The organism is Altererythrobacter rubellus (genome assembly GCF_030284385.1).
GTDB lineage: Bacteria > Pseudomonadota > Alphaproteobacteria > Sphingomonadales > Sphingomonadaceae > Erythrobacter > Erythrobacter rubellus.
The window spans coordinates 227,646-340,887 of sequence record NZ_CP127221.1; the positions used below are offsets into that span (position 1 = coordinate 227,646).

103 protein-coding genes, 2 tRNA genes and 2 pseudogenes (2 of these 107 only partly in view) are annotated in these 113,242 nt (G+C 57.5%); 53 read left to right on the forward strand and 54 right to left on the reverse strand.

All coding sequences use genetic code 11. The features are described 5' to 3' along the window. Both QQX03_RS01070 and QQX03_RS01075 read left to right on the forward strand, forming a co-directional pair. Positions 1-1,199: the 3' portion of a glutamate synthase subunit beta gene (locus QQX03_RS01070; protein ID WP_285976042.1), read on the forward strand. 238 nt of this gene lie to the left of the window's left edge; only the last 1,199 of its 1,437 coding nucleotides appear in the window; its start codon lies off the left edge, out of view; the stop codon is at positions 1,197-1,199. A 108-nt stretch (positions 1,200-1,307) separates the two neighbouring features. After that, positions 1,308-2,630 (forward strand): carbohydrate porin, encoded by a 1,323-nt coding sequence (locus QQX03_RS01075; protein WP_285976043.1) that lies wholly within the window; start codon positions 1,308-1,310, stop codon positions 2,628-2,630. 11 nt (positions 2,631-2,641) lie between these two features. Here QQX03_RS01075 and QQX03_RS01080 read toward each other — a convergent pair whose 3' ends face one another. Genes QQX03_RS01080 through ung form a run of 3 tightly spaced genes read right to left on the reverse strand, consistent with a single transcriptional unit; the run spans position 2,642 to position 4,461 of the window. After that, positions 2,642-3,427 (reverse strand): enoyl-CoA hydratase, encoded by a 786-nt coding sequence (locus QQX03_RS01080; RefSeq protein WP_285976044.1) that lies wholly within the window; start codon positions 3,425-3,427, stop codon positions 2,642-2,644. Positions 3,428-3,436: 9 nt separating this feature from the next. Further along, positions 3,437-3,772, reverse strand: a complete 336-nt coding sequence (locus QQX03_RS01085; protein WP_285976045.1) for a TraR/DksA family transcriptional regulator — start codon at positions 3,770-3,772, stop codon at positions 3,437-3,439. A gap of 11 nt (positions 3,773-3,783) precedes the next feature. Then, positions 3,784-4,461, reverse strand: coding sequence for a uracil-DNA glycosylase (gene ung, locus QQX03_RS01090; protein ID WP_285976046.1), 678 nt, complete (start codon positions 4,459-4,461; stop codon positions 3,784-3,786). A gap of 80 nt (positions 4,462-4,541) precedes the next feature. Between ung and QQX03_RS01095 the strand changes: the two genes are divergently transcribed. From QQX03_RS01095 to QQX03_RS01105, 3 genes are read left to right on the forward strand one after another with little or no spacing between them, the layout of a single operon-like run. After that, positions 4,542-5,162 (forward strand): ribonuclease D, encoded by a 621-nt coding sequence (locus QQX03_RS01095; protein ID WP_285976047.1) that lies wholly within the window; start codon positions 4,542-4,544, stop codon positions 5,160-5,162. A gap of 25 nt (positions 5,163-5,187) precedes the next feature. Further along, positions 5,188-5,853 carry an LPS export ABC transporter periplasmic protein LptC gene (locus QQX03_RS01100; RefSeq protein WP_285976048.1) on the forward strand — a complete coding sequence of 222 codons (666 nt, stop codon included), beginning with the start codon at positions 5,188-5,190 and terminating at the stop codon, positions 5,851-5,853. After that, positions 5,853-6,398 (forward strand): LptA/OstA family protein, encoded by a 546-nt coding sequence (locus tag QQX03_RS01105; protein WP_285976049.1) that lies wholly within the window; start codon positions 5,853-5,855, stop codon positions 6,396-6,398. Before QQX03_RS01100 ends, QQX03_RS01105 begins: the two co-directional genes overlap by 1 nt. A gap of 3 nt (positions 6,399-6,401) precedes the next feature. Here the strand turns inward: QQX03_RS01105 and holA are convergent, their stop codons facing one another. From holA to QQX03_RS01125, 4 genes are read right to left on the reverse strand one after another with little or no spacing between them, the layout of a single operon-like run. After that, positions 6,402-7,442 (reverse strand): DNA polymerase III subunit delta, encoded by a 1,041-nt coding sequence (gene holA / locus QQX03_RS01110; RefSeq protein WP_285976050.1) that lies wholly within the window; start codon positions 7,440-7,442, stop codon positions 6,402-6,404. Then, on the reverse strand, positions 7,439-7,942 hold the full coding sequence (gene lptE / locus QQX03_RS01115) for an LPS assembly lipoprotein LptE (RefSeq protein WP_285976051.1): 504 nt from the start codon (positions 7,940-7,942) through the stop codon (positions 7,439-7,441). Before lptE ends, holA begins: the two co-directional genes overlap by 4 nt. Continuing rightward, positions 7,942-10,458, reverse strand: a complete 2,517-nt coding sequence (gene leuS, locus QQX03_RS01120; protein WP_285976052.1) for a leucine--tRNA ligase — start codon at positions 10,456-10,458, stop codon at positions 7,942-7,944. The genes lptE and leuS overlap by 1 nt, the downstream gene beginning before the upstream one ends. Positions 10,459-10,483: 25 nt before the next feature. Beyond that, a complete protein-coding gene (locus QQX03_RS01125) occupies positions 10,484-10,936 on the reverse strand; it encodes a DUF3576 domain-containing protein (RefSeq protein ID WP_285976053.1) in 453 nt (150 codons plus the stop codon). 419 nt (positions 10,937-11,355) lie between these two features. On the opposite strand from QQX03_RS01125, the gene QQX03_RS01130 reads away from it, so the two are divergent. Further along, entirely contained in the window at positions 11,356-12,108 is a 753-nt protein-coding gene (locus QQX03_RS01130; protein WP_285976054.1) for a hypothetical protein, read from the forward strand. Between the two features lie 115 nt (positions 12,109-12,223). After that, positions 12,224-12,946, forward strand: a complete 723-nt coding sequence (gene phbB / locus QQX03_RS01135; RefSeq protein WP_285976055.1) for an acetoacetyl-CoA reductase — start codon at positions 12,224-12,226, stop codon at positions 12,944-12,946. A 37-nt stretch (positions 12,947-12,983) separates the two neighbouring features. Here the strand turns inward: phbB and QQX03_RS01140 are convergent, their stop codons facing one another. Continuing rightward, on the reverse strand, positions 12,984-14,228 hold the full coding sequence (locus QQX03_RS01140; protein WP_285976056.1) for a lipase family protein: 1,245 nt from the start codon (positions 14,226-14,228) through the stop codon (positions 12,984-12,986). Between the two features lie 135 nt (positions 14,229-14,363). On the opposite strand from QQX03_RS01140, the gene QQX03_RS01145 reads away from it, so the two are divergent. Both QQX03_RS01145 and QQX03_RS01150 read left to right on the forward strand, forming a co-directional pair. After that, positions 14,364-15,431, forward strand: coding sequence for a fatty acid desaturase (locus QQX03_RS01145; RefSeq protein WP_285976057.1), 1,068 nt, complete (start codon positions 14,364-14,366; stop codon positions 15,429-15,431). Further along, positions 15,428-15,661 (forward strand): ribbon-helix-helix domain-containing protein, encoded by a 234-nt coding sequence (locus tag QQX03_RS01150; RefSeq protein ID WP_285976058.1) that lies wholly within the window; start codon positions 15,428-15,430, stop codon positions 15,659-15,661. Before QQX03_RS01145 ends, QQX03_RS01150 begins: the two co-directional genes overlap by 4 nt. Here QQX03_RS01150 and murA read toward each other — a convergent pair. Continuing rightward, positions 15,658-16,941 (reverse strand): UDP-N-acetylglucosamine 1-carboxyvinyltransferase, encoded by a 1,284-nt coding sequence (murA, locus tag QQX03_RS01155; protein ID WP_285976059.1) that lies wholly within the window; start codon positions 16,939-16,941, stop codon positions 15,658-15,660. The two genes, QQX03_RS01150 and murA, sit on opposite strands and share 4 nt — an antisense overlap. Positions 16,942-17,042: 101 nt before the next feature. Between murA and galU the strand changes: the two genes are divergently transcribed. Next, positions 17,043-17,933, forward strand: coding sequence for a UTP--glucose-1-phosphate uridylyltransferase GalU (gene galU / locus QQX03_RS01160; RefSeq protein WP_285976060.1), 891 nt, complete (start codon positions 17,043-17,045; stop codon positions 17,931-17,933). Here the strand turns inward: galU and QQX03_RS01165 are convergent. The 6 genes from QQX03_RS01165 to QQX03_RS01190 form a co-directional block, all read right to left on the reverse strand. Next, positions 17,920-19,173, reverse strand: a complete 1,254-nt coding sequence (locus tag QQX03_RS01165; RefSeq protein ID WP_285976928.1) for a cytochrome P450 — start codon at positions 19,171-19,173, stop codon at positions 17,920-17,922. The genes galU and QQX03_RS01165 overlap by 14 nt on opposite strands. Positions 19,174-19,199: 26 nt before the next feature. Next, entirely contained in the window at positions 19,200-20,735 is a 1,536-nt protein-coding gene (locus tag QQX03_RS01170; protein ID WP_285976061.1) for an acyl-CoA synthetase, read from the reverse strand. Positions 20,736-20,881: 146 nt separating this feature from the next. Further along, the gene (locus QQX03_RS01175) at positions 20,882-21,544 is read right to left on the reverse strand and encodes a M23 family metallopeptidase (RefSeq protein WP_285976929.1); all 663 of its coding nucleotides are present in this window, start codon (positions 21,542-21,544) and stop codon (positions 20,882-20,884) included. Positions 21,545-21,732: 188 nt separating this feature from the next. Then, a complete protein-coding gene (locus tag QQX03_RS01180) occupies positions 21,733-22,524 on the reverse strand; it encodes a ferritin-like domain-containing protein (protein WP_285976062.1) in 792 nt (263 codons plus the stop codon). Between the two features lie 10 nt (positions 22,525-22,534). Further along, on the reverse strand, positions 22,535-23,008 hold the full coding sequence (locus tag QQX03_RS01185; protein ID WP_285976063.1) for a peroxiredoxin: 474 nt from the start codon (positions 23,006-23,008) through the stop codon (positions 22,535-22,537). Next, positions 23,005-25,704, reverse strand: a complete 2,700-nt coding sequence (locus QQX03_RS01190; RefSeq protein WP_285976930.1) for a bifunctional [glutamine synthetase] adenylyltransferase/[glutamine synthetase]-adenylyl-L-tyrosine phosphorylase — start codon at positions 25,702-25,704, stop codon at positions 23,005-23,007. The genes QQX03_RS01185 and QQX03_RS01190 overlap by 4 nt, the downstream gene beginning before the upstream one ends. A 115-nt stretch (positions 25,705-25,819) precedes the next feature. On the opposite strand from QQX03_RS01190, the gene QQX03_RS01195 reads away from it, so the two are divergent. The 3 genes from QQX03_RS01195 to QQX03_RS01205 are packed head-to-tail and all read left to right on the forward strand — an operon-like array spanning position 25,820 to position 28,706. After that, on the forward strand, positions 25,820-27,514 hold the full coding sequence (locus QQX03_RS01195; RefSeq protein WP_432762832.1) for a M28 family metallopeptidase: 1,695 nt from the start codon (positions 25,820-25,822) through the stop codon (positions 27,512-27,514). Positions 27,515-27,547: 33 nt separating this feature from the next. Continuing rightward, positions 27,548-28,519 (forward strand): agmatine deiminase family protein, encoded by a 972-nt coding sequence (locus tag QQX03_RS01200; protein ID WP_285976064.1) that lies wholly within the window; start codon positions 27,548-27,550, stop codon positions 28,517-28,519. A 46-nt stretch (positions 28,520-28,565) separates the two neighbouring features. Then, positions 28,566-28,706 carry a hypothetical protein gene (locus QQX03_RS01205; protein WP_157092814.1) on the forward strand — a complete coding sequence of 47 codons (141 nt, stop codon included), beginning with the start codon at positions 28,566-28,568 and terminating at the stop codon, positions 28,704-28,706. 9 nt (positions 28,707-28,715) lie between these two features. Here the strand turns inward: QQX03_RS01205 and thrS are convergent, their stop codons facing one another. After that, on the reverse strand, positions 28,716-30,731 hold the full coding sequence (gene thrS, locus QQX03_RS01210; protein ID WP_285976065.1) for a threonine--tRNA ligase: 2,016 nt from the start codon (positions 30,729-30,731) through the stop codon (positions 28,716-28,718). Between the two features lie 371 nt (positions 30,732-31,102). Between thrS and QQX03_RS01215 the strand changes: the two genes are divergently transcribed. The 3 genes from QQX03_RS01215 to QQX03_RS01225 are packed head-to-tail and all read left to right on the forward strand — an operon-like array spanning position 31,103 to position 32,069. Then, complete coding sequence (locus QQX03_RS01215; RefSeq protein WP_285976066.1) at positions 31,103-31,282, forward strand: hypothetical protein; 180 nt, start codon at positions 31,103-31,105, stop codon at positions 31,280-31,282. Continuing rightward, positions 31,279-31,881, forward strand: coding sequence for a hypothetical protein (locus tag QQX03_RS01220; protein ID WP_285976067.1), 603 nt, complete (start codon positions 31,279-31,281; stop codon positions 31,879-31,881). Before QQX03_RS01215 ends, QQX03_RS01220 begins: the two co-directional genes overlap by 4 nt. Beyond that, positions 31,878-32,069, forward strand: coding sequence for a helix-turn-helix transcriptional regulator (locus QQX03_RS01225; protein ID WP_285976068.1), 192 nt, complete (start codon positions 31,878-31,880; stop codon positions 32,067-32,069). The genes QQX03_RS01220 and QQX03_RS01225 overlap by 4 nt, the downstream gene beginning before the upstream one ends. Before the next feature lie 24 nt (positions 32,070-32,093). On the opposite strand, the gene QQX03_RS01230 is transcribed toward QQX03_RS01225, so the two are convergent. Then, positions 32,094-33,773 (reverse strand): alkaline phosphatase D family protein, encoded by a 1,680-nt coding sequence (locus QQX03_RS01230; protein ID WP_285976069.1) that lies wholly within the window; start codon positions 33,771-33,773, stop codon positions 32,094-32,096. 94 nt (positions 33,774-33,867) lie between these two features. Here QQX03_RS01230 and QQX03_RS01235 point away from each other — a divergent pair, with 94 nt between their 5' ends. The 5 genes from QQX03_RS01235 (at position 33,868) to QQX03_RS01255 (ending at position 42,602) form a co-directional block, all read left to right on the forward strand. Further along, positions 33,868-34,602, forward strand: a complete 735-nt coding sequence (locus tag QQX03_RS01235; protein ID WP_285976070.1) for an alpha/beta fold hydrolase — start codon at positions 33,868-33,870, stop codon at positions 34,600-34,602. A gap of 9 nt (positions 34,603-34,611) precedes the next feature. Further along, complete coding sequence (locus tag QQX03_RS01240) at positions 34,612-35,451, forward strand: tetratricopeptide repeat protein (protein WP_285976071.1); 840 nt, start codon at positions 34,612-34,614, stop codon at positions 35,449-35,451. Further along, a complete protein-coding gene (locus tag QQX03_RS01245; protein ID WP_285976072.1) occupies positions 35,448-36,431 on the forward strand; it encodes an LLM class flavin-dependent oxidoreductase in 984 nt (327 codons plus the stop codon). Before QQX03_RS01240 ends, QQX03_RS01245 begins: the two co-directional genes overlap by 4 nt. Positions 36,432-36,618: 187 nt before the next feature. Further along, positions 36,619-41,313, forward strand: a complete 4,695-nt coding sequence (locus QQX03_RS01250; protein WP_285976073.1) for an NAD-glutamate dehydrogenase domain-containing protein — start codon at positions 36,619-36,621, stop codon at positions 41,311-41,313. 59 nt (positions 41,314-41,372) lie between these two features. Then, positions 41,373-42,602, forward strand: a complete 1,230-nt coding sequence (locus QQX03_RS01255; protein WP_285976074.1) for an NAD(P)/FAD-dependent oxidoreductase — start codon at positions 41,373-41,375, stop codon at positions 42,600-42,602. Here the strand turns inward: QQX03_RS01255 and queG are convergent. Then, positions 42,586-43,647, reverse strand: a complete 1,062-nt coding sequence (gene queG, locus QQX03_RS01260) for a tRNA epoxyqueuosine(34) reductase QueG (RefSeq protein WP_285976075.1) — start codon at positions 43,645-43,647, stop codon at positions 42,586-42,588. The two genes, QQX03_RS01255 and queG, sit on opposite strands and share 17 nt — an antisense overlap. Positions 43,648-43,698: 51 nt before the next feature. Here queG and QQX03_RS01265 point away from each other — a divergent pair. From QQX03_RS01265 to msrB, 3 genes and pseudogenes are all read left to right on the forward strand, one after another. Then, positions 43,699-43,968: pseudogene (locus QQX03_RS01265) on the forward strand (ATP-binding cassette domain-containing protein); the annotation flags it as partial. Between the two features lie 194 nt (positions 43,969-44,162). Then, entirely contained in the window at positions 44,163-45,503 is a 1,341-nt protein-coding gene (locus QQX03_RS01270; RefSeq protein WP_285976076.1) for a cytochrome P450, read from the forward strand. Positions 45,504-45,585: 82 nt separating this feature from the next. Then, positions 45,586-46,080, forward strand: a complete 495-nt coding sequence (gene msrB, locus QQX03_RS01275) for a peptide-methionine (R)-S-oxide reductase MsrB (protein WP_285976077.1) — start codon at positions 45,586-45,588, stop codon at positions 46,078-46,080. A gap of 382 nt (positions 46,081-46,462) precedes the next feature. Here msrB and QQX03_RS01280 read toward each other — a convergent pair. From QQX03_RS01280 to QQX03_RS01290, 3 genes are all read right to left on the reverse strand, one after another. After that, positions 46,463-46,547 (reverse strand) — tRNA-Leu (locus tag QQX03_RS01280). A gap of 103 nt (positions 46,548-46,650) precedes the next feature. Beyond that, complete coding sequence (locus QQX03_RS01285) at positions 46,651-46,932, reverse strand: integration host factor subunit beta (RefSeq protein ID WP_285976078.1); 282 nt, start codon at positions 46,930-46,932, stop codon at positions 46,651-46,653. Positions 46,933-47,121: 189 nt separating this feature from the next. Further along, positions 47,122-47,460, reverse strand: a complete 339-nt coding sequence (locus QQX03_RS01290; protein ID WP_285976079.1) for a GntR family transcriptional regulator — start codon at positions 47,458-47,460, stop codon at positions 47,122-47,124. Positions 47,461-47,703: 243 nt separating this feature from the next. On the opposite strand from QQX03_RS01290, the gene QQX03_RS01295 reads away from it, so the two are divergent. From QQX03_RS01295 to QQX03_RS01315, 5 genes are all read left to right on the forward strand, one after another. Beyond that, entirely contained in the window at positions 47,704-49,224 is a 1,521-nt protein-coding gene (locus tag QQX03_RS01295) for a peptide MFS transporter (RefSeq protein WP_285976932.1), read from the forward strand. Between the two features lie 123 nt (positions 49,225-49,347). Continuing rightward, on the forward strand, positions 49,348-50,748 hold the full coding sequence (locus tag QQX03_RS01300) for an amidohydrolase (protein ID WP_285976080.1): 1,401 nt from the start codon (positions 49,348-49,350) through the stop codon (positions 50,746-50,748). Next, the gene (locus QQX03_RS01305) at positions 50,745-52,037 is read left to right on the forward strand and encodes an amidohydrolase family protein (RefSeq protein WP_285976081.1); all 1,293 of its coding nucleotides are present in this window, start codon (positions 50,745-50,747) and stop codon (positions 52,035-52,037) included. The genes QQX03_RS01300 and QQX03_RS01305 overlap by 4 nt, the downstream gene beginning before the upstream one ends. A 73-nt stretch (positions 52,038-52,110) precedes the next feature. Continuing rightward, positions 52,111-52,785, forward strand: coding sequence for an NnrU family protein (locus tag QQX03_RS01310; RefSeq protein WP_285976082.1), 675 nt, complete (start codon positions 52,111-52,113; stop codon positions 52,783-52,785). A gap of 109 nt (positions 52,786-52,894) precedes the next feature. Next, positions 52,895-53,896 carry an MlaA family lipoprotein gene (locus QQX03_RS01315; protein WP_285976083.1) on the forward strand — a complete coding sequence of 334 codons (1,002 nt, stop codon included), beginning with the start codon at positions 52,895-52,897 and terminating at the stop codon, positions 53,894-53,896. A gap of 2 nt (positions 53,897-53,898) precedes the next feature. On the opposite strand, the gene QQX03_RS01320 is transcribed toward QQX03_RS01315, so the two are convergent. The 5 genes from QQX03_RS01320 to QQX03_RS01340 all read right to left on the reverse strand — a co-directional run bounded on the left by QQX03_RS01320 (position 53,899) and on the right by QQX03_RS01340 (position 58,100). Next, positions 53,899-54,690, reverse strand: coding sequence for a crotonase/enoyl-CoA hydratase family protein (locus tag QQX03_RS01320; protein WP_285976084.1), 792 nt, complete (start codon positions 54,688-54,690; stop codon positions 53,899-53,901). Between the two features lie 49 nt (positions 54,691-54,739). Continuing rightward, the gene (gene dxs, locus QQX03_RS01325) at positions 54,740-56,662 is read right to left on the reverse strand and encodes a 1-deoxy-D-xylulose-5-phosphate synthase (RefSeq protein ID WP_285976085.1); all 1,923 of its coding nucleotides are present in this window, start codon (positions 56,660-56,662) and stop codon (positions 54,740-54,742) included. An 87-nt stretch (positions 56,663-56,749) separates the two neighbouring features. Continuing rightward, positions 56,750-57,217: a Fur family transcriptional regulator gene (locus QQX03_RS01330; protein WP_285976086.1), complete on the reverse strand. Its 468-nt coding sequence runs from the start codon at positions 57,215-57,217 to the stop codon at positions 56,750-56,752. 38 nt (positions 57,218-57,255) lie between these two features. Beyond that, the gene (gene msrA / locus QQX03_RS01335) at positions 57,256-57,942 is read right to left on the reverse strand and encodes a peptide-methionine (S)-S-oxide reductase MsrA (protein ID WP_285976087.1); all 687 of its coding nucleotides are present in this window, start codon (positions 57,940-57,942) and stop codon (positions 57,256-57,258) included. After that, a complete protein-coding gene (locus tag QQX03_RS01340) occupies positions 57,942-58,100 on the reverse strand; it encodes a hypothetical protein (protein WP_285976088.1) in 159 nt (52 codons plus the stop codon). The genes msrA and QQX03_RS01340 overlap by 1 nt, the downstream gene beginning before the upstream one ends. Before the next feature lie 136 nt (positions 58,101-58,236). Between QQX03_RS01340 and QQX03_RS01345 the strand changes: the two genes are divergently transcribed. Next, positions 58,237-59,805, forward strand: coding sequence for a phytoene desaturase family protein (locus QQX03_RS01345; RefSeq protein ID WP_285976089.1), 1,569 nt, complete (start codon positions 58,237-58,239; stop codon positions 59,803-59,805). Here QQX03_RS01345 and purH read toward each other — a convergent pair. The 3 genes from purH to rpe are packed head-to-tail and all read right to left on the reverse strand — an operon-like array spanning position 59,802 to position 63,930. Continuing rightward, the gene (purH, locus tag QQX03_RS01350; protein ID WP_285976090.1) at positions 59,802-61,391 is read right to left on the reverse strand and encodes a bifunctional phosphoribosylaminoimidazolecarboxamide formyltransferase/IMP cyclohydrolase; all 1,590 of its coding nucleotides are present in this window, start codon (positions 61,389-61,391) and stop codon (positions 59,802-59,804) included. The two genes, QQX03_RS01345 and purH, sit on opposite strands and share 4 nt — an antisense overlap. A gap of 8 nt (positions 61,392-61,399) precedes the next feature. Beyond that, positions 61,400-63,268, reverse strand: a complete 1,869-nt coding sequence (locus QQX03_RS01355; RefSeq protein ID WP_285976091.1) for a heparinase II/III family protein — start codon at positions 63,266-63,268, stop codon at positions 61,400-61,402. Beyond that, entirely contained in the window at positions 63,268-63,930 is a 663-nt protein-coding gene (gene rpe / locus QQX03_RS01360) for a ribulose-phosphate 3-epimerase (RefSeq protein WP_285976092.1), read from the reverse strand. The genes QQX03_RS01355 and rpe overlap by 1 nt, the downstream gene beginning before the upstream one ends. 246 nt (positions 63,931-64,176) lie before the next feature. Here rpe and QQX03_RS01365 point away from each other — a divergent pair, with 246 nt between their 5' ends. Then, positions 64,177-64,689, forward strand: a complete 513-nt coding sequence (locus tag QQX03_RS01365) for a DUF2141 domain-containing protein (RefSeq protein ID WP_285976093.1) — start codon at positions 64,177-64,179, stop codon at positions 64,687-64,689. A gap of 13 nt (positions 64,690-64,702) precedes the next feature. Here the strand turns inward: QQX03_RS01365 and QQX03_RS01370 are convergent, their stop codons facing one another. Together QQX03_RS01370 and QQX03_RS01375 are read right to left on the reverse strand one after the other, a co-directional pair. After that, positions 64,703-65,554 carry a hypothetical protein gene (locus QQX03_RS01370; protein ID WP_285976094.1) on the reverse strand — a complete coding sequence of 284 codons (852 nt, stop codon included), beginning with the start codon at positions 65,552-65,554 and terminating at the stop codon, positions 64,703-64,705. 56 nt (positions 65,555-65,610) lie between these two features. Then, on the reverse strand, positions 65,611-66,579 hold the full coding sequence (locus QQX03_RS01375) for a diacylglycerol/lipid kinase family protein (RefSeq protein WP_285976095.1): 969 nt from the start codon (positions 66,577-66,579) through the stop codon (positions 65,611-65,613). Between the two features lie 200 nt (positions 66,580-66,779). Here QQX03_RS01375 and QQX03_RS01380 point away from each other — a divergent pair, with 200 nt between their 5' ends. Further along, positions 66,780-67,994 carry a M20 metallopeptidase family protein gene (locus tag QQX03_RS01380; protein WP_285976096.1) on the forward strand — a complete coding sequence of 405 codons (1,215 nt, stop codon included), beginning with the start codon at positions 66,780-66,782 and terminating at the stop codon, positions 67,992-67,994. Between the two features lie 77 nt (positions 67,995-68,071). Here QQX03_RS01380 and QQX03_RS01385 read toward each other — a convergent pair whose 3' ends face one another. The 5 genes from QQX03_RS01385 to QQX03_RS01405 form a co-directional block, all read right to left on the reverse strand. Then, positions 68,072-69,655, reverse strand: coding sequence for a sodium:solute symporter family transporter (locus QQX03_RS01385; RefSeq protein WP_285976097.1), 1,584 nt, complete (start codon positions 69,653-69,655; stop codon positions 68,072-68,074). Positions 69,656-69,769: 114 nt separating this feature from the next. Continuing rightward, positions 69,770-72,181 carry a glycoside hydrolase family 3 protein gene (locus QQX03_RS01390; RefSeq protein WP_285976098.1) on the reverse strand — a complete coding sequence of 804 codons (2,412 nt, stop codon included), beginning with the start codon at positions 72,179-72,181 and terminating at the stop codon, positions 69,770-69,772. A 95-nt stretch (positions 72,182-72,276) separates the two neighbouring features. Further along, the gene (locus tag QQX03_RS01395; RefSeq protein ID WP_285976099.1) at positions 72,277-73,479 is read right to left on the reverse strand and encodes an MFS transporter; all 1,203 of its coding nucleotides are present in this window, start codon (positions 73,477-73,479) and stop codon (positions 72,277-72,279) included. Continuing rightward, positions 73,469-74,530 carry a LacI family DNA-binding transcriptional regulator gene (locus QQX03_RS01400; RefSeq protein ID WP_285976100.1) on the reverse strand — a complete coding sequence of 354 codons (1,062 nt, stop codon included), beginning with the start codon at positions 74,528-74,530 and terminating at the stop codon, positions 73,469-73,471. The genes QQX03_RS01395 and QQX03_RS01400 overlap by 11 nt, the downstream gene beginning before the upstream one ends. Before the next feature lie 255 nt (positions 74,531-74,785). Beyond that, on the reverse strand, positions 74,786-78,022 hold the full coding sequence (locus QQX03_RS01405) for a TonB-dependent receptor (protein ID WP_285976101.1): 3,237 nt from the start codon (positions 78,020-78,022) through the stop codon (positions 74,786-74,788). Positions 78,023-78,311: 289 nt separating this feature from the next. Here QQX03_RS01405 and QQX03_RS01410 point away from each other — a divergent pair, with 289 nt between their 5' ends. Further along, positions 78,312-79,832, forward strand: a complete 1,521-nt coding sequence (locus QQX03_RS01410; protein ID WP_285976102.1) for a tryptophan halogenase family protein — start codon at positions 78,312-78,314, stop codon at positions 79,830-79,832. Positions 79,833-80,398: 566 nt separating this feature from the next. Here QQX03_RS01410 and QQX03_RS01415 read toward each other — a convergent pair. After that, positions 80,399-81,826: a DUF1501 domain-containing protein gene (locus QQX03_RS01415; protein WP_285976103.1), complete on the reverse strand. Its 1,428-nt coding sequence runs from the start codon at positions 81,824-81,826 to the stop codon at positions 80,399-80,401. Between the two features lie 9 nt (positions 81,827-81,835). After that, on the reverse strand, positions 81,836-83,692 hold the full coding sequence (locus tag QQX03_RS01420; RefSeq protein ID WP_285976104.1) for a DUF1800 domain-containing protein: 1,857 nt from the start codon (positions 83,690-83,692) through the stop codon (positions 81,836-81,838). Positions 83,693-84,104: 412 nt separating this feature from the next. On the opposite strand from QQX03_RS01420, the gene QQX03_RS01425 reads away from it, so the two are divergent. Beyond that, on the forward strand, positions 84,105-84,404 hold the full coding sequence (locus tag QQX03_RS01425) for a hypothetical protein (RefSeq protein WP_285976105.1): 300 nt from the start codon (positions 84,105-84,107) through the stop codon (positions 84,402-84,404). A 3-nt stretch (positions 84,405-84,407) separates the two neighbouring features. Continuing rightward, positions 84,408-84,956 (forward strand): hypothetical protein, encoded by a 549-nt coding sequence (locus tag QQX03_RS01430; RefSeq protein ID WP_285976106.1) that lies wholly within the window; start codon positions 84,408-84,410, stop codon positions 84,954-84,956. A gap of 129 nt (positions 84,957-85,085) precedes the next feature. On the opposite strand, the gene QQX03_RS01435 is transcribed toward QQX03_RS01430, so the two are convergent. The 6 genes and pseudogenes from QQX03_RS01435 to QQX03_RS01460 form a co-directional block, all read right to left on the reverse strand. After that, a complete protein-coding gene (locus QQX03_RS01435; RefSeq protein ID WP_285976107.1) occupies positions 85,086-85,439 on the reverse strand; it encodes a hypothetical protein in 354 nt (117 codons plus the stop codon). 1,256 nt (positions 85,440-86,695) lie between these two features. Beyond that, entirely contained in the window at positions 86,696-88,078 is a 1,383-nt protein-coding gene (locus QQX03_RS01440) for an aldehyde dehydrogenase family protein (RefSeq protein WP_285976108.1), read from the reverse strand. Between the two features lie 23 nt (positions 88,079-88,101). After that, positions 88,102-89,760 (reverse strand): acetolactate synthase large subunit, encoded by a 1,659-nt coding sequence (locus QQX03_RS01445; protein ID WP_285976109.1) that lies wholly within the window; start codon positions 89,758-89,760, stop codon positions 88,102-88,104. 199 nt (positions 89,761-89,959) lie between these two features. After that, positions 89,960-90,115 (reverse strand): annotated as a pseudogene (locus QQX03_RS01450) (D-2-hydroxyacid dehydrogenase); the annotation flags it as partial. Positions 90,116-90,463: 348 nt separating this feature from the next. Beyond that, positions 90,464-92,497, reverse strand: a complete 2,034-nt coding sequence (locus tag QQX03_RS01455; RefSeq protein WP_285976110.1) for a TonB-dependent receptor — start codon at positions 92,495-92,497, stop codon at positions 90,464-90,466. 450 nt (positions 92,498-92,947) lie between these two features. Further along, a tRNA-Arg gene (locus tag QQX03_RS01460) sits at positions 92,948-93,024 on the reverse strand. A gap of 151 nt (positions 93,025-93,175) precedes the next feature. On the opposite strand from QQX03_RS01460, the gene QQX03_RS01465 reads away from it, so the two are divergent. From QQX03_RS01465 to QQX03_RS01495, 7 genes are all read left to right on the forward strand, one after another. Next, complete coding sequence (locus tag QQX03_RS01465) at positions 93,176-93,538, forward strand: hypothetical protein (protein WP_285976111.1); 363 nt, start codon at positions 93,176-93,178, stop codon at positions 93,536-93,538. 74 nt (positions 93,539-93,612) lie between these two features. Next, on the forward strand, positions 93,613-94,131 hold the full coding sequence (locus QQX03_RS01470) for an MmcB family DNA repair protein (RefSeq protein ID WP_285976112.1): 519 nt from the start codon (positions 93,613-93,615) through the stop codon (positions 94,129-94,131). An 82-nt stretch (positions 94,132-94,213) separates the two neighbouring features. Beyond that, positions 94,214-94,900: a sterol desaturase family protein gene (locus QQX03_RS01475; protein ID WP_285976113.1), complete on the forward strand. Its 687-nt coding sequence runs from the start codon at positions 94,214-94,216 to the stop codon at positions 94,898-94,900. After that, complete coding sequence (locus QQX03_RS01480; RefSeq protein ID WP_285976114.1) at positions 94,897-95,346, forward strand: DUF2141 domain-containing protein; 450 nt, start codon at positions 94,897-94,899, stop codon at positions 95,344-95,346. Before QQX03_RS01475 ends, QQX03_RS01480 begins: the two co-directional genes overlap by 4 nt. A 173-nt stretch (positions 95,347-95,519) precedes the next feature. Then, positions 95,520-96,470: an alpha/beta hydrolase gene (locus QQX03_RS01485; protein ID WP_285976115.1), complete on the forward strand. Its 951-nt coding sequence runs from the start codon at positions 95,520-95,522 to the stop codon at positions 96,468-96,470. A 9-nt stretch (positions 96,471-96,479) separates the two neighbouring features. Beyond that, positions 96,480-97,832 carry a M48 family metalloprotease gene (locus QQX03_RS01490; RefSeq protein ID WP_285976116.1) on the forward strand — a complete coding sequence of 451 codons (1,353 nt, stop codon included), beginning with the start codon at positions 96,480-96,482 and terminating at the stop codon, positions 97,830-97,832. 30 nt (positions 97,833-97,862) lie between these two features. Continuing rightward, positions 97,863-98,570: a DsbA family protein gene (locus tag QQX03_RS01495; protein ID WP_285976117.1), complete on the forward strand. Its 708-nt coding sequence runs from the start codon at positions 97,863-97,865 to the stop codon at positions 98,568-98,570. Positions 98,571-98,597: 27 nt separating this feature from the next. Here the strand turns inward: QQX03_RS01495 and QQX03_RS01500 are convergent, their stop codons facing one another. Next, complete coding sequence (locus QQX03_RS01500) at positions 98,598-98,723, reverse strand: hypothetical protein (protein ID WP_285976118.1); 126 nt, start codon at positions 98,721-98,723, stop codon at positions 98,598-98,600. Between the two features lie 81 nt (positions 98,724-98,804). Here QQX03_RS01500 and QQX03_RS01505 point away from each other — a divergent pair, with 81 nt between their 5' ends. Further along, positions 98,805-99,554 (forward strand): M48 family metalloprotease, encoded by a 750-nt coding sequence (locus tag QQX03_RS01505; protein WP_285976119.1) that lies wholly within the window; start codon positions 98,805-98,807, stop codon positions 99,552-99,554. A 49-nt stretch (positions 99,555-99,603) separates the two neighbouring features. Here the strand turns inward: QQX03_RS01505 and QQX03_RS01510 are convergent, their stop codons facing one another. After that, positions 99,604-100,212 (reverse strand): HD domain-containing protein, encoded by a 609-nt coding sequence (locus QQX03_RS01510; protein ID WP_285976120.1) that lies wholly within the window; start codon positions 100,210-100,212, stop codon positions 99,604-99,606. Between the two features lie 96 nt (positions 100,213-100,308). Between QQX03_RS01510 and QQX03_RS01515 the strand changes: the two genes are divergently transcribed. The 4 genes from QQX03_RS01515 to QQX03_RS01530 all read left to right on the forward strand — a co-directional run bounded on the left by QQX03_RS01515 (position 100,309) and on the right by QQX03_RS01530 (position 103,473). After that, positions 100,309-101,535 carry a sensor histidine kinase gene (locus QQX03_RS01515; RefSeq protein WP_285976121.1) on the forward strand — a complete coding sequence of 409 codons (1,227 nt, stop codon included), beginning with the start codon at positions 100,309-100,311 and terminating at the stop codon, positions 101,533-101,535. Next, entirely contained in the window at positions 101,532-102,329 is a 798-nt protein-coding gene (locus QQX03_RS01520; protein WP_285976122.1) for a LytR/AlgR family response regulator transcription factor, read from the forward strand. The genes QQX03_RS01515 and QQX03_RS01520 overlap by 4 nt, the downstream gene beginning before the upstream one ends. Next, positions 102,329-103,189 (forward strand): carboxylating nicotinate-nucleotide diphosphorylase, encoded by an 861-nt coding sequence (gene nadC / locus QQX03_RS01525; protein WP_285976123.1) that lies wholly within the window; start codon positions 102,329-102,331, stop codon positions 103,187-103,189. The genes QQX03_RS01520 and nadC overlap by 1 nt, the downstream gene beginning before the upstream one ends. A 74-nt stretch (positions 103,190-103,263) precedes the next feature. Beyond that, positions 103,264-103,473: a T2 family ribonuclease gene (locus QQX03_RS01530; RefSeq protein WP_285976124.1), complete on the forward strand. Its 210-nt coding sequence runs from the start codon at positions 103,264-103,266 to the stop codon at positions 103,471-103,473. Positions 103,474-103,578: 105 nt separating this feature from the next. On the opposite strand, the gene QQX03_RS01535 is transcribed toward QQX03_RS01530, so the two are convergent. Further along, the gene (locus tag QQX03_RS01535; protein WP_285976125.1) at positions 103,579-104,034 is read right to left on the reverse strand and encodes a nucleoside deaminase; all 456 of its coding nucleotides are present in this window, start codon (positions 104,032-104,034) and stop codon (positions 103,579-103,581) included. A 167-nt stretch (positions 104,035-104,201) separates the two neighbouring features. Here QQX03_RS01535 and rpmB point away from each other — a divergent pair, with 167 nt between their 5' ends. Next, positions 104,202-104,492, forward strand: coding sequence for a 50S ribosomal protein L28 (gene rpmB, locus QQX03_RS01540; protein WP_118055345.1), 291 nt, complete (start codon positions 104,202-104,204; stop codon positions 104,490-104,492). A 79-nt stretch (positions 104,493-104,571) separates the two neighbouring features. On the opposite strand, the gene QQX03_RS01545 is transcribed toward rpmB, so the two are convergent. The 3 genes from QQX03_RS01545 to xseA are packed head-to-tail and all read right to left on the reverse strand — an operon-like array spanning position 104,572 to position 107,174. Continuing rightward, positions 104,572-105,471 (reverse strand): M23 family metallopeptidase, encoded by a 900-nt coding sequence (locus tag QQX03_RS01545; protein WP_285976126.1) that lies wholly within the window; start codon positions 105,469-105,471, stop codon positions 104,572-104,574. Continuing rightward, entirely contained in the window at positions 105,468-105,671 is a 204-nt protein-coding gene (locus QQX03_RS01550) for a DUF2093 domain-containing protein (protein ID WP_285976127.1), read from the reverse strand. Before QQX03_RS01550 ends, QQX03_RS01545 begins: the two co-directional genes overlap by 4 nt. A 36-nt stretch (positions 105,672-105,707) precedes the next feature. Next, positions 105,708-107,174, reverse strand: a complete 1,467-nt coding sequence (xseA, locus tag QQX03_RS01555) for an exodeoxyribonuclease VII large subunit (RefSeq protein WP_285976128.1) — start codon at positions 107,172-107,174, stop codon at positions 105,708-105,710. Between xseA and purD the strand changes: the two genes are divergently transcribed. Both purD and QQX03_RS01565 read left to right on the forward strand, forming a co-directional pair. Further along, positions 107,173-108,447, forward strand: a complete 1,275-nt coding sequence (purD, locus tag QQX03_RS01560) for a phosphoribosylamine--glycine ligase (protein WP_285976129.1) — start codon at positions 107,173-107,175, stop codon at positions 108,445-108,447. The genes xseA and purD overlap by 2 nt on opposite strands. Before the next feature lie 47 nt (positions 108,448-108,494). Beyond that, positions 108,495-108,662 carry a hypothetical protein gene (locus QQX03_RS01565; protein WP_285976130.1) on the forward strand — a complete coding sequence of 56 codons (168 nt, stop codon included), beginning with the start codon at positions 108,495-108,497 and terminating at the stop codon, positions 108,660-108,662. A 6-nt stretch (positions 108,663-108,668) separates the two neighbouring features. Here the strand turns inward: QQX03_RS01565 and QQX03_RS01570 are convergent, their stop codons facing one another. After that, positions 108,669-109,664, reverse strand: a complete 996-nt coding sequence (locus tag QQX03_RS01570; protein ID WP_285976131.1) for an adenosine kinase — start codon at positions 109,662-109,664, stop codon at positions 108,669-108,671. A gap of 135 nt (positions 109,665-109,799) precedes the next feature. Here QQX03_RS01570 and QQX03_RS01575 point away from each other — a divergent pair, with 135 nt between their 5' ends. The 3 genes from QQX03_RS01575 to QQX03_RS01585 all read left to right on the forward strand — a co-directional run bounded on the left by QQX03_RS01575 (position 109,800) and on the right by QQX03_RS01585 (position 111,182). Then, the gene (locus QQX03_RS01575; RefSeq protein WP_285976132.1) at positions 109,800-110,393 is read left to right on the forward strand and encodes an EI24 domain-containing protein; all 594 of its coding nucleotides are present in this window, start codon (positions 109,800-109,802) and stop codon (positions 110,391-110,393) included. A gap of 140 nt (positions 110,394-110,533) precedes the next feature. Next, positions 110,534-110,947, forward strand: coding sequence for a hypothetical protein (locus QQX03_RS01580; RefSeq protein WP_285976133.1), 414 nt, complete (start codon positions 110,534-110,536; stop codon positions 110,945-110,947). Between the two features lie 19 nt (positions 110,948-110,966). Next, on the forward strand, positions 110,967-111,182 hold the full coding sequence (locus tag QQX03_RS01585) for a hypothetical protein (protein WP_285976134.1): 216 nt from the start codon (positions 110,967-110,969) through the stop codon (positions 111,180-111,182). A 20-nt stretch (positions 111,183-111,202) separates the two neighbouring features. Here the strand turns inward: QQX03_RS01585 and QQX03_RS01590 are convergent, their stop codons facing one another. The 3 genes in view from QQX03_RS01590 to QQX03_RS01600 are tightly spaced (at most 9 nt apart) and all read right to left on the reverse strand, a layout consistent with a single transcriptional unit that may run on beyond the window. Further along, a complete protein-coding gene (locus QQX03_RS01590; protein WP_285976135.1) occupies positions 111,203-111,559 on the reverse strand; it encodes a HesB/IscA family protein in 357 nt (118 codons plus the stop codon). Position 111,560: 1 nt separating this feature from the next. After that, the gene (locus QQX03_RS01595) at positions 111,561-112,064 is read right to left on the reverse strand and encodes an SUF system Fe-S cluster assembly protein (protein ID WP_285976136.1); all 504 of its coding nucleotides are present in this window, start codon (positions 112,062-112,064) and stop codon (positions 111,561-111,563) included. 9 nt (positions 112,065-112,073) lie between these two features. After that, positions 112,074-113,242 carry the 3' portion of a cysteine desulfurase gene (locus tag QQX03_RS01600; protein WP_285976137.1) on the reverse strand. Its footprint extends 58 nt past the window's final position, so the window shows 1,169 of its 1,227 coding nt (coding positions 59-1,227); the start codon falls outside the window, past its right edge — the gene reads right to left on this strand; the stop codon is at positions 112,074-112,076.

Here is a 113,242-nt window from a genome sequence, read left to right on the forward strand (position 1 = left end):
TGGCCTTGCTCCATTCGACCAACAATTTCCCCGAGTTCACCGGCCGCATTTGCCCCGCGCCATGCGAGGCAAGCTGCACACTCAATATCACCGATCAGCCGGTGACGATCAAATCGATTGAATGTACGATTGTCGATCGCGGCTGGGAAGAAGGCTGGATCACGCCGCAAGTGCCGGAGAGGAAAACCGGCAAATCGGTTGCGGTCATCGGCTCCGGCCCGGCGGGTATGGCGTGCGCGCAACAATTGGCACGTGCGGGTCACACCGTCACGCTGTTTGAAAAGAATGACCGGATCGGCGGATTGCTGCGCTACGGCATTCCTGACTTCAAGATGGAAAAGCATCTAATCAACCGCCGCGCGGTGCAAATGGAAGCCGAAGGCGTCGAGTTCAAAACCAGCAAAGAGGTAGGCGTCGATGTGTCATTCAAGAGCCTGCAGGAAAACTACGACGCCGTAGTGCTTGCAGGCGGAGCAGAAGATGCCCGGCCACTGCAGATTCCCGGCGCAGAAATGACAGGCGTGCGCCTGGCGATGGAATTTCTGACCCAGCAGAATAAGCGCAATGCGGGCGACGATGAGCTACGCGCGGCACCGCGAGGTAGCTTGCTAGCCACCGGCAAGAAGGTGGTCGTAATCGGCGGCGGCGATACGGGCAGCGACTGTGTTGGCACATCCAACCGTCAGGGCGCGGAAAGCGTCGTGCAACTGGAGATCATGCCAAAGCCTCCTGAAAAGGAAGACAAGGCAATGACGTGGCCTGATTGGCCGCTCAAGCTGCGCACCTCGTCCAGTCATGAGGAAGGTGTTGAGCGAGACTGGGCCGTGCTGGCCAAGCGTGTTGTGGGTGATGGCGAAACCGTGACCGGACTGGAATGCGTGCGTGTCGAATGGAAAGACGGCCGTATGCAGGAGATCGAAGGCAGCGACTTCACTATCGAAGCCGATCTGATCCTGCTCGCCATGGGCTTTGTGGGGCCGAAGAAAGCGGGCCTACTTGATCAAACGGGTGTCGAGCTGACAGATCGCGGAAACGTTGCCGCGGACACAGAAAGCTACAAGACCAGCGTCGAGAATGTCTTCGCATGCGGCGATATGCGGCGGGGGCAGTCGCTGGTCGTCTGGGCCATCCGTGAAGGGCGCCAGGCTGCTCGCGCAGTAGACCAGGCACTGATGGGTGTATCTGAACTGCCACGCTAAGAACTTGTCCGTATTTCTCAAACCAGATGTCGGCCTCATACAATGCAAATGGTGAAAAATACTTCAGCCCTGTAAGTGGTTGAGAGAAAACGGACTTAGGGGAATGCAATGCGGGTCGCACTGCGTGCGCGGATTTCGCGCACTTTATTGGCAGCGAAGCCAACGCTTGGCGCAACGCTGCTGGCGGTTCTTATGGCAGCTCCAGCCCATGCCGGCGAAGAGACGAATAGCCCTGAAGTGACCGGCCCCGAACTGGATACTTCTGGGGTGGCGGCGCGAGACCCTTCAACCGCGGCCGTCGCGCCGGCTGCATCCACTCCTCCAGCGCCACCGCAAACCGACCCGGTCATGTTCAAGATCGTGGCCTCCCAATTTGTTGATACGCCGGTGCAAGGCGATGCGCCGAAGACCGTGCGCTATTCCGGCCGCGTCGACGGCTATATCGATATAAGCGGCGGAGTGTTCAGCGGCGATGATAGCCTGACATTGACGGTCCGGCCCGAATACACATGGGGCAAGGATTCTAACGGTGAGATTGGCCTGATCCCGAACAACACCGCGCTGTTTCGCGGCGAAGGAAAGGGTGATTTCGATCTATCCGTGAGCGTGTCCAAGCGCTGGAACTCCGGCGCAAAACTGACCGTGGGCAAAGTCAATGTGCTGGATCTGGGTGCAAAGCTGCCAGTGGTTGGCAGCGACGGGCACTACGGATTTCAGAACCTGTCGATGGCGCTTCCGCCTTCGGCGATCATTGCGAACACGCTGACCGGTGCTTTCCTGGAAGTGCCGACAGAGAAAGTGCTGTACCGCCTCTGGGTCTTCGACCCGGATTCGCAATATCAGCGCAGCGGGTTCGAGACCGCATTCGAAAGCGGCGTCGGTTTCCTCGGTTCGGTCACCTTTCCGGTCAAGGTCGGCGGAAAGCCGGGATATTACGCGCTCAAGCTATCCGGTTCGACCCGCGACGACATCAATGCCGATTCGCTGCCCGCGGCGCTGATCCCTTCGCCGGGATCGGGCTTCGGCAACAAGAGCGGCGAGTTTGCAGCCGTGTTTGCGGGATATCAGTATCTCGGCGTCTATCCGGAGGCGCCCGGCAAAGGCTGGGGCATTTTCGGGCAAGTCTATATCTCCAATGGCGATCCGACTTTCCTTGGTCGCAGCGCGATGCTGGGCATTTCAGGCAATCCGCGTTTCCGCCCGCAAGACCACTTTGGCGCGGCCTGGTTCCGCTATTCGATCACCAATGGCCTCGTCCGCGCGCTCGACCAACGCCTCGCGCTGCAAGACGAAGAGGGCGTCGAGTCTTTCTACACACTTGGCCTTAGCGACAATTTTGAAATCACTGCCAATGTGCAGGTGATCGACAGCGCGGTGAGCGCGCGCGACACCGGCATCATGGCGGGGCTTAGGCTGACGGCGAGTTTCTAACCCCGCTCGGTTTAGCCCTGCTTCCTCGCCCGCTCTTGCACGGCGGCGCGGCGAGCCTCTACTGCCTCAGGCGTAACAGCTGAATTTGCAGCGGATGACAGTTGCGCCTCCAGCGCCATACCGTTTGCAAAGCTTTGCGCATAGCCATCGTCGATCAGCCGCTTGTATTGCGCCAGAAAGGTCGGATCGATGCTCGCCATATCGGCGGCCAGTTTTCTGGCGAGCGGCAGCAATTCTTCCGGCTCGACTACGTGGTTCACCAATCCCCATTCCTTCGCTGTATGTGCATCCAGGAAATTGCCCGTAAAGCTTAGCTCTTTCGCGCGGCTGATCCCGATCATCCGCGAGAGTTTTTGCGACAGGCCCCAGCCAGGAACGATCCCGACGCGGGCATGCGTATCTGCAAAGCGGGCATTGCTGGCCGCGATCAGGACATCGCAGGCAATGGCGACTTCGAACCCGCCCGTGATCGCCACGCCATTAATCGCCCCGATCACAGGTTTGCGGCACAGCTCGATCGCTTTGACCGGATTTTCATCCGCGCCCTTGGCATTGGCTGCGCCCAGCGCCCCCTCTTGCGATCCCAATTCCTTCAGATCGAGCCCGGCAGTGAACGCCCGCTCCCCCGCGCCGGTCAGGATCACCACGCGCACGCTGTCATCCTCATCAACCTGCTTCATGACATGGTAGAGCCGCGAGCGTAGCGCTTTGGACAGCGCATTCATCGCTTCAGGGCGGTTGAGAGTGACCGTGGCCACATTGTCGCTGATCTCCAGCAGGACTGTATCTTCGCTCATTGCTCGCTCCTACTCCGTGCCACTCGCACACCCTACACAATTGGCCACGCTGGGATCATGCCTAAGGCGTTTGTCGGCGATTTCCTCCCCGCACTTTAGGCAATACCCCCATTCGCCATCTTCAATCCGTTCCAGCGCAGCCGATATCCGCAACCGTTCGGCCGCGCGACGGCGTTCGGTCGCTTGCGCCATGGCCTGTTGCTGCATCGCGTCCATCCGGCTCAATCGTCCGACGCTGTCTTGCTGCAATTCCACTGTATCGCGCGAGTCCGCGTTGGATGCATCTTCACGGTCCAGCTCTTCGCGGCGGGCGATCAAGGCTTTGCGGGCTTCTTGTTCATTCATCTAAGCCATGCTTACCATTCGATGGCCCCGCGTCCATGCCGCTCAAGAAACGCGTTTGCCTGGCTGAATGGCTTTGAGCCAAAGAACCCGCGATGTGCCGAGAGCGGGCTTGGGTGTGGGCTCTTGATGACCAAATGATGATCTGCGCTGCCCAGGCCGCGAACACGGCTCGCCTTCTTTTGTGCATGGCTGCCCCACAAAATGAACACCGTTGGCAGACCCTGCCCCACCACCGCCGCGACGCAGGCATCGGTTATAGCATCCCAGCCGCGCCCGGCATGGCTGCCCGCCTGTCCCGATTCGACAGTCAGCGTGTTGTTGAGGAGCAGCACACCCTGTTTGGCCCAGCGTGTCAGGTCACCACTCGCAGGCGGTGCTACACCCAGATCAGCCTCAATCTCCTGATAAATATTGCGCAGGCTTGGCGGCAGTTTCACGCCTTCGCGGACAGAGAAAGACAGACCATGCGCCTGGCCCGGCCCGTGGTAAGGGTCTTGCCCCAGGATCACGACCCGCACCCGGTCAAGCGGCGTCATCGCGAGCGCCGCCAGACGTTCACCGCGCGGCGGGAAGATCGCCTTGCCCGCACCTTCCTGCGCGCGCAGCCAGCCGCCTAGTTTGCGCGCTTCAGGGGTTTGCAGGGCTGGCTCCAATGCGCCACGCCAACTGTCCGGGATCGTATCGGTCATGACGCAAGAATAGGCCTCTGTGATGCGTTACGTCACCACCCCTTTCCCTCTTTCCCCAATCGGCGTAAGGCGAATGGCCTATGACAGTACATTTTCACAAAGAAGACCTGCCCGCTGGCGTGCTCGCCGGAGACGCGCCTTTGGCCGTCGACACAGAGACCATGGGCCTGATCACGCACCGCGATCGGTTGTGCGTGGTGCAGATCAGTGATGGCAGCGGCGATGAACACCTTGTGCGCTTTGGCCCGGACAGTTCGTATGATGCGCCCAATCTCAAGGCCCTGCTCGCCGATGAAAGCCGCCTGAAACTGTATCACTTTGCGCGTTTTGATCTGGCCGCGATCGAGCACTATCTGGGCGTTGTGGCAGCACCGGTGTTCTGCACCAAGATCGCCAGCAAGCTCGTGCGGACATACACGGACCGGCACGGCCTGAAGAATCTGGTCGACGAAGTTTTGCATGAAAACCTGTCCAAGCAGCAGCAATCGTCTGATTGGGGCGGGCCGGACTTGAACGATGCCCAGCGTGAATATGCGGCGTCTGATGTGCGCTATCTGCACCGTTTGCGTGAAGAGCTGGTCAGGCGTCTCGAGCGCGAAGGTCGTTTGGACATTGCGCAGGCATGCTTTGACTTCCTGCCAACGCGTGCGCGGCTCGATATCGCTGGCTGGCCAGATCACGACATATTCAGCCACAGTTGATCTGTAAGAAGTATATCCCGCCAACATGGTCACTCACCGCCGTCTAGAAACCAATGAAGCCAAGCAGCTGCGCAACCAGCGACAGCATTTTGCTGCGCCCGGCGGTTCGCATGATCGCTTGGTGACATTTCTTGGCAAGGCTCTGCCCATGGGAGTGGGCATTGTCGCCGCGCTAATGATCATCACACCGCTATCACCGGGTACCGAAGTCAGCTTCCTGCTCGATCGCGACAAGGTGGCGATGATCGATGAGCGGCTGTCGGTTTCCAACGCTATGTATCGCGGGCAGGATGATGGTGGGCGGCCATTCTCTTTGACGGCGGGCGAAGCCGTTCAACGTTCAAGCCGCGAGGGCATCGTCCGGATGGAAGATATGATGGCGCAGATCCTGCTGCGCGACGGCCCTGCACGGATCAGCGCAGAAGGCGGCGCCTATGACATTGATGCGGAAGTGATGACGGTCGACGGGCCGCTGCGGCTTTCAGCTGCTGATGGATACACGATGACCGCGCGCGGGGTGTCGGTTGATTTACAATCGCGTGTGATGGTGGGCGATGGCCGGGTTGAAGGCGCAGTCCCTGCCGGCACCTTTGAGGCCGACCGTATCGAAGTTGACATTGACGAGCGCAAGATTTCCTTGCGCGGGAATGCCCGTTTGACCATGCGTCCGGGTGAATTGAGGGTACCGTAATGGCGAAGAATCTGGTCACTACATCTGCACGTTCAGCTGCAATCGGCTTTGTCGCCACGCTGGCCCTGTTCAGCGGGATCCAGCTCAATGCGCAAGCATTCTCTGGCCACGACTCGAACGCACCGGTGCAGATTGATGCGGGCGATATCGACGTGGACGACCGCGTGAATCGCGTGGTTATTGTGGGCGGTGTCGTTGCAAGACAAACCGGGTTAACGGTCCGCTCACAACGCATGCTGCTAAACTATGAAGATGAGGACAGCCTGTCGATTTCCCGTATCACCGCAACCGGCGGTGTGAATGTGCAACGTGGCAATGAGCGCGCGAGCGGCGATATCGCGGTCTATGATCTGCAGCGCCGTATCATCACAATGGCAGGCAATGTGACGCTTAGCCGCGGGGGCGACAATCTGCGTGGCGGGCGCCTGACGATCGATCTCAATTCAGGCCGGGCAAGCGTTGACGGACAAGCGGCAACAAATGGGGAAAGCTCAAGCGGGCGGGTAACCGGGACATTTACCGTCGCGGGAAGTGACGAAAACTAAAGGTTAGCGCCGGGCAGCAAACCGAGCGATTTCTGTCAGGCCTTGCGCCAGAAGCAGTTCGGCGGACTGACTGTTGCCAAGCAAATCCTTGTGCAATTGCATCAGCTTGGGGCCGAGCCGGTCAAGCTTTCGCCGGTGCCAGCTTCTCAATTGTTCCTGAATCTCGCGCTCTTCCTTCCAGAAGATGCCAAGCCTGGCCTTTGCACCGCGATCGAGCCCATCAAGCGATCCGCGCGGACCAAGTTGCGAAGTGATCTGCGCAAGCTGAGCCGAGCGCCGCTCTACCGCCAGCAAGACGCCAACCGGGTTCATGCCGTGCTCGCGCATCCGCTTTAGCTCTCCATCAAGCTTGCCCGTCTCGCCTTTGAGCACAGTATTGACCAGCGGCATGAAGCTGTCCTCTTCAGTCGCAGCGCCAACCGCTTCCAAGTCCTCTGCCGTTAGTGCGACCGGTGATTGTGGAGACGCATCGCAATAGGTCGCAAGCTTGATGATCTCTGATTGGGCGAGCCGCACATCTAGGCCAGCTGCGCGTGCAATGCGCTCAGCCAGATCGCCGCTCAGCCTCAGGCCAGCCGCATCAGCCATCTGCCGCACAGATCCGGCCACAGAGCCAAGGTCGGGCGGCCAGAACATTGCGACAAGTGCATCTTTACGCTTTTCCAGCAACTTGGCTGTGCGCGATTTGTCAGTCGCAGCCGTTGCAACCACCAGAACCGGTGCGGCCTCTCCGGCGCCCGCATCGCTTGTTTCGATCAGTGTTTTGAGCGCTTCATGCGCTTCGTCACCGTTGGCGCGAACATAGATGTGCCGCTTGCCACCGAAGAGCGAGCCTGAGCGGGCTTCATCTCCCAACAACGCCGGGTCTTTCTTCAGATCTCCGCCGCTTATTTCGATCCGCTCTCCCGCATCGGCAAGCAATTCAGTGACCGATTGCGCAGCAGCAGAGGCGCCCGCCTCATCAGGTCCGCAGAAGAAAAAGATACCGCATTGATCAACGGCGCGGCGTGCGGTGGAAGCAAAATCGCGCTGCGTTGCCTTCATTCGGCTCGCTCGACCTCACGCAAGGTCAGCGCAACCTGCCTCACCATTCGCTCGGCAACTTCACGGGCCAGATTCTCCAGCGCGGTTTGTTCAGCTGCGATGGTTGCATATTCGGAGGAAACGACATCGACACCCGCGTCCGATCCCGATGTCGCATCGAGCAAGATTGTGCCGCTGGTCAGATCGATCAGCTGATAGCGGGCACGCAATATGCGCCGTTCGCGGCTGATCGTATCATCGTTCAACACGCCCAAAGCTTCGAGCGAATCGTCTAACTGCACATCAAGACGATAGCGCGGTGCAATCTCAGTTCCGCTAAGCTGTAGCCGGTCATTCAGCGCATTGCGCACCAGCCACCCGTCGCGCCCTTGAATCGGAGCAACATCCACCGCGGCCAGTCCTTGCGCCACGGCATCGCCGGAACCGCCCGAATAGAGCGGCTGCAGCCCGCAAGCGGACAGCAGGAACAAGGCGAAAGAGGCGAAGGCAGCGCGTGTCATCAGGTGACAATATTGACCAAGCGGTCCGGGACTACAATCACCTTGCGGATTTCTGCCCCGTCTATCGAACGCTGCACCTTCTCACTGGCTAGCGCGAGCGCTTCCAGATCCTCTTTCGGCGCGCCTTTGGGCGCCGTCAGCGTATCGCGCAATTTGCCCATATGCTGGACAGCAATTGTAACCTCGTCCTCAACCAACATGGCCGGATCGACTTGGGGCCAGTCCGCCTCAGCGATAAGACCCTCGCCACCAAGCTTCGCCCAAGCTTCTTCTGCCAGATGCGGCATCATCGGCGAGACGAGCAGCAATATGGTGCGGATAGCAAAATTTCGATCTGCGCTTGGCGCAGCTTTCTCCGCCGCACCGGTCAGTTCGTAAATGCGCGCCACCGCCTTGTTGAAGCTCAATGCCTCGATATCGTCCGCGACCGCTGCAATGGATTGGTGCGCCTTGCGCGCCAGAGACTTGTCGTCACCGCTTGCCGCCGCGTCATATTGGCCGAACAACCTCCACAGACGCTGCACGAAACGGCCACAGCCCTCGATCCCGGCTTCGGACCATGGCAGGTCACGCTCTGGCGGGCTGTCTGACAGCATGAACCAGCGCGCCGCATCTGCGCCGTAAGTATCGATGATATTGTCCGGGTCGACCGTGTTCTTCTTCGACTTCGACATCTTTATGACGCGGCCGATATCAACCGGCTCCCCATCATCCTTCAGCAACGCCGCTTCACCCGTCCGAGTAACCTCGGCCGGTGTATAATAGACCGCACGCCCTCCGACTTGGCGCGAGTATGTCTCATGCGTAACCATTCCCTGCGTAAACAGGCTGGCGAAAGGCTCGGCGAAATTCAGCTTACCCAAGCGCTGCAAGGCCCGGGTCCAGAACCGTGCATAGAGCAGGTGCAGGATCGCGTGCTCGATCCCGCCAATATATTGCTCAACCGGCAGCCATTTGGCGACTTCTTCCGCGTCAAACGGCTTGTCCGCTGGCTGACTGGCAAAACGCAGGAAGTACCAGCTGGAGTTGGTGAAAGTGTCGAGCGTGTCGGTCTCGCGCTCCGCCTTGCCGCCGCATTTGGGGCAGTTTGTGTGCTTCCATGTGGGATGGCGCAGCAATGGATTGCCCGGTGTCGAGAAATCGACATCCTCGGGCAATTCAACCGGCAGCTGATCCTTCGGCACAGGCACCACGCCGCACGTCTCGCAATGAATGAACGGGATTGGCGTGCCCCAATAGCGCTGGCGGCTGACGCCCCAATCGCGCAGGCGCCACACAGTTGTGCCTTTGCCCCAGCCTTCGCTTTCGGCGCGCGCGTTTACCGCGGCCTTGGCCTCTTCAACGCTCATCCCGTCCAGGAAATCGGAGTTCACGCAAACACCATCGCTGGTGTCAGCTTCGGCCAAAGGATCGCCAGCATTGTCTGATGACGCGGCAATCACTCGGGTGATCGGCAATTCGTATTTGGTCGCAAATTCAAAGTCGCGCTGATCATGCCCCGGTACGCCCATGACCGCGCCGGTGCCGTAATCCATCAACACGAAGTTGGCGATGAAGACTGGCAGGGCTTCGCCGGTGAAGGGATGGCGCGCGGTGATGCTGGTTACAAAGCCGCGCTTCTCCATGGTTTCCAGTTCGGCAGCAGTCGTGCCGCCCTTCTTGCATTCTTCGATGAAACTCGCCGCATCGGGATTGTCCGCTGCCACTCGTTGCGCAATCGGATGATCGGCAGCGACTGCAACAAAGCTCGCGCCAAAGATCGTGTCGGGCCGCGTCGAATAAACCGGCAGCTTTTCACCGTTTGAAAGATCGAAGCTGAACTCCAGACCCGATGATTTGCCGATCCAGTTTTCCTGCATCAGCTTGACCTTGTCGGGCCAATTGTCGAGCGTGCCCAATCCGTCGAGTAGATCCTCGGCGAAATCGGTGATCTTGAGAAACCATTGGTCAAGCTTGCGCTTTTCGACTTCCGCACCCGAGCGCCAACCTTTGCCGTCGATTACCTGCTCATTCGCGAGCACAGTCATGTCAACCGGATCCCAGTTCACTTCGCTCTGGCGGCGATAGACCATGCCCGCTTCGTACATGTCGATGAACAGCGCCTGTTCGTGGCCGTAATATTCCGGATCGCAGGTCGCGAATTCGCGTGACCAGTCGAGCGCAAAACCGATGCGCTTCAACTGGCCTTTCATGTTTTCGATATTCTCGCGGGTCCAACCGCCCGGATGAACGCCTTTCTCCATCGCGGCATTTTCTGCCGGCATACCGAACGCGTCCCATCCCATCGGGTGGAGCACTTCGTGCCCGCGCATTTTCTTATAACGTGCCAGCACGTCCCCCATCGTGTAGTTGCGGACGTGCCCCATGTGGATGCGCCCCGAGGGGTAGGGGAACATCTCCAGCACATAGCTCTTCGGCTTCGCGCTATTGGAATCAGCGTGGAAAGTGCCCGCCTCTTCCCAGGCACGCTGCCAGCGGCCGTCGGCCTGGGACGGATCAAAACGCGTATCGGTCATGACAAACCCGTTAAGGGGAAAAAGATCAGGAAGACAATGTCTGTCGGCGCAATTCACGCGCCCGCGTAAGGATGATATCTTCAAGCTTCTGGACAGTTGCGGCCTGAACCGGCGCATCGACCCAGTTTCCGCTTTGCGTGACCTGGCGGCTTGCAGCAACACGCAACGCGTCCGCACGAAGGTCCTGATCGAGGATGGTCACCGTTACCTTGACCCGCTCAGCCGGATTCTGCGGATTTGCATACCAGTCTGTGATGATCACGCCGCCCATTGCATCTGCCTGAAGCAGAGGCGCAAAGCTGACTGTCTCCAAAGCCGAGCGCCATAGGTACGAGTTCACACCGATCGTGTTTACCTGTGATGCCGCAAGGTCAGCCTGTGGACGTTCACGGCTACCACATGCCGCAAGCGAAGCTAGTGCTGCGCAAGCAAGTGCCATGCGAACGGGACGGCGGGTGGCTGACTGGATCAAACTCATTGTCGCAAAATTCCTCACGCGAAAGGGCCCTTTGATGTGTCGCCGGACCGGTATCTGCCTTTGCTCTATAACTTCCACGGCGCGCGGGACAAGGCAGCAATGCCTGAACGCGCACCAAGATGCCCGCATTTCTGTGACGGTTCGCGCTTTACCCGCCATGAACACAAGGCAGCCTGCGCGAATCGAACCTTGCGATTCGCCGTCTGTGGAGACTCTGCAACAGGTTGGTGACGCTAGGGCAGACTAATCATTGCGAGCATTGCTTCAGCGACGGAAAGCGCTTTATTGACTTGCGAAATGAGAAACGGCTCGGGAACGAATCGAGTCGTGGTCAGGTTGGGTTCAGCCGGGTTTGGCTTTAAGTTAAGGCCAGAATTGAGCAGCAGTCCGCCTGAAACATGTGGGTAGAACGTCTAGAGATGGCACGAAAGCAAACAGCATCTGCGGCGCGCAAGCTGCCCTTGCTGCTGGCCGCTGCCGGTTTGGCGTTTGGCGTACCTTCGGCTGGCTTAGCGGTTGTTGCCTTCGGCGATGACACGATGACCAGCGAGCTTCCCTCTTTCGCAATGTTTACACCGGCGTCTGCAGATCCCGCGTTGGCCAAGCGCGTGGCTGAACAGGCCCGTCGCAATGGCATGCGCTTCACGCCTGCTGGCAGTGCGATCAAGCGTGACCGCACCATCACAGTGGCGGTTCGCGTAGATCAGGAAACGGCTCGCGCGATTTCTGTCCGTCAGGCGCTGGATGTTGCGCCTGGTGCGACCAACGCGCTGAATTCGCAGGTTGTGACCAGATACGATCTGGGCACTGCGCGGGGCTACCAGGGTTTCAAACGTCAGCAACCAGCGGTGTCACTGTCAGGCTCTGTGCGCAATATCACCATGCCGGACCTTTCGACCTTTGAGCCTGCTGGCCCGACCGCGCAAGACAAGCCAAGCCGCTTCTCGACACGGATCGCGCTGGAAGGCGAGCAGGCTGCAGGGCGTTCGCCGAACACGCTTGATGCACTGAGCGCGCAAACGGTTGATGTAGGCGGCGCTTACAGCATTACGCGCAATCTGGATGTGACAGCCGGTGTACGTTTGTCGCAAGAACGAGATCGCCTGACGCCAATCACAGATTCCAAGCAGGACAGCCAATCGGTTTATGTCGGAACGCAATTCCGCTTCTAACCCTGACAATCTGTATGAATTCGTATGAGAGACCCTGCTTCGGCGGGGTTTTTGATTCCCATGACGCTACGGCATCGCTACCTCGGATACTTGAATTGTATTTGGAGATCCGAGAATGGCACGCGTTGCAATCGTTACTGGCGGAACAAGAGGCATTGGCCGCGCTATCTGTGAGAAGCTGCAAGACGCGGGCTTCACCGTCATCGCCAATTACGCGGGCAACGATGCCGCCGCCGAACAGCTCAAGGCCGACACCGGGATCCAATCGTACAAATGGGACGTGGGCGACCATGAGGCGTGCCTGGACGGCTGCGCCCGGGTGGCCGCCGAGGTAGGACCGATCGATGTGGTCGTGAACAATGCCGGCATCACCCGCGACGGCACACTTCACAAGATGAGCTATGATGATTGGCACGAGGTCATGCGTATCAATCTGGGTGGCTGCTTCAACATGGCGAAAGCCTGCTTCCCGGGAATGCGCGAGCGGGGCTGGGGCCGGATCGTCAATATCGGCTCGATCAATGGTCAGGCAGGCCAATATGGCCAAGTCAACTATGCTGCTGCGAAGTCAGGCATTCACGGCTTCACCAAAGCTCTGGCTCAGGAAGGGGCGAAATTCGGTGTGACTGTCAACGCGATTGCACCGGGTTATATCGACACCGACATGGTCGCAGCTGTGCCCGAGCCCGTACTGGAGAAGATCGTCGCCAAGATTCCAGTGGGCCGCCTGGGACAGGCAAATGAAATCGCGCGTGGCGTGGCATTCCTGTGCAGCGAGAATGCCGGCTTCTTAACGGGCTCCACCATGAGCATCAACGGCGGCCAGCATATGTATTGAAGCGGCAGGCCGTCCGCGTGGACAGCCTGCCGGATGGCTAGCCCAATGGCGATGCGTCACAATTCCCTTTGATCGCATCACCTGCAAAGACAGCTTGCACGAACGTGAGTGATTCTCCGGTCGATCCCGGCACAACCTGCTTGTGATCGAGTTCGGTGTAGAGGTGCGCCTCGACCACCGTTCCCGCCGCACACGCGTCGCGCATGAAAGCCGCCTGCATGTGCTGAGGCGTATCGCGATCACGCGCGCCCGTTCCCAGAAAGATTGGCGCAGCGATGCTCATATCAGGAAAGCCCATCTGCCCAAAGACCCGGCCCAGCACATCCGATGGTGTTTGCTTGAACGCCCGATTGTAACTTAGCCCTGCTGTCTCAGTGCGTGCTCGCATCTCTTTGTGACAAGCATTGGTGACCATGCTGACGATCGGCCAAGCCTCATCAGATACATACTCTCGCATCAAGAATCCGGGCTCGATCTGCTCTGCCAATGTCATTGCGAGAAAATTATAGGCTAGCATCGGATCTGGTTGATCAGGTGGCCTGCTTTCATTCAAGGCAACAAGTGCGGCAGGCGAGAAGTATGGCACACCGGTTGCGACCACTCCTCTGATATCGACATCAGGCGCGTAGTCCGGTGCGTAGCTTGCCGTTGCGACCGCCGCGCCCGCGCCTTGCGATTGCCCGATCACCACGACGCCTGATGAAACGGGATAGCCCGCACCCTGAACTGCTCGAATAATGTCGAGATTGCTATATGCTGCGGGACGCGTTGCGAGATAGGGGTGCGTGCCGGGTGTTCCGAGCCCCTGATAATCCGAAGCTACAACCGCAACCCCCTGACCAAGCCAGAAGTTGAGATAGTCCATATCCTGCTGCTGCCGCCCATCCCATGATGGCGCGCAGATATCTGCGATACCGACTGTCCCATGGGTCCAGGCCATCAACGGCCACCCACCTTCGGGTGCATCACCCCTGGGCAAATACAATACACCGGACACAGCGGTTATGGCCGAGCCGCCTAATCCCTCCGTAGAAGTATATAGCAACCGGACATTATCTGCAGCGCCTCTCAAAGCCTGTCGTTCATCCAGCGGCTCGCTGCGTAGAATGGTGCCCGGCGTTTCGGGAAGCTCGCCTTCGAATGCATAGAATTCTGATACACCCCCGTCGCCGAGCGTTGCGCTATTCCATGCAGATGCGCCTTTCGTGGCGGTCGCGTTCACACATCCGCCCACAAACAATATCGACAAACCTGTAAGCGCCCCCAGCAACCATCTATGCATCCAGTGATCCCCTCTCTGTGTCATACTGCCGCCTGGCAGAGCACCAAGCAAGCTCTGTGCACTCTCTGCGAACATTGCTTCGCAACCGACGAGCGCGCGTGACAATCCATGGGAAGCTGGCTAGGCGTTTGTCTCGTGACAACTCTCATTGATACCAGCCCGAACCAGACCCGCCGTGAAGAGCCGAGCTCCGCCGGTCTTGAAGCCCGTCAATTGATGCGTGAACTATCAGCTTTCAAGACGCCCCGGATCAGCCGGAGCAGCTGGGAATTGGCCTCCACGCTTTTGCCATTCGTGACCTTGTTTGCGGTGATGCTGTTCGCAGTTGATGCGGGCTATTACTGGGCGCTGGCGTTGGCCCCGGTGACCGGTCTGCTACTGCTGCGCCTGTTCATCATTCAACATGACTGCGGCCATGGCGCCTTTCTGCCGGGGCGCAAAGGCAATGACTGGGTGGGGCGCGCGATGGGCGTGCTGACCCTGACCCCATATGATTGCTGGGCCCGCTCGCACGCGATCCATCACGCTTCGACAGGCAATCTAGATGCGCGGGGTTATGGCGACGTCGACACTCTGACGGTTCAGGAATATGCGGACAGCCCGCGTTTGAAACGCTGGTTCTATCGCTTCTATCGTAGCCCCGCGGTCCTGCTCGGCCTTGGCCCTGCCTATCTGTTTCTGTTGCGGCACCGCTTGCCAATCGGGCTGATGAAAGCGGGCTGGATTTACTGGATCGCGGCAATGGGGACCAATCTGGTTACCGCCATTATCCTCGGCTCACTGGTCTATGCCTTCTCTTTCGCGACAGTCGCGGTGATTTTTCTGCCCATTCTACTGATCGCTGCCTCGACCGGGGTCTGGCTGTTCTATGTACAGCACCAGTTCGAGCACGGACATTGGGACAAGGATGCTGAGTGGTCATTCCACGACGCGGCACTGATGGGTAGCTCACACCTTGAGCTTCCAGCGGTCTTGCGCTGGTTCACCGGAAATATCGGAATTCACCACGTGCACCATTTGGCCAGTCGGGTACCGTTTTATCGACTGCCAGAAGTGCTTCGGACATTCCCCGAGCTGCACGATCTCAATCGTTTCACCATGCGGGATACGTTCTCGATGATGCGGCTGGCCTTGTGGGACGAGGGCCAGCGACGATTGGTGAGCTTCCGCGAAGCAAAGCAGCTCGCGCGCGCAAGCGCATGAGCGCGACTCCGCCCTATCATCCTCCGGTTAAGCGATCGGTGCAGATTGAAGGGCACAAGACCTCCATCAGCCTGGAGCCGGTATTCTGGGATATGCTGCGCACGGCCGCTGCGCGGGAAGGCGTCGCGATCAATGCACTCGTCGCGCGGATCGACGAAGAACGTATCAAGTCGAAAACCCCGCCGGGGCTCGCCAGCGCCATCCGGGTCTGGTTGGTTAGCCGGGTCTAGTCGTCGCCGACCCGCTCGATATCCGCACCCACCAACTTAAGCTTCTCTTCCAGACGTTCATATCCTCGGTCCAGATGATAGAGCCGCCGGACGGTTGTTTCACCTTCAGCAACAAGCCCTGCCAGCACCAGGCTGAACGAGGCGCGCAAGTCGGTGGCCATCACCTCTGCGCCCGTCAATGTCTCCACACCTTTGACGATTGCCGTGCGGCCCTCTGTCTCAATATCTGCGCCCATGCGCGCAAGTTCCGGTACGTGCATGTAACGGTTCTCGAATATGGTCTCTTTCAGCACACTCGTGCCTTCTGCCTTGCATAGCAGCGCCATGAGTTGCGCCTGCATGTCAGTCGCGAGGCCGGGGTATGGAGCGGTCGTGAGATTGGTCGCCTTGAGCGGGCCATTGGCCTTGACGCGGATTGCCTTCGCTTCTTCCTCAACCTCAACGCCGATATTACGCAGTGCATGAATTGTGGCCGCCATTTCATCGGGTTTTGCGCCTTCAAGTCGAACGTCACCGCCCGTTATTGCGGCCGCGCATGCGTAAGAACCAGCCTCGATTCGGTCGGGCATCACGCGGTAGGTGGCGCCATGCAGCCGCTTTACACCGTGGATTGTCAGGTCGGACGAACCGATCCCTTCGATCTCAGCCCCCATCGCCACCAGAAGATTGCATAAATCAACGATTTCCGGCTCGCGCGCAGCATTGAACAAACGGCTCGTACCATTCGCCAGCACCGCCGCCATCAGTGCGTTTTCCGTAGCGCCGACCGAAACCACCGGAAAATCAAACTCACCGCCGGGCAATCCGCCATCGGGCGCCATCGCTTTGACGTAACCCTGTGCCAGTTCGATCTCGGCGCCGAAAGCTTCCAGTGCCTTCAAGTGCAGATCGATCGGGCGGTTACCGATTGCACAGCCACCCGGCATGGACACTGTCGCTTCGCCCATCCGGGCAAGCATCGGGCCTAGCACGAGGATCGATGCGCGCATCTTGCGCACCAAATCATAGGGCGCAACGGTGGAGGTAATACGTGGGGCTTCTAGGCTCATCACCCGGCCGAAATCTTCGGGCCGCGTGCCTTGGACCACTGTGGTGATCCCGAACTGATTCATCAGGTGCTGGAACCCGTCAATGTCCGCCAGCCGCGGCAAATTGCGCAGCGTAAGAGGCTCTTCAGTCAGAAGTGCACAGGGAATCAGCGTGAGCACCGCATTCTTCGCGCCTGAGATGGGAATTGTTCCCTCTAGGCGGTTGCCGCCTTTGATAACCAGTTTGTCCATAGAATGCCCTTAGCCAATCCTTGCGTTCACGCAAATGAACAAGATGATACAGCGTGAGTGTCTGCTTGCGAGAGACAGGATTGCGGCCTATTCGCTGGCCCATGACAACACATAAGCCGATCAAGAAGGCCGTCTTTCCCGTCGCGGGCCTGGGTACGCGTTTTCTGCCTGCCACCAAAGCGATTCCGAAGGAGTTGCTGCCGATCGTGGACCGTCCGCTAATCCAATATGCGGTGGACGAAGCGCGCGAGGCGGGGATCGAGCAGATGATCTTTGTGACGGGGCGCGGAAAGACCGCGATTGTCGAACATTTCGACATGGCGTTCGAGCTGGAAAAGACCATGAACGAGCGCGGCAAGAATATGAGCGTGCTTGAGCCGACCCGCGCAACACCGGGCGATATCATCACCGTGCGTCAGCAAGTCCCGCTTGGCTTGGGCCACGCGATCTGGTGCGCGCGTGCGATAGTAGGCGATGAACCTTTTGCAATTTTTCTCCCCGACGAGCTGATGATTGGCAACAAGGGTGGAACCGGTTGCATGAAGCAAATGGTAGACGCCTATCATCGCACAGGCGGGAATATCATCAGCGTGCTGGAAGTGCCGCATGAAGAGGTCTCCAGCTATGGTGTGATCGATCCCGGTGCGGAAAATGGTGCGCTGACTGAAGTCAAAGGGCTGGTTGAGAAACCACCCGTGGCTGAGGCTCCATCGAACAAGATCATTTCCGGCCGCTATATCTTGCAGCCAGAAGTCATGCGCGTGCTTGAAGCCCAAGAAAAGGGCGCAGGCGGAGAGATCCAGCTGACTGATGCAATGGCCAAGATGATCGGCCAGCAGCCGTTCCATGCGGTCACCTTTGACGGAAAACGCTATGATTGCGGCAATAAGCTCGGCTTTGTCGAAGCGACATTGGCGCTAGCGCTGGAACGCGAGGACATGGGCGCAGACGTGCGCGCAATGGCGGAGCGATTGCTCGCTAGCCAGCTCTAAAGCGCAGCGGCAATGTCTTCAGCCCGCCAACAAATGTAGAAGTCGCCCGTTTGGGCTCGCCAGCCAGTTCAATACTTTCCACCCGGTCAAGTATTGTCTCGAAGAGTATTTTCATCTCCATTCGCGCCAAGTGAAGGCCAAGGCATTGGTGCGCGCCAGCACCAAAGGCAGCATGGCGATTGGGCGAACGAGAGGCGTCAAATTTACGCGGGTTCTCAAACTGCGCCGGATCATGGTTGGCGGCAACATAATTGATCATCAGCCAGTCACCTGCCTTGATCTGCTGGCCGCCTATCTCGACATCTTCCGCCGCAGTACGCATGAAATGCTGTACCGGCGTGGTCCATCGGATCGCCTCTTCGACAATGCCCGGCAGCAATGAACGGTCCGCCTTGACCCGCGCCCATTGCTCCGGGTCTTGCGCCAACGCTTGCATCGCGCCTGCGGTCGAAGCCGAGGTGGTATCATGGCCAGCGGTCGCGACGATGATGTAGTATCCCGCCATGTCACGCTCGGGTAGCGGCTCTCCATCGACCGTGGCATTCGCAATGACACTCGCAACATCCTCAGTAGGATTGGCGCGGCGTTCAGCTGCAATCCCGGCGAAGTATTCTTCAAACGTTTTCACCGCACCTGCAACCAGCTGGACGACTTGCTCTGCCGTCATGTTCTCCATGCCCGTGCCCGAGAGGTCCGCATCCTGCCCACCGAACAGCTGCTGCGTCAGCATCTGCATCCGCGGCTCGTCTTCTTCAGGCACGCCAAGAATCTGCATTACGACATGCAGCGGGTAAGGGCCGGAAACCAGCTTCACAAAATCAGCTTGAGGGCCTGCTGCGATCAAACCGTCCACAGTGCGGTTCGCAATCGCGCGGATTTCACCTTCCATCCTCGCCAGATTGCGCGGCATGAACCAGTCTTGCGTCAGCCGGCGATATTTCGGATGGATCGGGGCGTCGAACACCACCAGTGAATCGACCAGCATGTTCGAGCCGGTCGCAGCGCGACTGAATTCAATCGCTTCACGAAAACTGAAAACGACAGGGCGCGGATTGTTGAGGAATGTCGCATTATCTTTCGAGATCCTCATCACGTCTTCATATCGCGTGATCAGCCAAAAGGGATCGAACAGCTCGCCGTCTTCCGGCTCTACCCGCGAAACCGGTGCCTCTTTGCGCAGGCGATCAAACGTATCGAGAAGCCCGTCCCATTCAGCATAGGCATGCGGGTTGATGACCATTCGGGCGACATCGCTAGGCAGCGCGCTCAAGAAACGGCTGCCTTGGCCAGATACTCATCACGCAGTTCGCGCTTGTAGAGCTTGCCATTGGCCTCGCGCGGCAGATCCGGGCGAAAGTCGAACAACTTGGGCATCTTGATGCGTGCCAGTTGTGGCTCGAGGAAATCGCGCAGCTCTTGCTCAAGCGCTTCGCCCGCATCGCTCATATCGATCGGCTGTACCACGGCGACGACCCTCTCGCCGAGATCAGGATCAGGCGCTCCGATCACTGCGGCATCCATGATCTTGTCATGCGTGACAAGCAGGTTCTCGATTTCCTGCGGGTAGATGTTGACCCCGCCCGATATGATCATGTGGCTTTTGCGGTCGGTCAGAAACAGAAAGCCCTCTTCATTGACGTGCCCGATATCGCCCAAGGTCATCCACCCCTTGGGATGCATCGCTTCCTTCGTTTTCTCGGGATCATTGTGATAAGTCGGCAGAATGTCGTTTTCGTAGAAGATGAGGCCATCTTCGCCCGGGCCAAGCTCTTCATTGTCAGGGCCGCAAACATGCACAGTTCCGTGGATCGCCTTGCCTACAGTACCAGGATACTTGAGCCAGTCGGCTGAGTGCACCATGGTCATGCCGATGCTTTCCGAGCCGGCATAGTACTCGTTCACAATTGGGCCCCACCAATCGATCATCTCCCGCTTGATCTCGACCGGGCAAGGTGCAGCGGCGTGCAGCGCGCGTTTGTGCGAAGACAAATCATACTTGGTACGAATGTCTTTCGGCAATTTAAGCATGCGAACGAAATGGGTGGGCACCCATTGGCTGTCTGTAACCTTGTATTTCTCGATCGCCGCAAGTGCGGTCTCCGGATCGAATTTCTCCATCATCACGACCGTTCCGCCAAGCCGATGGACGGTCGAGCTCCAGCCGATCGGCGCAGCATGATAAAGCGGAGCGGGCGAGAGATAGACCATAGTTCCATCTGCCGGCATTCCGGCGCCCATTACAGCGAGCCCGATAAAGGGATTCACCGCTTGTGGATCCGGATCAGCCGGGGGCGCCGGGCGAATACCCTTCGGCCTGCCTGTGGTTCCCGACGAATAGAGCATGACAAGTCCGGCCTGTTGATCGGGGAACGGTTCGCTTGGCTGGCTTGCCAATGCGGTTGCGAAGTCCTCTTCACCGCTGCCGTCCATGATCAATACGGGCAAATCAGGATGTGCGGCGCGAATGCCAGGCAGGACACCATTGAACGCCTCAGAAGTGATCAGCAGCTTGGCTTCGCTGTCCTTCAGAATGTACGCTATTTCCGGCGCTGTCAGACGGGTGGAGATCGGGACCAGCATTGTGCCTGCGCGCTGCGATCCCCAAATCAGCGTGTAGAACTCTATCCGGTTCTCCAGCAGCACGGCAAAGGCATCATCCGGAGCAAATCCGTTTGCGCACAGCAAATGCGCAAACCGATTGGCTTGCTCATCCATCTCGCCAAAGCTCATCGTCTTGCCGCTGCCGGCCATAATGACAGCCGGATGATCGGGGCGCGCCTGTGCGTGCTGAATCGGGTGCATGTGGTTATTTCTCCTTAACAAGGAGATTACCTAGCCGAACCATTTGGACAAGAAAAAAGGCGGCGGGAAAACCCGCCGCCATTGATCGGACATCCTCTCCTCTGTCCGAAATCCGCTTCCAGGCGGAAAACCTTTGTCGCGACCGGCTACTCGCCTCCTTGGCCGCCTTCAACTTCCGAAGCCTCTTCCAACTCCGCCAGCTGCTGAATAACTGGAGCTTCTACCATATACGGAATTGGATTGACTGCAACACCCGATACGCGAACTTCGTAATGAAGATGGGGACCGGTTGAGCGACCCGTTGATCCGACATAGCCGATCAAGTCGCCCTTCTTGACACGCTGGCCCGCGGAAACCGCGAGACGCGACATGTGTGCATAGCGCGTTTCCAATTCCGCGCCGTGTTCAATCTCAATGAACAGGCCGTAGCTCGAAAACCTCTCCGCGCGATCCACGATACCGTCAGCAGTCGCATAGATCGGCGTGCCGGTGGGGGCGGCCAGATCGATTCCCTTATGGCTACGGCGACCACCAAGAACGGGGTGTGTGCGCATTCCGAAACCGCTTGTCAGCCTGGCATCCTGCAGAGGCATGATCGACGGAACCGATATGCTGGCGCTGACTGTGGTCGCATCCTGGCCGCGCTCTTCGAGTGCTTCCCAGCTTGCAAACAATTGCTGATAGCGGGCGTCGCCCTGCAGCATCGATTCGTCTTGTGCATCACGAACAGTGTCACGGATATCAACCGAAGCCGCATTGGAATTAGCTAACGCAGGAGTCGCTGTACTCATCAAGCCAGCCACGGCCATGGCGATTGCGCCATTGATAGCCTTCAGGATTTGCGGTCCGATCAAAACTTGTTCCTCAACACGAACCCTGGTTCGGACCCGCTTCGTTTCTGTGCGACCCAAAGGGGGGCCAACCAATCGCGCCCCTTCGAGGCTGGCGTCTCTTTATTGACGCCTTTGTGCAATTCTGGGTTAACGGCCAAAACGGTTTACGAAGCAATAGCGTTGTAGAAGTCCCGCGATAAACCGGCTGCAAGACGCGCCGAGTCGTTAAACGGCGGTTTAACGCTCCCGCGAAAGTACTTCGATACAAGCCCTTGCCAGCTTTGCTGCGGTGATTCGCCCGCTTTTTCCGCAAGGGCGACAAAATGCTTGGTGCCAAAACCGACATGCCGGATTTCGTCGTCAAGGATTCGTTCGAGAATCCGGGCGCCATTTTCATCCCCGGCAGAACGGACGCGCTGCAACGTGGCGGGTGTGACGTCCAACCCGCGCGCTTCAAGCACCATCGGTACTATCGCCAGCCGGGCTCGCACATCATGGCGTGTTTCAAACGCTGCTTGCCACAAGCCACCATGCGCAGGCAGCGCGCCATAGTCACTACCCAGATTTTCCAGTTTCCTGGCAAGCAATGCGAAATGCATCGCTTCGTCTGCTGCAACTGACAGGAAGTCATCGACAAACTCTGCCCCCATGATTTCGCCAAAGCGCCCTACTATATCGAGCGCCAGATCGATCGCGACAAATTCGATGTGAGCAAGGCTGTGCCACATTGCAATACGCCCGCGCTCCGATCCGCCCTTGCTGCGTCTCGGCATCTGTTGCGGGGGCAGCAATTCGGGGTGTGCCGGGCGTGCTGGCTCGTCTGGCATTTGTGCGTCGAATACAAACTCAAGTCGGCCCTGCCGCCAATTTCGCGCCACATCGCGCGTCACCATCACCTTGGCACGCGGATCCGCCGTCAGCAGCGCCGCTCGGATAGCTGATGCAAGCGTAGTCATCGAATTACAGTCATAACGCCTTTGCAGCGGCAAGGACTTCTTCCGCGTGGCCTTTGACTTTCACCTTGTTCCAGACCTGCGCGATCTTGCCATCTGTGCCGATCAGATAGGTCGTGCGGACCATGCCCATATAGGTCTTTCCGTACATCTGCTTTTCAGTCCAGATGCCGAGCGCGTCAGACAGGCCGCGCTCCTCCGCATCAGTCGCCAGCGGGGTCTTCAGACCGTGCTTGGCGATGAAGTTTTGATGCTTCTTGGCCGAGTCCTTGCTCACACCCAATAATGCTACGCCAGCCTTGTCAAAGTCACTTTTGAGCGCAGTGAAATCCTTCGCTTCGGTCGTGCAACCCGGTGTGTTGTCTTTCGGGTAGAAGAACACAACCAGCTTCTGCCCAACAAAATCACTCGCCTTCACGCTGCCACCTTCGGGTGTTTCCATCGCGATATCAGGCATTGCATCGCCGACGCCAGGGGAAGTGCTCATGTTTCAATCTCCAATTTCAATTCAAATGTCTGTCGCCAGATCGCAGCCACAATTTGCCGCGCCTCGCCAAGTCTGCACAAGAGCGCGCTATAGGTTTCGCATTGGCAAGCTTTGGCGAGCGCTGATGCTGCAGATTTTGGTGGTTCTTCACTGAGGTAGGGAGCAAACAATCGCCCCGCAACCAAAGCCCGTGTCATCAGATCGTGTGCTTCGCGCGTCTCGCTGGGCAGATGGCCTGCCGCGACAAGCTCATCGACAGCTTTGCTCAGATCAGGTTGCAGCGCGATCCCTTCGCGCAGTTGAAGGAAGTGCACTGCAAACTCCAGATCGACTAGCCCGCCACGCGTCAGCTTGACGTCCAGCAAGCCTTTCGCGGGCTTATGCTTCGCCATCTCGCTGCGCATCTCCAGTATGGCCTCACGAAGGTTAGCGGGGTCACGCGTTTGAGTGAGCACATCTGCGATGATTGTGTCGAGCCGGGTTCGAGCGCTGTCCGATCCGACGAGTACCCGGGCTCTCGTGAGCGCCATGTGCTCCCACGTCCATGCAGCCTCATACTGGTATTTAGCGAAGGCATCCAGCGTCACCGCCAAGGGGCCCTGCGCCCCTTGTGGCCGCAAGCGTGTGTCGATTTCATATAGCGCGCCCTGCGCGGTGGGCACAGAAAGTGCAGCGCTAACCCGCTGTGCCAGCCGGTTATAGTATTGCGTTCCGCCAAGCGGGCGCTCGCCATCAGACTCTGCGCTGGTATCGCCGGTGAACAGATAGATTATGTCGAGATCGGAGGCATGGGTCAGCGCGCCACCGCCCAAGCGGCCCAAGCCCAGAACCATCAACTCGCTGCCCTCTATGGTGCCATGTTTGCGTGCAAACTCTTTACAGGCCGCCCGGTGCGCGACCTGCAATCCCGCTTCTGCTGTACGCGAAAGCGCCGCCGCTATGTCAAGCGGGTCATGCACGCCTTGTACAAGCTGCAAGCCCAAAGCAAAGCGAAGTTCGCCGGTAACAATGCGGATTCGATCGAGCTGACGTTCGTAATCGCGCGCGGCATCGCCCGCTTCCATCCGTGCGGCAATCGCATCGACATCTCCGGGAAGATCCAGCGCGCTTGCGTCGATCAGCGTATCCAGCAGCCCCGGGCGGCGCCCCAAATCCTCTGCCAATGTCGGCGCCAGCGTCAACACGGCCATCAATTGCTCGAACAGCCCGGGGCGCGCTTCAAGCAAGCGAAACAGATTGACTGCAGAAGATGCGTTGGAGAGTACGCTTTCCCAGCGCAGGATTGCGCGTTCCGGATCATCTGCATTGGCAAGCGCTTCAAGCAGGTCAGGCAACATCGCATCGAAGGCACTCAGTGCTGCGCTGGATTTGAGCGCCTGATAGCGGCCATCGCGCCAGTTCGTGATGCGCTCAGCCAGCCGATCAGGTTCGGCCATGCCAAGCGCATGCAAACGGTCAGACAGGCTCGTAGTTGCGGGCGTTACCGGCTCGGCATCGCTGCCCACGTCAAGCAATCGATCATACTCAACAGCGACGCGATCAGTAACCTCACGCAAGTTCTCGATCAGCTGCGCAGCATCACGCAACCCATCCAGCCGGGCAACGGATTCCAATGCATCGCCAGCAGGTAGCGCATGTGTCTGCTGGTCATTGACCATTTGCAGCCGGTGTTCGACCACGCGCAGCCGATCATAAGCTTCACCCAGTGCGGTCGCTTGATCCGTGTCGATCCTGCCCGCTGCCGCAAGTGCATCAAGCGCAGCGCGCGTTCCGCGCAGCCGCAAAGATGGATCGCGCCCTCCATGGATCAACTGATGCGTTTGCGCGAAAAACTCGACCTCGCGAATTCCGCCGCGCCCGTGTTTCAAGTTGAACCCGGGGCCGACTTCGTTCGGGCCCTTGTAGTTTGATCGGATGCGTTCAGTCAGCCGGCGGATCTCGTCGATTGCGCCAAAATCAAGGCTTGAACGCCATACAAACGGCTTGATTGCATCCAGGAAGGCTTCGCCCGCTGCAACATCGCCGGAGCAGGCACGCGCCCGAATAAAGGCCGCTCTCTCCCAAGCAAGTGCCGAGCTTTCATAGTGAGATAGCGCGGCATTGGTCGAAATGGCCAACGGGCTGACTTCGCTCGCCGGGCGCAATCGCAAATCGACCCGGAAAACATATCCTTCAGCCGTATTCTCTGACAAGGTCCGCACAATCTCGCGCGCATATCGCTGTGCCGCCTCGCCCGGTTCATCTCGCTCGCGTCTGGGAAGCGTCTCGGGATCATAAAGCAGGATTGGATCAATGTCCGAGCTGTAGTTGAGCTCATGTGCGCCATGTTTCCCAAGCGCCAGCGCAATCATGCCGCGCAAGTCAGCCCCCTCTACCCGGCGAAGGATAGCGTCATTGATAGCTAGATCTAGCGCCCGATCAGCCAGATCGGACAGTTCGACCATCACAAAGTCGACATTGAAAACTCCGGCAAGGTCTCCGATCGCCAGCGCGGTTGAATAGGCCAGCCGTTCGCGCCGCAAAGCAACGCCCGTTGATGACGCACCTTGGCCAGCTTTGCGCGCCCATTCCAAAGCAGCTTCATGATCGCCAGATTCCAGCAATGCAGTAAGATCAGGCTGCCGGTCCAATGCGCGCGCCAGAAACGGCGCCTCCGCCTTTGCCCGAGCCAATGCCTGCTGCCAATCGCCATTCATCCGCTCTCCCTGCCCGCGCGCGTGAGACAGTGCAAGCACCGCAAGCGCTTGCCCCGCGCTGCTCGCTTATGCAAAGGGTGCGCCATAGATTTAGAGTAGAGAGGATACGTCACCAATGATAAAGCCCCGCATTACAGCTGGCCTCGCCATGCTTTGTGCATTGTCGCTCACCGCATGCGACATGATGACCAAAAGCGAACCCGAACTCGATATCCTGGAAGTTGCGGATGGCGACATTTCCCAGGCGACCATGGTCGACATCACGCGTGAGCTGTCGAGTGACAAATTCGACGGCCGTATGCCGGGAACTGAAGGCGAAGAACTGACTGTTGCGCTTTTGACCGAGCGTTTTGAAGCAGCTGGGCTTGAGCCTGGCAACAATGGTTCTTGGGTTCAGGATGTGCCGCTGGTTGAAATCACCGGCAAGAATTTCGCGCCGCTTACGATCACTAATGGCGAAACAGACATGGTGTTCGATTTCGGCAGCGAATGGGTGGGTGTAACTTACCGCGAAGACGCGCAGACCCAGCTTGCCAACAGCGAGCTGGTGTTTGTCGGCTATGGCATCAACGCGCCGGAACGTGGCTGGAATGACTATGATGGTGTCGATGTAACCGGCAAAACCGTGGTTATCCTTGTCAATGATCCAGACTGGCAAACGCCGGGCCTTGAAGGAACCTTCAATGGCCGCGCCATGACCTATTACGGGCGCTGGACTTACAAATATGAAGAGGCCGCAAGGCAAGGCGCAGCAGGTGCTTTGATCATTCATGACACGGAACCTGCCAGCTATGGCTGGAACGTTGTCGAGAGCAGCTGGTCCGGCCCGCAGGCCTATGCCCAGCGGGGCGAGAACGCGCCGCCGCTCACAACCATGAATGGCTGGGTGCAGAAGGAAGTCGCCCGTGAAATCCTGAGCGCTGCCGGACAGGATCTGGACGCACTTTCGGAAGCCGCGAAGTCGGAGGATTTCACACCTGTCGAACTGGGATTCTTGGCATCGACCAGCTTCGCCAATGACATTCGCACCTTTGCATCGAAGAATGTGATTGGCGTGCTTCCAGGTGCAACCCGCCCAGACGAATATGTCATCCACACCGCGCATTGGGACCATCTGGGTCGCTGTACACCGGCGCCCGATGGCGATGATATCTGCAATGGAGCGGTCGACAACGCCACAGGCACAGCTGCTTTGGTGGCTTTGGCAGAAGCACATGGCAAGGCCGGTGCGCCCGATCGCAGCCTGGTCTTCCTGGCCGTGACCGCTGAGGAATCGGGTCTGCTGGGTGCGCATTACTATGCCGAAAACCCTGTCTTCCCGCTCGCGCAGACGGTTGGCGGCATCAATATGGACGCTTTCCTGATTGCTGGCCCGTCCAAGGACGTAACCGTTGTTGGCCCGGGCAAATCGCAGCTCGACCAGTTCCTTGAAGCAGCGCTGGTCGCTGATGGCCGCGTTTCAACGCCCAACCCCAATCCGGAAGCGGGATACTATTATCGCAGCGATCACTTTGCCTTCGCCAAGCGCGGTGTGCCGATGCTCTATGTCGATGGCGGCGAAGACCTGGTTGAGGGAGGACGCGAAGCGGGCGCAGCGTTGCAACAGGATTATCGCGACAATCGCTATCACGGCCCCAAAGACGAGTTCAACGAGGAGTGGGACTGGTCAGGCGTGATGGCTGACCTGCAGCTGTTTTACCGCCTTGGCCGGATGATGGCGATAAGCACAAGCTGGCCAAACTGGAATGAAGGTGACGAGTTCAAAGCTACGCGTGACGAAGATTGCGCGAGCAGCGATACTGGCTGCTGACTTCCGACGCATGCTGGATAAGAGAACCGGTCTATGGCCAACATCCTGATGCCGCCTGAATGGGCACCGCAGGATTGGCTGTGGATCGGTTTTCCGCATCTCGCTGAGGAGTGGCCCGGCTTTCTCGATCCAGCACAGGCTCAGATTGCAGCCTTCGCAAATGCCGTTGCTGAAAGCGGGCAAGAAGTTCGCCTGCTTGTTCGGGATGAAGCGAATGAAGCGCGCGCACGCACGCTGGTTTCAGGTAAAGTAACGCTCGAGCGTCGTGCCTATGGCGATATCTGGCTGCGTGACACCGGCCCGCTGGTGCGCGGTGACGGGTCTGCGCTGCGCTGCGGCTTCAACGGATGGGGCGGCAAATATCTGATGGACGGCGATCAGCAGATCGGCGCCGAACTCGCTTTTGATGCCGGGCTTCCTGTCATCGACGGCGACTGGATTCTGGAGGGCGGCGCAATTGATGGTGACGGCACCGGCATTGTGCTGACCACCGAACAATGCCTGCTCAACCCCAACCGCAATCCGCATCTCTTACGCGGAGATATTGAGGCAAGACTTGCGCGCGATCTGGGTTTCACGCGAATTGTGTGGCTCGGCGACGGTCTGATCAATGATCACACCGATGGTCATGTTGATAATCTTGCACGCTTTGTAGCGCCGGGCGAGGTGGTGCTTCCACGCGCGACCGGCGGCGATGACCCCAACGAGTCAATCTATGCCGATGCCAAGGCACGGATTCTTGATGCAGGACTGACACTGCATCAAATCCCATCGCCCAGCCTGATCGAGCGAGACGGCCAGATCGAACCGGCCAGCTACGTGAACTTCGCGATCACCACGCATCTGGTGGTGGTGCCGACCTTTGGCTCTCCGCATGACGAAGAAGGAGTGGCGGCCATTGCCGCGCTGTTCCCGGATCGCGAAACAGTGGGGTTACCGGGTGACGCAGTCCTTGCAGGCGGGGGCGGGTTTCACTGCGCCAGCCAGCAAATGCCTAGCCTTTAAACGCGCATTAACGGGTCGTTAGGAATTGAGGCGGATAATTCCGCCTATGTCCAAGGTCATTTCTCTTACGCGCGCGGTCCGTCTGTCGGATAAAGTCGCAGAGGCACGGCTCGAAGTGATCCGCGTTACGCTGGTCACGACTTGCGCCGTCGCACTCATCGCAGCCGACCGCGCGCTTCCTTTTTGAACCTCAGGCTTAGCCACGCAAATCTGGCGCGGTTGCTTCTTCCTTCAACATCACAATCGCCTCATCAAGGCTCATCACGCGTTGATGTTTCTCGCCCAGCGTACGGATGGCAACTGTGCCCTCCTCAGCTTCACGCATGCCGACGACAAGCAGATGCGGAACCTTCGCGAGCGAATGTTCGCGCACCTTGTAGTTGATCTTCTCATTGCGGAAATCGCTTCCCACGCGAATGCCAGCGGCTTCAAGCTTGGCGACGGCCTGCTTGCCATAATCGTCAGCGTCGGACGTGATCGTCGCGACCACAGCTTGCACCGGTGCAAGCCACACTGGTATGCGCCCGGCATAATGTTCGATCAGAATGCCGATGAAGCGCTCATATGACCCGAAAATCGCGCGGTGCAGCATGACCGGGCGATGTTTGGCACCATCCTCGCCGATATAGGTTGCATCAAGGCGCTCTGGCAGAACGCGGTCAGACTGGATCGTGCCCACCTGCCATGTGCGACCGATTGCATCGGTCAGATGCCATTCGAGCTTGGGCGCGTAGAAAGCGCCTTCGCCCGGCAATTCCTCCCAGCCATATTCTTCGGTTGCCATGCCCGCTTCGACCACGGCATCGCGCAGCTCTTGCTCCGCCTTGTCCCAATCCTCATCCGAACCAAAACGTTGTTCAGGCCGCAGCGCGAGCTTGATGTGATAGGTGAAGCCGAAATCCTTGTAGACACCGTCAGCTAGCTCGCAGAAGGCGCGGACTTCATCGACAATCTGGCTTTCCGTGCAGAAGATATGCGCGTCATCCTGCGTGAACTGGCGCACGCGCATCAAGCCGTGCAGCGCGCCATGGGGTTCGTTGCGGTGACAGCAACCCATTTCACCCAAGCGGATCGGTAGTTCTTTATAGCTCGTGATACCTTGCTTGAAGACCAGCACATGCGCGGGGCAGTTCATCGGCTTCAGCGCCATCCAGTCAGCATCGCCGCTGATGATTTCGCCTTCATCCTCAGTGTTCGGAACCTCGTCAGGGATGACGAACATGTTCTCGCGATACTTGCCCCAGTGGCCCGACTGCTCCCACTGGCGTGCGTCCATAACCTGCGGCGTCTTGATCTCCTGATAGCCGGCTCCGTCCATCTTGCGGCGCATATAGGCCTCAAGCTCGCGCCAGATCTTGTAGCCATTGGGATGCCAGAAGACGCTCCCGTGGGCCTCTTCCTGCAAGTGGAACAAGTCCATCTCGCGGCCCAGCTTGCGATGATCGCGCAAGGCGGCTTCTTCCAGCCGATGAAGGTGCGCGTTCAATTGCTTTTTGTTGAGCCAGCCAGTGCCATAGATGCGCGTCAGCTGCGCATTGCTTTGATCGCCGCGCCAATAGGCGCCGGCAACACGCATCAGCTTGAAAGCATCGGGATCGAGCTTGCCAGTGCTGGCCAAGTGCGGGCCGCGGCACATGTCCAGCCAGGCCCCGTCGCTGCCCGGTTCGCCTGACCAATAGACAGTCAGCTCTTCATTTTCGGGCAGTTCCTTTGCCCACTCCGCCTTGAATGTCTCGCCTTCGGATACCCATTTGGCGATCAAATCTGCACGCGACCAGACTTCGCGCACCAGCGGCTTGTCCGCCTTGATGATATCGCGCATTCTTTCTTCAATCGCAGGGAGGTCTTCGCTGCTGAACGGCTCGCGAGAGGCAGGCGCCATTACATCGTAATAGAACCCGTCGTCCGTCGCAGGGCCAAAGGTAATCTGCGTGCCCGGCCACAATGCCTGCACCGCTTCGGCGAGCACGTGCGCGTAATCATGCCGCGCCAGCTCAAGAGCATCAGCTTCATCTTTTGATGTAATTAGCGCGAGCTCTGCATCACCGTCAAACGGGCGATTGAGATCACGCACCTCGCCGTCAACGCGGGCCGCCAATGCAGCTTTGGCAAGGCCGGGGCCAATCGCCGCGGCAAGGTCTGCCGGGGTCGAGCCCGGCTCGACTTCGCGCACTGATCCATCGGGCAGGCTGATCTTCAGAAGTTCGGTCATCAAATTCGTCCGTCTCGTCTAGGCGGTGTTTGCAAGCGCCACTGCCACAAGCAAAGGCACACCGAAAGGGCGGTGTCACGTGATTAAGCAAATTTTCGGGAGGCTGACACCCAAGCCACCCGAATTCGGGTGGCGGGCCTCGCGACTAAACCGCGACCAACCGCCCCCGGATATCCGAGGTGGTAGTTGTGGTGGTGGTAGTCATCAGCTTGGCCATGACAAGGCATATAGGCACGGGTGGTTGCGATGTCACTACCATCGCTTGCACCACGCAGCTTCGGAAAGCATCCGCTCCATTTTGGAAAGTGAGCTTGCCAAATTTCCGAATCGATGTAAACCAACCTTTCCATAAAAGAAAGGAAGCTTGACTGATGAAAAATATCTACAAAGGGCTGGCAGGCGCTGCTCTGATCCTCATCGTTGCGGCAGTCACAAAAAGCATGGGCGTTAGCTCGAACATATCGTTCAGCATCGTCACCGCCATTTCAGGCTTTGCCGCGCTGTGGATCTCTCACGGCGCGAAGGGAAGCGGCAATCGGTGCGCGCAATGACTTCAGATTCGCCTTCCTCTACTACCAAACTGTGTCTTGGCGCTGCCGCATCGTCTTTAATTGGCGCGCTCGCGCTGATGTTTGTGTGGAAGTCTGACGCGATCAACACGACGACAGCATATGTGCTCGCCACAATCCCGGTCAGCCTGATGGTGTTTGCCTTTGTCAAAGGTCTGTCGCTTTCGAAAGATAACAGCCTTGCCACGCATCGTTATCTGCTGCGTATGGCGCTGACCATGGCGTTCTATCTGATCACGCTAATGCTGGCGGAACACTTTATTGACGGGCGCGGCCTGACCGGACCGGTGGCAGCGCTCCTCGCGTTCCTTCCGGGCCTCTCCTTTGCCGGCGTTGTCTGGGTCTTTGGCGGGCTCATCATGGAGGAGAAAGACGAGTTCTTCCGCATGCTTTATGTGCGGCAGGGTCTGATCGCGACGGGTATTTCCTTCACGCTCGCGGCGATCTGGGGTTTCCTGGAAACCTACAGTATCGTTGAACCCGTGGCCGCATTCTGGTGGCCCACGATCTGGTGCCTTGGACTGGGTGTTGGCGCGATCTTCAACAAGATCAAATACGGCACCTACGGAGAGATCCGGTGAACAATCGCCTCAAGGTCCTCCGAGCAGAACGTGACTGGAGCCAGCAGGATCTGGCCGACCGGCTGGAAGTCAGCCGCCAGTCAGTCAATGCGATCGAAAAGGGGCGCTATGATCCGTCATTGCCACTCGCCTTCAAGATCGCCGATGTCTTCGATCTCGCGATCGAGGAAATCTTCAACCGCGACTAGCTCCTACCCACAAGGCAGACGAAGCTAGATCGTGAGTTCGCGGGAGCCGGCGGAAGCGACAATCCGCTTGGTTCCCGCGATACGCGTGGAACGCTGGCGAATGCCCGCCATGAAACGAAATTCTGCGCTTGCGCTTTCCGGCGTCAACTCGACCACCATATAGCCGCGCCGCGATGTATCAGCGTATTTAAGCGCAGGATTGTGGTTGACGATTGCGCGGGACAGATCCTGTGGCGGGATCGCTCCCAGATAACTTTCGAGCCCCGGGGACGTAACGCCGGGCGTGGCAAATTCCACCCCGACTTTCTGGCCTGAATGCGCCAGATCAAAGCCCCACGCATTATGTGTATCACCGGCAAGCGAGATCAGATTTGCATCTGCTGCAAGCGAGGCTTCAAACACCCGTGCCCGCGCCGCGGGATAGCCATCCCACGCATCCATATTGGCGGGCAGGCCCGCATTCCCGGCCAAAGTGCTGGCTTGCACGCGCCGGCGGATGAATTCGGGCGCATTGGGCGGAACCGCTTCGGCCAATCGCGGCGCGGTGAAGAGCTCACCCATCAACACCTGCTGTACCAGCACTTGCCATTGCGTGCCGCCCGTGCGGGACGACTTCAATCGATCTGCCAGCCAGGCCTGCTGCGCCGCGCCAAGAAGTTCGCGTGACTCCTCACGATAAGCCCCTTCGCGGAACGCTGTCAGCGCCGCGCCGATCTCCTCAGGTGTGCGTTTGCCCTGGATAACATCGCCGATATTGAATTGTTCCTCGCGCCCTTCCAGCCGCGTATCGAGTCTTAGCAAAGTCGCCAGATCGCCCACCTGATATTCAGCATAGGGATCATCCGAGACCGGCAACCATTCACGATAGGCGCGCTTGGCGGCGGCCTTGCGCACATCCCAGCTGCCTTCTGTTTCAGGCTGATGGTTCTGCGCCCCATTTTTCCAGCTGTCATTCGCCGACTCGTGATCGTCCCATACCGCAATCATTGGCAGCAGCTGGTGGATACGGCGCAAATCGGGATCGCTGCGATAGGTCGCATAACGCAGGCGATAGTATGCCAGAGCAACGATCTCTTCGCTTGGGAACAACACGCGCTCGACAACCGCTTCGCGCTCTGACGGATAGGATCCGGCATTATATTCGTAAATATAGTCACCCAGATGAAGCGCGATGTCGACATCATTGGCTTCGGCGGCATGGGCATAGGCGTTGAAATAGCCGAAACCGTAGTTGGAGCAGCTGAATACCGCCATGCGAAAGCGCGGCACGGCGCCCTCAGGCAAACTGCGCGTGCGGCCCACTTCAGATTGCGATCCATCTGGTGCGGTAAAGCGATAATAGTACCATTGGCCCGGCGTCAGGCCATTGGCCCATGTCTTCACACACCAGTCTCGCGATGGAGTAGCGATCACGCTGCCGGCAGATACAATCTGCGCGAAATCCAGACTCTGGCTGACTTCCCATTCAAGTGTGGTGTCTTGTTTAGCCACAAATCGGCTCCACAGCATGACACGGGTCTGGCCCGGTTCTCCGCTTGCCACACCATGGGTGAACCCAGTGCCAAAGCCACGCGCAATCGCAGGCGTGCTAACACTGGCGGCGGCAAGTCCGCCAAGCTTGAACAGGTTGCGGCGGGACAGTGCGACGGGCCCAGCGGGCGCGGGCGCGGTGTCAGCGAGTGGGTCGTTCTTGAACATGGTCATGGCCTAAGCTGCGCTTGTCTCAGCAAAATGACAAGATGATTGATGTGGGCAGACACTTGCACTGGTGATACTTGCGCGGGCATGAAGCAGCGCCATGAGCGATGTGCAATTTCATGAAATGGCGGACGGACAGCGGATCGCCTATCGTTACGCTGAAGGCAAAGGGCCGGCGCTGGTCTTTCTGCCCGGCTATATGTCCGACATGGATGGCGGCAAGGCGACCTCGATCTTTGCCGCCGCACAAGAAGAGCGGCGCGCCTGCCTGCTGCTCGATTATTCGGGCTGCGGGCAATCATCGGGGGAATTCGCTGACGGATCGCTCAGCATATGGCGCGATGATGTTCTCGCATTGATCGATGCCTGCATTGACGGTCAAGTTGTCATCATTGGCTCGTCGATGGGCGGTTGGCTGATGTTGCTGGTGGCAGAAGCGCTGGGGAATCGACTGGCCGGAGTGGTCGGCATTGCCGCTGCACCGGACTTTGCCGATTGGGGCTATTCAGACGACCAGAAGTCGCAGCTCGCGTCTGGCGTGACGATCTATGAAGACAATCTTTACGGCCCGGAACCAACGCCAACCCATGCGAAGTTCTGGCAGGATGCAATGACGCATATCCGCTTGACCGGACCGATCGACATCGCCGCGCCCGTGCGCCTGCTTCATGGCCAATGCGATGCAGACGTGCCGTGGCAAGTAAGTATGCAGCTGGCTGAAAGACTTCGTTCGGACGATATACAGATTGCCTTGGTCAAAGACGGCGATCACCGCCTGTCGCGAGAGCAGGATATTGCCTTGCTGCACCGCCAGGTGTGGAGCCTTCTGGATTAGGGACGCCAAATGTTTTTGACTGCCACTTTGCTACCTTTGATGCTTCAGGCCGGGCTCGATCCAACCCGAGGCGGTGTGCCTGACTACTCGGCCGACATACAGGACCGCCCTCCGCGCGAACTTTCGATCATCGACGCGCCGCAACCCATGAGCTGGCTGGCCCAGTGTCTCGATCAACTGGAAGATGAGCCCACGCGTGCGCACGTACAGGCGCAGATCCGCCGCGATACAACCAATGGGGAAGACCGCGTATTAGCTAACCACTGTCTTGGTCTGGCTTCCACCGAACTGGGCCGTTGGGAAGAAGCCCGTGCAGCCTTTACCGCCGCGCGGCAAGAAACACCTGCGGAGGAAACCCGCTTGCGCGCGCGTTTTGGTGCTATGGCTGGAAATGCCGCGCTTGTGACCGGTGATCTGCCCGGCGCATTGGCGCTGCTCGATGCGGCCCGGGCGGATGCCCTGGCGGCGCAGGCTGGCGGGATGCCGGGCTTGATCGCGCTCGACAGCGCCCGTGTGCTGGTAGGGCTCGAACAATTGGACGCAGCCGAAGCAGCCTTGGCTGAAGCGCGCATGTTTCAACCAGATGATGCCGAGACGCGTCTGCTTTCAGCCACACTGCTTCGGCGAATGGGGAAGCTCGCCGATGCACAAGAGCAAGTCGAAGAGGCAGCGCGGCTCGATCCGACAGCGCCTGCGATCGGGCTGGAGGCTGGAGTTATTGCAATTCTGGATGGCCGCGAAGAGGCCGCGCGAAGCAGTTGGCAATCGGTCATTGATTTGTCGCCGGGAACCGAGTTCGCAACAAGCGCGCAGAGCTATCTCGATCAACTGGGGCCGACCGAACAATGACTAGACTTTCTGTTCTGGACCTTGTGCCGGTGCGCGAAGGCGGAAACGTAAGCGAAGCGCTGAACGATGCGACCGAGCTGGCCAGGTCTGCCGAACAATATGGCTATGACCGTTTCTGGGTCGCTGAACATCACGCGATGGAAGGGATTGCTGGCGGGGCCACATCAGTGGTGCTGGCGCATATCGGCAATGCCACCAGTCATATCCGTATCGGTTCGGGCGGAATCATGCTGCCAAATCACACGCCATTTCAGATCGCTGAGCAATTCGGCACGCTGGACGCGCTGTTTCCCGGACGCATTGATTTGGGGCTAGGGCGCGCGCCCGGTGCCGGACCAGAATTGCAACGCGCACTGCGCAAAAACCTGCATCAGGCAGCCGAAATGTTTCCGCAAGACGTGATGGAGTTGCGGGCGCTGATCACGGGCGATGTCGAGTTGCCGATCCATGCAACGCCCGGACGCGGAGCCCAGATCGAATTCTGGATGCTCGGATCAAGCCTGTTCGGGGCGCAGCTCGCCGCGCAATTGGGCATGCCCTATGCCTTTGCGGCGCATTTCGCGCCAGACCATCTGGATGCAGCGTTGGCGCTTTATCGCCGCGACTTTCAGCCATCCGAGCAGTTCGCCCAGCCGCATGTCATGGTCGCGATGAATGTGTTTGCGGCCGACACCGAAGACGAAGCACAGCTGCTCGCCTCCAGCCAGCAACAAAGTTTCGTCCGTCTGCGCAGTGGCAACCCAGGCAAGTTGCCGCCACCAATTGCGGATTACAGCAGCACTCTGCCCGCGCCTGCACAGGCGATGCTGGCGCATCTGAGCCAGGCAGCCGCCGTAGGGACTCCGGCCCAAATCAAAGATAGTATCTCGGCCTTTGTCGACCGGACGCAAGCCGATGAAATCATCGTATGCGGTGCGACATATGATCCCGAGGCTCGCGTGCGGTCGCTTGATCTCACCATGCAGGCCGTGAACGGATAAGCCTCGCGCATAATTCCGTAGCGGAAAAACTGTGCGTGGCGCAAAATTCTAATGTAAAGCCGTGTCTGCACTTGCGGCTTTGAAATGTGAACGTTTCTTCGCTTGCGGGGGCGCAGTGACAAGCCTAACGGCGCATCATTGATAAACGCGAACAATAGAAAATAGCGCGTGCAGGGAAAGCAGGACTATGGCGGCCAAGACGAGTTACGGCTCGGGCAGTGAATCTGCAGCTGACGACATGGTAAAAGAAATCGCGCGCCGCATGCGCGATTCGATCCTTCCCGGCGATACGCCGTTCAAGCCCTCCTCGCTGAAGAAGGCCGCTCAATTCGTGTTCGACACGGCGCGTGAGCGTGAAGAGAAGCACAGCGCGCTCGGAATGGTGTCCATCTCGGGCGAGCGCCGCTTCTTGCGTATAGCAATCATCAATGATGACATGCCGTTCCTGGTCGATTCGATCGCAGCCACGATCTCCGACCAAGGCTTGTCTATTGATCGGCTGGTCCACCCGATTATTCCGGTGAAGCGCAACAAATCTGGTATTCTAACTGGATTGCCGCGCGGAAAGGAAGATGACAACTCGACGCGCGAATCGATGATCTACATCGAGACAGAGCGCGTCGATGCGCGGCAACGCCGCGAGCTGGAACGCAGATTGCGCACCACGCTGGGCGATGTCCGTGCCGCGGTGGAAGATTGGCCAAAGCTTCAAGCGGCCATGGCAGAAGATGCGAAGCGCTTGGGCGACAATGAAAATGTCGCGCTGCTTGAGTGGTTCAACTCGGGCATGCTGACACAGTTGGGGCATATCACGCGCAAACGCGATGGAAGCCACTCCAACATACTTGGCATTTGTCGCAAAAGTGCGCGCCAGCTGCTTGCAGAGGGTTCATATGAGCGCGCCTTCAAATGGTTCGAGAACGAAGGCCATGCTGGCCGGTCATGCGACATCCTGATCGTAAAGGCCAACCGCGTCGCCAACGTGCATCGCCGCGTGCCACTTGATCTGTTCATGGTGCCCGTGCGCGAGAAAGGTAAACTGACCGCAATATCCATCCATGCAGGCGTATGGACCAGCGCTGCGCTAGCCAGCCCGCCGCAAAAAGTGCCACGCCTGCGCCAGGCAATGAGCGAAATGTCCAAGCGACTGGGCTTCCACCCGGGCGGTCATGCGGACAAGGCCCTGATCCACGCCTTCACCGCCCTGCCCCACGATCTGCTGGTCGGCTTCAAACTTGCGGATTCAGAACGGGTTGTCACTACCATGATGAGCTTGGTGGACCGACCGCGACCACGCCTCGCATTGGTGCAGGCTCCGCTTGAACGCCACGTATTCGCCTTCGTATGGTTTCCGCGCGACCTGCACTCGACGAAGGTACGCGAACAAATTCAGGCCATGCTGACCGAGATCGACGGCACCGAAATGCTTGACTGGAGCCTAGAGGTCGAAGGCGGCAACCTCGCCATGCTGCGCTTCGTGCTGGATATCCGCAGTGCGAAACAGCCAATGGATCAGGCTGCGCTCGAATCGCGTTTGGAGGACATGCTGCGCGGCTGGGGCGAAGCAGTTGAGCGCAATCTGGCTGAGAGCGAAGACCCATCGCGTGCCGCAGCTATTGCGAGCCGCTATGCCCCCGCATTCCCGGTGGGTTACCGCAACCACTACGGGGCTCTTGAAGCATCAATCGATATTCAACGGCTGCGCAAGCTCGGCGCCAATGATGCGCGCGCGCGTGATGCGCGGCTCTGCCGATTGCCAGGCGACGAAAGCGACAGGTTGAGGCTGAAAGTCTATCAGGAAGTGGGCGCCTTGCCGCTGTCCGATGCCGTGCCTGCACTGGAGAACTTCGGCTTTCGCGTACTGACCGAAATGCCGACTCCGCTGGAAGACGGAGAGCTTGGCACGATCCACGATTTCACGCTGGCGCTGAAAGATGGTGGCGAAACCGGGTTTTTGCTCGATCGCGCCGATATCATCGAGGATGCGATCGCAACGGTTCTGAGTGGGCAGAATGAAGACGATCCGTTCAACCGGCTGGTTATCAGGACCGGACTGTTCGCCAATGAAGTCGACTGGCTGCGCGCATTTTACCGTTATCTGCGACAGTCGGGTATGAGCTTTACGATCTATACGGTGGTCGATGCTCTGGATCGCGCCGCACAAGTGACCCGCGAACTGATTACTCTGTTCCGCGCACAACATGATCCCAACTTCGGAAATCAAAGGGACTATTCAGCGAGGCAGGCGCGTGATGCGATCCGCAAAGGTCTCTCTAAAGTCGCAGCGATCAACGATGACCGCTTGCTGCGCCTGTATCACGCCTTGGTCGAAGCAATCCTGCGCACCAATGCGTTTGCGCCCGCAAGCGAAGAAGCGCTTGCGTTCAAGATCGATTCTTCTCTGATCCCGAATTTGCCCAAGCCGTTGCCATGGCGCGAGATTTTCGTATATTCGCGTCGGGTCGAAGGCATTCACTTGCGCGCTGGCCCGATTGCACGCGGCGGTCTGCGCTGGTCCGATCGGCGCGATGACTTCCGCACTGAGATCCTTGGCCTGATGAAAGCACAGAAGGTGAAGAATGCGGTAATCGTACCTTCTGGCGCGAAGGGCGGATTCTATCCCAAGCAACTGCCGTCTCCGCAAAAGGATCACGAAGGCTGGGCAGCCGAGGGGCAGGCGAGCTATGAGGTATTCATCCGCACGCTCCTGTCGATCTCGGACAACCTCAAGAATAACAAAGTCGTCCATCCCGAAAGCGTGCGCATTCTCGACGGCGAAGACCCGTATTTCGTAGTCGCAGCTGACAAGGGCACCGCGCGCTTCTCCGACATTGCAAACGGCATAGCGGAAGCGCGCGATTTCTGGCTCGGCGATGCATTCGCCAGCGGCGGATCGAATGGCTATGATCACAAGGCGATGGGCATTACCGCCAAGGGCGCATGGGTTTCCGTTCAGCGTCACTTCCTTGAAATGGGCGTGGATGTTCAGAAGGATCCGGTTCGCGTGGTCGGATGCGGCGATATGTCCGGCGATGTGTTCGGTAATGGCATGCTGCTGTCGAAAGCAATCAAGCTGGTTGCGGCATTCGATCACCGCCATATCTTCATCGATCCTGACCCAGACTCAGGTGCGAGCTGGAAAGAGCGCAAGCGGATCTACGATCTGCCAAGCTCTAGCTGGGAAGACTATAGTGCGGACCTGATTTCCAAGGGTGGCGGCGTTTTCCCGCGAAGCGCCAAAACCATCAAGCTGTCGAAGCAGGCGCGCGAAGTACTGGGCATTGAAGAAAACGAACTCGATCCAGAGGCATTGATAAGTGCGATCTTGAAGAGCCCGGCTGATCTAATCTGGTTCGGCGGTATAGGGACTTACATCAAGGCCGAATCTGAGAATAACGTGCAGGTCGGTGATCCGGCCAATGATGCGCTGCGTGTGAATGCGGCCGAGGTGCGCGCCAAAGTGATCGGAGAAGGCGCAAACCTTGGCACGACACAAGCTGGCCGTATCGCATTTGCTTTGAACGGCGGGCGCATCAACACAGACTTCATCGACAATTCGGCCGGGGTCGATTGCTCCGACAATGAAGTGAATATCAAGATCGCGCTTGCGGCCGCTCAGCAGAGCGGCAGATTGACTCCGAAGAAACGCAAAAATCTGCTCGAGCGAATGACCGACGAAGTGTCTGGGATTGTTCTCGAAGACAACCGCTTGCAGGCGCTGGCACTATCGATTGCAGAGATGGGCGGAGTCAAAGCCACGGCTTCGCATGTGCGGCTGATCGAAAAGCTTGAAGAAATGGACGCACTGGATCGCAAGACCGAAAGATTGGCCGACCAAGAGACCTATTCGCGCCGCGCCAGCGAGGGCAAAGGCCTGACCCGGCCAGAGCTGGCGGTGCTGCTGTCTTCGGCCAAGCTGGTTCTGCAAGACGCGATTGAGGCAGCCGACTGGATCAGCGACAAGGCGCTGGAACCAATGTTAATAGAAGCCTTCCCGGTGGCTCTACAAAAGGATTTCCACAAGCAGATCCTGACCCACCAATTACGCAATGAACTCATCGCGACCAAACTTGCCAACCGCATGATCAATCGCCTCGGCTTGATCCATCCGTTCGAACTGGCCGAGGAGGAAGGCGTGAACCTGGCCCAAATCGCCGCAAGCTTCGTTGTCATCGAAGAATTGCTGGAGATGGACCAGGTTTGGCAGGCGATCGAGAGCGGCGATATGCCGGAGACCGCGCGCCTCAAGCTGCTAGAGCGTACTGCGGCAGCAATGAGTTCGCACATGGCAGACCTCTTGCGCCACGGCGGCACCGGTTTCGCTCCGAGTGAGGTTATCAAGTCCCTGACGAGAGTAATCGGTCAGCTTGAAAAGCATTCGGGCGATCTGCTTACGGAAACGGCGCGCGAACGCTCGGCCGAACTTTGCCAGCAATTTGTCGAACTAGGTGCGCCGAAGGCCGCCGCCGGTAAAGTCGTGCATCTGTTTGAAGTTGATGGCTCAATCGGGCTTGCAGGGCTGGCCCGCGACAGCGGGATTTCACCGGAAGTCCTGACCGAAGCATTTAATCAGCTTGGTTCCAAGCTGGGCTTGGACTGGGCGCAGCAAACCGCAGAGGACATGGCTCCATCCGACCCGTGGGAACGCTTGCTGGTCAATGGGCTGGCGCGCGATTTCCAGCATATGCGGCTCGATTTCCTGCGTCGCCGCGCCAATCGCAAGGCAGGCCCGGTAGCGGCGGTGGAGCATTGGCTCAGCTCACGCGAAGCTTCAGTCTCGCAATTTCGTTCGATGATCGGGCGGGCGCAATTGCACACGCCGGTTGCCCCGGCCGTGCTCGCCCAAATCGCCATTCAGGCGCGTAATCTGCTCGAACGGTAGGCGGCACACCGAATTGCGGGTCTTGACCTAGCGGCAATTTGCGGCAAGCCCTGCACCCCATGGATAGTGCAGACATTGTCATTGTGGGGACGGGTCACGGTGGGGCACAGGCGGCAATCGCCTTGCGCCAGCAGGGGCACGAAGATTCGATCCTGATGCTGGGGCGCGATGCGTACCCACCCTATGAACGCCCGCCGCTATCGAAAGAGTATCTCGCAGGCGACAAACCGTTTGAACGGATCATGATCCGTCCGGAAAAATTCTGGTCTGACAAGAATATCGACATCAAGCTTGGCGCGATGGTCAGTGAGGTCGACTGGATGGACCACCAGGTCGTTCTGGGTGACGGCACACGTATCGCCTATCGCAAGCTGATCTGGGCAGGCGGAGGCGATCCGCGCAGGTTGTCCTGTCCAGGTGCGAGGCTGAAAGCTGTGCATGCCGTGCGCGACCGGCGCGATGTCGACGCGATAATGGCGCAGCTACAAAACGGCGCGAAACGCTTTGTCGTCATCGGTGGGGGCTACATTGGGTTGGAAGCCGCCGCTGTGCTGCGCAAGCTCGATTGCGAAGTGACGCTGCTGGAAGCTTTGCCGCGCGTGCTTGCGCGAGTGGCTGGCGAGGAATTGTCACGCTTTATCGAAGCCGAACACCGTGCGCACGGCGTGGATGTACGACTGGAAACCGCAGTCGAAGCCATTGAAGGTGAAGACGGGCATGTGACGGGTGTCAGATTGGCAGATGGCGAAGTGATCCCGTGCGACGCGGTGATTGTGGGCATCGGCATTGTACCGGCGGTCGGCCCGCTGATCACAGCCGGGGCGGCTGTGTCAAACGGGGTTGATGTTGACGAGTTTTGCCGCACCACATTGGATGACATCTACGCAATCGGTGATTGCGCCGCGCATGCGAATCCCTTCGCTGATCAGGCCATCATCCGGCTCGAATCCGTGCAGAATGCCAATGATATGGCGAACACGGCTGCCCGCGCAATAATGGGCGATAAACAGCCCTATCACGCGCTGCCATGGTTCTGGTCCAACCAGTATGACTTGAAGCTCCAGACCGCTGGCCTGTCAATCGACTACGATCAGACATTGGTGCGCGGTGATCCGGAAAGCCGCAAATTCAGCGTGGTCTATCTGAAAGAGGGCAAACCGATCGCAATTGATTGCGTCAATAACACCAAGGACTACGTCCAGGGACGCAAGCTGATCGAGAGTGACATCGATGATGTCGACCTGGAGCTGCTGGCTGATCCTGAAACCCCGCTCAAAGAGCTGTTGTAAGCTTCTCTGTAGCCCAATCGGCAGCCTCTGCCACCGCTGGATCGGGATCGTTTCGCAGCGAACCAATGCGGGCCATCAATGACGCATCACCGCTATTCCCCGCAGCATAAAGGCAGTTTCTGACAAACCGGTCCCGCCCGATACGTTTGATCGGTGATCCTGCAAACAACCGGCAAAATCCCGCGTCATCAAGCGCGAGCAATTCGGCGAGACGGGGGGCAACCAGCTCCGCGCGCGGCAGAAAATCCCGGTGCGTAGCGGCGGTTTCAGCAAACTTGTTCCATGGGCACACTGCCAGGCAATCGTCGCAGCCATAGATGCGATTGCCCAAAGCTTCGCGAAACTCCTCTGCAATCGGCCCTTTGTGCTCGATTGTGAGATAGGAAATGCAGCGACGCGCATCGAGTGTGTAAGGCGCAGGAAACGCATCGGTCGGACAAGCAGTCTGACACGCATTGCAAGAGCCGCAGCGATTTTCATGCGGCGCGTCGGGCTCCAGCTCCAAAGTCGTGTAGATCGCGCCGAGGAACAGCCAATTGCCATGGTCACGGCTCACCAGATTGGTGTGCTTGCCCTGCCAGCCAATCCCCGCAGCTTCGCCTAACGGCTTTTCCATCACCGGCGCGGTGTCGACAAAGACCTTAAGCTCGCTTTCCGGCTCTTGCTCCACCATCCAGCGCGCCAGCGCTTTAAGCCGCTTCTTGACCGTGTCGTGATAATCCTTGCCCCGCGCATATACAGAAATCCGCGCTTTCTCGGGATGCGCCTCTAACGCTAACGGATCATCAGCAGGTACGTAGCTCATGCCTAGCGCGATCACGCTCTTCGCCTCTGGCCAGAGCGATTGCGGGCCGCGCCGCACATCGCTGCGTGCTTCCATCCATTCCATCGAGCCGTGATGGCCTTCCCCCAGCCATTGCTCCAGCCGGTCCGCCCGGATCGGGTCATCTTGAGCAGTCGTTACACCGAACGCAGCAAAGCCCAAACTCTTCGCTTGCTCCGCGATGCGCGCTTTCAGCCTTAAATTTGCAGCGGTGTTAACCACGCTTGGGGTTGCTCCCGTTTGGCCCTGACAGTTAACAGGGCTTCCATGGAAATGTCGGTAAGCGATCACGCCCCTGCGGGCAATGCAGCGATAGCAGAAGTCAGCGGCGTACCGCTGGCCATAGAAGCTCGAGGTCTCGTCAAGCGATTTGACGGCACACTGGCGGTGGACGGGGTCTATATCTCCGCACCGCAAGGAGCGATCTACGGCATTCTAGGGCCCAATGGTGCGGACTAGACTACCACTTTGCGCATGCTGCTTGGCATTATTGATCCCGATGAAGGCTTGCGCCGCGTATTCGGGTATGACAGACGGTATGATGACGGGCTTTGGTGGTGCGAATAAGATCAGCTTGAACCAACGGTTCAAAGCCCGTTTCGCAAAGGCCGGCTGATCATTTAAAGATGCACGATAGGTCGCAATTCGCAACTGACTATTGACATTGCTGTCAATAAGGCCAGGATGAAACATGCAATGACAGGCGGCCAAACGAGTCGCTTGCGATGGAGAGAATTATGGCCACGATCGCCCCGAAGCGCCCAGAGGTGCGCAGTTCGCCAACAGCCTATGAGGCGCTGAAAAAGCACCTTGCCGAGCATCCGGAAGACGCGCTGGAGCATACCCACAAATGGGATGTGAGCCGCAGCGATATCTACGTCGAGAATAGGTGGCAGCCGATTTTCAAGGAAATGCGTGATGCAGGCCCGCTGCATTACATTCCTGAAAGCCGGTTCGGCCCCTATTGGGCGGTGGTCGGCCACAAGGCGATCCAGCACATCGAAGCACTGCCGGAAACATTCTCTTCAAGCTGGGAGCATGGCGGGATCACGATCCTCGAACGGTTGAGTGATGAAGAAATGGCCGCGCGTGGCATCGAAGAACGCCGCGAGCTGCCGATGTTTATAGCGATGGACAGGCCTCAGCACACCGGCCAACGCCGCACAGTAGCGCCCAAGTTCACTCCCAGCGGTATGGCCGAGATGGAGGGCGAAATCCGTCAGCGCACTGGGGAGTTGCTTGACACCCTCCCGCGCGGCGAGGTGTTCGATTGGGTCGACAAGGTCTCGATTGAACTCACGACAGGCATGCTTGCAATTCTGTTTGGTTTCCCTTGGGAAGATCGCCGACTGTTGACCTACTGGTCCGATTGGTCTGGTGATACGGAACTGGCCACGGTTCGTGAGCTTGACGAACTGCGCTGGGGCATCCTTCAAGAGATGGGCGCCTATTTTCAGTCGCTATGGATCGAGCGCACGCATGATAAGGAACCCGGCAACGATCTGATCTCAATGATGATCCATTCCGAAGCGATGAACCAGATGAGCCCGGAGGAATTCATGGGCAATCTGGTGTTGCTGATCGTTGGCGGCAATGACACGACCCGCAATTCAATGAGCGGAATCATTTATCAGCTCGACAAGAATCCTGACCAGCGTAAACTTTTCGAGCAGAAGCCGGAATTGATCCCCAACGCAGTGCAGGAAATCCTGCGGATGCAGACCCCACTCGCACACATGCGCCGCACCTGCACCGAAGACACAGAAGTGTTCGGACAGCAGATCAAGAAAGGCGACAAGGTCGTGCTTTGGTATCTTTCTGCCAATCGCGACGAGGAAGTTTTTGAGAATTCTGACAAGCTCGACATCGAGCGGGAGAATGCGCGGCGCCATATCTCCTTCGGCTATGGCATCCATCGTTGCGTCGGCGCGAGGTTGGCAGAACTGCAATTGCGTGTGTTGTTGGAGGAACTGCACAAGCGCCGGATGCGCTTGCGTGTTGCGGGTGATATCGAGCGAGTCCGCGCGAATTTCGTGCATGGCTTCCGCAAGCTCGAAGTCGAAATCACCGAGTTTTGACAATTCTTCGGCCATGAGCTGAAACCAATCGGCCGTTTCTCCGGTATACATGGGTGTAGAAGCAAAAGATGGGACAGAATTTATGGCCGGATTTATGACAAACCGCCGCAAAGTTCTCGCAGGCTTGGGTGCCAGTGTGACCATGCCGATTCTGACGGGTTGCGGGTCATCGCCCGCCCAGGCGAAAGATTTTCCAATCAAACTCAGCGAAGCTGAGTGGCGGCGGAAGCTATCTAGTCAGGAATTCTACATCCTGCGCGAAGCAGGCACGGAGCGCAGCTTTACCTCACCGCTCAATGACGAGAAGCGCGAAGGGACATATCACTGTGCCGGATGCGGCAATCTGATCTATTCTTCCGAAACAAAGTATGAAAGCGGCACCGGCTGGCCCGCATTCTGGCGTGCCGAAGCAAGCGCTGTCGGTACATCGGTTGATTACAAAATTGGCATTCCGCGTACCGAAGTGCATTGCGCCGATTGCGGCGGTCACCTTGGGCATATCTTCGATGACGGGCCCCGACCGACCGGCAAGCGACATTGCATCAATGGTGTCGCGATGGACTTTAAGCCGGCCTGAGCTGGCCTCGTTCTAATCGCGGATTACGCGCCAAACACTAAACTCGTCTGGACCACCCAGACTAACCCGCTCAAGCCATTGCGGCGGATCGTCGCCTCCGCAGCGGGCTGAAGTTGCGCAGCTCGAGCAGGTCGCTGCTCAGAGCCGATCTGCCGTTGGACTGGTCGGATCAGAAGGCGGTCTTGGGCGTCTGGCACTCACGGTAAGTGAGGTCTATAAAACGGCCTCCTGAGACTGTGGCCAGAAATCCCGCATGAACGACCTGGTCCGCCAGTCTCCCGACCTCACTCAAAACGATGCACTCGCAAAAGCGCGCGGAAATGCTGGCTACGCAGGCGCCAGCGCGCGAACCCGCTCAATGTCTGGCGATTTTGAGAGTAGGTGGTGCGGGTGACTGGACTCGAACCAGCACGACCAAAGGTCAGGGGATTTTAAGTCCCCGGCGTCTACCATTCCGCCACACCCGCATTCCTGCTCGCCAACGCGAACAATGCGAGCAGCGCATAGCGAGCGCGCCAACGCGCGGCAATGGATTTGAACCGAATTTGTAAAGGCGGGTTTTGTTAGGGCCTATTCGTCGTTTAGGCGACGGCGCATTTTCTTGCCTGGCTTGAAATAGGGTACGCGCTTGGCTGGAACGTCCACTGCTTCACCGGTACGCGGATTGCGCCCGGTTCGCGCTTCGCGCTCCCGCGTTGAAAAAGCGCCAAAGCCGCGCAGTTCAACCCGGCCGCCTTCAGCCAGCTGCTCCGATATTTCATCGAAGAAAATATCGACCACTTGTTCGATTTCGACCGAACGCAATTCAGGGTTGTCTTGATGAAGTGCTTGCAGCAATTCGGATCTGATCATTTTTTTCTCCCGACCGCTTTTTTTGGCGCAATCGAAGGCCAAGGGGACCACGCCCATCAAAGTGACCACGTCGACCCGGGAGGCAATCCATTTCCCGTGACATAGAAGTTACAGAAAAACGCGGAATTCGCAAGCTAGCATACTGTGTTTTGCCACCACTTGCACCACGCTAGCCCAGTTTTTAAAAAATCACGCTTCTTCAACGAGTTCCGACAGGTCAATACCTAGTCGATTCATACGCTGACGAATTTCTGGCCATTCATCTTGCAAGAAATTTTGTCGTTCCCGGCTCCGCAATTGATCGGCAGCGCCTTCAACCACATACATGCCCACGCCGCGCTGTACCTCCACCAGACCATCATTCTGGAATTGCTGATAGGCCTTAGCCACTGTCAGCGGGTTCGCGCCTTCTTCTGCCGCCAATGCACGTACAGACGGGAGCATATCACCTTCGGCATAGCGGCCTTCGATGACGGCTGCTGCGATCTGGTCACGCAGCTTTAGATAGACTGGTCGGTTTTGGCTCATGTTTTCCCTCGCGAATAGTGCGTCGCTGCCATAACACAGTCATGCGCGTCAAGTTCCCGGCCCGCGGAGCAATAAAAGCAGTATCGTTTGAAACAAATGCTTCACTTGCCTGATTAACGCGTTAGTGTGCGCTGCTTTTCGTCCGTAGGCATCGCGGATCAGATAATGGAATACACGGGGGGGTCGTTCGTGACACTTGAAGAAATCATCGTTGCCATCGCTGCAACGTTTCTGGTTCTGCTGCTGATAGGCGGTGCAACCATCGTAACTTCGAAGAATGACGAATTTGCGGGACACCCCAAAGGGCTGTTTGTTCTGTTCTTCGCCGAGATGTGGGAGCGCTTCTCCTACTACGGCATGCGCGCACTGCTCATTTTCTATCTTACCCAACACTGGCTTTATAATGACGAGAAGGCCTCGGTTATCTACGGCGCTTATACCGCGCTTGTGTATATCGCACCGGTCCTGGGCGGCTATCTGGCCGATAAGTATCTCGGTCAGCGCAAGGCGGTGTTGTTCGGCGCTGTCCTGTTGACCATCGGTCACTTCCTAATGGCATTCGAAGGCCAGGAAGCAGTCGGACACGAAGCCAACCCGATGATTGATGTCTTCTGGGCGGCATTAGCCTTCATTATTGTCGGCTCCGGCTTCCTGAAGGCCAACATATCCGTGATTGTGGGGCAGCTCTATCCGCGTACGGACATCCGCCGCGATGGTGCTTACACCATCTTCTATATGGGCATTAACGTAGGCGCGGCTGTCGGCACGATTATCGCCGGTTATCTCGGTCAGACCTATGGCTGGGCCTACGGCTTCGGCGCCGCCGGCATTGGTATGCTGCTTGGCCTTATCGTCTTCATCGTGTTTAAGCCGCTGCTGCTAGGCAAAGGCGAAAGCACAGTTCCAGAGAAACTCGAAGCGCCAATCATGGGCATCAAGTTCGAGTGGTTACTTTACATCGTCGGCTTTGCGGCTGTCGCTGTAACATGGTGGCTGGTGCAAAATCAGGCAGTCGTAGGATCCATCCTGGGCGTATTTGGCTTGGCGCTTGTGGCCTTTGTCGTGTGGGAAGCCATCAAGATCGGCGGTCAAGACCGCGACCGCATCTTTGCAGCAATGTTCCTGATTATCGGTTCGGTCTTGTTCTGGGCGTTGTTCGAACAGGCTGGTTCATCGCTGAACCTGTTCACCGATCGCTATGTCGACAGGCAGGGTGTTTCAGCATCGATCTTCCAATCGATCAATCCGATCTACATCATCATGCTCGCACCGCTTTTTGCAGGGCTATGGACTTGGCTCGCAAAGAAAGGGGTTGAACCTTCAACACCGGCCAAATTCGGCCTCGCGCTGATCCAGTTGGGTGCTGGTTTCCTTGTGCTGGTGTTCGGTGCGAGCGCGGTAGGGATGGAGAATATGACACCGGTCATCTTTATCTTCCTCATCTATCTGCTGCACACCACGGGTGAGCTCTGCCTTAGCCCGGTTGGCCTGTCGGCCATGAACCGGCTTGCGCCTGCGCATATGGCGTCGCTCATCATGGGTACTTGGTTCTTTGCCTCGGCCACCGGTAACTTTGTTGCCGGGCTCATCTCGGCCGCGACCGGCTCGGAAGCTGCATCCGGGGAAGGTGCGGCCAAGGAAACCGTGCTTGCGGTCTATAGCCAGATCGGCGGGATCACAGTTGGCGTTGGTGTCGCGGTTATTGTGATCAGCCCGCTGATCAAGAAACTGATGCATCTCGACACCCTGAAGGATGACGACTAACTGCTCGGCGGTGCCGATCTGGGCAAACCACAGGTTGGTGGCGTCTATCCGGCTTCGAACTAAACAAATTTAGCAAATCAGGGCCTCGGCACACGCTGGGACCCCGAAAATAAGGGGATACGCATGGCTAGCGTAATGCGCGTAATCGTGGGAATGGGAAGCGCCATGGCGCTGGCCGCCTGCGCAACCACTGGCAGCCGGGAGGCTTTGGCCGATAATGGTGATAGCAGCAGCACAGCGGTTGAGACTTCTCCCGCATTCAACAAAGACCCTTACCCCAGCACCTATCAACCCTACCCGGGAATACCCACCGCCTTGGTTGGTGCGAAAGTTTTTGACGGCACAGGCCGCGAATTCGCTGACACCACCGTATTGTTCCGCGATGGCAAAGTTGAAGCGGTCGGAAGCGGACTCGACACGACCGGCTACACCGTGATTGATGGCTCAGGCAAATATGTGACGCCGGGCATCATCGATATTCACAGCCATTTGGGGGACTACCCATCTCCGTCGGTCCCCGCGCATTCGGACGGCAACGAAGCAACTTCGCCTACTACGCCTGATGTCTGGGCCGAGCATTCGGTCTGGCCACAGGACCCGGGTTTCAGTCGCGCACTTGCCAATGGTGGTGTTACATCGCTGCAAATCCTGCCGGGATCAGCCAATCTGGTCGGCGGGCGCAGTGTCACATTGAAGAATGTGTATTCGCGCACCGTTCAGGGCATGAAGTTTCCCGGCGCGCCTTACGGCATGAAGATGGCTTGTGGAGAGAACCCCAAGCGGGTCTATGGCGGTCGCAACCGCCAGCCTTCCACCCGCATGGGCAATTTCGCGGTCAATCGCCAGACCTGGCTTGATGTGATTGCCTGGGCGGACAAGGATGATCGCAAGCGTGATCTGGGCAAGGAAACCATGGCCGGCGTGCTTGATGGGGAAATCCTGGTTCACAATCACTGCTACCGCGCCGATGAAATGGCACTGGTGATGAGCATGGCGAAGGAAATGGGATACCGCGTTTCCGCTTTTCACCACGCGGTCGAAAGCTACAAGATCGGCGATCTGCTGCGCGAGAACGGTGTGTGTAGTGCAATCTGGGCCGATTGGTACGGCTTCAAGATGGAAAGTTATGACGCGATCCCTGAAAACGGCGCATTGCTGTATCAAGCGGGCGCTTGCGTGGTGATCCATTCTGACAGCGATCAGGATATCCAGCGTTTGAATCAGGAAGCCGCCAAGGCGCAGGCGGCTGGCGCGCGCATTGGGATTGAAATTCCCGATGGTGAAGTGATCCGCTGGATCACTCTGAATGCCGCCACCGCGATGGGCATTGAGGAAATGACCGGCAGCCTGGAACCGGGCAAGATGGCTGATGTCGTGCTATGGAATGGTGACCCGCTGAGCGTCTATGCACGGCCAGAAAAGGTCTGGATCGATGGCGCCTTGCTGTTCGATGCAAACGACCGCAAGCGTCGGCCGGTTAGCGATTTCGAGCTTGGTCAACCCGGCGAAGGAGATGTGAAATGACGATCCGAGCATCACTTCTTGGCGCGGTTGCCGCGCTGGTCTTTGCTGCTCCAGCCGCAGCGCAGGATTTCATCATCGTCAATGCCACGCTGGTAATAGGCGATGGCAGCGAACCCTTCGAAGACGGTGTCGTCGTGGTCGAACGCGGCCGCGTCACCTATGCCGGGCCTGCAGCCGGACAATCTTACGCAACCGGTCAGATCATCGATGTGAATGAGGCTTGGGTGACACCTGGCCTGGTCGCAGCCGTGACTGACCTTGGCCTGGTTGACGTCAGCGGCGTGCAGTCGAGCAATGATGTGAGCGCCGGCAGTTCGCGTTTCAACGCTGCGCTCGATGTAACCCCTGCGATCAACCCGACCTCTCAGCACATTCTGGTCGCTCGCACCAATGGTATTACCCGTGCGTTTGTTGCCCCTGATCCATCCAATTCGATCTTTGCCGGGCAGGGCGCGGTGATCGATACGTCTGGCGACAGCGATGTTGTGATGAAGCCGCGTGCATTCCAGATGGTGGCTCTGGGCGAGGACGGTGCACGCCGTGCCGGAGGCAGCCGCACCGCTAGCCATGTCGAATTGCGCAACGCTTTGCGGGAAGCCCGCGATTTCGCGGCAGGGCGATGGAGCGGTGAAGACAATCTGCTGACCCGCGCCGATGCAGAGGCTCTGGGTTCGGTTATTTCGGGTCGCCAACCTCTGCTTGTCGCTGCTGATCGGGCTTCGGACATTCGCGCTGTGATCGCGCTTTCGAAAGAATTTCCGCGACTTGACCTTGTGCTTGTCAGAGCAACCGAGGGTTGGACCGTGGCATCCGAGATCGCAGCAGCGGGCATTCCAGTGATTGCTGAAAGCTTGCAGGATTTGCCAGAACGCTTCGAACAATTGGCTTCCACCCAAAGCAACATCGGCCGCATGCATGCCGCTGGCGTTGCGGTGGCGTTCAATGCGTCTTCTGCACGCTTCACCCACATGTACACGCAGTATGCCGGCAATTTGGTCGCGCTATCGCGCATGCCAGGAGCAAGCGGGTTGACCTGGGGCGAGGCGTTCGCTTCGATCAGCTCAGCTCCTGCGGAAGCGATGGGCATGGGCGGCCAGATGGGTGTGCTGAAGCCGGGTGCTGTGGGCGATGTCGTGGTGTGGGATGGTGATCCGCTGGAAGTTTCCAGCGCAGCCATTCGCGTATTCATCGATGGCGTCGAAGCTCCGCTTGAAAGCCATCAGACCCGCTTGCGCGAACGCTATCGCAATCTGGATGAAAGCGATTTACCCAAGGCCTACGACTGGTAGTTTTTCCCCGCGCCCGCTTGCCAATTCTGTCTTGTTGTGGCCAATTCCGTCACAGACGGTGGGGAGATAGGGCATGAGTGACGCACTGGTTCAATTGGTCGCGGCGAATATCGCATTTGTTGGCACGCATTTCGCGATGTCGCATCCGTTGCGCGGACCGCTTGTCGGGGTGCTCAAGGAAGGCGGCTTCAGCGCAGTCTATTCGCTAGTAAGCGTCGCCACCTTGTTCTGGGTCTACCTAGCCTACAAAGCCGCGCCGTCGGACGACCTTCCCGGATCGGGCGAAATCGGATGGATTGTCGCATCGGCCCTCGCCCTAATTGCATTGGTCTTTTGGGCGGGCTCATTCGCTGGAAACCCAGCCATGCCGACTCCCAAGGCCGCCGAACAGGCGCGCGCTAAGCCGAAGGGCATGTTCCGCGTTACCCGCCATCCAATGATGTGGGGCTTTGCCCTCTGGGCGCTCTCGCACATTATCCTTTGGGCGAACCTCCGAAGCGTCATCATTGCATTCGCAATTGGCATTCTCGCGCTGGTCGGCGCTAAACTACAGGACCGCAAGAAAGCAGCGCTGATGGGTGATGTCTGGGCCGAATGGTCCAGCCGAACAAGCTATTGGCCGTGCTGGGGCAATATCTTTTCCGTAGGTCTGATCTATTGGGCGATCGGGCTGGCGGCCTGGCTTGCGCTCAGTTGGGCACATATGCCCTTAGGCGGGATACCTGCAGGCATCTGGCGCTGGTTCTAGATCGGATCGTCGACACAAAGTCGCAATTGGTCCATTGCCGGTAAGCTTTTGTTTGTCTTGAAGCTTCACTTTGTGCCACAACACGGCCGCGGGGTAAGAAAGGTAAAGCATGGCGATATCGCTGGCATCTTCTGTCTTCCTCGTTTCAAGCTCCCCAATTGCCGTAATGATGCAGCCGCAAGCAGTTGTTTTGGTACAAAGCTCGGCACCGCAAGAGACGCAGGTGTTGGAACAGGCCGAGGAAGCACCACCGACGGACAATCGCAACGTTATTGTCGTGACCGGAGAGGGTGCCGATCCGTTGAAGGACCCGCTCGAGAACGTCAATATTCAGGCTTATAAGCTGACACGCGATATCGACAGGGCTTTCGTCGAACCGATTGCGGATGTTTATGGAGAGGATTTGCCGAGCCCGATCCGCAAGGGCCTGAGAAATTTTCTGCGCAATCTGATGGAGCCGGTGAACGCGCTCAACTACTTGCTGCAACTGAAACCAGACAAGGCGCTGGAAACGGTCGGACGCTTCGCGATCAACACGACCGTGGGCGTGGCTGGGCTGTTCGACGTTGCCAAGAAGGAACCAATCAACCTGCCCTACCGTCGCAATGGTTTTGCCAACACTCTGGGTTATTACGGGGTTGGCCCGGGGCCGTTTCTGGTGCTGCCGCTGGTGGGCTCAACAACGCTGCGCGATCTGCTTGGCAGCGGGATCGACCAGTCAATCCTGCCGTTCGCGGTCGGCAAGCCGCTCAATACACCCTATTACGCAATCCCCGCGTATACAGTGAATTCGCTGGAATTCCGGATCGAGTTTGACGAGCGGATCGGCCAGATCAAAGATAGTGATGACCCTTACTATGCGCTGCGCGAAAGCTATCTGTGCAACCGGGAGGCGGATATTGCCACACTTAAGAATCAGCCCCCACCTCGCAATTGCAGCATCGAAGCGATCATGCGCGGCCCGGAACATGCGCAATCTCTGATACCGCAGGACACGCTTGAGGATGCATCGACTGGCGAGGCGATGGCGGTCGAACCGGAGCCCGAACGTCCTGCGATCATTTATGTCAGCGAGGAAGTGGTCCAGCCGCTGCCTGCCGACTACCGCTAGCGCTATTCGCCTTTGAAATTCGGCGCCCGCTTTTCGATCAAGGCATTAACACCTTCTATGTGATCTTGCGTCAAATGGACCATAGCCTGCGTATTCGCTGCCAATTCCAGCGCGGTGTCGTATGACACATCGCGACCTTGCCGCATCAGGTTCTTGGCATGGCGCAAGGCATGTGGCGGCATGGCGGCGATTTTGTCGGCAAGCGCATTTGCTTCATCGAGCAGAGCCTCGTGAGTCACTACGCGGCTGACCAAGCCCCATTCCCGCGCGGTTACCGCGTCGATCACGTCTCCGGTGTAGAACAACTCGGCCGCACGCGCTTCGCCGATGATGCGCGGCAGGATCCAAGTGCCACCGTCGCCCGGAATGATCCCGAGCTTCAGGAAAGTCACACCGAACTTCGCTTTCTCCGACGCGATACGGATATCGCCGAGGCACGCGACGTCACAACCCAAGCCAATCGCAGGGCCGTTGACGGCAGAGATCACCGGCACGCGCAAGCCATAGAGTGCGCGCAGCATGCGGTGGATATTGTCACGGTACCCGTCAGAAATAGCCGGCGCGCTACCGCCGAAGGTGCCACTGCGTGACTTCATCGCCTTGATATTGCCGCCAGCGCTAAACGCCCGGCCCGCGCCCGTCAGGATGACGCAGCGTACGTTCATATCGCGGTTGATGTCATCGCAAGCCTTGGCAAAGATGTCTCCATCACCCGGCGCCCCCAAAGGGTTCATTGTCTCTGCGCGATCAATGGTGAGCGTCGCGATGTGATCGGTATTGTCAATTATCAGCATCAAGCGCCTCCAGAAATTGAACAGCTATGCGCACCTGCTGTCTTCGCGCTTACACCCGCGCTTCTTCAACGCCTGCTGAATTGTGCCGAAAAGCGCGCAGCACAGTCGCGACAATGTCAGGCGCATTGAGGCCAGCTTCATCATACTGCTTGTGCGGATCGTCGTGGTCCTGAAAAACATCGGGCAAGCGCATGGTGCGCACTTTCAGACCATTATCTGTCAGGCCTTCATCGCTGGCAAAGGTCAACACATGCGCGCCGAGCCCACCAATCGCGCCTTCCTCAATTGTCACGACCACTTCATGAGCGCGCATCAGTTTCTCGATCATGTCCTTGTCGAGCGGTTTTGCAAAGCGTAGGTCCGCGACAGTGGTCGAGAGACCTTTAGCCTCCAAAGTTTCCGCCGCTTTCTTTGCCTCAGCGAGGCGTGCGCCCAGGGACAAGATCGCGACCTTACTACCTTCGCGAACGATCCGGCCTTTGCCAATTTCCAGCTTCTGCGGGACCTCGGGCAACTCAACCCCCACGCCGTTGCCACGCGGATAGCGGAAGGCAATCGGGCCTTCATCATATTCCGCCGCGGTATAGGTCATATGGACCAGTTCGGCCTCGTCAGCAGCCGCCATCACGACGAAGTTCGGCAGCGTCGCAAGATAAGTGATGTCGAATGATCCTGCATGAGTACAGCCATCCGCCCCCACAAGCCCTGCGCGGTCAATCGCGAAACGGACCGGCAGGTTCTGGATCGCCACATCGTGGACCACCTGATCATAGGCGCGCTGCAGGAATGTTGAATAAATCGCCGCGAACGGTCGCATGCCTTGCGCGGCAAGCCCGGCTGCAAAGGTCACGCCATGCTGTTCCGCGATGCCAACATCAAAGGCGCGTTCGGGATGCGCCTCAGCAAAACGGTCAACGCCCGTACCGGAAGGCATTGCGGCAGTGATCGCGCAAATGCGCTTGTCAGTCTCAGCCAGCTTGGCGAGTGTATCACCGAAGACGTTCTGATAGGCTGGCGGACCGGCAGCAGACTTGGCTTTCTCACCCGTTACCACATCGAACTTGGGCACCCCATGATACTTGTCAGCGCTGTTTTCAGCCGGCGCATAACCCTTGCCCTTTTGCGTCACGACATGGATCAACACTGGCCCTTGGTCGCTATCGCGAACATTCTCGAGCACAGGGATCAGGTGATCCAGATTATGGCCATCAATCGGTCCGACGTAATAGAAGCCCAGCTCTTCGAACAGCGTCCCGCCAGTTACCATGCCACGGGTGAATTCCTCAGCCTTGTCGAGTGCTTTGTGCACACGGCGAGAAAACTTGCGTGTCACTTTGGATGCAAGCGAACGTAAGCCGAGATATTCGGAGGAAGACACCATCCGCGCAAGGTAAGCGGACAGACCGCCCACGGGCGGTGCGATCGACATGTCATTGTCATTCAGGATCACAACCAGGCGATTGCCCGCCTGCTCGGCATTGTTCATCGCTTCATAAGCCATGCCCGCGCTCATTGAGCCGTCACCAATCACTGCGATGCCGCGCCCGGTCTTGTCATTAAGCTTGTTCGCCATAGCAAAGCCCAATGCCGCCGAGATAGAAGTCGAGCTGTGCGCGGCGCCGAACGGGTCATATTCACTTTCAGCACGCTTGGTGAAGCCGGAAAGCCCGCCGCCCTGCCGCAGGGTGCGGATCCGGTCACGACGGCCGGTGATGATCTTGTGCGGATAGCATTGGTGGCCAACGTCCCACACCAGCCTGTCTTCGGGCGTGTTGAAGACATAGTGGATCGCGGTGGTAAGCTCTACCACACCCAAGCCCGATCCGAGGTGCCCGCCAGACGTGCTGACAGCATCAATCATTTCGGCGCGAAGCTCGTCGGAAAACTGGCGCAGCTCCGACTTGTCGAGCTTGCGCAGATCAGCCGGAGATTGAACCCTATCCAGCAACGGTGTTTGCGGTGCGTGACTCATAAGCCAAACACTTACACTCGAAAATCAGAACTGTCGATGAACGCTTTATCGCTGAAAATGCACGGATTGCCTCTATTCTGCATTGATTCAGCCTTTGCAGGCTTTGCAAAGGCCGCGAAGCTCGATCACCGGCCGGCGCGCGCTGAAGCCGCATCCAGCGGCAAGATCGCGAATACGGCGGGATGTCTGATCGTCATCGATGTGAGTCGCCTCGCCACACTCATCGCAAACCATGAAGATGCAATCATGCTGGCAGCCAGGGTGGGTGTTAGCGAGAAACGCGTTGGCGCTTTCAACTCGCAATGCAAGGTTGTTCGCCACGAACAGATCTAGGATTCGGTAGATGCTATTCGGTGCGACACGCTTGCCGCGCGCGCGCGACAGGTTGTCCGCGATATCATAGGCGGAAACCGGCCGTTCATGCTTTGCGAGCTCGGCAAAAACAGCTTCGCGCATTCCGGTCCATTGTTCGCCGGATGCGATCAGAGAGTCGCGTGCGGCCTCTATCAGACCTGTGCCTGAGTGTTCTTTGTGTGCGTGTGAATGGCTAGCCATGCGCGCACATATAGTGCGCTCAGCGCCGTTACGCCAGATCAGCTTCCATCGCGCAGAAATGTGCTGGTGTAGTGCTCGGGATACATGTCTGCCAGCGCACGGACCTTTGGCGCGTCCCAGCGGACAATGTACCCGTGACGCGGGTTTTTCGCTATGAAGTCCTGATGGTATTGCTCGGCCTCGTAGAACTTCTTGTAGCGTTCGATCCTGGTCACCACCGGCGCGCCCCAAACCCCTGAATCATCAAGCTGGGCAAGATAGGCGCGAGCAACGCGAGCTTGCTCATTGTTCATCGGCACAATCGCGCTACGGTAATGCGAACCAACGTCCGGGCCTTGACGGTTGAGCAAGGTAGGGTCCGTCACAACAGAAAACAGGATCTGCAACAACTCGTCATAGCGCACGACCTTAGGGTCATAGACCACGCGCACCGCCTCGGCGTGGTCGGTCAGACCGGTCACTATCTGGCCATAGGTTGCAGTACTTTCGCTTCCGCCGTGAAAGCCGGAAACGGATGATTTCACGCCTCTAACGTGACTGAAGACGCCTTCAACGCCCCAGAAGCAGCCGCCAGCAAATATCGCAACTTGCAAGCCTTCAGGCTCTTCGGCCTGCAAAGCAGCCACCGGTGCTTCTACAAACCTTTCGGCTGCACTCGCCGCAACACCGCAACCGCTAAGCGCAAAAGCACCTACCGCCGCCAGCAAAGCGTTGCGCGCTTGCATTATCGAGTGATAGAGGCTTCGGCGTCCGCTGTCGTGGCCATTGCCGGGCTGGCAATTTGCGTATCCCATGTCTGAACCGACATCGCACCCACCATGAACGCGCCGACAATGAAGCCAATGCCAAAATTGCGGGAGATGTCCGACTTCAGAATGCCCATGCGCAGTGTTCTCGTTGTTAGGCTCAATGTTTGTGTTCATGGCCTCATTAACCTTGTTTGGTTTCCAGACGGTGAACGATGCTGTCATCGATTATCTATCCGCACAGCGGCATAAAAAAGTTACGGACGGAGTTCAATGCTGGATGCAATCATCATAGGCGGTGGTCATAACGGGCTAACTTGCGCCTTCTATCTGGCGCGCGCAGGTATGAATGTGACTGTATGCGAAGCGCGGCACGTGGTGGGAGGCGCCGCGGTGACCGAAGAGTTTGCCCCCAGCTTTCGTAATTCGACCGCAAGCTACACCGTGAGCCTGCTGCAACCCAAAGTAATCGCAGACATGGGGCTGGTCGCGCGCGGCTATCGCGTGATTGAGCGGCCGGTGTCGAACTACCTGCCACTCGAAAGTGACTTCATAATGATGGGCGGTGGGCTCGAAGCGAGCCAGGCACAGTCGGCACGGTTTTCCAAAACCGATGCAGAACGCTTGCCTGAGTATTTCGACATGCTGGAAGATGCCGCCGAGGTGTTGCGCGGATTGGCGTTGAAAGTTCCGCCGGATCCCAAAGGCGGATTGCGCTCGCTTGTTGATGTCGCAATGCAGGGTCGCGGCTTGTGCAAGCTTTCAACCGAGCGGCAGCGGCAGGTGCTGCAAATCTTCACGCGTTCCGCGCGCGAAGTGCTCGACGACTGGTTCGAAAGCGATCCAGTCAAGGCTGCGTTCGGTTTCGACGCCTGCGTCGGCCACTATGCGTCGCCCGATGAACCGGGCAGCGCCTATGTGTTGCTACACCATGTCTTTGGAGAAGTGAACGGCAACAAGGGCGCATGGGGTCATGTCATTGGCGGGATGGGTGCAATCACGCAAATGATGGCCGAGGCGTGCAGCGAGCAAGACGTCGAGATCCGTACCAATGCCCGCATCACGCGCGTCATAGTTGATGACGAGGTGGCAGTAGGCGTGGAACTGGCGGACGGAGAGGTCCTGCGCGCAAAGCGGGTCATCTCCAATCTGGGGCCAAAGCCACTGTTCGATCGCCTCGTCCCGCGCGAGGCTATCCCGGATGATTTTGCCCGCGCCATGGATGGCTATCGCGGCGGCTCTGGCAGCTTGCGCATGAATGTCGCGCTATCGGATCTGCCGAAATTCCGCCATGCGCCGGAAAGTGATGCGCATTTGCGCAGCGGGATCATTATGGCACCATCGCTCGATTATATGGACCAAGCCTATCACAGCGCGCGCGCGAACGGATTCAGCGCCCAGCCAATCGTAGAGATGCTGATCCCGAGCATGGTGGATGATAGCCTCGCCCCGAAAGGGCAGCATGTCGCCAGCCTGTTTTGCCAGCATGTTGACCCTGATCTTCCCGAGGATCGCGAAGACGAAGCGGTCAATGCTGTATTCGATGTAATCGAGCATCATGCACCGGGCTTCCGGGAACTGGTACTGCACCGCCAAGTGCACACACCCCGTGCTCTCGAAGCAAAATTCGGCCTGTGGCGCGGGGATATCTTCCACGGCCGTATGAGCCTGGACCAGTTATGGGCCGCCCGGCCTGTGCTGGGTGCAGGAAGCCACAAGATGCCAATCAAGGGGCTCTGGCTATGCGGCTCAGGCGCGCATCCTGGCGGCGGAGTGACCGGCGCACCGGGCCACAACTGTGCGCACGAGATTTTGAGGCACAGGCGGTGGTGGCGGATTTAATGCCGGAAATGCCGCATTCCGGTGAATACCATCGCGAGGCCTGCCTCATCCGCGGCTGAAATCACCTCATCATCGCGGATTGAACCGCCCGGCTGGATCACCGCAGTCGCCCCAGCTTCAGCTGCGGCCAGCAATCCATCCGCGAACGGGAAGAATGCATCAGAGGCAACGGCGCTGCCTGTGGTTCGCGGCGTATCCCAGCCATAGGTTTCTGCTGCTTCTGCCGCCTTCATCGCAGCAATGCGCGAGCTATCACGGCGGTTCATCTGGCCAGCGCCAATCCCGGCTGTCGCGCCATCCTTGGCATAAACAATCGCGTTCGATTTCACATGCCGGGCGACGGTCCATGCGAACATGCAATCCTTCAGCTCTTGGCTTGTCGGCTCGCGCTTGGTGACAACTTTCAGATCATTTTCTGAGATCGCGCCACCGTCTCGGCTCTGCACCAGCAAGCCGCCAGTGATCAGCTTGACCATCAGACCGCCACGGCGCGGATCAGGCAAATCGCCAACCGTGAGCAAACGCAGGTTCTTCTTCGTCGCGAAGATTTCGCGCGCTTCATCGCTAACGCTGGGCGCGATCACAACTTCGGTAAATATCTTCGCGATCTGCTCGGCTGTGGCACCGTCCAGCTCCTGGTTGACTGCAACGATCCCGCCAAACGCCGAAACGCTATCGCATTGCAGCGCCGCTTCCCATGCATCGACCAGGCTGCCCGCCTGCGCCACACCGCAAGGATTGGCGTGCTTGACGATGACAACTGCAGGATCCTGGCCACCGAATTCAGCGCATAATTCCAGCGCCGCATCGGCATCATTGTAGTTGTTGTAGGACAGCTCCTTGCCCTGCAGCTGTTCGGCCTGCGCAATGCCTGAGCCATGCGGACCCGAAGGGGTATAAAGTGCCGCCTGCTGATGCGGGTTTTCGCCGTAGCGCAGGACGGTCGGCGCCTTGCCATTGACCGCCAGGAAATCGGGGAACTGCTGCTGCTGGTCAGCAAAGGCGAACCATTGGCTAATCATGCTGTCATAGGCAGCGGTGGCGGCAAAGGCCTTGGCGGCACACCTCTTTCGAAATGCAAGCGAGGTTGCCCCGTTACTTTCATCCAGTTCGCCCAGCAATTCTTCATAGTCCGCTGAGTCTGTCACGATCGTCACAAAGGCATGATTTTTCGCCGAGCTACGAACCATTGACGGACCGCCAATGTCGATATTCTCGATGATCTCGTCACGTTCGGCGCCGCGCAGGACAGTCGCTTCGAAGGGGTAGAGATTGACCACGACAAGATCGATCGCATCAATTGCATGCTCTTCCATTGCGTCGGCATGCTCCGGATTGTCGCGCACTGCCAGCAAGCCGCCGTGCACCTTGGGGTGCAGCGTCTTGACCCGCCCATCCATCATTTCAGGAAAGCCGGTGAGTTCAGAGATGTCGCGAACTTCAAGCCCCGCATCGCGCAGCGCCTTTGCCGTTCCCCCAGTCGAAACCAGCTCCACACCGCGCGCAGCCAAGGCCTGGCCCAGTTCAGCCAATCCGGTTTTGTCGGACACTGACAGCAGTGCCCGCTTGATTGTCACATCCGTCACTTAGGAAATCACCCCATTTTCTTTAGCAGCCAGGAGAATTGCCCCCCGCCGCGCGATATCATTCCCTGCACCACCAATTGGTCAACGCCATGCGGATGCCCGTCGCCATCGACCCACATGCTTTCTTCGAGCGCCAAGTCCGCACCCGCATCATTCCCCCCAAGACGGAATTGCCACAAGCCGCCGTCGGGCAACAACAGACTGGCGCCTAGCCTGTCTTCGGAGAGGCGCGCCTCTACTCCCCGACCCAGGTGGAACCGGATTGCGAATTTGATCTTGCCGCGCTGCCCCTTGCGGGTGGATGGCGCCAGCACATCCTCGCCGCGCAACTCGCAACCATCGCTGCGCAGCAACAGGATACGGCGGTGGATCAGGCCGAACCGTGCGGCATAACCATCGTGGCTCGCTTCGATGCGCTGCGCACTGGCCGTTCCGCGTGCAATCTCACTACGCTCAATCTCGACCTTCTCGACCCCCTTGCCCAGCTTTCCGCCAAGCAGCACCGAGGTCGAGTTTACATCGTCAAGTATCAGCGTGGAATGTGCCGCGGTGGCTCGCAGCCCCTGCTCGATCCGCGCCGGAACAAGCCCACCGGCCAGCGCCGCGCCGCCGCAATTGACGATCAGGCGACTGAGTCCGTCGGACATTTCGAAGGCCAGCGTCGATGCACAGCCCGAACGCGAATGCTTCGAGCGGGGCGGCGGGGCTGCATCCATCTGGATAATGGTCTTCCCACCGGTCAGACGATGGAAGCCCCAGTGCTTCACATCCTTCAGCGGGCGTGTGCGCACGGTACTAGCATCGATCAGCGCAGCAAGCCGATCCGCCCGCATGGCCCCTATGCCTTGCCAATTGCCCAAGGCACCATCGCCATGTCGCAACGCCAGAATGGGCGGCACAAGCAGCTCGCGCATCAGGCACAACGCTTGCGGCAGATCGCGGTCAACCGCTCTATAGCAAGCCTCCAGATCCACCAGCATGGCGATCACATCCATCTGTGCGATCGCGCTGCGTGACAAAGCGCCACCATCTTCGCCGACAAAATCGCCCAATGCCGCGACCAGCCCGGCTTCGGCATAGAGCCGCCGCGGCTTACCTTGTGGAAGCAACAAGCCCGCAGCGATCAAGGCACCCCAACCCAGGACTGCACCGAGCGGATCTGGCGTACGGCGCACTTCACGATCGAGCCAGCGCGCCGTTTCATCAATCGTAGCCAGCATTTGCGGACGCAAGGCTTCATCCTTGCCTGACAGCAAAAGCGGCGCATGGACGAGCCACGCCATCAGTCGCATTGAAACATAGTCGACGTACCAAGCCGCACATTTGCCCGGCTTTGGATTGGCTTTAAGCCAAAGCCCTGCAATCCGCTCAGCCGTTTCGACGCATTGTTCGCGCTGGCCAGCTGCGCTGAGATCGCGTAGCCAAGCAAAACCATGGATCATCCGCTCGAACGGCGGCGTTGCGCGCGACGAACTTTGATATTCAACTTCGGAAATCGGCGCCTTCATGCCGTTGATCATGAAGTGGCCCGCTCGCAGCGCCATCCCTGCCACCCGGTCGCCTGCCAGCGCCGGTTTGACCGTTGCCAGCAAGCGCGGGCGCGCGGGCTTGCGGAAGGGCGCGGTCAGCGTTGCGCCACTGATCCCAAGACGATAGGCAACCCGCACCAGCTTTTCGGTCAAATCGGCTTTGGGCGGTACAAAGTCGCTCAACACAAGCGTGCGCGCTTCAGTCAGCGGAATTTCGCTTTCGCCGTCAATGACAGGCTGCACATCGCCCGCCGCCGCCAGAGGCAGCGCAGAGCGATCTTCCTCGATCTCGCCAAACAGATCTTCACTCTGTTTGGTGTCGCTCGAGCCGGACAGCAACGCTTCCATCAGACTTCGCCCTTCAGCGCGGCAATATTGGCGGCATATTGGGACGGGCCGCCCTTGAAGGTTGCAGAACCTGCAACCAGCACGTCCGCGCCGGCATCAACGCAAAGCTTCGCGGTTTCAGGATTGACGCCGCCATCGACCTCCAGGTGGATATCTCGCCCTGCCCTTTCAATCATCCCGCGGATCGCGCGCACTTTGTCGAGCTGCGAATGGATGAAGCTCTGCCCCCCAAAGCCCGGATTGACGCTCATCACCAGGATCAGGTCAACCAGGTCCATCAGATTGTCGAGCACTTCGACGGGCGTGCCTGGATTCAGTACCACCCCGGCCTTCTTGCCCAAGGCACGGATCGCTTGCAGCGTGCGGTGTACATGGGGGCCCGCCTCTGGATGGACGGTGATGATATCCGCGCCGGCCTCTGCAAAAGCTTCCAGATACGGATCGACCGGTGAAATCATCAGATGCACGTCAAAGGTCTTGTCCGAATGGGGTCTCAGCGCTTTGACCACGTCAGGCCCGATCGTGAGGTTAGGCACAAAATGCCCATCCATCACATCGATATGGATCCAGTCCGCACCTGCTTGATCCACCGCGCGCACTTCTTCGCCCAGCCGCGCAAAGTCAGCTGACAAAATGGAAGGTGAAATGAGCGGTGTGGCCATGGTGTGCTTTCGCAAAAGTCCGCGTTTCCTCGCAGTAACGCCGGGGAAGACTCGCCGACAAGCAGGCGCGTGGCCTTTTCCACACACAGTAGCGCGAAGATTAAGGATATCCGTTCGTCAAATTCAGCCGCAATTCAGCCACTTTGCAGCATAAGGTTTTCGAATTAGGGCGAAATGCCCTATCGCGCTGCTACGCTTGCCCCTTTGGCGCAGCAGCGTTTTAACGACTGAAGGACACGCGAGAAGATGCGATCAAGACTGATCACAGCCGGATTTGCACTGACCGCAGCGACGCTTGCTCCGGTGGCTGCAGCCGCTTGGGCGCAAGGCGCTCCCTCCGTGACCTATCGTCAGGAAATTTCCAACAATATGCGCCAATGCGCGCCCGGCGGCGGGCCTGCGGTGCGCGTGACCGTTGCCGGTATCAAATCATCCGGGGGTCGGATCCGCGTGCAAAGCTATCGCGGGGTCAAATCGGATTGGCTAGAACGGGGCAAATGGATCAACCGGATCGAAACCTCTGCCCGCGAAGGGACGATGGTGTTTTGCATGCCGGTTCCGCGCGCGGGCACTTATGGCATCGCTGTTCGCCATGATGTTAACGGCAATGGACAAACCGAAGTCAGCGAGGATGGCGGCGCGATGTCCAACAATCCCTCGATCAATATTTTCAACCTCGGCAAGCCGAGCTACCGCAAGACAGCATTTGAAGTGGGCGAAGGTGTAACGTCGATCCGCATCAATATGCGCTACATGTAAGAGACAAGCAGGCTCAGCTCCGCTGCTTTTTCTGCTCTCGCCAGACTTTGAACAAGACACCCGGTGCCGCGAGCACAGGGTGTTTTTCGCGCCATGGCGTCACTTCAATCGGCACACCCGTGTGGCGCTGCACCTTCCACGCGGCATAGCGCGCCGCACCGTCAAACGTAGTGCTGGCTTTCAGCAGGCGGAGAATGTTGAGCGGCCTGCCTAGCCGTTGGCGGCGGCTCCACCACGATAGTGTTTCGCGTCGAGCATTGTCCGTCAGCTTGAGTGTCAGGCGACCGCCTGCTTCATCAAACGCAATGCCTTGTGCGTCGAGCGCCAGAGGCAATAGCCCGTCAAAATGCGCCACGTTGACTGACAAGATACTATCTTCCCTGCCTGCTTTCTCTACCCGAAACTCCGCCTTGTAGGTGGCGCGGAACAATGCGCGCCAATAGTCATCGGCGGTGCCGCTTGGCGGGCCGAGCGCCGCAGCCAGCCGCGCCGCAGTTTTTGCAGCATCACCAAGCGCATCAAGTGTCTGCGCCGTCGCATCGCCATCGCGGGCCCAAACCAAAGCAGACGGCTGCACGAACCGCGCCCAGATAGTGGTGTCGCGCGATTGGCCCGATGCGGCCTTGGCAAACTGCGCGAGCGACATAGTGGCGATCTTGGCGCGCAGCGTCTCGCCTTGATTGTCCCATTCGCGATAGCTGACACGCGGCCATATCTTCTCCTGCTCCTCGCCCGGAAGCAACACGTAATAGTCGAGCACGCCTTCAAGCAATCCGGTCCGCAGATTGGAGCCGTAGAATAGAACCGCCAGCGCCCCCGCTTCAATTGCAAGCCGCGCGGCAAATTCAGCAATGGCGGGATGCATTGCGACCGCAGATTTTGCTGAGATTCGTTCTGCCAAAGCGCTCATGGCGGCGTCATTCAGGGCGCAACGAAATCGATCTCGGGTCCGGTTTCGACCCTGTATCGGCCAGCAGGAAAAGCTTCGCCGTCGAGAATGAATTGGTCATCCAGCTCCATCTCGAAAGACTGCGCGACCAGTTGGTGAAAGCCGCGCTTACGCAAATTCTTGGGGCCAAATTCAAACAGGATCGCGGGCAGCATCAATGTCATCCAGCGGCTGATCTGATCAAGTGCAGCCAGCTTCAAACCCTTACCCAATGATCCGAAGGGCTTGATCCCCCCAGGAAAGCGCTCAAGCGTTGATGCCAGCAGGATAAGCCTGCGCTCTGGTTCGCCCAGCCCGCTATGCTCCAACGGCACTCCACTAGGCGCCAAACGCAAATCCATCTTTGCTCCGCGACGCCACGGATTGGCGCGCGTTCCGAAAACCGCCTGCAAAATGCCCCAGAAGGTCGTAACGCCTACTGCCAATGAGTTGAACGCACCGAGTTTGTGCGCGCTTTGGCCTGCCTTGGTGCCTAGCGTAAACGCGCCAGCACCCAGAATGAACCCCAGCACCCGCGCATCAGGCTGATCAAGCGGCGTAATCGCCATCGGGCTGCGCTTGACCCGCTTCCCATTTTCATACGCGTCAACCGCGCATTGCAATGTCCAGTCACTCGGGCCGCCAAGATCAACCGCCAGCGCATTGGTCTTGCCCTTGGGCAACACCGCCACAACAGGCCAGTCATCGCCAAAAATGGGCTCCCCACAAGTCAGCACATCGCGCACTGTACCGTCACCGCCATTGATGACCAACAAATCGATCCCGCGTTCGGCAAGGCGCGCGAGCGCCTCTGGCAATTGATCGCGGTTTCCCGGTTGCGCCACAAAGACATCCGGCGAAATTTTGCTGGTGAGGTCCTGCCCCCGATTGTGGTGGCTGCGCGGATTATAGATCAGTCCGACAATTGGAGGGTCACCCTCTGCACGCGCGTCGCGTCTCACACGCCAAGCCGATTTCACATTAGCTTTGGGTCGCGGCAAATGCGAAAATTCATGGATCGGGCCAGCCATAATCATCGTTCCTTAGTCGGAAACCATGTGCGTTCACTAGGTGATTTTGCAGTGCAACTCAAATTCGTGGCCAAACGTGGCTTGGTTACAATGCCGCTTCCTATGCGCAACATTTGCGCTAGATTGCATCCATGCTGACAGAAAACCTTATCGAATCCGCCCGCGAGCTGAGCGGGGATATCGTCTCTTTACGCCGCGCCATCCATGCCGAGCCAGAATTGGGGCTGCACACGCCCAAAACCATGGCCAAGGTGCGCGCAGCGCTCGCCGATCTACCGCTAACATGGCGCGAAGGCACCTCGACCACCGGCCAGGTGGCCACATTGGAAGGCGGCATACCGGTTAAAGGGCAAAGTCGGCGCGTGCTGCTGCGCGGCGATATGGACGCCTTGCCGATGGATGAGAAGACCGATCTGGAATTCGCCTCGACAGTTCCAGGCCGGATGCACGCATGCGGACATGACACGCATACTGCCATGCTGGCGGGCGCGGCGCGGCTGCTATGTGCCAAGCGCGAACAGATTGCCGGCACGATCGACTTCATGTTCCAGCCGGGCGAGGAAGGCTATCACGGCGCGCGTTTCATGCTGGAAGACCGCCTGATCGACCCACTGCCTGACGCCGCCTTCGCGCTGCATATCATGCCCAATGCGCCGTTTGGCGTGCTGGCGGGCAGACCCGGACCGCTGATGGCAGCTGCGGACGCATTTACAATCACCTTAACCGGGCAGGGCGGGCATGCCTCAATGCCGCATGATTGCGTCGATCCATTGCCCGGTACTGCTGCTCTGGTCAGCGCGATCCAGGCGATGGTGACGCGCCGCTTCAATGCCGCCAGCGCGGTGGTCGTGACAGTCACGCAGATCCACGCGGGAACTGCATTTAACGTCATACCCGATGAAGCCACAATCAACGGCACTATCCGGACGCTCAGCAAAGAGCATCGGCTGAAAGCGCGCGAATTGCTGACCGATATGGCCAGTCATGTCGCCGCAGCACATGGCCTGTCCGCCAATGTTGAGATCGTAGAGGGCTTTCCCGTCACGATTTGCGATCCGCGGGCGGTTGATCTGGGCCGGGCAGTTGCCACAGAGATTGGTGGTCCGGAGGGGTGGCGCGATCTCGCAGACCCGATCATGGGCGCCGAGGATTTTTCTTACCTGCTGGAAAAAGTGCCCGGTGCGATGTTTTTCCTGGGCGTGGCCAATGAAGGCGAGGACTGGCGCAGCTGCTGCGCGATCCACTCACCGCGCATGCATGTTGACGAGAACGCCTTGCCCAAAGGCACGGCGATGCTGGCTGGATGCGCGCTGAAGTTTCTGGCTGAGGGTTTCGCGGACCAATAAAAAACACCGGAGCCACCCCCCAGCGGCTCCGGTGTTAGATGGCTAGCGCTCCCCCCAGAGCGCCAGCTGGAAAATCCTTACCAGAGAATTACATAGAGTCCGATAAGAATTGCAACCGTCAACATTGCCAGCGTATTGAACAGCATGGTCGTGGCAAAGGCGATATCGCCCAGCTTGACGGTCTGCTCTTCTTCCGGCGGCGTTGTCATGCGTGAAACAACCGCGGCAGCGACAATCGAAAGCATGAACACGCCCCAGATGCGGATGATGAAGGGTACGTCAGGCATGCCGAACTTCAACATCACATTGACCGCCAACGAGCCGAGCAGCGCTGTGAATGCGCCCACCGCGTTCATCTTCTTGTCGAAGAAGCCGAGCAGGAAAACCACCACGATGCCCGGCGCGATGAAACCAGTGTATTCCTGAACCGTCTGGAAGCCGCTTTCAAAGCCGCCGATAAAAGGGCGCGCGAGGAAGAGCGCGACGATCATGGCGCTGAATGCTGAAACACGACCAACTGTCACATAGTGATGTTCGCCCATATCTGGCTTCCAGCTTCGATAAAGGTCCATCGTAAAGATGGTCGAGATCGAGTTCATCATGGATGCAAGCGAACTCACCACAGCGGCGATAAGCGCAGCAAACACCAGACCACGCAGACCAGCCGGGGCAAAGCTCATCAGTTCGCCATAGGTACGATCAGATTTTTCCGCCAATGCCGTGCCATCCAGCATGCCTTGCTGCGCCAGAATGACAGCGGCGATGCCGGGAATAACCACAATGAACGGTACGAGGATCTTGAGGAAAGCTGCAAAGGCCAAGCCCCTTTGCGCTTCGCCCAGATTCTCCGCACCGAGCGCACGCTGGATGATATACTGGTTGAAACCCCAATAGCTGAAGTGGAGTACCCACAAGCCGCCCAGCAGTGTCCAGATGCCCGGTAGGTCGGAATAGGCCGGATTGCTCTCATCAAGGATCATCTCGAAATGACCCGGCATTTCTTGCCAAAGCAGGCCAAGCCCGCCCAGCGCGCCTTTGGCTGGCAACGCGTCCAATGCGATCCAGGTGATCGCAAATCCGCCCAGGATCAGGATCACGACCTGAATAATGTCCGTCAGCGCAACCGCTTTCAGCCCGCCATAGAGCGAATAGAGCGCAGCAAAACCGGCCAGCGCCGCCATTGCTGTCATCACGCTCCAACCGGTGAGCGACGTGACCGCCAGACCGCCCAGCCACAGCACTGTGGTGAGGTTTACAGCCGTGTAGAGCGCAACCCAGAAGAAGCTCATCAGCGTCTTCACGCCATGTCCGTACCGCTGATCCAGAAACTGCGGCATGGTGTAGATCTTGCGCTTGAGGAAGATCGGCAGGAAGTATTTCGCCACGATGATCAGGACAATCGCAGCCTGCCATTCATAAGCCGCAATCGCGATGCCCACGGCATAGCCCTGGCCCGATTGGCCAATGATCTGTTCAGCTGAAATGTTCGACGCGATCAGCGAGGCACCGATGGCCCACCAGGGCAATGCACGCCCGGCGAGGAAGTAATCCTCTGTGTTTTTATCATGCCCCTTGGGTTCACGACTGACAAACAGCGCGATCCCCAGCAGTGCAATCGCATAGCCAGCGATAATAACGATATCGATCGTCTCTAACGTCACCGGATTTTCCTCCCCCTCGCGACCGGATTTTCCAGCCGCAGAACCCTTGTTTTTGCAGACTAGCGGCGCTTTATCGCCTGTCCAGCCGCATACGTTGTCATTCGCGCATTCCAATCAGAACGAGCATTCGGTTCCTTCCGCCACTTCCTCGCGTTTGACACTGGAAATGCGGAAAGTGACATCGCCATCGGATTCAAAAGCGATGCGTTTGCCAAGGCCCGCAAGGCAACTTTCAGTTACCACCATTTCGCGAAAACCCTTGGCCGTCGCGAGCTCAAATTGCGCGGTGACATCGAGCACCGCATTGCCTGAACGCAAGCGGATCGTACCCGCCGGGCGTGTAACCACTTCATAGGCGATGCGGTACACGCCGCCCGTATTGTTTGATTGTTCCAGGCCGAAATAGGACCCGGCACGCATTGTGATTTCGCGAGAATCCTCTTGTGCATCGCGGTCAAAACCGCGCACCAGCACGCCAGAGCCATTCATGTCTCCGCGCATTTGCGGCATCAGCTCTTCAAATCCAGCGCCGTCCAAACGACCGACGAATGCGCTGACCCCTGACCCTAACCGGCCCGAACCGAAGAGTTCTGACCCCTCGACCACTGACAGGGCGCCGCAGTCTTCGTTAAGCGTAGCAAGCGGTGAGTTGTCACTAAGTGTACGGCCATAGCCAAATGCAAAAAGGGCGCCTTCGGGCGAGTTGACCGGCTGCCCTTCGCAACTTGCAGGCCAAGAGAATGACAAGCGTCCGGTAGCCTCGCGCTTACCAGTTAGAACATCAGCGACGCCAGCGCCTTCACTACCTGGCAGCCATGATGCCACAAAAGCGTCAGCCGCGTTTATTTCACGGTTCATCCACATCGCGCGGCCTGAAAGGAACACGGCGACGGTCGGAATATCCTGCTCATCAAACTGGCGAAGCAGCGTCAACCCTTCTTCGTCACGGAAAACCAGATTGCGCTGATCGCCCGCGAATTCGGCATAGGGATGCTCGCCGAATACGACAATCGCAATGTCGGGGCGTGCCTCGAAGGATCCATCCTCTGACAACGTCGCGCTGCCACCTTCGGCGGTAACGTTCTCTTTGATGCCATCCCAGATTGAGGTTGCCTTGGGAAAGTAATCTCTGGGCAAGGTGTCCTTGCGGCCACCCTGCCATTCAAGGGTCCAACCGCCCGACTGTTGGCCCACATCATCGGCCGCAGAGCCAGCAACCAAGACATTTGCGCCTGCCTTCAGGGGGAGCACGCCGTCATTCTTGAGCAAGACTTGTGACTTCGCCACAGCTTCGCGCGCCAAAGCGCGATGCTCCAGCGATGCGAGAAGGTCATACTGCCCCGCGACACCGCGTTCAGATGGACGCTTGGCGTTTTCGCCTAGCAGCCCAGCGCGTTGCTTTACCCGAAGGACCCGTGTGACCGCTTCGTCCACCCGCGCCATGGGAATAGTTCCATCTTTGACCTGCGCGATGAGCGTTTCCATCAAAACCTTCCAGTCGTCAGGCACCATGTAGATATCGAGTCCCGCCATCAATGATTGCGGGCAATCTGTTACTGTGCAGCCCTTGATCTGGCCGTGGCCATTCCAGTCTCCGACTACGAGCCCATCAAAGCCCATTTGGCCGCGTAGGACATCGGTCAGTAGTTCTTTGTTGCCGTGCATCTTGCGGCCATTGATCGAGTTGAAGCTTGCCATCACGGCCTGTACGCCAGCGTCGATCGCCGCCGGATAAGGGCGGCCGTGCAGATCAAGCAGCGCGTTGATGTCGCCATTGACATCGCCTTGATCGACGCCTCGCTCGGTCCCGCCGTCGCCGAAGAAGTGCTTGGCCGTCACAAAAACACGGCCATCTCCCAGGAAGTCTTCGCTGTCTGGTGTGCCTTGCTGCCCGACAATCAACGCGGCACCTAGTTTCGCCACTAGATCAGGGTCTTCTGAATAACTCTCATACGTGCGCCCCCAACGATCATCGCGCGCAACCGCAACCGTGGGCGAGAAGTTCCAGTCAATGCCCGTTACTTCGATTTCGATCGCCGTTGCGTGCCCAATCCTTTGCACAAGTTCGGCGTCTCCTGTCGCGCCAAGCGCGATATTGTGCGGGAATATGGTCGCACCAACTATGTTGGAATGCCCGTGTACCGCGTCGGTGCCCCACATAGTCGGTATTACCGGTTCGCCATCGGGAAGCGGTTTGACCGAGGCATCATACATTTCGTCCGCATAGCGCAGCCATTCGGAAGCCGGGGCAAATTCATCGCCATAAGGTCCGCCATTGCCGCCATTCAGGTAGCTGCCAAAACGATAACGCTCCATGTCTTCCGGTGTGAAGGAATTGATCTGCGGCTGAATCAGCTGTCCGATCTTGCGCTCCAACGACATGCGCGAAACAATATCCGCGATCTCGGCTTCGGCGAGATCTTCAGCTGAGGCAACAGGTGATGTCTGAGCAGGCACTGCTGACGGTACAGTTGCACACGCCGAAAGGCCCAAGCCGGTAGCTAGCGCAAGCGCAATATAACGCATCGGAATTCTTCTCCCCCGTCCAATGCGGAATTACGCGCATTGTGAACGTTCCCAATCTCAGAGGAGTGACATGTCCGACATCAAAAATCAAGCGCCTATCGGCGGTAACTCATCTGCGCAAGCAAGATAGCGGCGAGCGCAACCAAACCGGCCAGAACCAGGAACAGTCCGCTAAAACCAAATTTGGGGACCATCGCAAGGGTCATCCAAGGAATGATCAGTGATGGGACGGTGTTGGTGAGGTTGAAAAAGCCCATATCCCGGCCGCGATTTTGTGGCCTAGGCAGCACACGCAAGGCCTGCCCATTATGGAGCGACAGAAATGTCATCGAAGCCAATCCAAAGAAGGTATAGCCAGCAATCGCGGTCTGAACATTTTGCGCAAGCGACATAGTTATCAGGCCGAGTGCCGAAAGGCTGGCGCAGAGCGCCAACGGTAACATCGGCCGCCGTGCTTTGTCAGACCATCTTCCAGCAAATAACGCGATAGGCACAGCCACACATAGAACTAAGCTGAAAAGGTTTGCGACGCTGTTCTCGCCAATATCGGGTGAAAGTGTGCGGAGCCAGAATAACAGAAATGCGAACAATGCGGCTTCGGCAATTTGAACCAACAAGCGGGCACTCCACATTCGCACGATTGCGGGGCGTGACTTGAAGCTGCCAAGTTCGCTCGGGACCGGCCCTTCTACAGGCCGCATCAATTCTTCCATTTGTCGACCGCCGCCCAGAACCAGCGCCGGCGCAACCAGCAAGGCGACCAGGCCGGACACCAACCATAGTCGCTCTGCGCCGACCGCCAAACCGGGGAATGTCACCAAAGTGCCCGCCAGAGCGCCCAATGCGGGTGCCAAGGCAAACAAGCCGCCAAGCAGCCCTTTTTGCCTATCGGGCACACAATCGCCCGCCCATGCTATAAGCGGTGCCAGCATCATATTGAGAGCCAGCTGCCACGCGATTACCAGCACAATCAATCCGCTGACGCTGCGCGCCTCACCCATCACGATGAGAAGGAGGCACGAGAGCACCAGCCCCAGTGCGATCCAACTTCGCCGCCCGCCCCATCTGTCGCTCACCCAGCCGAAGCCGATGTTCGCCAGGCTAGCGAAAATCGCTCCGGCAAAAGTGATGTAAGATAGCGCTTCGATATTTTCAGATGCTGCCAGCTCATTGACCTTGAGCGGCAGCAGTACGGTTAGAAACGGGACGTATGCGACCGCGCCCCCAGCAGCGGCGAAGGCGAGCGCGACCAGAAACCAGAGCGGCTGTCGTTCCTCGCCTGATTCTTCAGAGATCATTGGCGCCGCGCGCCGGGCCGATCGAACCACGCATTTCCAATTTGCCTTCGATGTTGATCGGCTTGTTCGGCAACGGCACTTTGGCCGCATTAATCAGCAGCTCAACCGCACGCGAGATTGTTTGTGCAATTGGTTGGTCAACCGCGGTGAGCGGCGGGTTAGTGAAGCGAACAATGGGCGTGTTGTCGAAACTGATCACAGAAAGATCTTCCGGCACGGAGAGATTCATCTCCCGAGCCACCTCCAGTGTAGCCAGCGCCATCTGATCGCTAGAAGCGATGATTGCACTTGGCTGGTTAGGCAGCGACAGCAGCTTGTGCGCAGCTGCTTCTCCTGATTCATAACCGAAATCGCCTTGCCCACAGAGGCCTTCGGTCTGCAATCCGGCATTTGCCATAGCCGCTTGCCATCCGGCCACACGCCACCCGCTGAGGCTATATTCGCTCGAGCCTGCAATAAATCCGATCCGGCGATGGCCCAGCTCTATCAGTTTGTCGGTCGCCAGCCTGGCAGAACGTTCGTCATCCATTGTGAGGCAAATGCCCGGCCCTGGATCGCGTGATCCGATGCGTGCGAAGGGAATGTTATGCTGAGCCAACAAACCTGTGATAAGCGAATTTTCGGAATGGGGTGGTGTCAAGATCACGCCATCCGGTTGGAGAGCAGCGATCGCACCGCTCAGTTCGCGCTCAACGTGATCACTGCGCGTGTCCACTAGCTCAACCATCATTCGATAGCCGTGCTCCCCACATGTTAACATGCCGCCAAGGAGCATCTGATCAACCCAGTCTGTCCCCTGTCGCGATCGCCAGTCTTCAATCGTACGCTCACGGTCATTAAGTGCCAGGATTAGATATGAGCGCGAGCCGCTCATTTGCTGAGCTGCGATTGAGGGAACATATCCAAGTTTGTCGATTGACGCTTGGACCTTTTCTTTCATTTCTGGGCGTACGTTCGGCTGTTTGTTAATAACACGGCTTACGGTTTGCAGAGAAACTCCTGCGTCGTCCGCTACGTGACGAATTGTTACCGCTTGCCGCCGACGTCCCATCTTAATTCAGGTTCCGTATTTTGATAAAATTTCAATCAGTATCAAGAGCTCGGTCACTGACATTTTGATCTCGCCACGTCCATTTGGTTTTTATTTTTTAGGAGTAGCTGATGCCGAGAGCTAATCCAGCAGAAAGCGTAAGTTAGCTTCAATTCGTGGCGCCTGATCAAATGGAGGCCCTGGCCTACTGGCACAAAGGGCCCCTGCGCACGGAAAGCGCAGAGGCCCAATTGCAGCAGATCCCCAAGACTCTGACTAAAAGTCGAATCGCGCCATGAAGCTGAAGCGACGATCATTTCTGAACGCAGATCGAGTGATGCGATCACCCTCAAAGTTCACCACCTGCGATGTTTGAGTTACCTCGTCGAGTAGGTTCACCCCTTGAATACCGATTTTGATTTCATCGGTAACTGCATAGAAAATTGACGCATCAAGCTGCCCTGTCGATTCCTGCCAGATTGGCGAATAGGGCCATATGTCATCACGAGCGGTGATTAGGAAATCGTCTCTCCAGTTATAGGCTGCTCGCATTGCAAGTGGGCCTTTTTCATAAAAGACGGTTGCGTTGATGGTGTGCTCTGAAATGCCCGCCAAAGGCTGGAGAGCGGAGAAAAGACCGTTGCTGCCGTTGATATCAGAGTTACCAAATGCTCCGCCATCCACATAGGTATAAGTAAACTGCGTACCAAGGCCGCTTAGAAGGCCAGGCAGAAAGTCATAAGTTTGCTGATAGGTGAGTTCGAAACCTTTCAGCGTTCCACTCGTGTTATCGTCAGGACCATTAACCTCAACCGGCGCTGTGATGCCAGTTGGGCTTGTATATTCAACGAGTTCGACGCCTGAATTTACAATTCCAGAGATATCTTTGACAAAAACGTTGCCCGTGAGCGACCCAACGTCAGCAAAGTACCATTCCAAGGAGAGATCGTAGTTCCAAGAGTCGATCGGGCGGAGGTTTCTATTTCCCGTAAAGAGCTGGAATAATGGCCCTGATCCGAGAGTGCCGCCCGCCAGCAGATCGGCTGTATTATCACCGATCGTGCCTCCAGCGCGATAAAGTGTGAGGTCTGGCCTAGAGATTCCCTTCGATACAGCCGCACGAAGAAGTAAGCCGTCACCGAAATCAAACTTCACGTTGAAACTTGGCAGTAAGTGATCGTACTTAATGTCCCGGTTGTCGACTAGAATTTCACCGGTGTGAGCGGCGACGAATTCCTGCTGACGAGCCGTGGACAAGTCACAGTAGCCCCGTACAACACCAGGCTGACCGGGCCCGACACATGCGGCCTGTAGTTCTGCGAGGGTCAGGACGCCATCTTGGTTGCCCTGCGGCCCCTGATCAATAAAATCAGGGCTCGGAAATGCGAGAAGTCCCTCTGTCTTTACAGTCGTGTGAATGTAGCGAAGGCCAAAGTTGCCCTCCATGATTGTGCCGCCGGGAAACTCGGTGCCAAAATCTATGCGGCCGTAGAGAGCCTTTGTTTCTTCGCCCACTGCATTGATTTCTGCGGGACAGAAGGGAGCGCACGCAACCGGGTCTGTTTGACCCAAGACTCGAGCTGTACGTCCGTTAAGCCCGAAGAAAGGGTTTGGAGTTTGTGAGAAAGCGTTGATTTCAGCAGCTGCTTGCTCAGATATACCCGATAGATATTCACCAAGCAAATCATCGCTACCACCGAAGAAGTAGGCCGCGCCATCAGGGATTGGCTGGCCAACATTCCCACGCATGAAGCCATTTCCAAATATATCACGTTGGCGTGAATATTGCGGGAATTCGTCCGTAAATGCGCCACCGCCAGTCGCTTGGTCTTGACCCGGCAGGCCTGTGTAAAGACGCCCAGGTGTGAACCCAGCCCAATCTGGAACAAATGGGCCGTCGCCCGTGAAGCAGCCCGGGGAGCCGCCCCATGGTGCGCAGCCCGCACGGCCCGACCAAGGCGCCGACAAGTTGCCCCAAGTGCTAAAAGCAGTGTCGCGCGTTGTGCGATCACGATCCGACCAACGAGCACCGAAACGGGCCGACTTGAAGAATCCATCGTCGCTGATGTCGTATTCGACATCAAAACGGGCGCTATCAAGCTCGCCATCGTTCTGCTCAGCACTATCGAGCAAGAACCAATAGTAGGTGTTCAAATCATAATAATTTGAAGGAGCGATTTCACCAGCGCGGGTGCCAGTCGCAGCACCGCCTGGAGCTAAGAATTGTACGCTCGGTACCTTGCCCGTAAGGTCGAGTGCCAAATCTGACCATGTGTTCATTGCCCCAATTACAGCATCGAGGCGCTTGTCAGATTTAATGTGCTGGTATTCAAAATTAAAGCGAAGACGGTCGGTCGCCGCGAAATCGATATCGATCGAAAAATCTTCCGTATCTGCTTCGGTATTGCGCTGAAAATTGAGCGTCTCTTGACGGAGACCGCCATATAAGCTCGCATAGCCACCAAAATTACTGAGAGTTAGAACGCCACTTTCAAAGACGCCATTCTCATCGAATGTCCAAGTAGACCCAGCCGCCGGCTCTGGGGTTTCCCCATCATTGTTCACCTGGGCGAGTAGAGCATATTCATCAGTGAAAAACTCTGTATCTGCTCGCAGATACTCGGCTGTAATCAATAGCCGCTCATCACTACTTTCGAACTGTGCGACAGCAGAAAACGCCTGACGCTCTCTATCGAGTGTAGTGGATCGGACTCCGGCGCCCTTTGGAATTAGGAGTGCGCCCTCGGGAGGAAAATTATCGGCGTTGAAGTTCGGCTCTCCATCAAAGCCGCCATCGATAACCGTCAGTGCGCGTAGGCACGCATCGTTTCCTGTTGTCCCCAACCGATAGCACGGATCCGTCACCTGAGACGCATCGGTTCGGCTTTTCAATTCGGAGTACGCATAGCCAAGCTGCAGACCGAATGTACCCGCACCAGTAACCCAAGAGTTGGAAATGAGGCCTGAAAACTCGGGCGTCCACTCCTCGCGAAGATCGCCATAGGTAGTGCCGACAGTGCCCGCTACTTTCAGGCCAACAGAATCGAGAGGTTTCCGCGTCACTAGGTTAACTGTACCAGCGACGCCGCCGTCAACCATGTCCGCGGTTACGTTCTTGAAAACCTCAACGCGACCGAGAAGCTCTGGCGATACATCGTTGAAACTGAGTACGCGCCCGCCAGTTGCTGAAAAAATATCTCTACCATTCAGCTCAGAACGCACGAAAGGCAGGCCGCGTACGATAACCCCAGTCCCCTCTACCGAAAACCGGTCGGGATCAGAAGGCTTCTCAAAACGCCCGATATTGACGCCAGGGACACGCTGAAGAGCCTCTGAAACGGATCGATCCGGCAGGGCACCGATATCCTCTGCAGTAATTGCATCGACAAATGTGTCCGCATCCCGCTTAATATTCTGCGCACTTTCTAGCGCTGCGCGAAAGCCAGTAACGACAATGGCGTTATCGGCTTCGACCGCAGCCTCTTCATCATCCGATTCCACATCTTGCGCCATGGCGGGAGCCGCTATCATCGCTGATAGGGCGATGCTCGAAGCGGTGCTTAGAGCGAAAAAGCGCCTCGAAGAGACAGCGCGGACCTTTTTTTGTTGAGACAAGATTAATCTCCCCCGAAATTTAAAAAATATACCCCATTTAACATCGGGCTTTTTAAACGAGTATGTGAGCGTTCACAAGGATTAAATGAACGTTCACATTTTACTCTTCCACTCATTGCCAAACCATGGCATTCTTGCAACAGCTGCTATAAGGCGGATGGCGCTAAATAAGGGAATTTAAAGCAGAATGAACTATGGCAATCCCATAAAGCACATCGTAATTGTTGGCGGCGGAACCGCTGGCTGGATGGCAGCGGCAGTCCTTTCCCGACTAAAAAAGGGGCGCACGCTGGACATTACGCTAATCGAATCGGAAGAGATAGGCACGGTCGGTGTGGGCGAAGCGACGATCCCTCCATTTGTTGAATTCAATCAGCTCTTGGAAATAGATGAGCGCGAGCTGCTTTCCGAAGTCCAAGGCAGCTTCAAGCTTGGCATTCAGTTCCAGAACTGGGGCCAATTAGGTGATAGTTATATACACCCGTTTGGCGCATATGGATATCACATGGGTGGAATTTCTTTTCATCAGATCTGGCGGCGAATGCAGCAGGCTGGCGATAAACGACCAATCCAAGCCTTCAACCTTGAGACCATGGCGGCATACTTTGGCAAGTTTGCCCGCACAGAAGATTATGCGCAAGAAGATTTACCTCCGGTCAATTATGCCTACCATTTAGATGCAGGCCGCTATGCTGCATTTTTGCGTAAATATGCCGAAGCTCGCGGGGTGATCCGACAGGAGGGCCGGATCAGTCATACAACACTTGCGGATGAAACCGGCTTCGTCGCTTCATTAAAACTAGAGAGCGGCAAGGCAATCTCGGGAGACCTCTTTGTCGACTGCTCTGGTTTTCGAGGCCTGCTGATAGAGCAGGCACTTGGCACAGGGTACGAAGACTGGACGCACTGGTTGCCCTGCAATCGCGCAGTCGCCTTGCCATGCGATCGTGATGACGGCAGTCCGCCACCGCCCTTCACGAAGGCCACCGCGCATTCAGCAGGATGGCAATGGCAAGTACCCCTGCAGCACCGCAACGGTAACGGGCACGTTTATTGCGACGCATATATGTCAGCCGACGAAGCACACGAAATCTTGGTCGACAATATTGCAGGAAAGCCAACCGCGGAACCGAACCATTTGCGCTTCGTGACCGGTCGCAGAAAGAAATTTTGGAACAAGAATGTGGTGGCACTAGGTTTGTCGGCAGGTTTTATGGAGCCGCTCGAATCAACCTCAATCCACTTGGTGAATACAGGCGTCAATAAACTTGTCGCACTGCTTACATTAGAGGGGATAAATCCTGCCCAAGTTGAGGCCTTCAATCGTTTGACCGCTAAGGAATACGCTCGGATCCGCGATTTTCTAATTCTGCATTACAACGCAACGGAGCGAACCGACTCAGACTTTTGGAATTATTGCCGAACAATGAGCGTTCCAGACACTCTCACCGAGAAAGTCGAGCTGTTCAAAACGAACGGACAAATATTCCGCGAGGAAGACGAACTGTTCACCGAAACAAGCTGGGCCGCTGTTATGATGGGGCAGCGAATTGTGATGGGCGGCCACAATCCGGTTGCAGACACTTTCGATCTGCCTGCAACCAAAAGCGAGATGGATGAGATGGAGAAATCAATCCGTTTCGTGGTTCAGCACATGCCGGGACATGAAGACTATCTGAAGCGCTACTGCCCGGCTCCCGCGATCTAGCCGCTTGCGCATGCAACAGTAGTTCCACCTACAAGCATCTTCAAAACATTGCGTTGGCAAACCTCACATTTAGCAACCCCAGTTTGCTCCCGGATGGCAAAAGTAATCACAAACCTTATGTCAGGCCCGCCGCTCGACGGCTAGAGGTGAGAAAATGCTGGCCGCCTGACTGGGGTGGCTAGACGCTCTGGCATTCAAGCAGCAACCAAATGCCAAAGGGGCCGGTCAAATTGGGAGGCCCTGTTCTCAAGTCAGGGGGGGCGACCAGCCGGGCAGGCGATAGCCTTTTATTTTTCGGCCAAAGTCTTGGGCGAGGCGCTACCACCATTTCTGATTTCTCTTGGTATAGCAAAGCTCTGGAGTGCAATTCAGCAATCTCCGGTTTCGCTCAGAAACGAATGCCTCCGATGACTTGGTCTATAGATCGTTTTCTTGGTACTGTTGGCGTTTAGCCTCTATGGAGCAGTGGTGCTGAGCGAGCCACAACCGACGCGGAATCGACCGTGGTTGACAGTGGATAGTCGGCCAGCGTTCCACCCTCCACGAATGGCCGTCGCCCAGAAAAATTAAATGGCGCCCTCTTTCATAAAGCCGAGATCTGAAGAAGCAAAACGACCGATGTTGGGAGCTACTGATGTCATTTCGGATGACGAAACTCCAAACCAACGGGCAAGAGTGGCGGAGTACTGGTCTACTGAAATGTCTGGTAGTAACCTTCCCTGACCCACCTGGTCATCGGTGTCGACCGAAATATGCGGCGCGCGCCCATAAAATCGTCCTCCATCAACATCGCCGCCCAAGATGAAATGATGGCTACCCCAACCGTGGTCTGAGCCATCGCCGTTAGAGGCAAGAGTTCGACCGAAATCGGAAGCTGTGAAAGTCGTTACTTTATCTGAGATCCCAATTTCCACCGTTGAGCGATAGAAGGCATCCAATGCCTCATCAACTTGTTCGAGAAGTCCTTCGTGCTGCCCTATCAATCCGTCATGAGTGTCATAACCACCCATACCAACCATGAAGACCTGCCGCGTAACACCCAGCCGATTTCGTGCAGCTATAAGCCTTGCTACGACTTGCAGTTGTGCGGCCAGGAAATTGCCTTCGGGAAATTCAGTGTTTAAATTTGAGTTGTTCAGTGCGTTGTTTACGAAGTTGCCGTATTCAATAGAGCGAGCATTTACATGGACGTAGTCAGCCTTGAAAAAATGTCCTGCTCCTGACCGCAATATCGTTTCGAGTGCTTGAACAGAGCTTTGAGGTAAAAACCCCGGATTGCCGCTAATCGGCTGAAAGAGAGTCGCTCCGTGAGGTGCGACTTGGTAGGGAACGGCATCTTGGCCACTTAAGAAAACTGAATTGCCAAAAGCATTGATCGCAGTGAACATCGAATTCGTGTTCGAAGAAAGTGCCAGATCGCTTATTCGCCCCCCCCAGCCGGTCGGAGCGCCCTCAGTTTGAGAGCTTTGCCAGACAGACTGCTGATCATTGTGCGAGAAGAGCTTAGGGGGCAATGGCACTGTTTCATTTTCGAACTGGGATAGGGTCGTTGGAGCAATTAATGGCCCCACATTGAGCAACGGTGCCAGTCTGCCCTCATCAAATCTCTGTTTGAGGCGGGGCATGGTTGGCGCCAAGGCCAAGGCTTGGTCGTCAGTTAGAACCTGGTCATCGCGGGGATTAAGCACAGTCTGCGCGAGAGAGGCACGGGGTAATGCTATACCTCCACCGCCTTCGCCATCACCACCTCGGATGGCAGAGTACCGAGCGTAATTTGTGGCATCAAAAGGGATTAATGTATTGCTATGGTCGTTGCCGCCATAAAGAAACAGGCAGACTAAAGCCTTGTAATCTCCGCTCGTTGAAAAGGCAGCAGCCTCTCCGATACTCGCCAAACCCAACGCATACGATGAGGCGGCGCCCATAACGGCTAATTGGCTCGAGCGACGAATAAAGGCACGCCGTGACAAATCTATGCTCTTACCGATGAACATTAGGCGCTCCTATCTCTGAACCAAGTAATCACTGGAAGTCATGATCAGCAATACCGCCGTTCTGACCTTAGTAATCCGCTGGTTCTGGCTACTTGTTGCTGAAATGGGCTGATCATCCAAGGCGCTAAGTATGGTGGCCCGAACGTCATCGGTCAGCTGGTTGGCCGTTAGCAACAATTCTAAGTGTGCCAGTAAACTGGCACTATCTTCTGCGAGAGCCATCTCAGTTGAGTAATCCAACTCCACGTCCTCGAAGGGCCAAAATTCTGCCTGAACTGCCGCATGCATGAAGTTAACATAGCCAGCCACCGAGGTTTCATTAACCAGCTGGAATTCAGGGGCGAGTAAATCTTGGTCGGCCGACTGCGAGCCAGCCCTAAAATATCCAGGGCGGAAAAAATTAAAAACTGAGGGCGCTCGCAGCGGCGACTGGGCTAACGCCCAAGATGGGTTTGATGCATCACCCAAGTCCCAATCTCCGCTAACCGACCGCATATTAAATGTACGGCCAAGCTGAACAAAACGAAGCATCGGTTCCCTCAACTTGCCAAAAGTAGGGTCCTCTAAGCTCTGAGATGATAGGGCCTCTTCATCTAGCAAAATTGCTTTGAAAACAGCCCGTAAATCACCCCTCACTCCTTCACCATTATTTTCAAAAACTTCAGCAACCCGCTGAACATAAGAAGGAGAGGGATTACTGGTGACTAAACGCTGGATCATTTGCTTACCAAAGAATGGCCCAACATTAGGGTGTGCAACCAGATGATCGAGGGCCATTGCCAGGCTATCTGCTGCATTAGTGCCCGCCGGAATTGTTAGACCCAAGAAACTCTTTTCTGTCTCAGAATGGAAAGCATCCCCAGTCGGATTCCAAGGCCAAGGCTTCCAACGCCAACGGGTCACATCCGAAGTCATGGGATTGCGGACCCAGTCCGGATCAGCAAGTTCAAAGTTTCCTTGGACTGTAGTGGTGCCGATATTAGTGAAATCGAACTCATAGCCAGTAAATACCTTAGCGATGCCGGTGACATCATCATTGGTGTAGGTTTCGATAGGCTCACCGCCAGAAAGTTTCAAAGAACCATCTATATTGAGCTCAAATAGACCTATAGACATGAGCTGCATAATCTCACGGCCATAGTTTTCATCGGGAACCCGGCCGCTATTGGGATCTGCCTTTTGGTTCCCCCTAGTGTTTAGGAAAACGCCCATGGCGGGGTTAAGGGTAATCTCCTCAATCAGCTCGCGGAAACTGCCAAAGGCGTTGCGATTGAGGATGTCCCAATATTCACCAATCGCGGGTCCGGGCCACTCAACCGCTAAATTGTTGATTGAGACAACGAAAAATTCTGAAAGGGCCAACGCCACCCTTTTGCGAACGCTACTCCCACCAGATAGGAGTTGAGACCAAATCATCTGATCGGCAATGCGATCGCTGTTAAAGTAGTCGTTTTCATCGACCCGATCGAAGCCACGATCCGCAAAAAAAGACTTTGCTGTCTGGCTGTTGGCCTGATCCATCTGACCGTCAAGCCAGGGCTCATAACCATCCCGTTTCAATTGCTCAATCGCACGCTGAGATGCTGCAAAGGAGGCTTGCAAAAGGAAACGTGCCGCTTCTGCATCGGAAGTAGGGGCCCTAACCTCAACGACCGGACCGGCACCAGGACCAGCGACCGCACTAGTAGAACTATCTCCGCCCCCGCAGGCAGCCGTGGCCAAGGCGAGAGCGCTCACCCCCGCAAAGTTGGTGAATTTAGTCTCTTCTATAGCGGGTTGAAGCAACGCCTCTGGATCATCGACTGGCTGACACAAAGGCTCCACCAAATCGGTATTTCTGATTGCGAGGTCTAGATCGGAGGCCACATATTCATCCTTATAAATGCCAAACTTAAGCTAACCCGAAAAGTGAAACAGCACAAATCCCGACACATCAGAAATTATATCAAAATGGGAAGGGGGGCCTGTCGATGATCCCGCTCAGGCTGTTGTGAGTCTGTTTCAACGCCGGTATCGAGATCTAGGCCTAATCGGTTGCTCATCGCTTCAGGCCGCCCAGCGATACATCGAAGGCGGCAGCTAAGCGAGAAAGCGAGTTGTTGAGTTGGTTTGATTATTTCATGTTTCAAATTGTATTTACGGTCGTGCTCCAAAGGCTTGGTATCTGGAGCGACCCGAGGGGTTTTGTTTCACGCCAATCTCTTAGCGGACTGCCCAGCGCCTCTTGGCGCTTAGTATTTTGTTGCTAGATAAACGGCATGGGGGTATCGACAGAGTAATGTTTCGCTTAATCAATTTCATAACAAGCCTTAGACGTTTGCCGCCCTTGTCCGAGATATCCGGGGATGAAGAGCGCATGCTTTTTGAACTGCGGGCATTGTGGGAGGAGAAAGGCAGCTTGTCTGTAGCCGACGTCTATAATTTGGGCAGCAATCAATCTGCATCGACCTCATATCGCCAGCTTATTGCTTTGAGAGATAAGGGTCTTCTCGATGTGTCTGTTGCTGAAGGGGACAAGCGCCGACGTGACGTGAGCTTCACGAAGGTATCGGAATCTCTTTTCGCAGCGATGCGTTGATTTATGGAAAAGTCTCTGCCGCACACTGCTTTAACCGGCGCAGCCCTCGTATTTCTCTACGTTGCTCTTTACGATCTGTCGGACTGGATCGTCGGCACCGAAGCATTCAGAGGCACGGCGGGCATAATTTTCCTGCCGGCGTTTATCCGATTACTGGGATTCTTGCTAATTGGATATTGGGTGATCCCCGCTTTGTTTGTGGCGGGCCTTTTTTGCGTTGATCTTGGGTTGGGTCTAGGCGGCAAAGTTGTAGTTTCTGCCTTCATTGCTGTTGGCGGTCCCCTGGGGGCCTTTATCGCCGCAAAACTGTCTGGTCTGCAGCCGTCTCTCTCCAATTTGACGCCTATGCGCCTTCTTTTGCTTTCTGCGTTCTGTTCAGCGGGCAATGCCGTCTTCTATCATCTGGGGCTTAATTATGCCGGAGTGGGTGGGCATTCGGACATCTTCATGCATCTGGTTGTTTTTGCTGGCGATATGGTCGGTACTTGGGCCGCCATTTATTTCATCAAGCTGTCACTAGAAATGTTTCTAAAGTGGCGTTCCAACTATTAAGGGCAAGGCCCTTGTAAAACTGCGCGCGATTGAGGCACCATCATTTGCATACGGGCTAATGCCAAAAGGAACTTCGCGCTGGCGGGGAAGGTCGCCGAAAAATCACTTTGAAACAAAGTCTAAGTGATTTCAGTAAGCGCAGATACGAATTTCTTCTCCTACCCAGCACGCCCGTTCATCAGCATCGCGCTCAACCGGCTCTACCGGTTCCTGTGTCCGTCCAGTCGGCGTCAACCAGCCGACACGCGCTCTACCAACCGCAAAAACGTCTACCACGATGTAAGGCGGAATCTCATAGTTGTCATAAGAATCGCTCGGCAGCGACAACTCGAAAGATCCACCTTCCCAAGACTCGAATTCACAGGGACCTTGATATGAGGCGCCGAACCATGAAATGCTGCATTGAGCAGGCTTCGCTTGGGCCACAGCAGGGAATAATGAAATAGCCAGCGCGGCTACAATGATAGTAAAATTACGAACCACTTTTGGAACCCTCTAAAAATGAATTAACAGATTTCGATAAGGCCTGGGGGCGTCTTCTGGCACCAATCCATAAACCAAAGATCGGTGGCACCAACTCCCGCTTGGATAACTTGCCAGGAGCCCTGCGACCTTCGCAAGATCGCCTCAACATGGCAGCAATCAAACATTTCAATGGCCTCTTCACCTTCTCTTTGAACAAAGGGGGTCGAGTTGGGATCAATAGGACGCCCACCTGGACGTTGTGAATTTAAAGCTACGAAAGCCCAGTCTCCAGACACGTTAAATTCGCCAACCACAAATTCGACTGGCACGCCGAGATCTCTCTCGGCAATTGGCCTCACAGCATCTAAAATTGCTCTCCGCTCAGGATTACCTCTCTGGGGTGTGTACACCCCTGCCGGAGCTTGGGCCTGCGTGGCGGAAGTCGTTACTGCCATTGCCATTACGAATGATAGCACTAGACAAAAAGTGACAATAAATTTGATCCTAGAATTTTGTCCAAATTTAGTCACATTCCTACCCTACTATACTTGACCGAATAGTTCCTGCGTACAACATAATTTGTTCTGGTCAAGATAGCTGCTAGACTGTGCTTTTGGATCGAAGCCAAAGACTTGCTCGCCGCTGCGAGATGATGATTTGATGATTACTAAAAATTTCTGAGAGTGTGGGGATTTCATAAGATGCAGAAAACAACTATTGCGGCCATTCTATTCTTCCTAGTATTGGGTGTATCGTCACCCGCCCGAGCAGATATTTCGAAATCAATGTGTCAAGCGTATATGCCAGTGATTGAACAGGCTATTTCATTCAGAAACTCTGGGATCCCGCTTGAAAATGCAACAGACATGGCTGACTCAGCATTCGATACGAACCGGAGCCTATATCGCTTTTTAGTCAGCGCTATCCGCAGCGCGTATCGGGACCCCAAAAGCGCCCTAGAACAATTAAGATCTGGTCGAACTCAACAGCTCTGTGAACAAGCGGTAAGGGGATACTAGGGTTCACACCTTCGTACACTAGGCGCATAGGTGATGCTTTAGGCTCTTATCGCCGCTGTCACGGTCATCTGGGAAGGCGAAGAGTTCACCTGAACACCGGCCAAGACATCACCGGCACGCACTCCGCGGCGATGGCGACGCCATCCGCGACGCCAGCCCCAGCCGCGAGGTCGATCACCGCTTCGGCGCCAATGAACGGATGGTGGTAACGGCAGTGCTGCTATTGCTGGAGGAGAGCTAACGATCGCCGCGCCATTACCCCTTGATGACGATCATCTTCTCAATCGTCATTTCATGGCAAGTGTAGGGAATGCCGCCGGTTCCGTGCCCCGAAGTCTTAAGCCCGGTAAATGGCATCCAGTCGGTGCGGAAGGCGGTGTGGTCGTTTACCATGACAGCTGAGGCGTTGATGTTGCGATAGGTATGCATTGCGGCGTTCAGATCATTGGTGAAGACCGCCGCCTGAAACGATACGTCAAGCGAATTGGCACGAGCTATCGCATCATCAACATTATCATAGGAATAGACGCACACCACCGGTCCGAACACCTCTTTGCGCGAAATGGTGGCGTCAGCTGGCGGGTTCAGCAGCACTGTGGGCGCGTAAGTCGTCTCAGAGAGCCTTTCCCCACCGCACAGCACGGTTCCGCCGCCATCGCGCGCTTCTTCTACCCATTGAGCCACCCGGTCGACTTCAGCCGGCCGGATCAGCGGGCCGCATTCGACGTCTTCTTCAATCGCATTGCCGACTTTAAGGGCCTTGGCCGCATCGGCAAGCTTGCCCGCCAGTTCATCAACTATCGAGGAGTGCGCGAAAACTCTCTGAACCGACACACACACCTGGCCGGAATGATAAAATCCGCCTTTGGCCAGACTGGGTACAGCCGCTTCGAGATCGGCGGTTTGATCGACGATTACCGGAGCCACTCCGCCATGCTCCAAGGCGCAGCGCGTGCCGGGCGAAAGCTTGGACCGCAGCGACCACCCCACCCCGGCGGAACCAATAAAGGTGAAGAAAGCGACCCGCGGATCAGTCACCATCTTCTCAGACGCGTCGCGCGACGGAGCAACCGCCTTGGCCCATTCTTTCGGCAAGCCGGCCTCATGCAGAATGTCGATGAATTCAAAGCATGACAGCGGCGTATCGCTCGCCGGTTTGACAATCACCGGGCATCCTACGGCGACTGCTGGCGCAACCTGATGCACGATCAGGTTAAGCGGGTGGTTGAAGGCTGAGACCGCCACAACCGGTCCAATCGGCTCACGCGTGGTCCAGGCCAGCCGTCCGTCCCCTGCCGATGTCAGCCCCATGGGGATCTCCGTGCCTTTGAGCGCGCCGATCTCGTGGATGCACAGTTCCATCCCGTTGATCGCACGATCGGCTTCGACCCGCGCATCGATCAACGGTTTACCGCCTTCATTGGCAATCTGGAAGGCGAGGTGATCGCGCCGTTCCTTCATGATCTCCATTGCCCGGTGAAGGATTGCAGCGCGTTCATGCGCCTTCATCCAGGCCGAACGGTCCTCGGAAAGCTCATGCGCACGCGTCAGGAACGCATCGATCTCGTCCCATTCCGCGGTGGGCACGCTGCCGATTTCCGAAAGGTCGAACGGATTGACCACTGTCTTCATCGTCATTGTCCTTACCAGCTCAGCTACGATCAGAGTTCAGCGCTGAGCTTTTTGATGTCGATGTTCAGGATCTGGTCGTTCTCGCTGTAATCAACCGGGCAATCGATCAGGTGAACGCCCGGCGTGTCACGGCAGTGCGCGAGCAGCTCAGTCAGGTGTTCAGAGGATTCAACACGGTGCCCGTGCGCGCCATAGCTTTCGGCGTATTTCACATAGTCCGGGTTGCCATAGGTCAGGCCAAAGTCCGCAAAGCCCATATTGGCCTGCTTCCAGCGGATCATGCCATACGCATCATCGCGCAAGATCAGCACGGTGAGATTGAGGCCGAGGCGCACCGCGGTTTCCATCTCCTGGCTGTTCATCATGAACCCGCCATCGCCGCAGATCGCCATCACCCTGCGGTCAGGATATAGCATCGCGCTCATCATCGCCGATGGCAGCCCTGCACCCATCGTGGCGAGCGCATTGTCGAGCAGCACGGTGTTGGGCAGATAAGCGGTGTAGCCCCGCGCGAACCAGATCTTGTAAACCCCGTTATCCAGACAGATGATGCCATCGCGTGGCATGCATTCGCGCACTTGCTTCACCAGATGCGGCGGGAAGATCGGGAAACGTGCATCGTCTGCCAGCTTGCCCGTGTGTTCCAGTTCGGCCTGGTGATAGGCAAGGATATGGTCAAAGTTCCAGTCGCGGTTGGGCGAGACGTCTTCCTTGATCTGCCAGATCGCATTGCCGATATCGCCGATCACTTCAATCTGCGGGAAATAGACCGGATCAACCTCAGCAGTCTTGGTAGAGACATGGATAACCGTGACGCCGTTATCCTGCATGAAGAAGGGCGGCTTTTCGATCACGTCATGGCCCACATTGATAATGCAGTCGGACGCCTCAACCGCGCGGTGGACAAAGTCACCAGCGGACAGCGCCGCACAGCCTACGAACTTGGGGTGACGTTCATCGATAACGCCCTTGCCCATCTGCGTGGTGAGGAACGGGATACCGGTCTTTTCGACCAGTTGTTCAAGCATGCGACCAGCCATCTTGCGGTTTGCGCCCGCGCCGATGACGATGATCGGGCTCTTGGCTTTTTCGATTGCTTCGACCGCAGCGCGCACAGCTTTCGGCTCTGCCGACGGACGGCGTGCGACGCTTTTGGGTAGAGGCTTCCAATCGGTGGTCGGCTCTTCGGCGATATCTTCGGGCAATTCGATCAACGTTGCGCCGGGCTTCTCTTCCTCGGCCAGCCGATAGGCTTCGCGTACGCGGCTGGGGATGTTGTCACCCGCTGCAATCTGGATCGAATACTTCGTCACCGGCTCCATCAACGACACGATATCGACGATCTGAAAGCGGCCCTGCTTCGATTTCTTGATCGGTTTCTGGCCCGTGATCATCAGCATCGGCATTCCGCCAAGCTGTGCATAGGCTGCGGATGTAACGAAATTGGTCGCGCCCGGCCCAAGCGTTGCGACGCACACGCCAGTCTTGCCGGTATGGCGGCCATAGGTTGCCGCCATGAATCCCGCACCTTGTTCATGGCGGGTGAGGATCAGCTTGATCTTGTCCGACTTGCCCAGCGAATCGAGGAAATCCAGGTTTTCCTCTCCCGGTACGCCAAAGATGTACTCGCAGCCTTCAGCCTCAAGGCACTCGATAAAAACGTCCGACGCTTTTTTGGTATCGCTCACGTGAATTTCCCCCCTTGTTTGCACCCACCATGCAAGCCCGCCCCAAAGGGCGGTTGGCGCGGGTCTGTAGATGAACCGCTATTCGCAACTTCGCCGACAGACGTTACAGCCCCATTGCTTGAGCAGCGATGCCAGCCTTGCGGATGCGAGTATTGCAGGAATCCGTCAGAATCCAAGCGCGGAGCGCAATAGATCGAAATCAATAGCCCAGTTTCGGGTCGAAGATCGGAGCAACCGGCTCTCCGGCGCGATATCTGGCGAGATTTTCAAGGAACCGCGTCGCACTGCGGATGAACATCTTGTATTGTGCGCGGCCCGAAAGGTGCATGGTGATATGCGCGTTGTCGAGCGCCCAGCTCTCCTTGCTTTAGGCCGCCCGCTCCCGCCACACTTGCAAGCGTCGCTGATGGAAACCATCCGACCCAGCGTCATGCCGGCGCTGCGCGCATAGAATTCCGCCCAAAACACTATTTCATCTGAAAAACATAGACTTACTTCCCGAAATCGCGGGGTAGGGTGTGCTCGCCAGATTTCGAATTGCGCGTAGTTTGCCAATTGTCTGCAGATCCTTCGGTTGCGCCAATCTGGAAAACCTCAATGGTGAGGGAGCCGCGCGGCGATTGAGCGCGCAAATGTCCGTCTTGCGCCCCAATCCAAGACATAACCTTCCGAGATCTTAGGTCCCGAAAGCTGACATTCGACCCTAGAAGTTATAGCGGACGCTTACTCGCAGCTGGCGAGGCTCCACGGGGTGGATGTGCAAGTCCTCCATTCCTGCTGCCTCACCTGCAAGACGGGATTCGTAGAAATAAGTGATGTCGGCGTCTTTGGTGTCAAACACATTGAACAACTCCGCGCCCAAGGTCAGGGGGCCGATGTCCCAGTATCCGCCGAGGTTCACCAAAGTTGTTGCATTCGACGTGACCGATCCATCCTCGATCAGCGGAGCGCTGCCAAAATGGCGTAGCTGGGCAGTCAAATTGAGGTCCGTCACCGGCTTGATCGTCACGCCGCCCGCAAAGACTTCCGGCACTGCGCCGGGAATTTCGCGCATCCCAGCAGGTGGGCCGACATAGCGTGCATCAGTATAGGCATAAGAAGCATCGAGCAGCAGCCAGTCGGTCGGACGCCAGAACAGGTTTGCCTCTACGCCATAGCGGCGCGAACCGTCATTGGCCTCGGTTGCTCCACCATCGCCAACGAAGACGAGTTCAGAATCAAGCTCCAGCCAAAATCCGACAAGGGACGCATGGAAACTGCCTTGCTGCACTCGCGCGCCGATTTCCGCGCCTTCGGCCCGCGCAAAGACCAGCACCCGTTCTGCCGGATCGCCGCTCACGGGATCGACGGTAATGGCGGCTCCACGCACGTCATTGGAATGGAAGCTCTGACCATAATTGGCATAGAACTCGAGCGCGTCGGTCACCTGCCATGCCAGCGATGCCTTAGGAGCGAGGATGCCGTCATCACCATCGCCGGAATTGGCGGCGAGATCGGCGGAGACGTCGTAGGAGATATGGTCATAGCGCAAACCAAGGATGGCGCGCAGGCCAGGAGCGAGCGTAACTTCGCCGTTGGCATAGAGACCGAGGCCGGTTTCATCGACGCTGTCAGTCCGGATGGGCGTAGTGGCCACACCGCCCACGCTGTTGAAGAGGCCGACCTTGGAAATGGCATCATGCCGCAGGTCCGCACCAAGCGTCAGTCCGACTTCCCCGAGGTCGAACCGGTGATTGACCGAACCGCCCAGAACCCAGCGTCGGTCAACCTGCACGAACTGGTCGCCGTCCACCGGGTTTTCGAGGAAGTAGGTGAAATTGGAAACCAGCCGAAAATCATAGAACGTGGCGAAGGCGTTGTAGGTGGTCGATCCCGTGGTCCCGTTCACCACCGCGCCCAGCCTTGTGGTTTTGCCGCCTAGGTCAGGATCGATATTGCCGAAGCGGTTAATCAGCCCGCTGTCGATGGCGCGTTGCGGCACCTGGTCGGTTGAGTTCCATTTGGAATCGTAAGCGTTGAGCTGGACCGAGAAGCTGCTGTCATCCCCTTGCGTGCTGTATTTGATCAAGCCTGCGAACCGCTCCAGATCCTCGTCCAGCACCCACGGACCGTCATAGAACTGCGTTTCCGCCGCAATCAGCAGGTCACCTGACCCTACTTGGGTGCTGCCACCAGCGACGCCGCGCAGGAAACCGAATGCCCCCGCTTCCACCTTGGCAAAGGGATCGAGTGCGTCAGCCGTCGTGAAAGCGACCGTTCCCGCTGCGGTGAAATCACCGACATCGGCAAAATACGGCCCCTTGCGATAGTCGATGCGCTCCAGCGTTTCAGGGATGACGAAGTTGAAATCGAGATATCCTTGGCCGTGTCCGTGCGTACGCATGTTGATCGGGGCGCCATCGGCGAAGCCAGCGAAGTCCGTGCCATGGTCGAGATTGAAACCGCGCAGAAAATACTGGTTGGCCTTGCCGCTGCCCGAATGCTGCGTGGCAATCACCCCGGGAACATTCTCTAAGAGCTCTCCGGTGCGGGAGATCGGCACGTCCTCGAAATCGGCATAGCCGACGGTGCCTTGCGATCCGGATTGGGCCACACCGATCACTTCAAGGGCGCGGCCATATACGACGATGCGGTTGTCGCCTTCGTCAGTGCGGTCCTCCTCCGCCATGGCGGCCGTTGAAAAAAGGGGGGGCAGCAACAGCACGCCAAGTGCTTTTGTTGCAGTGATTCCACGCATGTCTTCCCTGACTGCTAATTACTGATTTTGCGAGGGGCGTAATAGATCGCTCCGAGGAGAAAGGCCAGCAAATCGGGGTCCGCTTCGGAATGACTAGGCCTTGATACTGACTGTCTCTTCACGGCCCAGGTCCTGCCATGTGCCTATGGCAGAGACTGGTAATGGGAAGCCACTTGCCAGAACGCCTCAATCAGAAGCAATTCCAGCTTTGTCCGCCGAAGTCTCAACCGGCTGATCGCGTTCAACGCGTTCGGAATATCGATCAACCAGTTGATCCGCGTGCGGGCGCATCCGGCAGATAGGACCCGCGAATATCTGGACGGCCAGCCGAGCCGAGTTTGCTGGATTGCGAGCCTTTCAGGCCACATCTTTGCAGGGCCAGCCCGACCCTATGTTTTCCATACTCATTCCATACGGGGTGAGAAGCACTGATCTAAGTCATTGAAAAACTGGCGCACCCGACAGGATTCGAACCTGTGACCTCTGCCTTCGGAGGGCAGCGCTCTATCCAGCTGAGCTACGGGTGCGTGGCGCTGTTCGCGACAGGCTAGCGCGCGCTTAGCAAAGCCACAAAGGCGTCGCCAGCGAAAATCGCCGCTAATCTTCAACCCCACAAGTCTGGGCTCAGGAGGTTAACGTTAGTGATTTGGCAAGGACCCGCTCTTAGCCTCGCGAATCATGGGGCTGATCACAACCACAAACCCAGAAGCACTTGGCAGTCCGGGCATTGAAGCCCGTTGGACTGCTATCAATGAGGCAGGTCAAGAGATCGGCCGGTTTGCAACGCTTGCCCCGGAAAAGCTTGATGGCAGTTTGGTGGAGTTTCCGAACGCGATCGAGACAGCCGGGGGCACACGTCTCTTGCTGGCGCGCGAAACGATCGGCGACATTGATGCGATGCTGCAACCCGGCCTTGCCGCATTGCGCGCAATTGCAGCTCGCGGGCAGGACACAACTGCGCCCGCCATCGCCTTGTGGCGCGAGTTCCATGCTTCTCGCAATGCGTTGCTTGCGCTGGTGGGCAACACACAAACAGCATAGGTTGCTGTTCCAGCGTAACACCAACACGCGAATGCCCGCTTGACCTTGTTCGCATTATGTTCCAGCCAAGGGTCATGGCAACAGACGCAACCCAATCCACTGATTCGGCAAATGACGCGAGCTTAGAGGCAGCAAAGGTAAGTGCATCTGATGTCGCGCGCGGTGTCATGCGCCTGTTTGCCCGCAATGATATCTGGTGTCTGTCCGAAATGCCGCTGCGTAATAGCCGCCGTGCCGATCTGATGGGGGTTGATGCAAAGGGTCAGATCATCATCGTCGAGATCAAAGTGGCGCGCAGCGATCTGCTTGGTGATGGCAAATGGCCTGACTATCTGGATTTCTGCGACCGGTTCTATTGGGCTTTGGCGCCGGGGCTGGATCGCAGCCCGCTCGACAGCGCGGACTACCAACCCGAATGCTGCGGCGTTATTGTGGCGGACGGCTACGATGCAGAGATCGTGCGCCCCGCCCCACTACATCCGCTGGCCGCCCCGCGGCGCAAGAAAGAGATCGAGCGTCTCGCAAGAACCGCACTTCGCCGGCACACCGGGCTGATCGATCCGCGCTGCGCAGAGCTGTTCCCCGACCGCTAAACACCAGTTACCTGTCGCCAAGGGCTCTCTGCGCGGCTACGATGCCCGCATGCTTTGGGGTTTGCTGTTTGCCGCCACGTCGATGACATTGATCGTTGCGCTTCGCTATCTGGCAAGCAGCGGTTTATTTGCATGGCTGACGCCCAGGCTTCGCCCCGGCCAGTATGACGGACTAGAGCCTCAGATCCTCCGCGAGATCAGATGGTCGCTGGCATCAGCTGCAATTTATGGAATACCAGCCGGGCTGGCCTTCTGGAGTTGGCGCCACTTGGGCTGGACGCAAATGTATCTCGATCCGCTCGAGTACCCCTTGTGGTATCTGCCCCTCTCGGCAATGATTTGTCTGTTTGTACACGACACGTGGTTCTACTGGACGCATCGCGCAATGCATTGGCCGCCGCTGTTCCGACTGGCGCATTCTGTACATCATGACAGCCGGCCGCCAACCGCATGGACTGCCATGAGCTTCCACCCGATCGAAGCGGTCACTGGTGCCGTCGTTATTCCAACGCTGATCTTTCTGGTGCCTATCCATATGGGCATGCTTGGACTTGTTCTGGCGATCATGACAGTGATGGGTGTTACCAATCACATGGGGTGGGAAATGTTTCCGCGCTGGTTTGTTCACTCTAGGTTTGGCAATTGGGTGATAACTGCCAGTCATCACGAACGTCATCATGAAGAGTATCGATGCAATTACGGCCTTTATTTCCGGTTTTGGGACAAGTTGTGCGGCACAGACCGCGGACTGACTCAAAAGTTCGCATGAGCCGAGACGCTGCCCAGGCATTGCTTCTGGCCGCTAGCGCGATTGCGCTAAGCGGGATGAGTGCCCCGCCCAAAGGCGACATAACCGTCAGCATCACCAATATGCGCTCATCCGAAGGCGTAGTGCGTGCATGCATCACAAAGGACCGCAACACCTTTCCCAACTGCCGCAAGGATCCGGCTGCGATGCGCAAGGTTGTCGATGCCGGTGAAAGTGTGCCCCTGACCTTTACCGGTGTAGAAGCCGGCGCATATGCGATCGCTCTGCTGCATGACGAGAACGACAACGGCAAAGCTGATCGTACACTGGGCATGATGCCGAAAGAAGGGTTCGGCTTCTCTCGCGATGCAAGGGTGCGCATGGGCCCACCCAGCTTTGACGATGCAGTGTTCGATTTTGACGGCACCGACGCTGCGCTAACAATTCGCATGCGCTACATGCTCTGACCCGATGTGGCGTCACTCCGCCATGATGGCCGCGGGCTAGCAAGGCCGGCAAAGATGTCGAGCCTTACATTGAATTTCGCAGTTCGCTGGCCAAGAAGCTGCGAAGCCTGGATCGCGCCCGATCAGATCAAATCTCGCTGGCCTAACTAGGTAGAGCGCGTTAGAGCGCGCGCATGAACAATGATGTGCGCGTGCGAAGGCGGCCCAAATTGCTGACATTTCTTGGTGTTTCGATAGCGTTGCTGATTGCGGCAGGCTTGGCGCTGCAGATTGCGATATGGCGCAATGGCCCGGCCGTACTCGATGCGGTTGACCGGATTACCGGCGGCGCCCGCGGGGCGGTTCTGGCCGAGCGCGTGAGCTATGGACCAAGCGACAAACAGTATCTATCGGTTTACACGCCCAAGGATCCAGTGGCCGAGCCTTTGCCCGTCATCGTTTTCGTGCATGGAGGCAGCTGGAACAAAGGCGACCCTGAAAACTACGGCTTTATCGGGCGTGCATTCGCACCCGAAGGTTTTGTGGTTGTGCTGGCCGCCTATCGCCTGCATCCCGAAGCGGTCTATCCGGCTATGATCGAGGACACAGCGGCCGCGATTGCCTGGACACAGGCCAATATCGCCAAACACGGCGGTGACCCCTCACGCATTATCATCTCTGGTCATTCGGCGGGCGCGTATAACGTCGCCATGACAGCACTGGAGGCGCGCTGGCTGGCCGAGGCAGGCGGGAGCGCAGAACAGATCGCAGGGGTTGTAGGCCTTGCCGGCCCCTATGACTTCTATCCGTTCGATAGCGATTCCACCCGGGCATCATTCGGCCATGTCGCGCAAGGCGAAGTCACGCAGCCGGTCACGCATGTGCGCGATGACGCGCCACCAAAGCTGTTAGTCCACGGCGAGGCAGACACGCTCGTCAAACCGCGCAATTCGCGCGAACTGGCAAAGCGTTTGGAGAACGCAGGGGCCAAGGTCGAAACGCTCTACCTCAAAGATGCCGATCACAACCAGCCGCTATTGGCGCTGGCGAGCCCATGGAGGGGCAATTCCGAGGTTTTTCGCGCGTTTGTAGAATTTGCCCGCGATGCACACGCTTCAGTTCCAGTTCAGGACGAAATGCGTTAGCACGGCACGATGCGTTTATTCTGCCATTTTGCGGCCCTCATCGCCGCGCTTACCTGGGCAATTCAGCCGGTTTCGGCGCAATCCGTCCTGCGCGATGCCGAAACAGAGGCGTTGCTTAATGACATGGCTGCGCCGCTGGTTGACGCGGCCGGGCTTGCACCGGGCAATGTCGATATTGTCCTGATCAATGACCCGTCGATCAACGCTTTCGTAGCAGGCGGCCAAGCCGTCTACATACATACCGGGCTAATCAATGCGGCTGATACCGCCAATGAAGTGCAAGGCGTGATTGCGCACGAGCTGGGCCATATTACCGGCGGCCACATCAACCGTTTTGAAGAAGGCATGTCGGCGGCCGGGAATATCTCGATCCTGAGCCTGTTGCTGGGCGTTGGTGCGGCATTAGCGGGCGCCGGAGAAGCCGGCATCGGCATCATGCAAGCGGGTCAACGCGCGGCACTGGGCAAGTTTCTGGCCTTCAACCGTGTGCAAGAAGCATCCGCAGACGCTGCTGGTGCGCAATATCTGTCAGACGCAGGCCTTTCAGGGCGCGGGTCGCTCGCATTCTTTGGCAAGCTGCTTAATCAGGAATTTCGTTACTATCGACGTCAGGACGATGAGGCCGCTTTCACCCGCACTCACCCTTTGTCCGGCGATCGTATCGCTCGCCTGCGCGAGGTTTATCAGCGTGATCCGGCGTGGGACGCGCCCGACGACGAGGAAATTCAGCAGCGTTTCATGCGGGTCAAGGCAAAGCTATATGGCTATCTTTCGACGCCAGAGCGAACACTGCGATCGTTCCCCGAATACGATACCAGCGTGCCTGCGCGCTATGCTCGCGCCTATGCCTATCACAAGAGCGCGTTCGTCGACAAAGCGCTCGCGGAAACCAATGCTCTGCTGGAGAGTGATCCCCAGAACCCATATTTCTATGAACTGAAAGGGCAGGTCCTGCTTGAATCCGGCAAGCCAGATGAAGCGCTGACCTATCTGCGTAGCGCGACCAGTCTCAGCCGCAACGAGCCGCTCATTGCCTCGATGTTCGGGCACGCGTTGATCGCGACCGAGAATCAGGAGAACTTCAACGAAGCCGAACGCGTGCTGCGCGCAGCCGTAGCGCGTGATCGGTTTAATCCATTCGCTTGGTATCAATTGGGCGTAGTTTATGCGGCGCGAGGAGATATGCCGCGCGCGCGCCTTGCAAGTGCAGAGCAACAAGTCATGCGCCGCAACTATCCGGAAGCGCTGCGAAGCGCGCAAGCAGCAGAAGCCGGGCTTGAGCCCGGAACGCCAGACTGGATTCGAGCGCAAGACATTTCGCTGCAAGCCAGGGCCGAGCTTGAGCGACTTCGGGATCGATAAGTCGCCAGGCCAAGGGCTCAATTTCGGGAAATGAAAATGGAATCGCGAACTTCATCTTTTTTGATCACCGCGGCGATCGCATTGATATTCGGCTTTGCCGGATCGGCGGCCTTCAATGCCACTGGCCTGGGTGATGAGCGAACCAAGGAATACCTGCTTTCGAACCCGGAGATTCTCCCGCAGATGGCGGAGGCATATCAGCGGCAGGAGGCAGAGCGACGCTTGGCCGGCATCGCTGAACAGGTGATGGGCAACTTCCCCGGAGCGGTGCTTGGAAACCCGGAGGGGTCAAAGGTTCTGGTCAAATTCACAGACTACAATTGCGGGTTCTGCGGCGCCAGCCGGCCTGACATTGACCGACTGATTGCCGAAGATCCCGAGCTAAAAGTTGTCATCCGCGAATGGCCAATTTTCCGTGGCAGCGAGGTCGCTTCGCGAATGGGTCTGGCGGCAGCCAAGCAAGGCAAATTTGCAGAATTCCACGACGCCATGTTCGAGCTAGCGCCGGCGACACCGGAAAGCGTCGAACAAGCTGCCACTCAAGCCGGAATGGATATCGAGCGGGCGCGCGTGGACATGGCCGGCGAAGATATTTCAACCGAGATTGCCAAGAACAATGCGCTCGCTGCGCAGCTTGGCTTTGGCGGTACGCCCAGCTGGGTCACCAGCAGCTCGGCTTTCGAAGGCGCAGTTGGCTATGCCGCGCTCAAAGATGCGGTCGATAACGCAGGTACATAAGCATTGGTTTCGCGCACTTGCCTTGGATTAACAGTCTTCGCCTGCGTATTTCTTCCGCAGCCCGCCATTGCCGATGATGCCGACGATGGCCCGCAAAGGCGCGCCGCCCAATCCGTTTTCCAGCAAAGGCTCGAGCAGGATCAAAAGCTGCAAGATATTGGCTGGAAGCTGGTTTCGGGTAATGCGAAATTTTGCGCCAATTCAATACCATCAATCGGCCTGCAGTTGCACGATATGGCCAGTTATGGACGGCCTGACGCAGTGCGGGAGCTGCTCGGCATCAGCGGCGATATCGCGGTTCTGACGGCAGCTGCAGGCTCGCCGTCTGCGCAAGCAGGTCTCACGGCCAATCAGCATGTCACAGCTATCGCCGGGGTTGATCCGCATACATGGCTAAGCGAGGCTAGAAGCGATTGGCAGCGGACCAAGCGGATGCACGATTGGATTGATCAGCGCGTTAAGGAAGATGGATCAGTCACTCTGACGCTTGCTGAGGGCAAAGATGTTACGCTTGAACCTGTGCTCGCCTGTGCGTCCCGGTTCGAGTTGAGCGGCGAAAACAAGGGCGCAATGGCCGAGGGAAGCCGCGTGATCCTGGGGTATCATTTCCCCGGTTTCGCCTATCCCGAAGAAGAGTTGGCAGCGGCCATAGCGCATGAATTGGCGCACAACGTTTTGCACCATCGCGATTGGCTGGACGCAAACGGCAGAAGCCGCAGCAATGTCCGGCTGACAGAACGCGAAGCTGACCGTTTGATGCCGTGGTTGCTAGCCAATGCAGGCTATGATCCCGCTGCTGCAACGCGTTTCATGAAGCGTTGGGGGCCGATCCACGACGGCGGCATCTTCCGCAAACGCACGCATGATGGCTGGGATGAGCGGGTCGAGTTCATCGAAGCAGAACGCGCGCTAATTGAGGGGTTGCAGCAAGAAGAGGGTGTCGACTGGCGCAGGCATTTCACACGCGAGATCACGACGCTTTAACGAGCAGGACAAGCTCCTCGCTCAGCGCGCAATCCCGGCCAAACTGCACTCAATCGTCGATCACCTTGGCGTACATAGAGTTGATCGGCCTCTCCATGACCCGGCGGACCATTGGTTCAAAGAAGTCCAGCGGCGCGCTTTCATAATTCGCGTCAAACGCTGCCTGATCGTACTTCTCGCAAAACTCTGCGCATGCTTCAAAATGCGGATTCCCGCGATATTGCTCACGGATATTCTGATCCATGCCGACGTGGTGGAAATAGAAATAGCCCTGGAACGCACCGTGCTTTTCGCAAATCCAGTGGTCCCGCTCGGAAACGAACGGTTTCAGAATCGCTGCGGCAACATCAGGATGGTTATAGGTGCCGAGTGTATCGCCAATGTCATGCAGCAATGCCATTACAACGTAGCGCTCATCCCGCCCGTCACGATGCGCGCGCGTCGCGGTCTGCAAGGAATGCTCCAGCCGGCAGATCGGAAATCCGCCAAAATCACCTTTGAGCAGTTTCAGATGATCGAGCACACGATCGGCCACGCCCTTCGCGAATTTGCGATACTCACCGCCGATAATCGCCCAGTCTTCAGTTGTACCTTGCTTCATCTCGCTGAATTTGGCGCGCTCGTGACTGGCTGCGTCCGGATGCTCAACAGTTGCCATGATTCCTCTCCTTGCCGTCCAGCAGTGTAGCGCGCGCGACGGCAAGCGGCAAAACAAATGGCACCTTGCCTATCAAATCGGCTAAGAGGGAGAGGTATGTCGGTGCTACCCTTCCAACCCACGCCGTTCTTTGCCAATAAGAACAAGGCGTTCTGGAACCTTCAGCTTGCAGGCTGGGGCGGCGCATTTTTGCTGCGCGCAGCCGCGGCAATTGCCAACGGCCAACCACTCGATCTTTTAGCCGTGATAATTGTGACCACGATCACCGGATTTTCGATCAGTCTGATCCTGTCCGTGGTCTACCGGCAATTGATCAGCAAGCAGCCCTTCGTCACATGGGGTTTGACGATGATCGCGCTGCTTGTGGGGGTTGCGCTTTACGCTTCGATGGAAACATGGGTGCACGGCATTTACAGTGCAGGCATTGTCGAAAGCACATTTGCGCAGCGGTTTATCGGCTTCGTCTACATTCCCGCAACGTTGCTGGGCGGTTGGACTGCGCTTTATTTCGCAATGAACTATTTTTTGACGGTCGAAGAACAAGCCGACCGTTTGGAGCGCCTGGAAGCGCAGGCCACCAGTGCGCAGCTAGCCATGCTGCGCTACCAGCTTAATCCGCACTTTCTGTTCAACACACTGAATTCGATCAGCACACTGGTTCTTCTTAAACAAACCGAGCCTGCCAATGCGATGCTATCCCGCCTATCCGCATTTCTGCGGCACACGTTGATCATGGAACCGGGCAGCATTGTGACTCTGGCGCAAGAGATGGAAACCTTACAGCTCTACCTCGACATCGAACGCATGCGCTTCGAAGACAGGCTGCGTACGGAATTCACAATCGATGACGAAGCAAATGGCGCCCTTTTGCCTTCGATGTTGCTGCAGCCATTGGTAGAAAACGCCGTCAAATATGCCGTCTCTCCGCAAGAAGAAGGCGCGCGGATCGATCTGACTGCCAAGGTAAGTAACGGGCGGCTCAAGATCGAAGTCTCAGACACCGGGCCCGGCGTGAATGGGCCGCGCCAAGGCAGTCTGCTCGAGCTTGCAAAACAAAACGCCCAGCAAACCACGTCCACCGGGGTTGGGCTGGCGAACATCCGCAATCGCTTGATGCAGGCCTATGGCGACAATCACCAGTTCCGGACCAGCTCCGGTTCAGGTGGCGGATTTATTGTCACGATCGATATCCCGTTTGAAACCGCTGAAGAGGAGGCGGCCGAAACCGCTCAAGAATCAGCCCCCGCACAGCTGGCAAGTCCGGCACAGCAATCAACCACCGCGCCCTTTGCCCCCGGGCGCCCATTGGAATCCAACGCATGACTATTCGCACAATGCTTGTCGATGATGAGAAGCTTGCCATTCAAGGCCTCCGGCTGAGGCTGGAACCATTCGCGGACATCGAAGTGATCGCAACTTGCGCCAACGGGCGTGAGGCGATTCGCAGGATCAAGACCGAGAAGCCCGATCTTGTGTTTCTGGACATACAAATGCCCGGCTTTGACGGCTTCGGCGTGGTCAAGGGTGTGATGGAGATCGAGCCGCCATTGTTCGTGTTTGTCACAGCCTATGAAGAGCATGCTATTCGTGCATTCGAAGCCAATGCCGTCAACTATCTGATGAAGCCGGTCGATCCCGACAAGCTTGCGGACACGGTTGAGCGCGTGCGCCAGCGTTTAGCCGAGAAAAAATCTGCCGAGGAAGCTGACAAGCTCAAGAATGTCCTCGCACAGGTGGCTCCGGATCAGGCGCAAGCCATGGACGAAGGCGAGACTGAAACAAGCGACCGCTTCGAGAAGCTGATCAATGTGAAAGATCAGGGCCGCATTTTCCGCGTTGAAGTCGATACAATCGAGCGGATCGAGGCGGCTGGCGACTATATGGTGATCTATACCGCAGAGAATTCTCGGATCCTGCGCGAGACGATGAAGGATCTTGAGCGCCGGCTGGATCCCCGCACCTTCCAGCGCGTGCACCGCAGCTGGATCGTCAATCTCGATCAAGTGCGCCAGGTGAAGCCGCACACGAACGGTGAATGCTTCCTGGTGCTGGAATCCGGCGCCGAGGTGAAAGTCTCGCGTTCCTATCGCGACGTCGTGGCGCGTTTCGTTCACTGATGGCGTTTGAACTCGAGGGTTTTGATCTCGACGCATTCGTGCGCGAGACTTTGGCCGAAGACCTTGGCGAGGGCCTTCCTGACGGCGGGCGCGACGTCACTTCGGAAAGCGTGATCCCGGCAGACGCGCGCTTTTCCGGCGTGATGGATAGCCGCGATGCAATCATCGTTGCAGGCCTGCCGATTGCCGAGGCATTTTTCCTGGCACTGGATCCCGGGATGGAGATCGAGCTGTTGGTGCAGGATGGTGATGCGGTTGAACCCGGCACCGATCTGATGCGCCTTTCCGGTAATGCGCGTGCCATGCTGACTGCAGAGCGCAGCGCACTCAACACTGTGCAGCATTTGTCCGGCATCGCCACTATGGTGCACGAATATGTGGTCACAATGGACAACCCCGATTGCACTTTGCTGGATACCCGCAAGACAATCCCCGGCCTGCGTTACCTTGAGAAATACGCGGTGCGCATGGGTGGTGGCAGCAACCACCGCATGGGGCTGTGGGATGCAGCCATGATCAAGGACAACCATGTGCTGGTCGCTGGCAAGGTCGGCGAAGCGGTGCGCCGCGCAGTCGCAGCTGGCGTGAAAGAGATCATCTGCGAAGTTGATCGGATCGACCAGATCGAGCCCGCTTTGGAAGCTGGCGCCACCCGCCTTCTGCTCGACAATATGGAGCCATCTACACTACGCGAAGCAGTAGCGCTGGTTGCTGGCCGCGTTCCAACCGAGGCAAGCGGCGGGATCAATCTTGATACAATCAAGGCCAAGGCGGCAACGGGCGTGAACTATGTTTCTGTCGGCCGCCTAACCCAAAGTGCGCCTGCCGCCGATATCGGGCTCGATTTCACGCCGTTATGAAGAAGTGACTTTGGCTTGCCGTTGCATTGCTCGGCCTGCCCACACAAACAATCACTCAGGCCTATCAATGCCGCATGCCGCAATGGGTCAGCGTGCCTCAGATGCGCACGGATGGGCCAACACGCACGGTCTCCGTCACTGGCTACACAATCGCGCTGAGCTGGAGCCCCGAGTTCTGCAAGGGGCGCAAGACGGATGCGCGCCAGCGCACGCAGTGTTCGGGTCGCAATGGCCGCTTTGGCCTTATCGTGCGCGGCTTGTGGCCCGATGGATGCAGCACCTGACCGCAGTGGTGCCCCACGCAGCGGGTCATCAGTCAGGCTGAGGCACGCAAGAATATGTGCATGACGCCCTCGGCCCAGCTGATCGCGCGGCAAGAGGGCTGACGATCACCGCCGCGCCTTGAAGAAATCGCGTAATATTTCAGCAGCTTCTGTTTCGCCCATACCCGAATAGACCTCTGGTCTATGTAGCGCTTGCGGATGTTCGAACACGCGCGCGCCGTGTTCCACGGCTCCACCTTTGGGATCGCTCGCAGCGTAGTAGAGCTTGCCAATGCGAGCATGGCCGATCGCACCCGCACACATCGCGCAAGGCTCCAGCGTGACATAGAGATCGCAGTCTATCAGCCGTTCGCTGCCCAGCCTCACCGCGGCTTCGCGCAAGGCAACAATCTCTGCATGGCCAGTCGGGTCAGGCGGGGTGCGCGTGCGATTTGCAGCGACGCTGAGCACTTCTTCCCCCTTCATAACCACCGCGCCAATAGGCACTTCGCCTCGCGCCCCGGCTACACGCGCGGCATCCAGCGCGAGTTGCATTGGCTGAGGAATGGGCCACTTGGTCATATCAAGCGCGCTAGCCGTATGCGCGTCAGGCCGCAACTTTGCTTGACGATTCGGGAAGCCCCCGCTATGCGCCCGCCTTCGCTGGAAACCAGTGGTTTCAGACGAAATTTTTGATGGGCTGCCGATTCGCATCCAAGGCCAACCATAGAAAACGAACGAGAGATATCATGTCGCGTATTTGCGAACTGACCGGCAAGGGTCGCCAGGTAGGTAACAACGTTAGCCACGCTAACAACAAGACCAAGCGGGTGTTCCTGCCAAACCTGCAGAACGTTACGCTGCTGAGCGAGAAGCTGGGCCGCAGCTTCAAGTTCCGCGTATCAACCAACGGTCTGCGTTCGGTTGAGCACAATGGCGGCTTGGACAACTGGCTCTTGAAGACCAAGGACGAGAAGCTTTCTGCGCGCGCCGTCAAGGTGAAGCGCGAGCTCAAGAAGGCAGCTAAAGAAGCTGCATAATCCACTGGTCCCGCAAGGGACGCAAGTTGGTCAAAGGGCGCGCAGAGAAATCTGCGCGCTTTTTGTTGCCGGCTTTGGGCTATGCCTCGGGGGCTACAAACAGCAGTGGGTCTAGCCGCGCATCGTGCCATTTCAGACTCCAATGCAGATGCGGGCCGGTTGCGCGACCTGACGCGCCGACATTTCCGATATGCTGGCCTTGTGTCACTTGGTCACCTTCGCGCACCATCAGCCGCGAGGCATGCAGAAACGCGCTGTTCAATCCGTGCCCGTGATCGATGATCAACAGATTGCCTTCCAGCGAGAAATTGTCCGCCGCCAGAACCACAACCCCATCAGCAGGTGCAACGAAGGGCGTGCCCGCGCCCGGAGCAATATCGAGGCCGGAATGATAGCTGCCCGGTTCGCCGTGATAGATGCGCTGCGAACCGAAACGCCCGGAGATACGGCCCTTGACCGGCCAGATAAAATCCTGCTGCCAGCCGGTCGCGCCGGTGACTTTCTCGCGCGCAACTTTGATTGCCAGCCATTCGGGCTCGCGCTTCTTCCACCACGCCTCGCTGCTGCCACCGCTGCGCTTGGCAACGTTGACATGCTCGATATTCCACGCCCGCGGAGCCACATCTATCTGGCGTTCGATCACGCGGCCGTCTTCAAGCGTGGCCCGAAGGATTGCCGGGCCGGTCGCATCGCGATCAAATGCTGCAAAGAAACGGCCATCCGTTTCAACGCTTAGCCGCGTATCGCCAAGCGTGGCCAATTCTGTCCCACGCGGCACCAGACCTTTGACCCAGCCGCCTTGAGTCAGTTCCCCGGCGAGTTCAATCGCGTCGCGGCTAGTCGAAATCTCGGCATTATCGTTGGGAACAGCCGATCCGACAGCCAAGGTCGGCAGCAGTGGATTCGGTGCATTGTTGCGCGGCGCATTCTCGCAGGCCGCAAGCGCCAGCAGCCCAACACCGGCGAGGGCAGGCCTCATGGTTCGGCGGTCAACCGCTTGGTCGCGATTTCGCAGGTCGCATAGGCTTCCTGATACTCAGCGCTCCAATACCGCAGCTCTTCGAGCTGGATTGCTTCGCCGCTGACCGCGCAACGCACAAAATTGCCTCCGCGCACCACTCTAAAGGAGCTGGCACCGTAGTGAAGTTTGGCTTCGCCATTTCCGGAATTCATTAACATGACAGCTCCTTTAGCAAGCCAATGCCGAACCGACAATTAACCGAACAGGTCGTCTTGTTTCGGCGGCACTGATGGTTTCTTCCGTGCCGGCTTTGCCGGTCTCTTGAGCGACGAATCATCGCCTTGAGAGACTTCCAAACGGCCATCTGCGAACTGCAGCACCAACGCTGCCTCCTTGGCGGCCATCTCGCGCGAAGTCAGCGCTTTGTCATTACCATCGCGCACAATCGCATAACCGCGTTTCAGCGGCTCTTCCGGGTGGAATTGCTGCGCCAGCCGCGCCAGCACGATGAGCGCGTCCTGCTTTTGCATTATCGGGCGCCGGACAAGATCGGGTGTCAAACGAACCCGCGCCAGCTGGCGACTTGCATCTTCCATACTGCGTTTGAGCAGCGTCGGCGACAACCGGGCTGAGGTGCCCGCCAGTTTCTCTCGCCCCTGCCCTGCCTGGTCGCGCAATCCGCGCCGCAAACGTTCAGACAGCTCGTCCAGACGCTGGGTATGCGGCTGAAACAGCGCCTCCAGCTTAGGCATACGGCGCACCCGCGCCTCCAGCCGTTCACTCCCAAGTTCGACCGGGCGGAGCACTGCGCGGCGCTGACGATTGGCCAAATCGGCGACGGTTGCGATCAAGTCCGCGCGCACAGGAACCACCATCTCGGCTGCGGCGGTGGGCGTGGGTGCACGGCGGTCCGCAGCATAGTCAGCCAGTGTTGTGTCGGTTTCATGGCCGACCGCAGAGATGACGGGGATCGGACAATCGGCGATGGCGCGCACCACCACTTCTTCGTTGAAGCTCCACAGGTCTTCGATCGAGCCACCCCCGCGTGCAACGATCACTACATCGGGGCGAGGAAGCGGTCCGCCCGCATCAAGCGCGGCGAATCCGCGTATAGCGCCGGCAACTTGCTCGGCTGCGCCCTGCCCTTGCACCAATACCGGCCAGACCAGCACCTGGCTGGGGAAGCGGTCCGCCAACCGGTGCAGGATATCGCGGATGACCGAACCCGTGGGCGACGTCACAACGCCAATCACTTTAGGCAGGAAGGGCAAAGCCTGCTTGCGTTCGCGCGCGAACAGCCCTTCGGCTTCTAGCTTCTGCCTGGTCTTCTCCAGCAGCGCGAGCAGCGCCCCCTCGCCCGCGATCTCCAGACTGTCGATCACGATCTGGTATTTGGAGCGCCCGGGATAAGTGGTAAGTTTTCCGCTGGCGATCACTTCAATCCCGTCTTCTGGGACGAAAGCGAGACGCTGGGCATTGCCGCGCCACATCACGCCATCCAACACAGCATTCTCGTCTTTCAGCGCAAGGTAAAGGTGGCCAGACGCGGCGCGTTTCACGCCTGACAATTCCCCGCGCAACCGCACAAAGCCGAAACGATCCTCAACCGTTCGCTTAAGCGCAGCAGAAATCTCGGTGATCGAGAGAGGCTCGGCGTTGTCGCCTTGCCGCTCGCGCGCTACCAGCCCGTTATTGCCATCATCAGGGGACGAAGCGGCCATGAATATCCTTTTGCTCGGTTCAGGTGGGCGCGAACATGCGCTGGCGTGGAAGCTGGCGCAATCCCCCACATGCACCAAATTGTTCGCAGCTCCCGGCAATCCCGGGATCGCCGAAGAAGCCGAGCTGGTTGGCCTCAACGCAAGCAGTCACGCCGCAGTCGTCGATTTTTGCGAAGCGCACAACGTCGGCCTGGTTGTGATCGGGCCGGAGGCACCATTGGTTGACGGTTTGGCAGACAGTCTGCGCGATTTCGACATTCCTGTATTCGGCCCCAGCAAAGCTGCCGCGCAGCTCGAAGGAAGCAAGGGCTTTACCAAGGATCTGTGCGAACGTGCCGGCATCCCTACCGCGGGATACGTGCGAACAACTTCATTGGATGACGCGAAGGCAGCGCTCGATCGTTTCGAACCGCCCTATGTCTTGAAAGCTGACGGGTTGGCCGCAGGCAAAGGCGTGGTCATCGCGGAGAACTGCTCGGACGCTGAAGCTGCGCTGGCTGACATGTTCGGCGGGCAGTTCGGTGAAGCAGGCGCAGAGGTGGTGATCGAGGAGTTCATGACCGGCGAGGAGGCAAGTTTCTTCGCACTCACTGATGGCACCGCGATCATCCCTTTCGGCACAGCGCAAGACCACAAGCGAGTGGGCGATGGCGATGTCGGCCCCAATACCGGCGGTATGGGTGCGTATTCGCCAGCGCCAGTTCTGACAGAGCAACTGCAAGCGCGCGTGATGGCTGAAATCATCGAGCCAACCGTGCGCACGATGCGTGAGGAAGGCATGCCCTATTCAGGGGTGCTCTATGCCGGGCTAATGTTGACAGAGGCTGGCCCCAAACTGATCGAATACAATTGCCGTTTCGGCGATCCGGAATGTCAGGTTTTGATGACGCGGCTCGAAAGCGATCTGGCGGCGATCATGCTTGCCTGTGCGAATGGCTCGCTGCAGGGCACGTCGGGCGAGTTCTCGTCGCAAACCGCGATGACCGTTGTGATGGCAGCGAGGGGCTATCCCGACACGCCGGCTAAGGGTGGCGCAATCAGCCTAGGTGATGTGGATGCCAGCGGTGCGAAGGTGTTCCACGCGGGCACCGCAATGCGCGATGGTCAGCTGGTCGCAAATGGCGGGCGTGTGCTCAATGTGACAGCAACTGGCGCGAATGCAACCGAAGCGCAGGCAGCCGCCTATGCAGCGGTCGATGCAATCGATTTTCCCAGCGGGTTCTGCCGCCGCGACATTGGCTGGCGCGAAGTGGAGCGCGAGGCGCAAAATTGATCTAGATCATTGTGCGCGGGCGCTAGCCACGCTTTATTTAATACGTCTTGTTTGAAGGAAAGCGCTATGAAGAGATCCTGTTTCTCGATTGGCTTACCGATGCGCACAATTATCCTGAGATAATGGACTTCGATCTCGATCCACTACAAGTCGAGGATATCGCAGACTATATCCTCACACTGCGTAGTGACGATTATGCGGGGGCCATGGACTAGTAAGGCTTAGCCAAGTTGCTCAGCGATCAGGGCCTTCAGGTCCGCTTCGGGCCGCGGTCCATAGTGGCTGATAACCTCGGCAGCCGTGATTGCGCCGCGCTTGAGACATTTATCAAGTGGCTCGCCTTTGGCAAATCCTGAGAGGAATCCTGCCGCAAACTGGTCACCTGCCCCGGTTGTATCTATCACTTTGTCGACCGGTTCTGCCTTGACTTCAGCGCGTTCGCCGTGCGCGATGGCTATGGCGCCCTTCTCGCTGCGGGTTGCGACCAGAACCGGAACTTTAGCAGCAACCGCTGCCACTCCGGCTTCAAAGTCATTCAGACCAGTCAGCGTCGCGAGCTCATGCTCGTTTACGAACAGAATGTCGATCACGCCATCATCGAGCATCTGGCGGAAATCATCGCCGTGGCGTTCAATCACAAAGCTTTCGCTGGCAGTAAAGGCGACCTTGCGGCCTCCGCGTCGCGCAACTTCGATCGCGCGTCGCATAGCCTTGCGCGGTTCTTCCGGGTCCCACAGATAGCCTTCGAGATAGAGGATTGCGCTCGACGCGATCAAGTCTTCACTAAGCGATTCAGCTGGCAGGAATTGCCCGGCGCCAAGGAAGGTGTTCATCGTGCGCTCGCCATCAGGCGTCACGAAGATCAGACAACGCCCGGTTGCGGGTTCACCTTCGCGCATCGGCGTGTCGAAATCGATGCCTGTGGCGCGCATGTCATGCGCAAACACCTTGCCCAGCCGGTCATTGGCTACCTGGCCGATAAAGGCGCATTGCAAGCCAAGCGTCGAGAGACCGGCGAGCGTATTGGCCGCCGATCCGCCAGAGATTTCGCGTGCGGGCGGCATAGCCGCATACAATTCTTCTGCGCGCGCCTCATCAAGCAGCGTCATCCCACCACGATTGAGCTGGAGCTCATCGATCAGTTCTTCAGAGCACGATGCGATAATATCTACGATAGCATTGCCGATGGCGATCACGTCATAGCGGGGCTCAGTCACGGAAATTCCTAAAACTACAATGAGCAACTTACGACGCACCGCCTAGCGTGCAAGTCAGCGCAGGCCAAGGACAGAATGGCTTGTCATTCTTCAGTCAGCGTTGACTTGGCGGCGCGAGCAATGGAAATGGCAGCAATGAGCGCTGTTGCAAAATCGATGGTCGTTGCGGTTGGAGAATTTTCGGATGGGGCGATCCTGAAGGTGCTCGCGAAAAGTCTCACAATCACGATTATAGTGCTCGTCGTTTTCGGATTTTCCTTGGCCGAAAGCCTGCCGCGGTTATTGAGTTATTATCTCGAGGCAGAGGGTGACACTTATGTCGTGCTGTCGTGGGTCATATCAGTAGCTGCCGTCTGGTTTCTTTTTCGCATAGTCGCACTGGCGGTGATGCAGTTCTTTACTGGCGAAGTCGTTCTGGCGTTCGAGCAATGCCATTATCCCGAATGCGCTGCCACAGCGCTCGAGCTGCCGTTTCGTGAGGATTTGTCAAACAGCCTCCGCGGAGCCGGCCGCGCCCTGCTGTTCAACGCGCACGGGCTTCCTATCGCATTGATCCTGTTTTTCACGGCTATTGGGCCTGCGGTGGTGTTCTTGTTTATCAACGCTGTCCTGTTCGGCCGCGAGCTTAACGATATGAGGTGGTGGCTCGGGCACAGGCCAACACGGGATGCAGCCACGCCTGTTGGCAGCTTCGAGCACCTTCTGCTTCGGGGGCAATTGCCGGGCTGATGACTGTTTCGTTTGCAAATTTACTTGCCCCCGTAATCGACGCCGCGTCAGGAACCCATTTGGTGCAAAGTTTTAGCAAAAGATTACCATAGAGGCTTTTCATGTCGCCAATTCGCACTTTTTTGACCTTCCTAGCTGCTGTGGCGCCGCTTTCAGCATGCGTCTCTACAGGAGGTGGCCCGATCATCGTGCACGATCGCACATCATCGCGGCCCGAACCTGCATCGCAAAGCCAGCGCAACCCGCCAGGCACGCCCGCTACCGAGGCCACAATTCCGAGTGCACCACAGGCCTTGAGTAGAGCGGGGCTGGAAGGTGTGATTGGCGCAGGCGCAGCGCAGTTGCAGCGTCAATTCGGCAACCCGCAGCTGGACGTGCGCGAAGGCGATTCGCGCAAGCTGCAGTTTGCTGGCGAAGCCTGTGTGCTCGACGTGTTTCTCTACCCTGACAGGCCTGGCGCCACGCCCACTGCGGCCCACGTGGAGGCGCGCCGCGCGAGTGATGGGCGCAATGTCGATCGTGCAGCCTGTGTACGTGCGCTGCGCAGACAATGAAGTGCGGGTCGGTCGTTTCATGGCAGAAATGGCCCGCGAAGCGCCGAACTTTCGCCGGAACCTCGTATTGGCGTTCGGCAAAAAACCCGCAGGCGTAGATTACACCGAAGCGGCCGCTGCGGGCAATCTAGTGGACGATTTCGAGCAGGTTTGGCTGGAAAAGATGGTCGATGCCGATGGCGAAGTCGATGATCTGGAACGTGCGCTGCTATCCCGGATCATCGAAGAGGGTTGAGGGACGCCATCTGGCGCAACTCAGACCATAAAACTTTCGCCGCAGCCGCATGCGCCCTTGGCATTGGGGTTTTCGAATACGAAGCCAGCGGTGAAATCGTCCTCGACCCAATCCATGATTGAGCCGACCAGATAGAGCACGCTTGCGCCATCGATGTAGAAAACGCCGCCGGGCGTTTCGATCTTCTCATCAAACCTGGCTTCTTCCGTGACGTAGTCGACGGAATAGGCGAGGCCAGAGCAGCCCCGCCGCGGGGTCGACAGCTTGACGCCAATGGCATCGTCAGGCGCCTTGCCCATCAGTTCGGCAATACGGGCCTCAGCGCCTTTTGTCAGGGTTACGGCGGCGGGGATCTGGCGTGTCTTAGTGTCTGTCATCTTACAGCATCCCCAGTTCAAGCCGCGCTTCGTCAGTCATCTTGTCCGGTCCCCACGGCGGGTCCCATACAAGCGACACTTCAGCGTCGCGTATGCCCGGCACACTGGCGGCGCGCAGCTCGACTTCACCTGGCATTGACTCAGCCACCGGACAATGCGGCGTGGTCAGCGTCATCGTAACCATCGCATCGGCATCTTCGGTGATCTCGACACCATAGATCAGGCCAAGATCATAAATGTTGACCGGGATTTCGGGATCGTAAATCTCTTTCAGCGCAGCGATCACCGCATCATGCAGTTCGCCGCCTGGCTCGGCAGGGGAAACATTCTCCGGCTTCTTCGCAAGGAACCCTTCGAGATAATCGCGCTTGCGCTCAAGCTTGTCGCTTGCGCTTTCAGAATCAGGGTCAACCGCATCCTCGACGCGCGCACGACGTGGCTTCACGACCTGCTCTGTCGGCGAAGGTGCCGCAATGAATTTCTTTTCCTCAGATGGCTTATTCATAGGCGCTTCCTAAGCGAAAATCTTTCTTGTTCTAACAATCCCGTCGAGCAGCGCTTCGACATCGCTTTCGTCCGAATACAATCCAAAGCTTGCGCGCGCAGTGGCAGGCACGCCGAGATAATCCATGAGTGGCTGTGCGCAATGATGCCCGGCACGGATCGCGACATTGGCTTCGTCCAATATAGTGCCCAGATCATGCGGATGAACCCCGTCGAGCATGAAACTGACGATGCCCGCGCTGTCTGCCGGGCCATAAATCGTCACATCGTTCATTGGGCTGAGCGCGTCGCGCAATTGGGCAACCAATGCAGTCTCACGTGCATGGATCACGTCCATGCCGATGGCATCGACATAGTCGATCGCTGCATGCAGCGCGACAGCTTCGGTAATCGCCGGCGTACCCGCTTCAAAGCGCTGCGGGGCAGGCGCGTAAGTGGTTTTGTCGAATGTGACGCGGTCGATCATCGCGCCGCCGCCTTGATATGGCGGCATTGCGTTCAGAATTTCGCTCCGCGCCCAAAGCGCGCCAATCGCGGTCGGGCCATAGAGTTTGTGCGCACTGAAGACGTAGAAATCGCAATCGAGCGGCGCGACATCAAGCTTCAGACGAGGTGCCGCCTGGCACCCATCGAGCAGCAGCTTTGCGCCCACGCCATGCGCCAGGCCCGCCGCGCGTTTCGCATCGAGGACCGAGCCGAGTACATTCGAGACATGCGCGAGCGCGACAAGTTTGTGCCGTTCGGTCAGCATGACCTCGGCGGCATCCAGGTCGATCTGGTGATCACTGGTGAGCGGGCAGATATCGATATGCGCGCCAACCTTCTCTGCCAGCATCTGCCACGGCACAATATTTGAGTGATGCTCCAGCGCTGAAAGCAGAATGCGGTCGCCTTCGCCGATATTCGCTGCGCCCCATGTTGCCGCGACCAGATTGATCGCTTCGGTTGCGCCGCGTGCAAATACAATTTCTTCTTCCTTGCCGCCGATGAAGTCAGCTGTGCGGCGGCGCGCCGCTTCATAAGCAAGAGTCATCTCTGCCGAGCGCGAGTACACTCCGCGATGCACGGTGGCATAATCCTGGCCCAGCGCACGCGCCATCGCATCAATAACCGCCTGCGGCTTTTGCGCCGTCGCTGCGGTATCGAGATAGTGCCAGGCCTTCCCGTCAGCCGTCAGCA

What these genes read in the sequence shown, in the direction of transcription:
- QQX03_RS01230 (WP_285976069.1), bottom strand. Translation starts at nt 33,773, where the DNA reads ATGACCATGTTCAAGAACGACCCACTCGCTGACACCGCGCCCGCGCCC.
- QQX03_RS01590 (WP_285976135.1), bottom strand. Translation starts at nt 111,559, where the DNA reads ATGACAGACACTAAGACACGCCAGATCCCCGCCGCCGTAACCCTGACA.
- QQX03_RS01390 (WP_285976098.1), bottom strand. Translation starts at nt 72,181, where the DNA reads ATGCGTTATATTGCGCTTGCGCTAGCTACCGGCTTGGGCCTTTCGGCG.
- QQX03_RS01200 (WP_285976064.1), top strand. Translation starts at nt 27,548, where the DNA reads ATGGCCAACATCCTGATGCCGCCTGAATGGGCACCGCAGGATTGGCTG.
- QQX03_RS01425 (WP_285976105.1), top strand. Translation starts at nt 84,105, where the DNA reads ATGTTTCGCTTAATCAATTTCATAACAAGCCTTAGACGTTTGCCGCCC.
- QQX03_RS01125 (WP_285976053.1), bottom strand. Translation starts at nt 10,936, where the DNA reads ATGAGTTTGATCCAGTCAGCCACCCGCCGTCCCGTTCGCATGGCACTT.
- QQX03_RS01535 (WP_285976125.1), bottom strand. Translation starts at nt 104,034, where the DNA reads ATGACCAAGTGGCCCATTCCTCAGCCAATGCAACTCGCGCTGGATGCC.
- QQX03_RS01270 (WP_285976076.1), top strand. Translation starts at nt 44,163, where the DNA reads ATGGCCACGATCGCCCCGAAGCGCCCAGAGGTGCGCAGTTCGCCAACA.
- nadC (WP_285976123.1), top strand. Translation starts at nt 102,329, where the DNA reads ATGGCGTTTGAACTCGAGGGTTTTGATCTCGACGCATTCGTGCGCGAG.
- QQX03_RS01400 (WP_285976100.1), bottom strand. Translation starts at nt 74,530, where the DNA reads ATGGGACGTCGGCGGCAAGCGGTAACAATTCGTCACGTAGCGGACGAC.
- QQX03_RS01190 (WP_285976930.1), bottom strand. Translation starts at nt 25,704, where the DNA reads ATGAATGGCGATTGGCAGCAGGCATTGGCTCGGGCAAAGGCGGAGGCG.
- QQX03_RS01330 (WP_285976086.1), bottom strand. Translation starts at nt 57,217, where the DNA reads ATGGCTAGCCATTCACACGCACACAAAGAACACTCAGGCACAGGTCTG.
- QQX03_RS01305 (WP_285976081.1), top strand. Translation starts at nt 50,745, where the DNA reads ATGACGATCCGAGCATCACTTCTTGGCGCGGTTGCCGCGCTGGTCTTT.
- lptE (WP_285976051.1), bottom strand. Translation starts at nt 7,942, where the DNA reads ATGACACGCGCTGCCTTCGCCTCTTTCGCCTTGTTCCTGCTGTCCGCT.
- QQX03_RS01380 (WP_285976096.1), top strand. Translation starts at nt 66,780, where the DNA reads ATGCTGACAGAAAACCTTATCGAATCCGCCCGCGAGCTGAGCGGGGAT.
- QQX03_RS01510 (WP_285976120.1), bottom strand. Translation starts at nt 100,212, where the DNA reads ATGGCAACTGTTGAGCATCCGGACGCAGCCAGTCACGAGCGCGCCAAA.
- QQX03_RS01515 (WP_285976121.1), top strand. Translation starts at nt 100,309, where the DNA reads ATGTCGGTGCTACCCTTCCAACCCACGCCGTTCTTTGCCAATAAGAAC.
- QQX03_RS01140 (WP_285976056.1), bottom strand. Translation starts at nt 14,228, where the DNA reads ATGCATAGATGGTTGCTGGGGGCGCTTACAGGTTTGTCGATATTGTTT.
- QQX03_RS01320 (WP_285976084.1), bottom strand. Translation starts at nt 54,690, where the DNA reads ATGCTGATAATTGACAATACCGATCACATCGCGACGCTCACCATTGAT.
- QQX03_RS01170 (WP_285976061.1), bottom strand. Translation starts at nt 20,735, where the DNA reads ATGCACCCGATTCAGCACGCACAGGCGCGCCCCGATCATCCGGCTGTC.
- QQX03_RS01105 (WP_285976049.1), top strand. Translation starts at nt 5,853, where the DNA reads ATGGCGAAGAATCTGGTCACTACATCTGCACGTTCAGCTGCAATCGGC.
- QQX03_RS01585 (WP_285976134.1), top strand. Translation starts at nt 110,967, where the DNA reads ATGGCAGAAATGGCCCGCGAAGCGCCGAACTTTCGCCGGAACCTCGTA.
- purD (WP_285976129.1), top strand. Translation starts at nt 107,173, where the DNA reads ATGAATATCCTTTTGCTCGGTTCAGGTGGGCGCGAACATGCGCTGGCG.
- QQX03_RS01075 (WP_285976043.1), top strand. Translation starts at nt 1,308, where the DNA reads ATGCGGGTCGCACTGCGTGCGCGGATTTCGCGCACTTTATTGGCAGCG.
- rpe (WP_285976092.1), bottom strand. Translation starts at nt 63,930, where the DNA reads ATGGCCACACCGCTCATTTCACCTTCCATTTTGTCAGCTGACTTTGCG.
- QQX03_RS01245 (WP_285976072.1), top strand. Translation starts at nt 35,448, where the DNA reads ATGACTAGACTTTCTGTTCTGGACCTTGTGCCGGTGCGCGAAGGCGGA.
- QQX03_RS01405 (WP_285976101.1), bottom strand. Translation starts at nt 78,022, where the DNA reads ATGGCGCAAGATGTGGAATCGGATGATGAAGAGGCTGCGGTCGAAGCC.
- QQX03_RS01085 (WP_285976045.1), bottom strand. Translation starts at nt 3,772, where the DNA reads ATGAATGAACAAGAAGCCCGCAAAGCCTTGATCGCCCGCCGCGAAGAG.
- QQX03_RS01130 (WP_285976054.1), top strand. Translation starts at nt 11,356, where the DNA reads ATGGCACGAAAGCAAACAGCATCTGCGGCGCGCAAGCTGCCCTTGCTG.
- QQX03_RS01100 (WP_285976048.1), top strand. Translation starts at nt 5,188, where the DNA reads ATGGTCACTCACCGCCGTCTAGAAACCAATGAAGCCAAGCAGCTGCGC.
- QQX03_RS01150 (WP_285976058.1), top strand. Translation starts at nt 15,428, where the DNA reads ATGAGCGCGACTCCGCCCTATCATCCTCCGGTTAAGCGATCGGTGCAG.
- QQX03_RS01595 (WP_285976136.1), bottom strand. Translation starts at nt 112,064, where the DNA reads ATGAATAAGCCATCTGAGGAAAAGAAATTCATTGCGGCACCTTCGCCG.
- QQX03_RS01410 (WP_285976102.1), top strand. Translation starts at nt 78,312, where the DNA reads ATGAACTATGGCAATCCCATAAAGCACATCGTAATTGTTGGCGGCGGA.
- QQX03_RS01300 (WP_285976080.1), top strand. Translation starts at nt 49,348, where the DNA reads ATGGCTAGCGTAATGCGCGTAATCGTGGGAATGGGAAGCGCCATGGCG.
- QQX03_RS01250 (WP_285976073.1), top strand. Translation starts at nt 36,619, where the DNA reads ATGGCGGCCAAGACGAGTTACGGCTCGGGCAGTGAATCTGCAGCTGAC.
- QQX03_RS01505 (WP_285976119.1), top strand. Translation starts at nt 98,805, where the DNA reads ATGGCCAGTTATGGACGGCCTGACGCAGTGCGGGAGCTGCTCGGCATC.
- msrB (WP_285976077.1), top strand. Translation starts at nt 45,586, where the DNA reads ATGGCCGGATTTATGACAAACCGCCGCAAAGTTCTCGCAGGCTTGGGT.
- QQX03_RS01475 (WP_285976113.1), top strand. Translation starts at nt 94,214, where the DNA reads ATGACATTGATCGTTGCGCTTCGCTATCTGGCAAGCAGCGGTTTATTT.
- xseA (WP_285976128.1), bottom strand. Translation starts at nt 107,174, where the DNA reads ATGGCCGCTTCGTCCCCTGATGATGGCAATAACGGGCTGGTAGCGCGC.
- QQX03_RS01080 (WP_285976044.1), bottom strand. Translation starts at nt 3,427, where the DNA reads ATGAGCGAAGATACAGTCCTGCTGGAGATCAGCGACAATGTGGCCACG.
- QQX03_RS01165 (WP_285976928.1), bottom strand. Translation starts at nt 19,173, where the DNA reads ATGGTCATCAACCCGCATGCCTATGCTGAATGGGACGGGCTTCTCGAT.
- QQX03_RS01485 (WP_285976115.1), top strand. Translation starts at nt 95,520, where the DNA reads ATGAACAATGATGTGCGCGTGCGAAGGCGGCCCAAATTGCTGACATTT.
- thrS (WP_285976065.1), bottom strand. Translation starts at nt 30,731, where the DNA reads ATGACCGAACTTCTGAAGATCAGCCTGCCCGATGGATCAGTGCGCGAA.
- QQX03_RS01395 (WP_285976099.1), bottom strand. Translation starts at nt 73,479, where the DNA reads ATGATCTCTGAAGAATCAGGCGAGGAACGACAGCCGCTCTGGTTTCTG.
- QQX03_RS01240 (WP_285976071.1), top strand. Translation starts at nt 34,612, where the DNA reads ATGTTTTTGACTGCCACTTTGCTACCTTTGATGCTTCAGGCCGGGCTC.
- QQX03_RS01185 (WP_285976063.1), bottom strand. Translation starts at nt 23,008, where the DNA reads ATGAGCACTTCCCCTGGCGTCGGCGATGCAATGCCTGATATCGCGATG.
- QQX03_RS01520 (WP_285976122.1), top strand. Translation starts at nt 101,532, where the DNA reads ATGACTATTCGCACAATGCTTGTCGATGATGAGAAGCTTGCCATTCAA.
- QQX03_RS01220 (WP_285976067.1), top strand. Translation starts at nt 31,279, where the DNA reads ATGACTTCAGATTCGCCTTCCTCTACTACCAAACTGTGTCTTGGCGCT.
- QQX03_RS01285 (WP_285976078.1), bottom strand. Translation starts at nt 46,932, where the DNA reads ATGATCAGATCCGAATTGCTGCAAGCACTTCATCAAGACAACCCTGAA.
- QQX03_RS01175 (WP_285976929.1), bottom strand. Translation starts at nt 21,544, where the DNA reads ATGGCCGTGGCTGGCTTGATGAGTACAGCGACTCCTGCGTTAGCTAAT.
- QQX03_RS01195 (WP_432762832.1), top strand. Translation starts at nt 25,820, where the DNA reads ATGATAAAGCCCCGCATTACAGCTGGCCTCGCCATGCTTTGTGCATTG.
- QQX03_RS01370 (WP_285976094.1), bottom strand. Translation starts at nt 65,554, where the DNA reads ATGCATCCCGCCATTGCTGAATTTGCCGCGCGGCTTGCAATTGAAGCG.
- ung (WP_285976046.1), bottom strand. Translation starts at nt 4,461, where the DNA reads ATGACCGATACGATCCCGGACAGTTGGCGTGGCGCATTGGAGCCAGCC.
- QQX03_RS01530 (WP_285976124.1), top strand. Translation starts at nt 103,264, where the DNA reads ATGCCGCAATGGGTCAGCGTGCCTCAGATGCGCACGGATGGGCCAACA.
- QQX03_RS01440 (WP_285976108.1), bottom strand. Translation starts at nt 88,078, where the DNA reads ATGACGATGAAGACAGTGGTCAATCCGTTCGACCTTTCGGAAATCGGC.
- phbB (WP_285976055.1), top strand. Translation starts at nt 12,224, where the DNA reads ATGGCACGCGTTGCAATCGTTACTGGCGGAACAAGAGGCATTGGCCGC.
- QQX03_RS01495 (WP_285976117.1), top strand. Translation starts at nt 97,863, where the DNA reads ATGAAAATGGAATCGCGAACTTCATCTTTTTTGATCACCGCGGCGATC.
- QQX03_RS01355 (WP_285976091.1), bottom strand. Translation starts at nt 63,268, where the DNA reads ATGGAAGCGTTGCTGTCCGGCTCGAGCGACACCAAACAGAGTGAAGAT.
- QQX03_RS01415 (WP_285976103.1), bottom strand. Translation starts at nt 81,826, where the DNA reads ATGTTCATCGGTAAGAGCATAGATTTGTCACGGCGTGCCTTTATTCGT.
- leuS (WP_285976052.1), bottom strand. Translation starts at nt 10,458, where the DNA reads ATGACCGATACGCGTTTTGATCCGTCCCAGGCCGACGGCCGCTGGCAG.
- QQX03_RS01095 (WP_285976047.1), top strand. Translation starts at nt 4,542, where the DNA reads ATGACAGTACATTTTCACAAAGAAGACCTGCCCGCTGGCGTGCTCGCC.
- msrA (WP_285976087.1), bottom strand. Translation starts at nt 57,942, where the DNA reads ATGCAAGCGCGCAACGCTTTGCTGGCGGCGGTAGGTGCTTTTGCGCTT.
- QQX03_RS01345 (WP_285976089.1), top strand. Translation starts at nt 58,237, where the DNA reads ATGCTGGATGCAATCATCATAGGCGGTGGTCATAACGGGCTAACTTGC.
- rpmB (WP_118055345.1), top strand. Translation starts at nt 104,202, where the DNA reads ATGTCGCGTATTTGCGAACTGACCGGCAAGGGTCGCCAGGTAGGTAAC.
- holA (WP_285976050.1), bottom strand. Translation starts at nt 7,442, where the DNA reads ATGAAGGCAACGCAGCGCGATTTTGCTTCCACCGCACGCCGCGCCGTT.
- QQX03_RS01205 (WP_157092814.1), top strand. Translation starts at nt 28,566, where the DNA reads ATGTCCAAGGTCATTTCTCTTACGCGCGCGGTCCGTCTGTCGGATAAA.
- QQX03_RS01255 (WP_285976074.1), top strand. Translation starts at nt 41,373, where the DNA reads ATGGATAGTGCAGACATTGTCATTGTGGGGACGGGTCACGGTGGGGCA.
- QQX03_RS01455 (WP_285976110.1), bottom strand. Translation starts at nt 92,497, where the DNA reads ATGCGTGGAATCACTGCAACAAAAGCACTTGGCGTGCTGTTGCTGCCC.
- QQX03_RS01180 (WP_285976062.1), bottom strand. Translation starts at nt 22,524, where the DNA reads ATGACTACGCTTGCATCAGCTATCCGAGCGGCGCTGCTGACGGCGGAT.
- QQX03_RS01290 (WP_285976079.1), bottom strand. Translation starts at nt 47,460, where the DNA reads ATGAGCCAAAACCGACCAGTCTATCTAAAGCTGCGTGACCAGATCGCA.
- QQX03_RS01550 (WP_285976127.1), bottom strand. Translation starts at nt 105,671, where the DNA reads ATGTTAATGAATTCCGGAAATGGCGAAGCCAAACTTCACTACGGTGCC.
- QQX03_RS01365 (WP_285976093.1), top strand. Translation starts at nt 64,177, where the DNA reads ATGCGATCAAGACTGATCACAGCCGGATTTGCACTGACCGCAGCGACG.
- QQX03_RS01235 (WP_285976070.1), top strand. Translation starts at nt 33,868, where the DNA reads ATGAGCGATGTGCAATTTCATGAAATGGCGGACGGACAGCGGATCGCC.
- QQX03_RS01215 (WP_285976066.1), top strand. Translation starts at nt 31,103, where the DNA reads ATGAAAAATATCTACAAAGGGCTGGCAGGCGCTGCTCTGATCCTCATC.
- QQX03_RS01545 (WP_285976126.1), bottom strand. Translation starts at nt 105,471, where the DNA reads ATGAGGCCTGCCCTCGCCGGTGTTGGGCTGCTGGCGCTTGCGGCCTGC.
- QQX03_RS01315 (WP_285976083.1), top strand. Translation starts at nt 52,895, where the DNA reads ATGGCGATATCGCTGGCATCTTCTGTCTTCCTCGTTTCAAGCTCCCCA.
- QQX03_RS01310 (WP_285976082.1), top strand. Translation starts at nt 52,111, where the DNA reads ATGAGTGACGCACTGGTTCAATTGGTCGCGGCGAATATCGCATTTGTT.
- QQX03_RS01465 (WP_285976111.1), top strand. Translation starts at nt 93,176, where the DNA reads ATGGGGCTGATCACAACCACAAACCCAGAAGCACTTGGCAGTCCGGGC.
- QQX03_RS01470 (WP_285976112.1), top strand. Translation starts at nt 93,613, where the DNA reads ATGGCAACAGACGCAACCCAATCCACTGATTCGGCAAATGACGCGAGC.
- QQX03_RS01575 (WP_285976132.1), top strand. Translation starts at nt 109,800, where the DNA reads ATGAGCGCTGTTGCAAAATCGATGGTCGTTGCGGTTGGAGAATTTTCG.
- murA (WP_285976059.1), bottom strand. Translation starts at nt 16,941, where the DNA reads ATGGACAAACTGGTTATCAAAGGCGGCAACCGCCTAGAGGGAACAATT.
- QQX03_RS01480 (WP_285976114.1), top strand. Translation starts at nt 94,897, where the DNA reads ATGAGCCGAGACGCTGCCCAGGCATTGCTTCTGGCCGCTAGCGCGATT.
- QQX03_RS01340 (WP_285976088.1), bottom strand. Translation starts at nt 58,100, where the DNA reads ATGGGCATTCTGAAGTCGGACATCTCCCGCAATTTTGGCATTGGCTTC.
- QQX03_RS01430 (WP_285976106.1), top strand. Translation starts at nt 84,408, where the DNA reads ATGGAAAAGTCTCTGCCGCACACTGCTTTAACCGGCGCAGCCCTCGTA.
- dxs (WP_285976085.1), bottom strand. Translation starts at nt 56,662, where the DNA reads ATGAGTCACGCACCGCAAACACCGTTGCTGGATAGGGTTCAATCTCCG.
- galU (WP_285976060.1), top strand. Translation starts at nt 17,043, where the DNA reads ATGACAACACATAAGCCGATCAAGAAGGCCGTCTTTCCCGTCGCGGGC.
- QQX03_RS01490 (WP_285976116.1), top strand. Translation starts at nt 96,480, where the DNA reads ATGCGTTTATTCTGCCATTTTGCGGCCCTCATCGCCGCGCTTACCTGG.